General features: G+C 62.2%; 110 protein-coding genes, 2 tRNA genes and 2 pseudogenes (2 of these 114 cut by a window edge). 46 read left to right on the plus strand and 68 right to left on the minus strand.

All coding sequences use genetic code 11. From position 1 onward, the window contains the following. A protein-coding gene (locus NKJ88_RS13290) for a L,D-transpeptidase family protein (protein ID WP_023688498.1) crosses the window boundary here: on the plus strand, positions 1–944 show its 3' portion. The gene continues 937 nt to the left of window position 1, outside the view; 944 of the gene's 1,881 nt are visible here — the last part of the coding sequence; its start codon lies off the left edge, out of view; the stop codon is at positions 942–944. Positions 945–1,041: 97 nt separating this feature from the next. On the opposite strand, the gene NKJ88_RS13295 is transcribed toward NKJ88_RS13290, so the two are convergent. From NKJ88_RS13295 to NKJ88_RS13305, 3 genes are all read right to left on the minus strand, one after another. Next, positions 1,042–1,512, minus strand: coding sequence for a hypothetical protein (locus NKJ88_RS13295; RefSeq protein WP_023668992.1), 471 nt, complete (start codon positions 1,510–1,512; stop codon positions 1,042–1,044). A 91-nt stretch (positions 1,513–1,603) separates the two neighbouring features. Beyond that, positions 1,604–2,344: a lysozyme inhibitor LprI family protein gene (locus tag NKJ88_RS13300; protein WP_352444286.1), complete on the minus strand. Its 741-nt coding sequence runs from the start codon at positions 2,342–2,344 to the stop codon at positions 1,604–1,606. Between the two features lie 83 nt (positions 2,345–2,427). Next, complete coding sequence (locus tag NKJ88_RS13305; RefSeq protein WP_023668990.1) at positions 2,428–2,685, minus strand: PepSY domain-containing protein; 258 nt, start codon at positions 2,683–2,685, stop codon at positions 2,428–2,430. Between the two features lie 357 nt (positions 2,686–3,042). Here NKJ88_RS13305 and NKJ88_RS13310 point away from each other — a divergent pair, with 357 nt between their 5' ends. Both NKJ88_RS13310 and NKJ88_RS13315 read left to right on the plus strand, forming a co-directional pair. Next, the gene (locus tag NKJ88_RS13310; RefSeq protein WP_023668989.1) at positions 3,043–4,815 is read left to right on the plus strand and encodes an adenylate/guanylate cyclase domain-containing protein; all 1,773 of its coding nucleotides are present in this window, start codon (positions 3,043–3,045) and stop codon (positions 4,813–4,815) included. A 129-nt stretch (positions 4,816–4,944) separates the two neighbouring features. Then, positions 4,945–9,267: a cytochrome P450 gene (locus tag NKJ88_RS13315; RefSeq protein WP_352444288.1), complete on the plus strand. Its 4,323-nt coding sequence runs from the start codon at positions 4,945–4,947 to the stop codon at positions 9,265–9,267. 30 nt (positions 9,268–9,297) lie between these two features. Here NKJ88_RS13315 and NKJ88_RS13320 read toward each other — a convergent pair whose 3' ends face one another. Both NKJ88_RS13320 and NKJ88_RS13325 read right to left on the minus strand, forming a co-directional pair. Continuing rightward, entirely contained in the window at positions 9,298–9,984 is a 687-nt protein-coding gene (locus NKJ88_RS13320; protein ID WP_023668987.1) for a Crp/Fnr family transcriptional regulator, read from the minus strand. Positions 9,985–10,080: 96 nt separating this feature from the next. Further along, on the minus strand, positions 10,081–10,422 hold the full coding sequence (locus NKJ88_RS13325) for a hypothetical protein (protein ID WP_352444290.1): 342 nt from the start codon (positions 10,420–10,422) through the stop codon (positions 10,081–10,083). Between the two features lie 68 nt (positions 10,423–10,490). Between NKJ88_RS13325 and NKJ88_RS13330 the strand changes: the two genes are divergently transcribed. Together NKJ88_RS13330 and NKJ88_RS13335 are read left to right on the plus strand one after the other, a co-directional pair. Further along, complete coding sequence (locus NKJ88_RS13330; RefSeq protein WP_352444291.1) at positions 10,491–12,755, plus strand: DNA/RNA non-specific endonuclease; 2,265 nt, start codon at positions 10,491–10,493, stop codon at positions 12,753–12,755. A 248-nt stretch (positions 12,756–13,003) separates the two neighbouring features. Further along, positions 13,004–13,276, plus strand: a complete 273-nt coding sequence (locus NKJ88_RS13335; protein ID WP_352444293.1) for a hypothetical protein — start codon at positions 13,004–13,006, stop codon at positions 13,274–13,276. 38 nt (positions 13,277–13,314) lie between these two features. Here NKJ88_RS13335 and NKJ88_RS13340 read toward each other — a convergent pair. Continuing rightward, positions 13,315–13,389: transfer RNA gene (locus NKJ88_RS13340), tRNA-Val, on the minus strand. A gap of 127 nt (positions 13,390–13,516) precedes the next feature. After that, on the minus strand, positions 13,517–14,200 hold the full coding sequence (locus NKJ88_RS13345; protein WP_352444295.1) for a phosphoglycolate phosphatase: 684 nt from the start codon (positions 14,198–14,200) through the stop codon (positions 13,517–13,519). A gap of 155 nt (positions 14,201–14,355) precedes the next feature. Between NKJ88_RS13345 and rpiA the strand changes: the two genes are divergently transcribed. The 3 genes from rpiA (at position 14,356) to gor (ending at position 17,207) form a co-directional block, all read left to right on the plus strand. Continuing rightward, positions 14,356–15,087, plus strand: coding sequence for a ribose-5-phosphate isomerase RpiA (gene rpiA, locus NKJ88_RS13350; RefSeq protein WP_352444296.1), 732 nt, complete (start codon positions 14,356–14,358; stop codon positions 15,085–15,087). Next, complete coding sequence (locus tag NKJ88_RS13355; RefSeq protein ID WP_023668979.1) at positions 15,074–15,691, plus strand: DUF2059 domain-containing protein; 618 nt, start codon at positions 15,074–15,076, stop codon at positions 15,689–15,691. The genes rpiA and NKJ88_RS13355 overlap by 14 nt, the downstream gene beginning before the upstream one ends. Positions 15,692–15,815: 124 nt before the next feature. After that, on the plus strand, positions 15,816–17,207 hold the full coding sequence (gor, locus tag NKJ88_RS13360) for a glutathione-disulfide reductase (RefSeq protein WP_352444299.1): 1,392 nt from the start codon (positions 15,816–15,818) through the stop codon (positions 17,205–17,207). A gap of 71 nt (positions 17,208–17,278) precedes the next feature. Here the strand turns inward: gor and mgtE are convergent, their stop codons facing one another. Further along, positions 17,279–18,646: a magnesium transporter gene (gene mgtE, locus NKJ88_RS13365; protein WP_352444301.1), complete on the minus strand. Its 1,368-nt coding sequence runs from the start codon at positions 18,644–18,646 to the stop codon at positions 17,279–17,281. A gap of 290 nt (positions 18,647–18,936) precedes the next feature. After that, a complete protein-coding gene (locus tag NKJ88_RS13370; RefSeq protein WP_352444303.1) occupies positions 18,937–20,823 on the minus strand; it encodes an ABC transporter ATP-binding protein/permease in 1,887 nt (628 codons plus the stop codon). Between the two features lie 604 nt (positions 20,824–21,427). On the opposite strand from NKJ88_RS13370, the gene NKJ88_RS13375 reads away from it, so the two are divergent. Further along, positions 21,428–21,862, plus strand: a complete 435-nt coding sequence (locus NKJ88_RS13375) for a hypothetical protein (protein ID WP_023750697.1) — start codon at positions 21,428–21,430, stop codon at positions 21,860–21,862. 125 nt (positions 21,863–21,987) lie between these two features. Here the strand turns inward: NKJ88_RS13375 and NKJ88_RS13380 are convergent, their stop codons facing one another. Next, positions 21,988–22,668 carry a DsbA family oxidoreductase gene (locus NKJ88_RS13380; protein WP_352444306.1) on the minus strand — a complete coding sequence of 227 codons (681 nt, stop codon included), beginning with the start codon at positions 22,666–22,668 and terminating at the stop codon, positions 21,988–21,990. 49 nt (positions 22,669–22,717) lie between these two features. Then, on the minus strand, positions 22,718–24,538 hold the full coding sequence (locus tag NKJ88_RS13385) for an extracellular solute-binding protein (RefSeq protein WP_352444308.1): 1,821 nt from the start codon (positions 24,536–24,538) through the stop codon (positions 22,718–22,720). Positions 24,539–24,798: 260 nt separating this feature from the next. On the opposite strand from NKJ88_RS13385, the gene NKJ88_RS13390 reads away from it, so the two are divergent. After that, entirely contained in the window at positions 24,799–25,422 is a 624-nt protein-coding gene (locus tag NKJ88_RS13390; RefSeq protein WP_023668972.1) for an invasion associated locus B family protein, read from the plus strand. Between the two features lie 81 nt (positions 25,423–25,503). Here the strand turns inward: NKJ88_RS13390 and hspQ are convergent, their stop codons facing one another. Beyond that, positions 25,504–25,827 (minus strand): heat shock protein HspQ, encoded by a 324-nt coding sequence (gene hspQ, locus NKJ88_RS13395; protein WP_023668971.1) that lies wholly within the window; start codon positions 25,825–25,827, stop codon positions 25,504–25,506. Between the two features lie 224 nt (positions 25,828–26,051). Between hspQ and NKJ88_RS13400 the strand changes: the two genes are divergently transcribed. Continuing rightward, a complete protein-coding gene (locus NKJ88_RS13400; protein WP_352444311.1) occupies positions 26,052–27,014 on the plus strand; it encodes an AEC family transporter in 963 nt (320 codons plus the stop codon). Here the strand turns inward: NKJ88_RS13400 and NKJ88_RS13405 are convergent. Beyond that, positions 26,991–28,202, minus strand: coding sequence for a UbiH/UbiF family hydroxylase (locus NKJ88_RS13405; protein WP_352444313.1), 1,212 nt, complete (start codon positions 28,200–28,202; stop codon positions 26,991–26,993). The two genes, NKJ88_RS13400 and NKJ88_RS13405, sit on opposite strands and share 24 nt — an antisense overlap. Positions 28,203–28,297: 95 nt before the next feature. Between NKJ88_RS13405 and NKJ88_RS13410 the strand changes: the two genes are divergently transcribed. The 8 genes from NKJ88_RS13410 (at position 28,298) to NKJ88_RS13445 (ending at position 36,585) form a co-directional block, all read left to right on the plus strand. Then, positions 28,298–29,188: a DUF2182 domain-containing protein gene (locus tag NKJ88_RS13410; RefSeq protein WP_352444315.1), complete on the plus strand. Its 891-nt coding sequence runs from the start codon at positions 28,298–28,300 to the stop codon at positions 29,186–29,188. 14 nt (positions 29,189–29,202) lie between these two features. Continuing rightward, the gene (locus NKJ88_RS13415; protein WP_352444317.1) at positions 29,203–29,817 is read left to right on the plus strand and encodes a DUF1326 domain-containing protein; all 615 of its coding nucleotides are present in this window, start codon (positions 29,203–29,205) and stop codon (positions 29,815–29,817) included. Beyond that, positions 29,814–30,632 carry a phosphatidylcholine synthase gene (gene pcsA / locus NKJ88_RS13420; RefSeq protein WP_352444319.1) on the plus strand — a complete coding sequence of 273 codons (819 nt, stop codon included), beginning with the start codon at positions 29,814–29,816 and terminating at the stop codon, positions 30,630–30,632. The genes NKJ88_RS13415 and pcsA overlap by 4 nt, the downstream gene beginning before the upstream one ends. 28 nt (positions 30,633–30,660) lie before the next feature. After that, positions 30,661–31,638, plus strand: a complete 978-nt coding sequence (locus tag NKJ88_RS13425) for a quinone oxidoreductase family protein (protein ID WP_352444321.1) — start codon at positions 30,661–30,663, stop codon at positions 31,636–31,638. A 210-nt stretch (positions 31,639–31,848) separates the two neighbouring features. Then, positions 31,849–33,426: an ABC transporter ATP-binding protein gene (locus tag NKJ88_RS13430; protein WP_352444395.1), complete on the plus strand. Its 1,578-nt coding sequence runs from the start codon at positions 31,849–31,851 to the stop codon at positions 33,424–33,426. Continuing rightward, the gene (locus tag NKJ88_RS13435) at positions 33,423–34,547 is read left to right on the plus strand and encodes an ABC transporter permease (protein WP_031193354.1); all 1,125 of its coding nucleotides are present in this window, start codon (positions 33,423–33,425) and stop codon (positions 34,545–34,547) included. The genes NKJ88_RS13430 and NKJ88_RS13435 overlap by 4 nt, the downstream gene beginning before the upstream one ends. Continuing rightward, positions 34,547–35,467 carry an ABC transporter permease gene (locus tag NKJ88_RS13440; protein ID WP_023682526.1) on the plus strand — a complete coding sequence of 307 codons (921 nt, stop codon included), beginning with the start codon at positions 34,547–34,549 and terminating at the stop codon, positions 35,465–35,467. Before NKJ88_RS13435 ends, NKJ88_RS13440 begins: the two co-directional genes overlap by 1 nt. Positions 35,468–35,517: 50 nt before the next feature. Continuing rightward, positions 35,518–36,585, plus strand: coding sequence for a BMP family ABC transporter substrate-binding protein (locus NKJ88_RS13445; RefSeq protein WP_023682527.1), 1,068 nt, complete (start codon positions 35,518–35,520; stop codon positions 36,583–36,585). A gap of 139 nt (positions 36,586–36,724) precedes the next feature. Here NKJ88_RS13445 and rimO read toward each other — a convergent pair whose 3' ends face one another. The 6 genes from rimO to NKJ88_RS13475 form a co-directional block, all read right to left on the minus strand. Further along, positions 36,725–38,038 carry a 30S ribosomal protein S12 methylthiotransferase RimO gene (rimO, locus tag NKJ88_RS13450; protein WP_023691314.1) on the minus strand — a complete coding sequence of 438 codons (1,314 nt, stop codon included), beginning with the start codon at positions 38,036–38,038 and terminating at the stop codon, positions 36,725–36,727. 139 nt (positions 38,039–38,177) lie between these two features. Next, positions 38,178–38,837 carry a TerC family protein gene (locus NKJ88_RS13455; protein ID WP_023668959.1) on the minus strand — a complete coding sequence of 220 codons (660 nt, stop codon included), beginning with the start codon at positions 38,835–38,837 and terminating at the stop codon, positions 38,178–38,180. A gap of 263 nt (positions 38,838–39,100) precedes the next feature. Continuing rightward, entirely contained in the window at positions 39,101–39,508 is a 408-nt protein-coding gene (locus NKJ88_RS13460; protein ID WP_032889884.1) for a DUF930 domain-containing protein, read from the minus strand. A gap of 119 nt (positions 39,509–39,627) precedes the next feature. After that, the gene (locus NKJ88_RS13465) at positions 39,628–40,554 is read right to left on the minus strand and encodes a glycosyltransferase family 2 protein (protein ID WP_352444323.1); all 927 of its coding nucleotides are present in this window, start codon (positions 40,552–40,554) and stop codon (positions 39,628–39,630) included. Next, on the minus strand, positions 40,555–41,754 hold the full coding sequence (locus NKJ88_RS13470) for an FAD-dependent oxidoreductase (RefSeq protein ID WP_352444325.1): 1,200 nt from the start codon (positions 41,752–41,754) through the stop codon (positions 40,555–40,557). A gap of 64 nt (positions 41,755–41,818) precedes the next feature. After that, a complete protein-coding gene (locus NKJ88_RS13475) occupies positions 41,819–42,208 on the minus strand; it encodes a sugar 3,4-ketoisomerase (RefSeq protein ID WP_023696117.1) in 390 nt (129 codons plus the stop codon). Positions 42,209–42,639: 431 nt separating this feature from the next. Between NKJ88_RS13475 and NKJ88_RS13480 the strand changes: the two genes are divergently transcribed. After that, on the plus strand, positions 42,640–43,362 hold the full coding sequence (locus NKJ88_RS13480; protein ID WP_023668954.1) for a hypothetical protein: 723 nt from the start codon (positions 42,640–42,642) through the stop codon (positions 43,360–43,362). A gap of 347 nt (positions 43,363–43,709) precedes the next feature. Here NKJ88_RS13480 and NKJ88_RS13485 read toward each other — a convergent pair whose 3' ends face one another. Beyond that, a complete protein-coding gene (locus NKJ88_RS13485) occupies positions 43,710–43,901 on the minus strand; it encodes a DUF3606 domain-containing protein (protein ID WP_023668952.1) in 192 nt (63 codons plus the stop codon). 186 nt (positions 43,902–44,087) lie between these two features. Here NKJ88_RS13485 and NKJ88_RS13490 point away from each other — a divergent pair, with 186 nt between their 5' ends. Beyond that, positions 44,088–44,249, plus strand: coding sequence for a hypothetical protein (locus NKJ88_RS13490; RefSeq protein WP_023691300.1), 162 nt, complete (start codon positions 44,088–44,090; stop codon positions 44,247–44,249). Between the two features lie 147 nt (positions 44,250–44,396). Here NKJ88_RS13490 and NKJ88_RS13495 read toward each other — a convergent pair. Both NKJ88_RS13495 and NKJ88_RS13500 read right to left on the minus strand, forming a co-directional pair. After that, positions 44,397–44,486 (minus strand) — tRNA-Ser (locus NKJ88_RS13495). A gap of 210 nt (positions 44,487–44,696) precedes the next feature. Further along, positions 44,697–45,176 carry an MgtC/SapB family protein gene (locus NKJ88_RS13500; protein WP_027050850.1) on the minus strand — a complete coding sequence of 160 codons (480 nt, stop codon included), beginning with the start codon at positions 45,174–45,176 and terminating at the stop codon, positions 44,697–44,699. 295 nt (positions 45,177–45,471) lie between these two features. Between NKJ88_RS13500 and NKJ88_RS13505 the strand changes: the two genes are divergently transcribed. The 7 genes from NKJ88_RS13505 to NKJ88_RS13535 all read left to right on the plus strand — a co-directional run bounded on the left by NKJ88_RS13505 (position 45,472) and on the right by NKJ88_RS13535 (position 52,990). Beyond that, a complete protein-coding gene (locus tag NKJ88_RS13505; RefSeq protein ID WP_352444328.1) occupies positions 45,472–46,680 on the plus strand; it encodes a septal ring lytic transglycosylase RlpA family protein in 1,209 nt (402 codons plus the stop codon). A 102-nt stretch (positions 46,681–46,782) separates the two neighbouring features. Further along, positions 46,783–47,949 carry a D-alanyl-D-alanine carboxypeptidase family protein gene (locus tag NKJ88_RS13510; protein ID WP_023736648.1) on the plus strand — a complete coding sequence of 389 codons (1,167 nt, stop codon included), beginning with the start codon at positions 46,783–46,785 and terminating at the stop codon, positions 47,947–47,949. Positions 47,950–48,021: 72 nt separating this feature from the next. Next, the gene (gene tmk, locus NKJ88_RS13515; RefSeq protein WP_023668949.1) at positions 48,022–48,696 is read left to right on the plus strand and encodes a dTMP kinase; all 675 of its coding nucleotides are present in this window, start codon (positions 48,022–48,024) and stop codon (positions 48,694–48,696) included. Then, the gene (locus NKJ88_RS13520) at positions 48,693–49,748 is read left to right on the plus strand and encodes a DNA polymerase III subunit delta' (RefSeq protein WP_023730621.1); all 1,056 of its coding nucleotides are present in this window, start codon (positions 48,693–48,695) and stop codon (positions 49,746–49,748) included. Before tmk ends, NKJ88_RS13520 begins: the two co-directional genes overlap by 4 nt. Positions 49,749–49,838: 90 nt before the next feature. Continuing rightward, positions 49,839–51,389, plus strand: a complete 1,551-nt coding sequence (metG, locus tag NKJ88_RS13525) for a methionine--tRNA ligase (RefSeq protein ID WP_023832184.1) — start codon at positions 49,839–49,841, stop codon at positions 51,387–51,389. Continuing rightward, positions 51,389–52,177 carry a TatD family hydrolase gene (locus tag NKJ88_RS13530; RefSeq protein ID WP_352444330.1) on the plus strand — a complete coding sequence of 263 codons (789 nt, stop codon included), beginning with the start codon at positions 51,389–51,391 and terminating at the stop codon, positions 52,175–52,177. The genes metG and NKJ88_RS13530 overlap by 1 nt, the downstream gene beginning before the upstream one ends. A 3-nt stretch (positions 52,178–52,180) precedes the next feature. Beyond that, positions 52,181–52,990, plus strand: coding sequence for an MBL fold metallo-hydrolase (locus NKJ88_RS13535; protein WP_023805224.1), 810 nt, complete (start codon positions 52,181–52,183; stop codon positions 52,988–52,990). 23 nt (positions 52,991–53,013) lie between these two features. Here the strand turns inward: NKJ88_RS13535 and NKJ88_RS13540 are convergent, their stop codons facing one another. Next, entirely contained in the window at positions 53,014–53,700 is a 687-nt protein-coding gene (locus NKJ88_RS13540; RefSeq protein WP_352444333.1) for a GNAT family N-acetyltransferase, read from the minus strand. A gap of 666 nt (positions 53,701–54,366) precedes the next feature. Here NKJ88_RS13540 and NKJ88_RS13545 point away from each other — a divergent pair. After that, entirely contained in the window at positions 54,367–54,603 is a 237-nt protein-coding gene (locus NKJ88_RS13545) for a hypothetical protein (RefSeq protein ID WP_023805225.1), read from the plus strand. 76 nt (positions 54,604–54,679) lie between these two features. Here the strand turns inward: NKJ88_RS13545 and NKJ88_RS13550 are convergent, their stop codons facing one another. The 8 genes from NKJ88_RS13550 to NKJ88_RS13585 all read right to left on the minus strand — a co-directional run bounded on the left by NKJ88_RS13550 (position 54,680) and on the right by NKJ88_RS13585 (position 60,971). Further along, positions 54,680–55,009: a hypothetical protein gene (locus NKJ88_RS13550; RefSeq protein ID WP_023696110.1), complete on the minus strand. Its 330-nt coding sequence runs from the start codon at positions 55,007–55,009 to the stop codon at positions 54,680–54,682. Between the two features lie 190 nt (positions 55,010–55,199). Next, positions 55,200–56,102, minus strand: a complete 903-nt coding sequence (locus NKJ88_RS13555; protein WP_352444334.1) for an alpha/beta fold hydrolase — start codon at positions 56,100–56,102, stop codon at positions 55,200–55,202. A 70-nt stretch (positions 56,103–56,172) separates the two neighbouring features. Continuing rightward, positions 56,173–56,949, minus strand: coding sequence for a DUF8605 domain-containing protein (locus tag NKJ88_RS13560; protein WP_245261307.1), 777 nt, complete (start codon positions 56,947–56,949; stop codon positions 56,173–56,175). 106 nt (positions 56,950–57,055) lie between these two features. After that, positions 57,056–57,832 (minus strand): pyrroline-5-carboxylate reductase, encoded by a 777-nt coding sequence (locus NKJ88_RS13565; protein WP_352444335.1) that lies wholly within the window; start codon positions 57,830–57,832, stop codon positions 57,056–57,058. 23 nt (positions 57,833–57,855) lie between these two features. Next, positions 57,856–58,734, minus strand: coding sequence for an aldose 1-epimerase family protein (locus NKJ88_RS13570; RefSeq protein ID WP_023824944.1), 879 nt, complete (start codon positions 58,732–58,734; stop codon positions 57,856–57,858). Positions 58,735–58,908: 174 nt separating this feature from the next. Then, positions 58,909–59,625, minus strand: coding sequence for a Bax inhibitor-1/YccA family protein (locus NKJ88_RS13575; RefSeq protein WP_023824945.1), 717 nt, complete (start codon positions 59,623–59,625; stop codon positions 58,909–58,911). Between the two features lie 39 nt (positions 59,626–59,664). Further along, positions 59,665–60,441: an anti-sigma factor family protein gene (locus NKJ88_RS13580; RefSeq protein WP_023824946.1), complete on the minus strand. Its 777-nt coding sequence runs from the start codon at positions 60,439–60,441 to the stop codon at positions 59,665–59,667. Next, positions 60,438–60,971 (minus strand): sigma-70 family RNA polymerase sigma factor, encoded by a 534-nt coding sequence (locus tag NKJ88_RS13585; RefSeq protein ID WP_023688465.1) that lies wholly within the window; start codon positions 60,969–60,971, stop codon positions 60,438–60,440. The genes NKJ88_RS13580 and NKJ88_RS13585 overlap by 4 nt, the downstream gene beginning before the upstream one ends. Positions 60,972–61,146: 175 nt before the next feature. Between NKJ88_RS13585 and NKJ88_RS13590 the strand changes: the two genes are divergently transcribed. The 3 genes from NKJ88_RS13590 to mazG all read left to right on the plus strand — a co-directional run bounded on the left by NKJ88_RS13590 (position 61,147) and on the right by mazG (position 63,799). Next, entirely contained in the window at positions 61,147–61,584 is a 438-nt protein-coding gene (locus tag NKJ88_RS13590) for a DUF3592 domain-containing protein (protein WP_023706554.1), read from the plus strand. A 129-nt stretch (positions 61,585–61,713) separates the two neighbouring features. After that, positions 61,714–62,898, plus strand: a complete 1,185-nt coding sequence (locus tag NKJ88_RS13595; protein ID WP_023691284.1) for an amino acid aminotransferase — start codon at positions 61,714–61,716, stop codon at positions 62,896–62,898. Between the two features lie 76 nt (positions 62,899–62,974). After that, positions 62,975–63,799 carry a nucleoside triphosphate pyrophosphohydrolase gene (gene mazG, locus NKJ88_RS13600; RefSeq protein WP_023691283.1) on the plus strand — a complete coding sequence of 275 codons (825 nt, stop codon included), beginning with the start codon at positions 62,975–62,977 and terminating at the stop codon, positions 63,797–63,799. 6 nt (positions 63,800–63,805) lie between these two features. Here mazG and hflX read toward each other — a convergent pair whose 3' ends face one another. The 8 genes from hflX to dusB form a co-directional block, all read right to left on the minus strand. Next, a complete protein-coding gene (gene hflX, locus NKJ88_RS13605; RefSeq protein ID WP_023708495.1) occupies positions 63,806–65,197 on the minus strand; it encodes a GTPase HflX in 1,392 nt (463 codons plus the stop codon). After that, entirely contained in the window at positions 65,198–65,443 is a 246-nt protein-coding gene (gene hfq / locus NKJ88_RS13610) for an RNA chaperone Hfq (RefSeq protein ID WP_006202172.1), read from the minus strand. It abuts the gene before it with no gap. Between the two features lie 145 nt (positions 65,444–65,588). Next, positions 65,589–66,449 (minus strand): D-amino-acid transaminase, encoded by an 861-nt coding sequence (locus NKJ88_RS13615; RefSeq protein ID WP_023701734.1) that lies wholly within the window; start codon positions 66,447–66,449, stop codon positions 65,589–65,591. A gap of 102 nt (positions 66,450–66,551) precedes the next feature. Beyond that, positions 66,552–67,913, minus strand: coding sequence for a nitrogen assimilation response regulator NtrX (ntrX, locus tag NKJ88_RS13620; RefSeq protein WP_023668929.1), 1,362 nt, complete (start codon positions 67,911–67,913; stop codon positions 66,552–66,554). Continuing rightward, a complete protein-coding gene (locus NKJ88_RS13625; RefSeq protein ID WP_023668928.1) occupies positions 67,903–70,191 on the minus strand; it encodes a sensor histidine kinase NtrY-like in 2,289 nt (762 codons plus the stop codon). The genes ntrX and NKJ88_RS13625 overlap by 11 nt, the downstream gene beginning before the upstream one ends. 144 nt (positions 70,192–70,335) lie before the next feature. Beyond that, on the minus strand, positions 70,336–71,793 hold the full coding sequence (ntrC, locus tag NKJ88_RS13630; protein ID WP_023691281.1) for a nitrogen regulation protein NR(I): 1,458 nt from the start codon (positions 71,791–71,793) through the stop codon (positions 70,336–70,338). Continuing rightward, positions 71,790–72,935, minus strand: coding sequence for a two-component system sensor histidine kinase NtrB (locus NKJ88_RS13635; RefSeq protein WP_023668926.1), 1,146 nt, complete (start codon positions 72,933–72,935; stop codon positions 71,790–71,792). The genes ntrC and NKJ88_RS13635 overlap by 4 nt, the downstream gene beginning before the upstream one ends. Then, the gene (dusB, locus tag NKJ88_RS13640; protein ID WP_352444338.1) at positions 72,932–73,954 is read right to left on the minus strand and encodes a tRNA dihydrouridine synthase DusB; all 1,023 of its coding nucleotides are present in this window, start codon (positions 73,952–73,954) and stop codon (positions 72,932–72,934) included. The genes NKJ88_RS13635 and dusB overlap by 4 nt, the downstream gene beginning before the upstream one ends. Before the next feature lie 139 nt (positions 73,955–74,093). Between dusB and NKJ88_RS13645 the strand changes: the two genes are divergently transcribed. After that, complete coding sequence (locus tag NKJ88_RS13645) at positions 74,094–75,317, plus strand: bifunctional 2-C-methyl-D-erythritol 4-phosphate cytidylyltransferase/2-C-methyl-D-erythritol 2,4-cyclodiphosphate synthase (protein ID WP_352444339.1); 1,224 nt, start codon at positions 74,094–74,096, stop codon at positions 75,315–75,317. Then, positions 75,314–75,823 (plus strand): CinA family protein, encoded by a 510-nt coding sequence (locus NKJ88_RS13650; RefSeq protein ID WP_352444341.1) that lies wholly within the window; start codon positions 75,314–75,316, stop codon positions 75,821–75,823. Before NKJ88_RS13645 ends, NKJ88_RS13650 begins: the two co-directional genes overlap by 4 nt. Here the strand turns inward: NKJ88_RS13650 and NKJ88_RS13655 are convergent. The 12 genes from NKJ88_RS13655 to eno all read right to left on the minus strand — a co-directional run bounded on the left by NKJ88_RS13655 (position 75,799) and on the right by eno (position 86,518). Then, positions 75,799–76,260 (minus strand): type II toxin-antitoxin system RatA family toxin, encoded by a 462-nt coding sequence (locus NKJ88_RS13655; RefSeq protein WP_352444342.1) that lies wholly within the window; start codon positions 76,258–76,260, stop codon positions 75,799–75,801. The two genes, NKJ88_RS13650 and NKJ88_RS13655, sit on opposite strands and share 25 nt — an antisense overlap. 11 nt (positions 76,261–76,271) lie before the next feature. Continuing rightward, positions 76,272–77,237 carry a lipoyl synthase gene (gene lipA, locus NKJ88_RS13660; protein ID WP_352444344.1) on the minus strand — a complete coding sequence of 322 codons (966 nt, stop codon included), beginning with the start codon at positions 77,235–77,237 and terminating at the stop codon, positions 76,272–76,274. Positions 77,238–77,445: 208 nt separating this feature from the next. Then, on the minus strand, positions 77,446–77,703 hold the full coding sequence (locus NKJ88_RS13665; protein WP_023668920.1) for a GlsB/YeaQ/YmgE family stress response membrane protein: 258 nt from the start codon (positions 77,701–77,703) through the stop codon (positions 77,446–77,448). Between the two features lie 102 nt (positions 77,704–77,805). Continuing rightward, positions 77,806–79,254 carry a dihydrolipoyl dehydrogenase gene (gene lpdA, locus NKJ88_RS13670; protein WP_023688452.1) on the minus strand — a complete coding sequence of 483 codons (1,449 nt, stop codon included), beginning with the start codon at positions 79,252–79,254 and terminating at the stop codon, positions 77,806–77,808. A gap of 21 nt (positions 79,255–79,275) precedes the next feature. Beyond that, entirely contained in the window at positions 79,276–79,917 is a 642-nt protein-coding gene (locus NKJ88_RS13675; RefSeq protein WP_023682555.1) for an SGNH/GDSL hydrolase family protein, read from the minus strand. Next, positions 79,914–80,333, minus strand: a complete 420-nt coding sequence (locus NKJ88_RS13680; RefSeq protein ID WP_023668917.1) for a hypothetical protein — start codon at positions 80,331–80,333, stop codon at positions 79,914–79,916. Before NKJ88_RS13680 ends, NKJ88_RS13675 begins: the two co-directional genes overlap by 4 nt. A gap of 14 nt (positions 80,334–80,347) precedes the next feature. Then, complete coding sequence (locus NKJ88_RS13685) at positions 80,348–81,769, minus strand: pyruvate dehydrogenase complex dihydrolipoamide acetyltransferase (protein ID WP_023752293.1); 1,422 nt, start codon at positions 81,767–81,769, stop codon at positions 80,348–80,350. Between the two features lie 2 nt (positions 81,770–81,771). After that, complete coding sequence (locus NKJ88_RS13690; RefSeq protein WP_023714177.1) at positions 81,772–82,077, minus strand: hypothetical protein; 306 nt, start codon at positions 82,075–82,077, stop codon at positions 81,772–81,774. 26 nt (positions 82,078–82,103) lie between these two features. Beyond that, complete coding sequence (locus NKJ88_RS13695) at positions 82,104–83,525, minus strand: pyruvate dehydrogenase complex E1 component subunit beta (RefSeq protein ID WP_023682558.1); 1,422 nt, start codon at positions 83,523–83,525, stop codon at positions 82,104–82,106. A gap of 15 nt (positions 83,526–83,540) precedes the next feature. After that, on the minus strand, positions 83,541–84,587 hold the full coding sequence (pdhA, locus tag NKJ88_RS13700) for a pyruvate dehydrogenase (acetyl-transferring) E1 component subunit alpha (RefSeq protein WP_023682559.1): 1,047 nt from the start codon (positions 84,585–84,587) through the stop codon (positions 83,541–83,543). Between the two features lie 195 nt (positions 84,588–84,782). Next, the gene (locus NKJ88_RS13705; protein ID WP_023688447.1) at positions 84,783–85,106 is read right to left on the minus strand and encodes an FtsB family cell division protein; all 324 of its coding nucleotides are present in this window, start codon (positions 85,104–85,106) and stop codon (positions 84,783–84,785) included. Positions 85,107–85,243: 137 nt separating this feature from the next. Continuing rightward, positions 85,244–86,518: a phosphopyruvate hydratase gene (gene eno, locus NKJ88_RS13710; protein WP_023701745.1), complete on the minus strand. Its 1,275-nt coding sequence runs from the start codon at positions 86,516–86,518 to the stop codon at positions 85,244–85,246. Between the two features lie 390 nt (positions 86,519–86,908). Here eno and NKJ88_RS13715 point away from each other — a divergent pair, with 390 nt between their 5' ends. From NKJ88_RS13715 to NKJ88_RS13725, 3 genes are all read left to right on the plus strand, one after another. Continuing rightward, complete coding sequence (locus tag NKJ88_RS13715; RefSeq protein ID WP_352444347.1) at positions 86,909–87,649, plus strand: hypothetical protein; 741 nt, start codon at positions 86,909–86,911, stop codon at positions 87,647–87,649. A 7-nt stretch (positions 87,650–87,656) separates the two neighbouring features. Next, positions 87,657–88,196: a glycoside hydrolase family 19 protein gene (locus NKJ88_RS13720; protein ID WP_352444349.1), complete on the plus strand. Its 540-nt coding sequence runs from the start codon at positions 87,657–87,659 to the stop codon at positions 88,194–88,196. Positions 88,197–88,305: 109 nt separating this feature from the next. Continuing rightward, a complete protein-coding gene (locus NKJ88_RS13725; protein WP_023668910.1) occupies positions 88,306–88,428 on the plus strand; it encodes a hypothetical protein in 123 nt (40 codons plus the stop codon). A gap of 82 nt (positions 88,429–88,510) precedes the next feature. Here the strand turns inward: NKJ88_RS13725 and NKJ88_RS13730 are convergent, their stop codons facing one another. The 6 genes from NKJ88_RS13730 to NKJ88_RS13755 all read right to left on the minus strand — a co-directional run bounded on the left by NKJ88_RS13730 (position 88,511) and on the right by NKJ88_RS13755 (position 91,604). Beyond that, positions 88,511–88,876, minus strand: a complete 366-nt coding sequence (locus tag NKJ88_RS13730) for a PRC-barrel domain-containing protein (RefSeq protein WP_023668909.1) — start codon at positions 88,874–88,876, stop codon at positions 88,511–88,513. Between the two features lie 84 nt (positions 88,877–88,960). Further along, positions 88,961–89,164, minus strand: a complete 204-nt coding sequence (locus tag NKJ88_RS13735) for a dodecin family protein (RefSeq protein ID WP_023668908.1) — start codon at positions 89,162–89,164, stop codon at positions 88,961–88,963. A 97-nt stretch (positions 89,165–89,261) separates the two neighbouring features. Further along, complete coding sequence (gene kdsA / locus NKJ88_RS13740) at positions 89,262–90,140, minus strand: 3-deoxy-8-phosphooctulonate synthase (RefSeq protein ID WP_031204764.1); 879 nt, start codon at positions 90,138–90,140, stop codon at positions 89,262–89,264. Further along, positions 90,137–91,009: a VOC family protein gene (locus tag NKJ88_RS13745; RefSeq protein WP_352444352.1), complete on the minus strand. Its 873-nt coding sequence runs from the start codon at positions 91,007–91,009 to the stop codon at positions 90,137–90,139. Before NKJ88_RS13745 ends, kdsA begins: the two co-directional genes overlap by 4 nt. Positions 91,010–91,064: 55 nt before the next feature. After that, positions 91,065–91,355, minus strand: coding sequence for a Dabb family protein (locus NKJ88_RS13750; protein ID WP_023696086.1), 291 nt, complete (start codon positions 91,353–91,355; stop codon positions 91,065–91,067). A 114-nt stretch (positions 91,356–91,469) separates the two neighbouring features. Beyond that, positions 91,470–91,604: a hypothetical protein gene (locus tag NKJ88_RS13755; RefSeq protein WP_352444354.1), complete on the minus strand. Its 135-nt coding sequence runs from the start codon at positions 91,602–91,604 to the stop codon at positions 91,470–91,472. 259 nt (positions 91,605–91,863) lie between these two features. Here NKJ88_RS13755 and NKJ88_RS13760 point away from each other — a divergent pair, with 259 nt between their 5' ends. After that, positions 91,864–93,114, plus strand: a complete 1,251-nt coding sequence (locus NKJ88_RS13760) for an SAM-dependent methyltransferase (RefSeq protein WP_023743028.1) — start codon at positions 91,864–91,866, stop codon at positions 93,112–93,114. A 60-nt stretch (positions 93,115–93,174) separates the two neighbouring features. Here NKJ88_RS13760 and NKJ88_RS13765 read toward each other — a convergent pair whose 3' ends face one another. Together NKJ88_RS13765 and NKJ88_RS13770 are read right to left on the minus strand one after the other, a co-directional pair. Next, positions 93,175–95,154: a bifunctional 2',3'-cyclic-nucleotide 2'-phosphodiesterase/3'-nucleotidase gene (locus NKJ88_RS13765; RefSeq protein WP_352444356.1), complete on the minus strand. Its 1,980-nt coding sequence runs from the start codon at positions 95,152–95,154 to the stop codon at positions 93,175–93,177. Positions 95,155–95,295: 141 nt separating this feature from the next. After that, positions 95,296–96,561: an NAD(P)/FAD-dependent oxidoreductase gene (locus NKJ88_RS13770; protein WP_352444357.1), complete on the minus strand. Its 1,266-nt coding sequence runs from the start codon at positions 96,559–96,561 to the stop codon at positions 95,296–95,298. Between the two features lie 181 nt (positions 96,562–96,742). Here NKJ88_RS13770 and NKJ88_RS13775 point away from each other — a divergent pair, with 181 nt between their 5' ends. Further along, the gene (locus NKJ88_RS13775) at positions 96,743–97,408 is read left to right on the plus strand and encodes a 5-formyltetrahydrofolate cyclo-ligase (RefSeq protein ID WP_352444358.1); all 666 of its coding nucleotides are present in this window, start codon (positions 96,743–96,745) and stop codon (positions 97,406–97,408) included. A gap of 55 nt (positions 97,409–97,463) precedes the next feature. On the opposite strand, the gene NKJ88_RS13780 is transcribed toward NKJ88_RS13775, so the two are convergent. Continuing rightward, positions 97,464–97,736 carry a hypothetical protein gene (locus NKJ88_RS13780; protein WP_031203541.1) on the minus strand — a complete coding sequence of 91 codons (273 nt, stop codon included), beginning with the start codon at positions 97,734–97,736 and terminating at the stop codon, positions 97,464–97,466. A 50-nt stretch (positions 97,737–97,786) separates the two neighbouring features. Next, positions 97,787–97,969, minus strand: a pseudogene (locus tag NKJ88_RS13785) (Lrp/AsnC ligand binding domain-containing protein); the annotation flags it as partial. 174 nt (positions 97,970–98,143) lie between these two features. On the opposite strand from NKJ88_RS13785, the gene NKJ88_RS13790 reads away from it, so the two are divergent. Beyond that, positions 98,144–98,557: a hypothetical protein gene (locus NKJ88_RS13790; protein ID WP_155922397.1), complete on the plus strand. Its 414-nt coding sequence runs from the start codon at positions 98,144–98,146 to the stop codon at positions 98,555–98,557. Here the strand turns inward: NKJ88_RS13790 and NKJ88_RS13795 are convergent. Continuing rightward, positions 98,554–99,027: an Lrp/AsnC family transcriptional regulator gene (locus NKJ88_RS13795; RefSeq protein ID WP_023668897.1), complete on the minus strand. Its 474-nt coding sequence runs from the start codon at positions 99,025–99,027 to the stop codon at positions 98,554–98,556. The two genes, NKJ88_RS13790 and NKJ88_RS13795, sit on opposite strands and share 4 nt — an antisense overlap. A 155-nt stretch (positions 99,028–99,182) precedes the next feature. Here NKJ88_RS13795 and ald point away from each other — a divergent pair, with 155 nt between their 5' ends. Next, the gene (gene ald / locus NKJ88_RS13800; RefSeq protein ID WP_352444361.1) at positions 99,183–100,298 is read left to right on the plus strand and encodes an alanine dehydrogenase; all 1,116 of its coding nucleotides are present in this window, start codon (positions 99,183–99,185) and stop codon (positions 100,296–100,298) included. A 205-nt stretch (positions 100,299–100,503) separates the two neighbouring features. Then, a complete protein-coding gene (locus NKJ88_RS13805; protein ID WP_031195686.1) occupies positions 100,504–101,784 on the plus strand; it encodes an outer membrane protein in 1,281 nt (426 codons plus the stop codon). Between the two features lie 390 nt (positions 101,785–102,174). Here NKJ88_RS13805 and NKJ88_RS13810 read toward each other — a convergent pair whose 3' ends face one another. The 5 genes from NKJ88_RS13810 to NKJ88_RS13835 form a co-directional block, all read right to left on the minus strand. Next, positions 102,175–102,642 carry a DUF1203 domain-containing protein gene (locus NKJ88_RS13810; RefSeq protein WP_023736671.1) on the minus strand — a complete coding sequence of 156 codons (468 nt, stop codon included), beginning with the start codon at positions 102,640–102,642 and terminating at the stop codon, positions 102,175–102,177. Positions 102,643–102,900: 258 nt separating this feature from the next. Continuing rightward, complete coding sequence (locus NKJ88_RS13820) at positions 102,901–103,464, minus strand: GNAT family N-acetyltransferase (protein WP_023682574.1); 564 nt, start codon at positions 103,462–103,464, stop codon at positions 102,901–102,903. 5 nt (positions 103,465–103,469) lie between these two features. Further along, a complete protein-coding gene (gene sseA, locus NKJ88_RS13825; protein ID WP_023691267.1) occupies positions 103,470–104,321 on the minus strand; it encodes a 3-mercaptopyruvate sulfurtransferase in 852 nt (283 codons plus the stop codon). 95 nt (positions 104,322–104,416) lie between these two features. Further along, the gene (locus tag NKJ88_RS13830) at positions 104,417–105,160 is read right to left on the minus strand and encodes an alanyl-tRNA editing protein (protein ID WP_352444365.1); all 744 of its coding nucleotides are present in this window, start codon (positions 105,158–105,160) and stop codon (positions 104,417–104,419) included. After that, entirely contained in the window at positions 105,160–106,194 is a 1,035-nt protein-coding gene (locus NKJ88_RS13835) for a cysteine synthase A (RefSeq protein ID WP_352444366.1), read from the minus strand. The genes NKJ88_RS13830 and NKJ88_RS13835 overlap by 1 nt, the downstream gene beginning before the upstream one ends. Positions 106,195–106,518: 324 nt before the next feature. On the opposite strand from NKJ88_RS13835, the gene NKJ88_RS13840 reads away from it, so the two are divergent. After that, on the plus strand, positions 106,519–107,340 hold the full coding sequence (locus tag NKJ88_RS13840; protein WP_352444368.1) for an SDR family oxidoreductase: 822 nt from the start codon (positions 106,519–106,521) through the stop codon (positions 107,338–107,340). 69 nt (positions 107,341–107,409) lie between these two features. Then, a pseudogene (locus tag NKJ88_RS13845) lies at positions 107,410–108,389 on the plus strand (alpha/beta hydrolase). Between the two features lie 93 nt (positions 108,390–108,482). On the opposite strand, the gene NKJ88_RS13850 reads toward NKJ88_RS13845, so the two are convergent. Beyond that, on the minus strand, positions 108,483–109,919 hold the full coding sequence (locus tag NKJ88_RS13850) for a DEAD/DEAH box helicase (protein WP_502904748.1): 1,437 nt from the start codon (positions 109,917–109,919) through the stop codon (positions 108,483–108,485). A 409-nt stretch (positions 109,920–110,328) separates the two neighbouring features. Here NKJ88_RS13850 and NKJ88_RS13855 point away from each other — a divergent pair, with 409 nt between their 5' ends. Beyond that, positions 110,329–111,861: an acyl-CoA carboxylase subunit beta gene (locus NKJ88_RS13855; protein ID WP_013531455.1), complete on the plus strand. Its 1,533-nt coding sequence runs from the start codon at positions 110,329–110,331 to the stop codon at positions 111,859–111,861. Between the two features lie 99 nt (positions 111,862–111,960). After that, positions 111,961–112,659 carry the 5' portion of a M48 family metallopeptidase gene (locus tag NKJ88_RS13860; protein ID WP_352444370.1) on the plus strand. 279 nt of this gene lie beyond the right edge of the window, so the window shows 699 of its 978 coding nt (coding positions 1–699); its start codon is at positions 111,961–111,963; its stop codon lies beyond the right edge, outside the window.

Genomic DNA, 112,659 nt, shown 5'->3' on the forward strand with positions numbered 1-112,659 from the left:
ACGACGAGATGGGCGGCGCCTATGGCGAGATCCTGTCTCGTCTCGGCACCAGCGATGTCTATGTTCCCGAACTGGTTCCGATCATCAAGGCCGTGCAGGTGAAGGCCGGCATGAAGGGCGATGGGGTCATCGGCCCGCGCACCGTCGCCTCGCTCGCCGGCACGTCCAAGGCCGACAGGCTGCAGAAGGTGCAGGTCGCGCTGGAAGAATTGCGCTGGATGCCGTCCGATCTCGGCAGCCCGCGGGTGTTCATCAACCAGCCCGCCTTCACCGCCAGCTATATCGACAATGGCGAGGAGAAGCTGAAGACCCGCGTCGTCATCGGCCGGACCACCAACCAGACCGCCTTCTTCTTCAAGGAGATCAAGCAGGTCGATTTCCATCCCTATTGGGGCGTGCCGCAGTCGATCATCGTCAACGAGATGCTGCCAAGGCTGCGTGGCGATCCGGGCTATCTCGACCGTGCCGGCTACGAGGTGACCGACTCGCGCGGCAGGCGGGTTCCCTCTTCCTCGGTCAATTGGGGCGCCTACGGCGCCAACATTCCCTACAGCGTGCGCCAGCAGCCGAGCGAAGCCAATGCGCTGGGCGAACTGAAGATCCTGTTCCCCAACAAGCACGCCATCTACATGCACGACACGCCGCAAAAATCCTTCTTCCAGCGCGATATGCGGGCGCTCAGCCATGGCTGTATTCGCCTTCAGGATCCACGTGGGATGGCGGCGGCGGTGCTCGGCGTCTCGGTCGACGACATCGCCGAAAAGCTCAAGCACGGCCATGCCAGCGAAGACGTGACACGCACGATTCCCGTCTATGTCTCCTACTTCACTGCCTGGCCGGACCTGTCCGGCAAAGTCGAATATTTCAACGATGTCTACGACCGCGACACGCGGCTGATGCAGGCGCTGGAAGCGACTGAAGCGGTGCGCTCGCCGACGAGCTGAAACCAGCGGAGTTCCTCGTTCAACGAACGAGGAACTCACTTTGTCTCTCTGGTTTTATTAGATTTTTGGCCGATGGACGGTCGCCCGTTTCCTGCGATCAGCGCTGGATGAGCGGACGCCGGAAGCCGGCGTCGCGGCCCGCGATCAGCCAATAGACCAGACCGGCTACGAGGCCGGCGGCGGCGATGATGCCGATATCGGCCCAGCGTCCGGCATCCTCTTCCGCGGCCGGCCAGACCAGGAAAAAGCCGGCTGCAGCGGCAGCGGCGCCAAACAGCATGTGCACCAGGAAATTGCGCAGGGCAAAGAATTCGGCGAGCAGCGCGAAGATCAGCGTCTGCAGGCCGGTCAGCACGATCGTCAAGAAATAGACGACCATGCCGAGCGGCGGCCACAGCAGCACGACAATGGGCGAAAATTGCATGGCGCCGAAATAGTCCGGCGCGTTGGGCAATACGGCGAGTGCGCAATATATCGCCACGACCGCGAACAATCCGATCAGCACCGAAACGAAATAGCCGGCAAGCATCATCAGGATGCGCTTCAAAACATGCTTAACCATGGCCATGCACCCCCGTGCCCTGCAACTGTTACGCGCACTCAGCCATCAAAGGCGGATCGGCGCAAGAGTGCATCCAGCAGTGCTTTGCGGCAAATCTTCAGGCGCCGCCGCATAGATGTTGCGAATCCGGCAAAACCCATGTGCCTTTTATCGTGAGGTCGACGCCGTAATAGACCCGCCCGCGCTCGTCGCCCTGCGGACAATCCCTCGGGATCGATATCAGGCACATGACGACAGGATCGCCGGCTTTCGAACTGGCAAGGCCAGGCTCCCGCTCGTAGGAAACCCCGGCGCCGCCATTGCTGAACCGCGTCACACTGCCGGCTTCAGGACTGGCCGTTTCCAGCGGGTCGTCGCCAAGCCGCGTAGTCAGCGCCGTGATGTGGGTGAAGGCGCATTGCCCGATCGACGAGGGCAGGGGCTGGTCGGGGCTGCCTGGATGGCGGGCTGCGGTGTCGAGCGCCTTCTTGCCGATCAGGGCGATGTTGTAATCCTGCACCCAGGACGGCGCATTGCCGTAGGTCTGCAGCGCATTGTTCTGGGCGCTGACGATGCAGGCGGCATCCTGCCCGCAGGCGTTCCTGTCAGTGATGAGCGCACGGGCGATCTTGCGCTTGTCGCGGCCAAAGGCTGGCTCGAAACCCGTAAAGGCCTTGGCGACCAAGGCATCAATTGCCGACAGTTGCGGGTCGGCACAGATCGCCTTTTCCACCGGCAGGCTGGCTTTGCGGCAGTCGAAGGATGGCCCGTCGGCACGCGCTGGACCAAGGCAGACCGCCGCGCCAGCCAGTGCAACGACAAGCGCAAGCGAGTTGGCAATTCGATTGGAAGAAAGCATGGTCGCCCCGTTGTCCGACAACTGCCACCATCGTAGGCAAAAAACGCGGCGGACGGAATTGCCGAAGCGGTGCGGTATCAGCGCTATTTCGGTTCGGCTGTTACGGGATCGAAGGTGATTTCGACTTTCGCCTTGTCGGCGGTGTAATAGGTGACGGTGTACCCGTCCTTGTCCCAGTCGACCTCCTTCACATAGCGAAAGCCGTCGCGCTGCTCGACCTTGGCGATGATTGCCGACAGTTTCTGGGCATTCGTCGGCGGCAGTGGGCTGTCATCCGCGGCAAAGGCCGTCGAGCCGGCCAGAAGAACGACGACGCCGGTCGCCAGAACAAGATTTCGCATGATTACCCTCATTTCACGTTGGTATGAACCGCACCGGAAACTCGCAGGCAGCACAGTTTGTTCCGAGTGCTGACGTCGCGCAGGTTCCGTGAAGCCCTGGATCGCCGCGCTCAGAGCTACGGCACGCCAATATTTGCGCCAACCGCCGGCCAACCATGAGTGCTGCCACGGCCCGCGCTGGACAACCCGATGGTGGTAGAGCTTTGCCCAAGACCCTGCTAGACTTCTGGTCCTGGCGGGGTGGCATGGCGCGCCAACCCCGCCGGAATCTTCATCTCTCAGCGCGCGGCGAAGTGTTTCAGGAACGGGTCGTCGCCTGTGCTGGACCAGAACCAGAAAGGGAGCGGGGGCTCGAACATGGCTGTACGGAACTACACCCGTCAGCTGGCGACAATCATTTCTATCGATGCCGTCGGGTTCTCCCGGCTGATGGGCATCGACGACGAGTCTGCTGTCGCGGCATTCGAGGAACGGCGCGACATCATCGCCGACAGCTGTGGCACATTTGGCGGCCGCACGTTCGGCGACGCCGGCGACAGCATCATGGCCGAGTTCGGCAATCCGATCGAGGCGTTGCGCGCGGCCTTTGATTTCCAGGGCCGCATCGTCGCCCTCAACGCCGAGGTTGCCGACGATATGCGCATGCCGTTTCGCGCCGGCATCAACACCGGCGACGTCATCGTGCGTGGTGGCCGCCTCTACGGCGACGACGTCAACATCGCCGCGAGAATCCAGGAATTCGCGCCGGGCGACGGTCTCGCCGTTTCGGAGACGACCTGGCACCATGTGAAGGACAAGACGGCGGCCGAATTCACCGATCTCGGCGAATTCAGGCTGAAGAACATCGCCTTGCCGGTGCGCGTTCTGATCGCCGGCCGCAGCGGCAACGGATCCTCGCCGGCGGCGTCGTTCGCGGCCATTCCCCAGGCCAATGCGCAGCAGAAGCTGTCGTCCAAGGGGCCGCCGGCGATCGCCGTCCTGCCCTTCCACGCCGATGGCGGCGAGCATGACATCGGCTACATGGCCGACGGCATCGCCGAGGACATCATCTATGGTCTATCCAACACCAGATGGCTCTCGGTCATCGCCAAGGGCTCCAGCTTCCAGTTCCGCGACGACACGCTGGGCACCCGGGTGATCGGCAACGCGCTCGGCGCGCGCTACATCGTCAGCGGCACGCTGATGCGCAATGGTGGCCAGATCCGCCTCAACACCTCGCTGGCCGACGCGTCCAACGGGCGGCTGGTGTGGTCGCAGCGCTTCGATCGCGATCTGGTCGACATCTTCAACCTGCGCGACCAGATCGGCGCTGAGATTGTTTCGATCCTCGACAAGGAGGTCGACCGGGCGGAACAGGCACGCACCTTCCAGGTTCCCTGGGAAAGCCTGGAGACCTGGCAACTGGTGCGACGCGGCCGCTGGCACATGAACCGGCGCACCCGTGGCGACACCGAAACCGCACTCGAGTTCTTCCAGAAGGCGTACCGCGAGGACGCCAACTCGAGCGCCGTGCTCAATGAACTGGCGTGGTGGTATTTCTGGCGGGCATGGCTGCGTTTCGGCGACAGCGACGATTTGAACAAGGTCGAGCAGTTTGCCCGCAAGGCGTTGCTGGTGGACAGCCTGGATGCACGCCCGCACGCCCATCTCGGCGCCGTCGACATCATGCGCGGCGAACCGCGATCGGCCGTCGACCATTTCGAGGAAGCGATCCACATCAATCCGAGCTTTGCCTTCGCGCGCTCGGCCATGGGCAGCGCCCAGCTGCTGCTCGGCAATGCCGCGTCAGCGATACCGTTCTTTCTCGATACCGAGCGATTGAGCCCGTTCGACCTCTACCGCTTCCACAATCTGGGGGAACTGACGGCGGCCTACTGTTTGGTCGAGAACTGGCCGGCGGCGATCGCTGCCGCCGATCGCTCGCTCAACCTGTCTCCCGGCTATTTTTATTCCAGGTTCCTGAAGATCGGCGCGCTGATGCGAAGCGGCCGGCCGGAACAGGCGCGGCGCGAGATGACCATTTTCACCACCCGGCATCCTGATTTTTCAGAACAGCGTGTGCGCTGGATACCTTTCACCGACAAGGCCGCGAACGAGTTCCTCGTCGCCAATTTCCGACTGGCCAAATGAACATGGCGTCAATGCTGGCTGGAACATGGACCAACTGTGAAAAGATTCACATACGTGCAACCGATGCAAACCTAGGCGTTGAACGGCCGGCATCGCAATAACGTGGATAGCCGGGGGGCTTGAACGCGCATGACCGAACTGAAGTATTTCGACGCTATTCGCGCGGCCCAGAAAAACCAGCGCCCGCTGTCGGAAATGCCGCCCTTCGATCTCGGCCGGATCCGGAAGACAGGGCTGATTGCGCGCATCGTCGGGTCTCTGGCCGAAGACCCCCGCTGGGCGCTTTCCTTGTTGCGGCGTTTCCGGCCGACCGGCAAGCTCTTCGGTGTTCTCGTGGTCACCAAGAACGCCGATGTCCGCGACATATTGGAGCGCGGCGACGAATTCCAGACCCCATACGGCCCGGAAATGACCGAGCTTGCCCGGGGATCCAACTTCATCCTCGGCATGCAGGACGGCGCCGACTACCGGCGCATGAAATCGTCGGTGCTGAGTGCATTCCCGCCGGCCGAGGTCGAAGCCGCCGTCAGGCCGATCGCGGCGCGTCATTCGCAAGAGATCATGACGCGCGCCAGCCCCGGCTTCGATGCGATCTCCAAGTTGATGAAGATCGTCCCGGTGCACATCTGCCGCGATTATTTCGGCGTCGAGATCGACGATGAATCCGAATTCGCCGACTGGGCGATCGCGCTGAGTGCGCTGTTCTTTTCGGACCCGACGGCGAGCCCCGTCATGCGCGAACTCGCAGTGGTGGCGGGCGACCGTCTTCTCAAAGTCATCGATCGCTCCATCCAGTCGGCGAGGGACCGGGGCTTGAAGGCCGAGCAACCGCTGGCGAGGCTGGTTGTCCAGACGGATCAGGGCCGCCTGTCGCGGGACGACCTCAATTCGATCATGCTGGGCATGATCGCCGGCTTCGTCCCGACCAATGTGTTGGCCGCCGGCAATTGCCTCGACGTGATCCTGTCGCGGCCCGACGCACGGCAGGCTATCGATGCCGCATTGGCCGAAAACGATACCGCCAAGCTCGACAGGGCCGTCCTTGAAGCCATGCGCTTCAAGCCGATCTGGGTCGGCCCCTGGCGCTACACGGCCCGCGACGCGATCATCGGCAAGGGTACGCGCCGCGAGCGCCTGGTGAAGGCCGGCACGGTGGTGATGCCGGCGACGCTGTCGGCGATGTTCGATGCCGACGCCGTGCAGAACCCGGACCAGTTCGACACATCGCGCCCGTATCGCGACTACATGGTCTTCGGCCACGGCATTCATCAGTGCATCGGCGCCGAGATTGCCAGGATCCAGATCGGCGAAAGCCTGCGCGCCCTGTTCCAGAAGCAGGGCGTGCGCCGCATGCCCGGCAAGGCCGGGCGGATGACCCGCATCGGCGCCTATCCCGAAACGCTCAAGGTCGATTTCGAACGGGCAGAACTCTGCCGCACCGTAACGCAGTCTATGGTGACGGTGGTCTGCCCGGTCACCCGATCCGCGTCGCTGGATGCTGTCCGCGACAAGGTTGCCAGCCTCGGCAACCCGGCCGTCGAAGATATCCGCACCGCGCTCGACATTGCCGGCACCGTCCACTTCACCAGCCTGACCGTGGTCGGCACCGGCGAGATCGGCGCTGATTCCGGTCAGGAAAAAGGAGCTCTGGTTCTCGAGATTTCCGGTGACGGCAGCATCGACGATGTCATCGATGCGGTCACGCACGCCATCGGGCACCGGCTGCGGCCGATCTTCAAGGATGTCTGCGATCTGCGCGATGGCGGCGCATTGAACGATTTCCTGCGCAAGCACAATGTCGACATATCGCCGTCCTTCGGCAGCAATGCCGGACTGGTGTTTTCGGGCACGCCGGGGCACTCGGTCCAGCGTATCAAGGCCGAGCAGCAGCTTTTCGAAGCCGTGCGCGACATCGTCGAGCGGCCACGCAAAGGCGCCGGCAACGCTCCTGCCGTGCTCGCTGAAGTTCGCCAGCATGTCCAGTCATTAGGGACGTTTGCCTGGGCGTTCGAGCCGGCCGAGAGCCTGCTGGAAAAGCCGCCGGGTCATTGGGGCCGTGCCCTGATGACGACGTTGCTGGTACCGCCGGTCTTCGTCACGGTGGCGATCATCTGGGCTGCTTGCTGGTACATGACCTACGGTGTGGTGTTCGGCAGATCTATCGACATCAGTTCCCAGGAAATCTCCTTCACCGCCATAGCCGTAGCAATCACCTCACTTCTGTTGTCGGGACTTGGAGTGTTGGTGGCAGCGGCGCTGCTGGCGTTTTCGTGCTTGCTGGCGCTGCGACGCCGCGAGGACAGGGATCGGCCGGAAAGCACATCGATCGGCATATCTGAATTGAACGCGATACTCGTCAAGGAGGGCCACGCGGCACAAAACCATCTGACTGCGATTTCGACGATGAAGGCCGGCATCCTGCGGCGGCTGGCGCTCAGGTTTTCTTTCTACCTGATCTCGATAGCTGCCCAGAAGGTATTCAAGCCAGGCTTCCTCAACACCATCAACACCATCCATTTCGCCCGCTGGATACTGCTGCCCGGCTCCAACCGATTGATGTTCTTCTCCAACTACGGCGGCAGCTGGGAAAGCTATCTTGAGGACTTCATCGCCAAGGCGTCCGCTGGCCTCACCGGCGTGTGGAGCAACACCGTGGGCTATCCACGCACACGATGGCTGTTCCTGGACGGCGCGCGCGACGGCGATCGTTTCAAGCGCTGGGCGCGGCGCCAGCAGGTGCCGACCCTGTTCTGGTACTCCGCCTATCCCCAAATCAACACAGAGCGCATGCGGATCAATTCCCGGGTCAGGCGCGGCATTGCTTCCGCCGTCGGCAACGAGGCGCGCGACTGGCTGAGCTTGTTCGGTTCGCTACGGCGCCCGGCGAGCGAAACAACCACCGTTCAAAAGACCACTTCGCTGCTGGCCAATATCAGCTCTGCCTTTCCGGCGCCTCTCGAGCAGCAGTTGGAAACCGGCGAGATCCAGTCCATCTTCTTCGGCCCGCTCGGCCCGCTCGCTTATTCGCATATGCTTGCGATCCGGGTGCCGGACAAGCTGCCGGCGCCCAAGCGCAGAGCCTGGCTCGATTTCGTTGTCGAGCAGACGAGTTTCGGCGAAGGCAGGCCCGCCGGGCGAGCTATGATAGTCGCCTTTGGTCCCGGTGGCCTGCGGCAGTTTGGGCTCGACGAGGGTGTGGAGGGCGATCCACTGGAAACATTTCCGATCGCCTTTCGCCATGGCATGGGCAATCCCGAGCGTGGGCGCATACTGGACGACCGAGGCCGCGACGGCCCGGACGAATGGGAGTGGGGGTCGTTGGAGAACCCTGTGGACCTGGTCATCGTCTGCTATGCTGAAGACCCGGGACGGTTGAAGACCGAGATTGCCACCGTGAGACGAAAGACGACCGGTGCAGGCATGAAGGTCGTCGCCGAACTGCCGCTCGCCGTAAACCGGGGTCCGACCGACACGAATACGAAATCGTCCGACGGGGCAAAGCGTGACGATCGGTCGGAACGTGGGCCAGCCTACGAGCATTTCGGTTTCGCGGACGGGATTTCGCAGCCGATTGTCCGGGGCACGACCCGCGCCAGCAGGGGCGCCGCGCCCATGCATCTGGTCGCGCCCGGCGAGTTCCTGTTCGGCTATCGTGATGAGCATGGGTTCTATCCAGCCTCGCCCTCGGTAAGCGCATCACGCGATCGGACCGGAATCCTTTCGCAGGTGCGCCGTAGCCGGCTGATACCGGGCCTGCCGCCACCGCCGCGCGATTTCGGGCGCAACGGTTCATTCCTCGTTATTCGCCAGTTCGAGCAGCACGTCGACGTCTTCAACAATTACTGCAAAAAGGCTGCAGCCTTGGTCGCGAGCCAACTCGGCAACCAAGCCATCACGCAAGACTGGATTGCCGCCAAGATGCTCGGCCGCTGGCAGAACGGTAGCTCGCTGGTGCGAAACCCCGATCATCCGGGACGCGTCATCGACAACAACTTCGCCGCTGGCGCCGAGGATCCGCAAGGCCATCGCTGCCCGCTTGGTGCCCACATTCGCCGTTCCAACCCACGCGACTCGCTGGGTGAGGACCGCGATACGCAGATCAATATCGGCAAGCGCCATCGTATCCTGCGGGTCGGCCGTACCTATGAGAAGCAGGACGGCAAGAATGGCAAGGTCGAAAAAGGGCTGCTGTTCATGTGCCTCAACGCCGACATAGAGCGCCAGTACGAATTCATTCAGCAGACCTGGGTTTCGTCGGCCACGTTCCAGGGCCTCGTCGCTGAAAAGGACCCGACGATTGGTTCGCGCAGCGGTGATGGCAGGTTCACCATTCCGTCATGGGAAAAGGTCACGACGCTCCGTGACATGCCGCAATTCGTCACCACCAAGGGTGGTGGATACTTCTTCATGCCCAGCCGCTCGGCGCTGCGCTACCTGATTTCGCGGCTCTGAGTCTTAGCCGGGGCTGATTCGGGATCGGCGTCAGTCGTCGTCCTGCGATTCTGCGATATGGCGCAGCGCCCCGGTGTCGGTGATGCGCAGGCCGCCGCGTTTGATGGCAATGAACGAGCGGTTGCGCCAGTCGTTGAGCGTCTTGTTGACGGACTCGCGCGTGGCGCCGAGGAACTCTCCGAGTTCCGATTGCGAGATCGGGATCCAGCCGGCGCTGTCGGCCATCACCTTGGCCAGGAAGACCAGGCGTTTGGCGAGCCTCGCCTCGATGCCGAAGAAGGCCTGGTCGCCGAGTTCGCCGCTGACCCAGCGCAGCCGGGCGCACAGAAGTTCGATCATCGCGCGTGCCAGCGGTGGATTTCTCTCAATGCGATCAAAGAGTTGTGTCCTGCTGAGCGAAACCAGCTCGCAAGCGGTTAGGCAGATGGCGGTGGCGGTGCGTGGCCGCCCGTCAAGCGCGCCGATCTCGCCGACGAGGCTGCGCGACAGCTCGATATTGGCCACCAGCTTCTGCCCGCCAGGCGAATAGATCGAGATTTCCACCGTGCCGCTCATCACCCCGTAGATCCGGTCGGCGGCATCTTCCTGGACGAACAGATGCTGGCCGGCGGCGTAGCGCTCGACCTTGCAGCCGCTGAACAGGATATCGAACAGCTTTGGATCGATGCGTGCCAGGCGCGGCAGATCGTTTCTGTCGTTTGGGCCGCCAAAAGCCATGTTCCAAATTCCCAATTGCCGCAATCGGCGAAGTTTAAGGGCCGAAGTCTAAGGCAAGAGTGCACCGCGTCAAAGGCCGGCGTTCATCCCTTGCGATTACGCCTTGTAAAGGCTTGGCGCAGTGGTCGCGCCCAGTGCCTGGCTCGTGCCGGGCGGAAAGCCGCCTACACGCGCGGCGAGAGGAGCCGCGCGTGCAGGCGCCAACTGATAAAAATGGATAGGTGATAAAATTTCTGTAAAACCGAGCGGCCGCAATGGCCCTTCCACCCGTTGCGATAGGTGGGCGCAAACAGCGTGAGCGTCTGTGACGGAGATCACATACGGCATCGCTGAAATAATGCGAGCGTCATACATCGCGCGAGCGACTGCGGCAAAGACATGCCGACGTTGCACTCCGGTCATCTTCGACGCGAGTTGATTTGTTTCCTTGCCTGCCAATCAGAAATGCACCAGTCTAAAATGGGGCAATACAGTTATTTACTTCGACAGAACCTTTGGGGGCGACTATGCCGGTCAGCAGAGAGCAGCGAATCCGTCAATATCTCGATCTCGTCACCGGGGGCGAGGGGACTGAATCGGTCCTCGGCAACGTGGAGACGATGGCAGGCGGCGCTCTGGAATCCCTTGCGCCTGCGGAAGCCGGCAAGACGGAGGCGGCGTTTGAATCGGCGCGCGCTGGCATGGAGAGCCTCGCGCGGGGCGCCGAAGTCGCGCCCGAGCAGCTTTCCGATCTGGAAGCCATAATCATCCCGGAGTTGCGGCCGGTCTATGACATCAAGGATGGCACCTTTACGACGCTGACTTTCGACGGCGCTCCGACACCTGGCCATTCGCTGTGGACGAAGCTTACCAGCGAGGCCGCATTGAAGCAGCGCATCGAAGCCGCCCTGCCGGCGATCGGGCGTATCGAACTGTTGTGGAACACCAATATCCCTTACGGCGGCACGGGCTTCGTCGTCGGCCGCAACCTGTTGATGACCAATCGTCATGTGGCGCAGATATTTGCGGACGGCCTTGGCGACTGCAATCTGCAATTCATCAACGGCCGCGCCGCCGGCATCGACTTCAAGCGCGATTCGGCGGCGGGAAACGTCTTCAAGATCCGCAATGTCCGGATGATCCATCCCTATTGGGACATGGCGATCCTCGAAGTCGAAGGCCTGCCCGACAACATCACGCCGCTGTCGCTCGCGGTCGCCGACGCGCGCGATATGCTGCGCCAGGAAGTCGTCGCCATCGGCTATCCCGCGTTCGACAATCGCAACGCGGTCGATGTCCAGAACGAGCTCATGCGCAATCGTTTCCAGGTCAAGCGCCTGCAACCGGGCATGCTGCAGGGCGGCTTCGATACGGAGAGTTTCGGCAAGATCGTCAGCGCGGCGACACATGATTGCTCGACCACTGGCGGCAACTCCGGTACCGCCATGATCAACCTCGCCACCGGCGAGGTCGTGGCGCTGCATTTCGCCGGCCGCTATCTCGAGCGTAACTACGCCGTGCCGACCGGCGCGCTGGCCAAGGACCAGCGTGTCGTCGACCTCGGCCTCAATTTCGCCGGCGCCGCCAGCGGCGGCCCAAACGATTGGGGCGCATGGTGGAACAAGGCGGACAGCGGGTCGCCGGCCGAGGGCGTAAACCTGGTTGAAGTCGGCGGCGTCCAGCAGATCCCGGGCGTCGCCACCCAGACGCCTCCATCCGGAGGCGTCGTCGTTTCGCCGGGCGGCAGCGTCACCTTCGAAGTGCCGTTGCGCATCACCGTCTCGCTCGGCGCAACGCCTGCCCATGAAGCGGTCACGGAATCGGTCGAGCTCGAAGCGGCCAAGTCGACCCCTCCAGGCGGCGCATTCGTTCCCAAAACGGTCGCGGACTATGCCGGCTATAAGGGCTACGACGAGAAATTTCTCTCTGGCGGCACTAAACTCGCGCCGGTCGTTGTGCCGATGCCTGAGGCCACCGACCTCTCCGTGCTGGCGCCGCTCAAGGCCGGCGGCACGCAACTCGACTACCAGAATTTTTCGCTCAAGATGCACGCCAAGCGGCGGCTGGCGCTGTTCACCGCCTCCAACGTCACCGAGGAGAGCAATCTGCGTGAGCCGGAAAAGGGCCGCAACTATTCGCGCGGCGGCCTGTTCAGCGAGCGCTGGTTCCCGGATCTGCGGCTCGACGACAAGTACCAGATCCCCGACGTCTTCTACACCCAGGATCAGGGCGCCTTCGACAAGGGCCATATCGTCAGGCGCGATGACGTGGCCTGGGGCAGCACGTTCGAGCTTCTGCTCAGGGGCAATGTCTGCTCCTTCCATGTCACCAACTGCTCGCCCCAGGTCGAAGGCTACAACCGCTCCGACAGCGGCGAGAAGAACTGGGGCGATCTTGAGAATCACGTCCTGTCGGAGGCGGCCAGCGAGCGGCTTTGCGTCTTCGCCGGCCCGGTCCTCGCCGAAGACGACCGGACCTTTGCCGGCAAGGGTCCCAAAGGCACCAGTCTCCGCGCGCCGGTGCCGCGCCGCTTCTGGAAGGTGGTGGTCGCCCGCGTCAGTGACGGCATCGCCAGCTACGGCTTCGTGCTCGAACAGGATCTGTCAGACACCGAGCTCGAGTTTGCCGTCTCCGACGAGTTCGTCGGCGCCATGTACCCGCTGACCGAAATCTCCGAAATGACCGGCGTCACCTTCGATCAGTCGCTGATCGACGCCGACCAGTACGAAACGGTGCGCGGCACCGAAATTGCAATGCGGGCGGGATCACGGAGACGAAAGAAGAAGGCTTAGGCTCGCGCGGCGCTGCGATGCCTTGCAGGGAACACCATGACCGAATGGACGCAATCCAAGCCGACCTCCCTGCTGCCGGCCACGCGCCCCCGAGCGGTACCAATTAGCGCCAACACAGCGGAGATCTGGATCAGCACATAGCTGACGGCGAGCCGGGCACCGGAAAGAAGTCGTTCGTCAAAAAGCCGTGATGCAGCGCTTCAAGATAGCGGCAATAATACGGGCTGGTTTTCATTCGGGGTTTTTACATGCGCACACGTCACGCCATCATGCTTGCACTTTCCGTGCTTTCCATTCCTGCCGTCTCCATCCCGGCGCAGAAGGCGCAGGCGCTGGAGCCTGAAAAATACACTGTCTACTGCGCCAACGACCACATCGAGGTCTCATTCTGGGATCTTGAGCAGATGAAGGTGCGGAACGGCTCCGATGTCTGCCAGTTCCAGAGCTACACGAGCTACTCAAGCGCCTTGAACTTCGCGCAGAAGAATTTTGGTGGGGAAGGGGCGAGTTGCAGCTGCTAGGAGTGCTGGCTTGGAGTGCGCTGTTCAGGGAAAGAAAATGGTGGGCGATGCAGGGATTGAACCTGCGACCCCACCCGTGTGAAGGGTGTGCTCTCCCGCTGAGCTAATCGCCCGCTCGTTGCCCGAAGGCCAAGCGAGCCGCGATATAAGGGAGGCATGCCGTTGAAGTCAAGGCGATGCGCCCGCCTTCTATGCCTGAAATAGCCGAGGACAGGCGCTGCCGCGGAATCCCCGTTTCGCTCAGCCGGCCGCCGCTGCGATCAGCCGTTCCGCCAGGTCGAGCGTCAGCGCGTCGAAATGCGAAATCACCGCCGATGGTTCGAATTCCCTGACATGGCGGTCGGTGTAGCCGAAATCGACGGCGACCACCGGAATGCCGGCGGCCTTGGCCGTGTCGATGTCGGTCTGCGAATCGCCGACCATCAGCGCATGATGCGGATCGCCGCCGGCGAGCCGGATGGTCTCGGTCAGATGGCGCGGGTCGGGCTTGCGGAAGGCGAACGTGTCCTGGCCGGCGATCGCGGCGAAATGCTTTGTCAGGCCGAGCGCCCCGATCAGCGCTTTCGAATTCGCCTCATATTTGTTGGTGCAGATGGCAAGCAGGTAGCCGGCCTTCTCGAAGCGGGCGATCGCCTCGACCACGCCGGGGTAGGGGCGCGACTTGCCGGGGATGTTGAGCGTGTAGTGGTCGAGGAACAGCTTGAGCAGCCGGTCGTGCTCCTCCACCGCCAGTGACTTCTGCTGCGCGGTATGCGCGCGCTCGATCATCACCCGTCCGCCCTGGCCGACAAAACGCCGGAAGCCGGCCTCATCGACAGCGGCAAGCTCGCTGGCGGCAAGGCTGTGATTGAGGCTGTCGAGCAGATCCGACGCCGTGTCGATCAGCGTCCCGTCGAGGTCGAACACGATGATCGGTTGGGTCATGGCCTATCCTGTGGCTGATGCATTGCAGGCAGGCGATAGCGGCTGCGCTTCTTTCAGGCAAGCCGGTGGGAGCCAAAGTCTTTGACCCTGCGGGCAAAAGTGCTAGGAGCGCGCATCCAGAAAAATCAGAACCAAGCCAAACCCCCGGGGCGAGCATGAATCCGAGGCAGTTGAAAGTCGAGGCCGCGCGGGCTGCCCTTGCCCATGTCAGCGACGGCATGCGCATCGGCATCGGCACCGGGACGACGGCCGACGAATTCGTGCGGCTGCTGGCCGAAAAGATCGCCACCGGCTTGTCCATCATCGGCGTGCCGACGTCGGAGCGCACCGCAGCCCTTTGCCGCGAACTTGGCGTGCCGCTGTCGACGCTTGAGGAAACGCCCGAGCTCGACCTCACCGTCGACGGCGCCGACGAGATCGACGCGGCGCTGACGCTGATCAAGGGTGGCGGCGGCGCGCTGCTGCGCGAGAAGATCGTCGCGGCGGCATCTCAGCGCATGATCGTCATTGCCGATCGCTCGAAGATGGTCGACACCCTTGGCCGGTTTCCCTTGCCGATCGAAGTCAACCGGTTCGGCCTGCGCGCGACCGAAATCGCGGTCGCGGCAGCGGCCAAAAGTCTCGGCCTTTCCGGCCCGGTTACATTGAGGATGACGGGGGGCCAGCCTTTTGTTACAGACGGCGGCCATTTTATCCTCGATGCATCTTTTGGCCGCATTCCGGATACAAGAGCGCTTTCGAATGCTCTCCATGCCATTCCTGGTGTGGTCGAGCATGGTCTTTTCATCGGGCTGGCGTCAGCGGCCATCATCGCCGGCGGCGACGGCATCCAAACCGTCCATGCCGCCCGAAAACCAGGGAGTTCTACCGATCATGATGTTGCATAACCGGGTTCGCAATCTTTGCGCCGTTCTGGCGGCTTCGGCCGTTTTCGCCTTCTCCTCCCCGGCGTTCTCGCAGGAGATCACGGAATCGCATCTGAAGGCGGCACGGGCGGCGGTCACGGCAATCCACGCGACCGACTCGTTCGACAACATCCTGCCGCAAGCGGCGGCCTCGCTCGAGCAGCAGCTTATCCAGAAGAACCCTGATATGCAGGAGCTGATCGGCAAGACCGTCAGCGAAAAGGCACTGGCGCTGGCCTCGCGCCGTGCCGATCTGGAGAAGGAAGCAGCGCTCGCCTATGCCAAGGTGTTCTCCGAGAAGGATCTCACCGACATCGCCGCCTTCTACAATTCCGATGCCGGCAAGAAGCTGCTCGACAACGGCCCCAACGTGACGCGCGAACTGGTCAAGGCCGCCGACATCTGGCAGAACGGCCTGGCGCGCGATCTCGCCCAGCAGGTCGGCGAAACGCTGGCAGCCGCCGCGAAGGCCGCTGCTCCGGCCGCGCCTGCGCCGGATAACGCAACTGCCCCCGCCGATGGCGCTGCACCTGCCGACGGCGATGCGCCCGCAGACGGTGACCAGCCGGAAGCGCCGAAGAACTAAGACGTCTGATTTCGCCACCGGCATCCTTGCCGCTGGACCAGAAAGCCCGGTGGAAACCGGGCTTTTCTTTTGGCTTCATGCGGCCTACCTGTCTCAAACATTTCTTGAGGCAAGGAACAGCAGCATGGCCGGTTACGACTACGATCTCTTCGTCATCGGCGGCGGCTCCGGCGGGGTGAGGGCGGCGCGCGTGGCGGCAGCGCTCGGCAAGCGTGTCGGCATCGCCGAGGAATACCGCTATGGCGGCACCTGCGTCATCCGTGGCTGCGTGCCGAAAAAACTCTATGTCTATGCCTCGCAATTTCCCGAGCATTTTGCCGACGCCGCCGGCTATGGCTGGACGGTGCCGGAGGCGAGCTTCGACTGGCCGACGCTGGTCGCCAACAAGGACCGCGAGATCGCCCGTCTGGAAGCGATCTACGAAAAGAACGTAAAAGGCGCCGGCGGCGAGACGTTCCACTCGCGCGCCATGCTGGTCGACCCGCATGTCGTGCATCTCCTGGGCGATGACCGCACCGTCACCGCCGACCAGATCCTGATCGCCACCGGCGGCCGGCCGGCGCCGCACCCGGCGCTGCCCGGTCACGAGCATTGCATCTTTTCCAATGAGGTTTTCGACCTCAAGCAACTGCCGAAGGCGATCATGATCGAGGGCGGCGGCTACATCGCCGTCGAATTCGCCAATATCTTCCATGGCTTGGGCGTCGACACCACGCTGGTCTATCGCGGCAAGGAGATACTGTCGCGCTTCGACATGGACCTGCGGCGCATGCTGCACGAAACCATGGAAAAGAAGGGGATCAAGATCCTCTGCCACGCCGTGTCGGAATGGGTCCGCAAGCGGCCGGACGGCAGGCTGGATGCGTTGGTCACCGGCGGCAAGGTGCTGACAGTCGACCAGGTCATGCTCGCCATCGGCCGCCTCCCCAACACTGAGAATATGGGCCTGGAAGGCGTCGGCATCGAACTCGGCAAAACCGGCGCCATCGTTGTCGACGAATATTCCCGCACCAACATCGACAACATCTGGGCGATCGGCGACGTCACCAACCGCGTGCAGTTGACGCCTGTGGCGATCCACGAAGCCATGTGCTTCATCGAGACCGCATTCAAGGGCAATCCGACCGCGCCCGACCACGACACCATTCCGACCGCCGTCTTCTCACAGCCGGAGATCGGCACCGTCGGGCTGTCCGAGGACGATGCCGTCAAGCGCTACTCCGATATCGAAATCTACCGCGCCACATTCCGGCCGATGCGGCACACGCTGTCGGGCCGCGACGAAAAGATGCTGACGAAGCTGGTGGTCGATGGCGCCACGCGAAAAGTGCTCGGCGCGCACATCCTCGGGCCGGACGCCGGCGAGATGGCGCAGTTGCTCGGCATTCCGCTGAAGGCCGGCGTCACCAAGGATGATTTCGACCGCACCATGGCCGTCCACCCGACGGCAGCGGAGGAACTGGTCACCATGTACAAGCCCACCTACCGCGTGAAGAACGGCGTGCGGGTCGATTGACGCCCGCGCGCTCGATCTTGAAGCCCCCATGGCAGCCGCTGTTGCCACCGCGATGGGAGGCCTGAAGCTTATTACAACAAAGTGCCGCGCAGGATGACCAGCGCCACCGAGAAATAGATCACCAGGCCGGTGACATCGACCAGCGTGGCGACGAACGGCGCCGAGGCGCTCGCCGGATCGAAGCCGATCCGTTTCAGCGCGAACGGCAGCATCGACCCCGACAGCGAGCCGAAGGTGACGACGCCGACGAGTGCTGCCCCCACGGTCGCCGCGATCAGCGGCCAATGCGGCCCATAATCGTAGAAGCCCATATATTGCCAGAGCGCGATGCGGCAGATGCCGACCACGCCAAGCATGGCGCCGAGCACGAAGCCGGTGGGCAATTCGCGTAACGCCACCCGCCACCAGTCGCGAAGGCCGATCTCGCGCAGCGCCAGCGCGCGAATCACGAGCGAGGTCGCCTGCGAACCGGAATTGCCGCCCGAGCTCATGATCAGCGGGATGAACAGAGTGAGCACGATCGCCTTCTCCAGTTCGCCTTCATAGCTTTGCATGGCGTTGGCGGTCAGCATCTCCGAGATGAACAGCGCGCACAGCCAGCCGCCGCGCTTCTTGATCATCGCGAGAAAGCTCATCTTCATGTAGGGCTCGTCGAGCGCCTCCATGCCGCCGAAACGATGCGCGTCCTCGGTCGTCTCCTCGATCATGGTGTCGATGATGTCGTCGATGGTGACGATGCCGAGGATCTTGCCGTGGTCGACGACGGGAACCGCGAGCAGGTCATATTTGGAGATCGTCTGCGCCAGTGTCTCGCGATCGGTCAGCGGCGTCACCGTCACCGGGGCGCGATCCGGCGCCACCGACAGGATCGGATCGTCCGGCTCGCCGGTGATCAGCCGGCGCAGGCCGGTCGAGCGCACCAGCACATGCGTGTCTGGATCGACGATGTAGATGGCGTAGACAGTCTCCCGCGTCCGCTCCACCTTGCGGATGTAGTCGAGCGTGCGCCCGACGGTCCAGTCCGACGGCACGCTGACGAATTCGGTCGTCATGATCGAGGCGGCGCTGCCTTCTGGATAGCCGAGAATGGAAAGCAGCGTTGCCCGCAGCGGCGGGACCAACCCGCCGAGCAGCTCGGAGCGCGCCGGTTCGTCCAGTTCGCGCAGGATATCGGCGGCGCGGTCGACCGACATGGCGGTCAGGAGCTTGCACGCCTTGGCGCGCGGCAGCGCCTCGGCCAGATCGGAGGCGCCGTCGAGTTCAGGCTGGTCGAAGATCTCGACCAGCCGCTCGAACGGCATTTCGCAAAGCAGTTCTATCGCGGTATCGCGAGATTCCCGGTTCAGGGCCTCGACGACATCGGCGACGTGATCATTGGCAAGGATACGCGCGATAGCGACGGCATCGTCGCCCGCTACGACGGGGGTAAATTCGTTCATGGCTCACTCCTTGCCGTCCGGCGGAACGTGAGCCGTTAGAGGTCACATCGAGGCGGACGGCGGTTGCGTTCGACTACTGTCGCCAGGCATGACGCGGTGACCTTTCTGCTCGCGGGTTCGAGTTGGAATTCAGCGAGCGGGCGCAACATAGGAGCGCATCTTGGCGAGTCAATCGCGGGGGTGGCGGAAAACAGCCGGGAGCCGGCCCAATCGCGAGACTGTGATGATTATTGAAGGGGGAGGGAGCGAGTGCCCCGCCGCCAGTGGCGGAACGCGCTTCGGCGTGGCTGCTATTTCTGCTTCAGCCGGCGTGAAAAACGCATCCATTTGTCCTCGACCGGCCGCGGCTGCGTAAGGATGGTGGTGAGCTCGCGCGGAAGGTTCGGAACAAGCGGCCTCTTGGTGGCGACGCCGTCGGCGATCGCGACCACGCTATGGTAGAATTCCTCGCCCGAGGCCGAACGTGGCGGCACCGCCTCATGCATGATGCTGATCACCGTGACATCGGGACAATTGTCCTTGATGGCCTGGTGGAAGGCGATCTTGCCATCCGGATCGAGCGCGCCGGTCGCTTCGTCGAGGAACAACAGTCCCGGTCGCTGCACCACGATGCGGGCCACAACCAGCTTCTGCTTCTGGCCGCCGGACAGCAGCTGGTCCCAGATCTTTCCCTCGCGGCTTTCATCGGCCATGTGTTCGATGAAATCGCCAAGGCCGGCCTTGTGCAGGGCTGCCGCGACCTGCGCATCGCCATAGTCGTCCTCGGAGCCGGGCAGGGACACCAGCTGCTTCAGCGACACCTGCTGCAGCTTGACCTCCTGGGCGGCATAGAAGCTCCTCACACCGTCAGGGAAGACGATGGTGCCGCGGCCATAAGGCCACAAGCCGTTGATCGCCTTGATCAGCGAAGTCTTGCCGCAGCCGGATTCGCCCTTGAGGAATGCCCACTCGCCGCGCCGAAAGCGCAGATTGGCTGCGCTCAGGAACGGCGTGGCGTCCTCGCCCTGATGCGCCAGTTCAAGCTTTTGGATTGTCAGGCCGAAGACCGGGTTCTGGCTGGCATAGTGGAAGTCGGAACGGCCGGTCTGGCTGTAGAATTCCTGCGGCTGTTGGACGTTTTCAATGGCGTGCGCCAATTCAATGACGCGCTGGCTGTTCGCCCGCAAGGTGGCGAGACTCGGCATGACATGGATGAACCAGGAACATTTGCTGATCAGCGCGTTGACCTGCTCGGAACCGGTTATGTAGCCCTTGAGGTCGACGCCGTTGTGGATGAACGGCACCAGACCAGGTCCGTAGGCGACAACTTTGGCCCCGACGAAATTATAGACCGATTCGAATCCCGCATAGAGGGTGTTGACGATGTTGAGCTTCGACCAGGTCGTATCGATATCGAGATAGAGCCGTCCATGTATCGTCTTTTGCACGTCTTCGCCTTGCGACGCCGACACATGGAAACTGCGGCGCAACAAAGTGATCAGCTCGCTGCGATAGGTGCCTTCGGCCTTCTGCATCCTGACGTTGAGCCACTCCAGCATTCCGCCGAGTTTGATCGCGATCCAGGTATTGACGGGCACGTAGATGGCAACCGCCAGCAGAGCGAGGACGGCGCTGCCATAGCTGCCGAGGGCATCCAGGCCTTTTACCTCCACGGAATTCGCCAGCAAAGCGCCGCCGACAAAATAAAGTGAGGTGAAGACGCCGAACACACCTTGGGCAAGCCCGATGGCGCCGCCCGCCATGTCTTTGATGGATTCCTGCACGCGCTGATCAATGTTGTCGGGCGCTGGCGCATCTGGCGAGCCATTCTGGGCGTGGTAGTGCGTATGGTTGGTATCGAGCAGCGCCGCATTGAAACGCGCGTTCAGCCAGGCGCGCCATTTGCGATGCAATGTCGCCGATACAAATTTGCAGGCGCCTATGATTCCCATGTCCTTGAACACGACCAGCAGGACAAGCAGGCCGGCATTGGTAAGCACCGATTCAAGGGGCGTGATATTCGCGGCGTCGTGAAAAAAAGCGATTGAGGCTGCCAGTTCGCCCGCCAACACGGTAAACCAGACGTCCGCCTTGCTCGACAGGGCTATGATGAGTGCGAGGACGACGGTGAGAGCCCAGGCCTCTCTCCACCGGTCCGAGAACCAGTAGGCCCGCATCAGTCCCCAGAAGGTCCGCATCGACGATACTGGCGTCAGGGGCGGCGGCCCGGCGGGGGCGTCGCGGTTCCAAAGTGCCGATATTGAACGTCGCGGTCTGTCGACCCGAATCACAATCCCGCCCAAACCTTTTTAGTTTTGTTACGGATAGTAACACCAATTGATCATTTTCTATGAATTTTATCCCGCCGAATGTGAGGCAGCCCACCCCCCGTTGCTATGAGGCAACAGTTGGTGCTGCGAGACCGCCGTCTTTGGGCCGAATTTGTCCTTTGTTTCAATGTGTTGTGAGAACGCTTAGATGTGCGAAAATATTCCCGGGGGGAAGGCTCATACACGGCTTTGTGACCAAAAGGCCTGCCCGTCGGCCGGTTTTCCCACCGCGCGCTAACCGGATCGCCCGAAAAATTGCCGTCCGTGATCGCCCCAGGCCGCCCGAATCATTTCACCGGCCATCATGGTTGGGCACGCAAGATCGTCGCTCCTGTAAAGCGACTGTTCATGAGGTGGCACGCGCTTTTTAGCTGCAGCTCAACACCGTTTGACAATCAAGCGCACTGGAATGAACCTTGCCGGGCACTGTCGGCACCAATGCATGTCCGGTCCCCAACAAGGAAGCTCCCCAATGCTTGCAAGCGCAGCCGTTCCCGCAATCGTGACGCTCTTTGCCTGGCTGCCTCTTGCGCATGCCGGCAGCCAGACCATTCCGGCAAGCGCCGAAGGGCAAATCGAGTTCAATGCGCCGTCCGGCAACATCGGCTGCATCTACACGCCGAAGGGCGGCACCAGCACCTACGAGCCACAGGATGGCGGTCCGGAACTGAGCTGTTCGCGCGTCGAGCCCAGCTACGTCACCGTGATCCTTGGGCCGAACGGCCCGGCGACATTGATCAAGAATCCGGGCGAGCAGGGCTGCTGCAGCGATGTGGCGAAGCTGGCTTACGGAAGCAGCTGGAGCAAAGGGCCGTTTACCTGCCAGTCGTCAACCAAGGGACTGACCTGCACGGGCAGCAACGGCCACGGATTCTTCCTCAGCAAAGCCAAGGTGACGGTGAAATAACCCGAGCATGATCCCGAAAAGTGGTTGCCGGTTTTCTCGGACAAACGGGAAACCGTTTTGTCCAGAGATCATGCTCAAACAAGGAGATAGAGCCCATCCCGATTTCCATCGGGATGGAACAGGCTCTAGCCGGCCTTTTCCAGTTCGCCCTTGGCCTTTGCGGCCGCGACTTGGCGGATGGCATCAGTCAGCGTGTCGGCGTCCTGCGCGCCCATGACGGCGTATTTGCCTTCGAGCAGGAAACACGGCACGCCGTTGATCCCCATCCGCGATGCCGTGGCGATTTCTGTGCGCACCTCCTCGACGTCGGCATCGGTCGGCAACAGCGTTTCGACCACGGCAGCGTCCATGCCGGCCTCGCGGGCGGCATCGATCAGCACGGCGTGGTCGCCAATATTGCCGCCTTTCTCGAAATACAGTTGGAACAGCCGGCGCACGAGCCGGTTCTGCACGGCTTCACCGGCGGCACCGGCCCAGCGGATGACACGATGCGCGTCCAGCGTGTTGGCGGCGACCTTGATGGCGTCGAAAGCGAAATCGATGCCTTCGGCTTCGCCGAGCGGCTCTATGCGGGCATGCATCTGGCGGATGCGCTCGTCGCTGCCGAATTTGGCCAGCATGTATTCGCGCCGGTCCTTGCCCTCGGGCGGGATGGTCGGGTCGAGCTGGAACGGCCGCCAGCGCACATGAACCTCAACGTCGCCGGCAGCGGCAATCGCTTTATCCAGCCGCTTCTGGCCGACGAAGCACCAGGGGCAGACGACGTCGGAAACCACGTCGACGGAAATGGAATTGTCATCGCTCATCTTGATCTCCTGCAGCCGAACGTTTCAGCGAGACCGATCTCGGCCACGCTCAGTTCGGCTTGCGCCACCAGGTCGGCCATTGATAACCGAATATGGGCGTCTTTTTGGGATGGTCCAGGTAATTCCAGTAAGCGAGCCATTGCTGCGCGTTGTACTGCATCGGCACCATGTAATTGCCGGAGATCAGCAATCGGTCGAGCACGCGCACGGCGGCGACATAGTCTTCCTTGGTCCGTGCTCTCAGCATCGCGTCGATCGCCGCGTCGACCGCCGGATCGGCGACGCCGGCCAGATTGAATGAACCTTCTCTTTTGGCCTCTGAAGAACCCCAGCGAAGGTTCTGCTCCATACCGGGAGACAGCGAGTTGCTGAACCCGCTCGACCCGACAAGAACCTCAAAGTCGAAACGCTGCTTGCGCGACTGGATCTGGTCGGCCTCGAGGCTGCGGATGGTCACCGCGATGCCGATCTTTTCCAGCGAGCGCTGATAGATGGCGGCAAAGCGTTCATCGTCCTGCGACGCCGTCAGGATCTCGAAACCGAACGGGTTTCCCTTGGGATCCAGCAGGACGCCATCCCTAACGGCGTAGCCCTGGCTCTTCAGCAGGTCGAACGCCAGCTTCAGCACCTTGCGGTCCTGGCCGGTGCCGTCATTCACCGGAGGGCGCCAGCTGCCGTCCATGACATCGGCCGGCACGCGGCCGGGGTAGGGCGCCAGCAGCGCCTTTTCCCTGTCGCTGGCGGGATGGCCGAGCGCGGAAAGTTCGGAATTCTGCCAGTAGCTCATCGTGCGCGTGTACTTGCCGCCGAACAGGTTCTTGTTGGCCCATTCGAAGTCGTAGAGCATGCCGAGCGCGCGCCGCACCTCCGGATTGGAAAACTTCTCCAGTCGCGTGTTGAACAGGAACCCGGTCACCACGGGCGGTATGCCGGTGTCGAAGGTCTCGGCGATCACCTCGCCGCGATGAAAGGCGGGAAAATCGATGTCGCGCTCGCGCTTGACCGGATCGCCCTCATCGTAAATGGCGCAGATGCCTTTCTTGAACGCTTCCGTCTTGGCATTGGCGTTGAGGAAGTACTCGATGGTGATCTGGTCGTAATTGTCGAAGCCGCGCTTGGAAGGGATGTCCTTGCCCCAGTAATTCGGATTGCGCTTGAAGACGATGCGCTGTCCCGGCTGCACCTTGTCGATGGTGTAGGGACCGCTGCCGATCACCGGCTTCAGCGTCGTCTTGTCGAAGGTATCCTTGTTGAAGGCGTGCTTTGGGATGATCGGCGTCAGTGCGATGATCAAGGGGGTCTCGCGATTGGCCTTGTCGTTGAAGGTGAAGCGCACGCTGTGATCGCCGGTCTTTTCGAGCTTGGCGATCAGGCTCATGCGGTCCCTGTAGGGCGGGCGGCCCTTGTCGGTGAAGACATCGTAGGTGAACAGCACGTCATCCGGCGTCACCGGCTCGCCATCGGACCACTTTGCATTTGGGTTGAGATGGAACTCGATCGACTTGCGCTCGGGATCCATATCGGCTGTGTCTGCGAGCAGGCCATAGAGGCTGAAGGCCTCGTCGTAGTTGCGCATCATCAACGGCTCGAAGACGAGATTGCCGAAAATGAGGTCCTGCATGCCGCGCGCCGTGGTGCGCAGGCTCTTCAGGATGAACGGGTTCAGATTGTCGAAGCTGCCGACGACGCAGTAAGTGATGTTGCCGCCCTTGGGCGCATCGGGATTGACGTAGTCGAAATGCTGGTAGTCGGCTGGCAGCGCCGGCTCGCCCTGCATGGCGATGGCATGTTTCGGTTCCGACATCGCCACGCCGGGTGCAAAGGCGAAGAACGAAATTGCGGCGATCAGCCAAACAAGAATGCGGCCCATGACCGTCTCCTTACTGGGCGGCTTGATGATTCGGAGTGCACCCTAACATGGCGCCGCGGCGCTCCGGCCAGATACATCAACCCAAATCGCACGACCCAAATTGCGAGGCCAAGAATTGCAGGCGGCGGGCTGGATTCGGCTGCTCATGCAGTGTAACACGCGCTCCGAAGTCATTCTGTTGCCTCAATTCGGCAACAGGTAGCAGGACCACACGGCGCGAAGAAGCCGGTCCCGGGATCATTTGAGAGGAAATGCACGACATGACGAGCCTGAACAGCAACGCATACCGCCTTTCGGTCCTGGCCGCGGGCGTGGTCGGCTTTCTGGGCGCCGGACTTCCCACCGCTTCGGCACAGCAACAGATTCCGCAGGGTTGGTTCAAGGCCTGCACCAAGCAGGAAGATGTCGACATCTGCAATGTCCAGAACATCATTACTGCCGGCAACGGCCAGTTCGTCACCGGGGTCAGCCTGATCGAGTTGAAGGGCAAGGTAAACCGCAAGGTCTTCCAGGTCACGGTTCCCCCAGGTCGCCTGGTGCCCCCCGGCATCGCCCTGCAGATAGACGCCGGCAAGGCGACGAAGCTGGATTATGTCATTTGCTTCGCCGACCGTTGCGTTGCCGAAGTGCCGCTGACCGACGCGCTCGTCGCGTCCTTCAAGAAGGGACAGGCGATCACGCTGACCTCGATCAACTTCCAGAGTCAGCCAAATCCAATCAAGGTTGCCTTGACCGGCTTCAGCGGCGCCTTTGACGGCGCGCCGCTGCAGCAGTCGGACATCGAGGATCGGCAGAAAAAACTTCAGGATTTCGTCGTCAAGAACAACCAGGACTTCGCCAAGAAGCTCAAGGACGAGCAGGCCAAGGCCAAAGCCGCCAACTAATCGCCGGGACAGATACCGGAGCGACAAAAAGCGGGGTCATGCCCCGCTTTTTTGTTGTCGTCACGTCGATGCAAGGTGATGTCAGTGTCTCGACTGGCGTTTTGGCTCATAGCGTCCGTCGGGCCGCTTGTCGAACATCTCGCCGATCTGTGGATGCCGGACCGGTTCGCCCGATTGATCCTCGAGCAGGTTCTGCTCGGAGACATAGGCGATGTATTCGGTTTCCGAATTCTCGGCGAGCAGATGGTAGAACGGCTGGTCCTTGCGCGGCCGCACGTCGGCCGGGATGGCTTCGTACCATTCGTCGGTGTTGGCGAATTGCGGATCGACATCGAAAATGATGCCGCGGAACGGAAACAGCCGATGACGAACCACCTGTCCGATCGAAAATTTGGCCGTTTTCATCATACTCACCACTAAGCCTCTAGAGCGCCCGGCGTCCCCTCGAATGTGCGAAGAGCGCTCTAAGACTTTGAATTTACACACACCGTGGCCAAAAATCGAGCCCGACTTAGGTCTGGGATCAGGCTTTATTTGGCGCAGATAGCGTGTCAGTTCAATGCCGAAGCGCTTGACGCCCGATGAAGCTACGGGCTAGCCCGGTCCCGGGGTTTCGGGCCAGGGCAAAAATGTCTGACATTGTCGGTCTTGTTCTTCCGTTCTTCGGGCTGATTTTCATCGGCTTTCTGGTCGCGCGCATGACCAGGCAGCCGCTGGAAGCGCTTGGCTGGATGAACACCTTCATCGTCTATGTCGCACTTCCTGCCCTGTTCTTCCAATTGCTGGCCCGCACGCCGTTCGAACAGTTGACCGAATGGCGCTTCATCTTCGGCTCGGTATTTTCCACCTACACGATCTTCTCGATCATGTTCGTATGGTCGGTGACGGCGTCGCGCGGCGAGATCGCCCAGTCGACGATCAAGGCGCTGGCCGCAGCCTACGGCAATATCGGCTATATGGGGCCGGGGCTGGCGCTGCTCGCCTTCGGCGAACAAGCGGCGGTTCCCGTCGCGCTGATCTTCTGCTTCGAAAATATCATGCATTTCGCCATCGCGCCGATGATGATGGCGCTGTCGGGCGACGACAAGACATCGCCGTGGCGGCTCATCCTCGGCGTCGTCAGGAAAATCGTCCTGCACCCGTTCATCATCGCGACCGCGCTTGGCGTCGGCGCCGCCTATCTCGGCTTTCACCCACCGCAGCCGGTCGATCGCCTGCTTGAATATCTTTCGCGGGCAGCCGCCCCTTGCGCCCTGTTTGCCATGGGCGTGACGCTTGCGCTCCGGCCGCTCAACCGCGTGCCGCATGAGCTGGTGTCGATCGCGGCGCTGAAGCTGATCCTGCATCCATTGCTCTGCTACGTCGTGCTGAGCTGGATCGGGAACTTTTCCGAAATCTGGGTTTTTTCAGCCGTGCTTTTGGCGGCATTACCGACCGCAACCAACGTCTTCGTCATCGCCCAGCAATATGGCGTCTGGGTGCAACGCGCCTCGGCCAGCGTGCTGATTACTACCTGCCTCTCGGTGCTGACGGTGACCGGGCTACTCTACATGATCCGCCACGGCATCTTACCGCCGGACCTGTTTCCGTGAACCGCCGGTAAGCGCCGCAAAGCCGCTGCCCGGCCTTAAGCCTTCGCGCATGAAAAAGGCGCGCAGCGGCGCGAAACTGCCGAGCACATTGAGGCCGGCGCTGCGTGCCATCTGCGCCGGCAGCATGTCCGAAAGCAGCGACATGTTGAGCAGATTGACCGCGCCGGAACGCGCCAGAATGTCAGGACGGCGCCTGGAATCATAGGCGGCCAGGGCCTTCGCGGCGCCGGGGTCGCTGCGATTTTTACCGGCGATTCCAATCAGATCCTCGACGTCCCTGATGCCGAGGTTGAGACCTTGGGCCCCGATCGGCGGGAACACATGTGCAGCCTCGCCGACCAGCGCCACACGGTTTTGCGCGAAGCGCCCCGGTGATGCCGCTGAAAGCGGGTAAATTTGTCGGCCGGGCTCGACCGACACCCGGCCCAGCATCGACTGCATCTGCTGCTCGACACGCTCGGAAAGCGTCGCGTCATCGAGTGCGGCGAGGTCCTTGGCCGTCTCCGGTTTCACCACCCAGACGAGGCTGGAGCGGTTGCCGGGCAGCGGCACCTGGGTGAACGGCCCGGTCTCTGTGTGGAACTCGGTCGAGGTGAAGCCGTGTTCGCTGCGATGGCCGAAATTCAGCACCAGCGCCGCTTGGCGGTAGGATCGCACCGAGGCCACTATGCCTGCCGCCTCGCGCGCCGGCGACAGGCGCCCATCGGCAGCGACCGCAAGCGCGGCCGAGACTTCGCGACCATCAGTCAAGACGGCATGCGCCTGATCGGCGTCCAGACGCCAACTCTCGACCATCGACGTCAGCCATTCGATGCCGGGATGCGCCGCGACGGACTTGGCCAGCGTCGGGTTCAGCGCACTGTTGGGCAGGTTGAGCCCGAACTGCTCCTCGCCGATCTCTATGGCGCGAAAAGTCACCACCGGGCTGCGGATCAGCCGGCTGGTCGCATCAACAATGCGCATGACCTTCAGCGGCGCGGCCTTCGGCGCAAGTTCGGCCAGCACGCCCAGCCGATCGAGAACCTTGAGAGCAGGGTTCATCAGCGCCGTGGTCCGGCCATCGGGCCCGCCTGCTTCGGGTCCGACCAGGGTTACCGGAAAGCCCGCCTCGGCGAAACCGAGCGCCGCGATCAGTCCGGCAGGGCCGCTGCCGGCTACCAGTATCCGTGCTGTCTCGAGATGATCCAAATTGGACTTCCAGTTTGCGATGCAGGTGTCTACCCATGGATATAGGTCAGACCATGCGGCTTGATCAACGCGGCGATTAGGCTCATTCGGTTGTCATGACCGGCCAGCAGGACGATTTCAGCCATCTCGACCGCGCCGGCCGCGCCACGGCAAGCCTGGCCCGCAGCCCCCGCCTGACGGTCAACATCGCCATCGCCGGCGGCATTCTGCTCGCCTGGTTCATTCTCGGCGCCATGGCGATCCGCGACGCCGAAGGCCGGCTCCCCGGCGTACCAGGCGATGTGGTCCTGCGATATCTGCCGCAACTGCCGCTGCCGGATGTCCTCGACCGCTTCTTCGGCATGTGCCTGACGCCGCCCGCACCACTTGATGCCGGCGGCGCACAGCTTCTGGCGTTGATCGTGATGTGGTTTTCGATGGCTGTGGCGACGATGCTGCCGTCGGCGGCGCCGATGATCCGTACCTATTGTGAAATCGCCGACACCGCCCGCATCAAGGGCGAACCGGTGGTCCACCCGCTGGTCCTGGCTGCCGGCTACCTCTCGACATGGCTTGTCGCCTCTATCGGCTTCGCGGTGCTGACGTTGCTCGTCCACGCATTTGCGTCCTCCGCTCGATTGCTCGATCCGGTGAGCGGCCTTGCCGCGGCGGCCGCGCTGCTGGTTGCCGGCCTCTACCAGTTCAGCAGCCTCAAGCAGGCCTGCCTGACAAAATGCCGGAACCCGTTCTCGACACTGTTTTCCAACTGGAGCGCGGAGCCGAGTGGCATCTTCCGGCTAGGGCTGAAGCAGGGCCTGTGGTGCCTCGGCTGCTGCTGGGCGCTGATGCTGGTGATGTTTGCCGTCGGCGCGATGAACGTGTTCTGGATGGCGCTGATCGGCCTGTTCACCTTGATCGAAAAACAGACCACCGGCAGCCTTCCAACCCGAGTGGCCGGTGCGATACTGCTTGTCTGGGCAGTCGCCCTGCTAGTAGTCTCGGCATGACGGGGGATAATTCCATGGCAGAGCAAGGCTGGGCAATGAAAGGAGAGCTCGTACTCTCCTGCAATTGCACGGTTTTTTGTCCTTGCGTACTGTCGCTTGGCAGCCATCCGCCGACGGAGGGTTATTGCCAGACCTGGGCGGGCTTCCGCATCGACGCAGGCCATTTCGGCGAGGTCGACCTGTCCGGCCTCAATCTCGGTCTGGTCATGGAAATCCCCGGCTATATGAGCCGCGGCAACTGGACCGCAGGCCTGTTCATCGACAAGCAAGCCTCCGTCTATGCGGTGAAAGCGCTGACCAGGATCTTCACCGGGAAGGCCGGCGGAACCACCGCGCTGTTGTCGATCCTTGTCGGCGAGTTCCTCGGCGTCGAGCAGGTGCCGATCACCTACGAGACGCGTGACAAGACCCGTATTTTCCAGATACCGAAGATCATCGACGGGGCGGTCACACCGATTCCCGGCAAGGATCGCGAGAAGGATACCGTGATCGGCAACTCGGAATACTGGATCGCGCCGGAGATCATCGTGGCCAGGTCCGACAAGAGCAAGATGCGGGCTTTCGGCCGCAACTGGAACTTTGCCGGCCGCTCGGCCGAAATCTGCAAACTGGATTGGCGGGGCCCGTGAGCAAGAACACAACCGCCAGGAATGCCGCCAAAAAGATCACCGACCGGATACCCAGGCCGAAGAAAAAGGTCACCTGGCCGCAGGCGCGGGCATTCTCGGTGCATCTGTTGACCGCGTCTGGCTCGTTCCTGGCTTTCCTGTCGCTGGTGGCGGCAAGCGAGCAACGCTGGACGGCGATGTTCTGGTGGCTGGGGTTGGCGCTGTTCGTCGACGGCATAGACGGGCCGATCGCGCGCAAGCTCGAGGTCAAGGAGATTTTGCCGACCTGGTCGGGCGAGCTCCTCGACAACATCATCGACTATGTCACTTACGTGCTGATCCCGGCCTTCGCACTCTACCAGCGCGGCTTCATGGGCGAAGGGCTGTCGTTCCTGTCGGCGGCCATCATCGTGGTGTCCAGCGCCATCTATTATGCCGACACCGGAATGAAGACGAAGGAGAACTTCTTCAAAGGCTTTCCGGTGGTCTGGAACATGGTCGTGTTCACGCTGTTCGTCATCGAGCCCGGACAGTGGGTGTCCTTCGGCGTCGTCGTGGCGGCCGGCATCCTGACCTTCGTGCCGATCAACTTCATCCATCCCGTGCGGGTGGTGCGGCTGCGGCCAATCAATCTTGGCATGACGCTGCTCTGGTGCGCTTTCGGTGCGCTGGCGCTGGCGCAGGCGGCCCTTGCCGCCTTCTACGACCAGATCGGCGTTTTGGGCGAACAGGTCGGCGTCTTTACCAAGGTCGGCATCACCATCACCGGACTTTACCTCGCCTGCATCGGCGGTATCATGCAGTTCTTCCCCAAACTCGGCGCCAAGCCGGACTAAGAAAGCCTGACCGCAGGAAAGCCCACAAATGTCCAAAGCAATCCGTATCCACGCCCATGGCGGTCCGGAAGTCCTGACCTATGAAGACGCCGATCCGGGACAACCCGGCGCCGGGCAGATCCTGGTCAGGCACACCGCGATCGGCCTCAATTTCATCGATGTCTATCACCGCATCGGCCTCTATCCGCCGCCCGGCGGCTTCCCGCTGATCCCGGGCGGCGAGGCGGCAGGTGTGGTTCTCGAGGTCGGTGCAGGCATCGACTGGCTGAAGCCGGGCGACCGCATCGCCTATGCCGTCAATGTCGGTGCCTATGCCGAACAGCGCGTCGTCGCCGCCGACCGCGTCGTCAAGGTGCCGGACGGCATCAGCGACGAACAGGCCGCCGGCATGATGCTAAAAGGCATGACGGCGGAGTATCTGTTGCGCCGGACCTTCAAGGTGAAGGCAGGCGACACCATCCTGTTTCATGCCGCCGCCGGTGGCGTCGGGCTGATCCTGGGACAATGGGCAAAGCATCTCGGCGCCACCGTGATCGGCACGGCAAGCTCAACCGACAAGATCGAGCTCGCCAAGGCGCATGGCTTCGGCCATGTCATCAACTACAAGGAGCAGGATTTCGTCGCTGGCGTCGCCGCCATCACCGGCGGCAAGAAATGCGACGTCGTCTACGATTCGGTCGGCAATGACACATTCCCGGCCTCGCTCGACTGTCTGAAGCCGCTCGGCATGTTCGTCTCTTTCGGTCAGTCCTCTGGACCGATCCCGCCATTTTCGATGTCGCTGCTGGCGCAGAAGGGCTCGCTGTTCGCTACCAGGCCGACTTTGTTCGTCTACAACGCCAAGCGTGAAGACCTCGAAGTCTCCGCCGCGGCATTGTTCGAAGTGGTGTTGAGCGGTGCGGTCGAGATCAAGATCAACCAGCGTTATGCGCTGAAGGACGCGGGGAAGGCGCAAGCCGATCTCGAAGGGCGCAAGACCACTGGCACGACCATACTGATCCCCTGATCTGCCTTGCTTTTCAGCGTTTTGCCGCGACGCCAGGCACTGTTTACCCGAAAAACCGGGCGATCGGTTTGTTGTGCGAAGCAGGCCAATCTTTACCCCTTGAGTTTCCGCTGAAATTCTTGAAGCTCTTTCAAGGCGGGTGCTGCTTTCGCACGAGAGCGGCCAGCGCATACCATGCTGGCGGGAACACAGAACATGTCCGGGAACCGGATGGGAGGCACTGTGAGTGCAGATCATGATGGAGCGAACCTGCTTGAGGTTCGTGGCCTGACCAAGATATTCGGCACGCTGACGGCGTGCGATCATATCGACCTCAACATCGCCAAGGGCGAGATCCACGCGCTGCTTGGCGAAAACGGCGCCGGCAAGTCGACGCTGGTCAAGATGCTGTTCGGCTCGCTGGAGCCCAATTCCGGCGAGATATTCTGGAACGGCGAAGCGGTGCGGATCACCAGTCCGGGCATGGCGAAGAAGCTCGGCATCGGCATGGTGTTTCAGCACTTTTCGCTGTTCGAGGCGCTGACCGCGGCCGAGAATATCGCTCTGTCTCTGGATGACGGCTCACCGATCAACTCGATCGCGGCCAAGGCGAGGGCGCTTTCCTTCAGCTATGGCCTGCCGCTCGATCCGGACTCGCTGGTCGGCGATCTCTCGGTCGGCGAACGCCAGCGCATCGAGATCATCCGCTGCCTATTGCAGACGCCGCAACTCATCATCCTCGACGAGCCGACCTCGGTGCTGACGCCGCAGGAAGCCGACAAGCTGTTCGAAACGCTTGAGCGCCTGCGCTCGGAGGGCAAATCCATCCTCTACATTTCGCACCGGCTGGAAGAGGTCAAACGCATTTGCGACCGCGCGACCGTGCTGCGTCACGGCAAGGTCGTCGGCCATTGCAATCCGCGCGAGGAAACGGCTTCGTCGCTGGCCCGCATGATGGTCGGCAACGAGGTGAAGGCCGTGGTGCGTGCGCCGGCCGAAGGCATCGAGACCGCGCAGCCGCTGCTCGAAATCCGCGCCCTCAGCCGCAAGCCGGCAACGCCGTTTTCGATTCCGCTGAAGAATATCAACCTCACTGTGCGCGCCGGCGAGGTGATCGGCATTGCCGGTGTCGCCGGCAACGGCCAGGGCGAGTTCTTCGAATCCGTCTCCGGCGAGGTGCTGCAGCAGGACGCCGCATCCGTGCGCATCCGCGGCAAGGATGCCGGCTCGCTCTCGATCACAGGCCGGCGGCTGATGGGCGCTGCCTTCGTGCCGGAAGAACGCCTCGGCCATGGCGCGGCGCCACGCATGAAGCTTTCGGAAAACCTGCTTCTGTCGCGGCACGCCACCGACGGCAAGGTTTTTGTCGGCGCCGGCGGCGCCGTCAAAAGCGGTGCGGTCTATGCCGCCGCCCAGCGCATCATCGTGGCGATGGATGTGCGCAAGAGCGCGCCCGATCCGGAAGCTGCGGCCCTTTCGGGCGGCAATTTGCAGAAATTCATCGTCGGTCGCGAACTCGACCGCAGCCCTGCCGTCATGGTCGTCAACCAGCCGACCTGGGGCGTCGACGCCGGTGCCGCCGCCCACATCCGCCAGGCGCTGATCGAACTGGCGCGCAGCGGCTCGGCAGTTCTGGTCATCAGCCAGGACCTCGATGAGCTGTTCGAGATTTCGGACGCGATCGCGGTCATGCACAATGGCGAATTGTCCAAACCGCTGCCGATCGCCGAGGCAACTTTCGAAAAGGTCGGTCTGTTGATGGGCGGCGCCGAGCCTGGCCACGCCGAACATGGTCTGGAGACGGCATGATGCGCCTCGAACTCGTCAAACGCCCGCAGCGCTCTATGCTCTTTTCGGCGCTGTCGCCCTTCATCGCCTTCGCCCTAACGATCATCGCCGGCGCGGTTCTGTTCGCGCTGCTCGGCGTCAACCCGCTGAGCGCATTTGAGATCTATTTCATCGAGCCGATCAGCCAGGTCTGGCAGCTGCATGAGCTGGCGATCAAGGCCGCGCCGTTGATCCTGATCGCGGTCGGCCTGTCGGTCTGTTACAAGGCCAACATCTGGAACATCGGCGCTGAGGGACAGTTCATCCTCGGCGGCATTTTCGGCTCGGCCATTCCGGTGCTGTTTCCCGGGTTCGAAGGCCCGCTGGTGCTGCCGCTGATGCTGTTGTTCGGCATGGTCGGCGGTGCCGCCTATGCAGCAATCCCGGCTCTCTTGAAGACGCGCTTCGGCACCAACGAAATCCTGACCAGCCTGATGCTGGTCTATGTCGCCCAGCTTTTCCTCGACTGGCTGGTGCGCGGCCCCTGGCGCGATCCACAGGGCCACGGTTTCCCGCAGACGATCCAGTTCAATGACTCGGCGGTCCTGCCGGAACTGATGCCGGATGCCGGCCGCGCCAATTGGGGTTTTGTCTTCGCGCTTGTTGCAGCCGTGCTGATCTGGGTGCTGATGAGCCGCCTGCTCAAGGGTTTTGAGGTCCGCGTGCTCGGCTCCAGCCCGAGGGCAGGGCGCTTCGCCGGTTTCGGCCTCAACCGCATGGTGTTCTTCGCCTTCCTGCTGTCAGGCGCGCTGGCTGGGCTTGCCGGCATTTCGGAAGTCTCCGGCGCCATCGGCCAGCTCCAGCCGGTGATCTCGCCCGGCTACGGCTTCACCGCCATTATTGTCGCGTTCCTCGGCCGGCTCAATCCGCTCGGCATTGTCGCCGCCGGCCTGGTGCTGGCGTTGACCTATCTCGGCGGCGAGGCGGTGCAGAGCGCGCTCGGCATTTCCGACAAAGTGGCACGCGTGTTCCAGGGCATGCTTTTGTTCTTCGTGCTCGGCTGCGACACGCTCATCCACTATCGCATCCGTCTGGTCGGCATGGCGCTGACGAAAAGCGCGGCGAAGCTTGAAGCCGCGCCGAAGTTGAAGGAAGCCCGCTGATGGACATCGCCGTCAACATCCTTTTGACCATCGCCACGGCGGCGACGCCGCTTTTAATAGCGGCCATCGGCGAACTGGTGGTCGAGCGCTCCGGCGTGCTCAACCTCGGCGTCGAAGGCATGATGATCATGGGCGCCGTCGGCGGCTTCGGAGCCGGCTATCTCACGGGATCGCCCTGGATGGGCCTGTTGGCGGCAATTGCCATGGGCGCGGTGTTCTCGCTGCTGTTTGCGGTGATGACGCTGTCGCTCGCCACCAATCAGGTGGCGACCGGCCTGTCGTTGACGCTGCTCGGCCTCGGCCTTTCCGGCATGATGGGGACCAGCTTCGTCGGCCAGCCCGGCGAGCGGCTGCCAAACCTCTACGTTCCGGTGCTCACCGACATTCCCGTGGTCGGCAGGCTGTTGTTCGGCCAGGACCCGATCTTCTACATCTCGATCGCGCTGACGGCGGCCGTCATGTGGTTCCTGTTCAAGACCCGCACCGGCCTCACTCTGCGCTCGATCGGCGACAGCCACACATCGGCGCATGCGCTCGGCATCAAGGTCATCCGCTACCGCTATCTCGCGGTCATCTTCGGCGGCGCCTGCGCCGGCCTTGCCGGCGGCCATCTGTCGCTGGTCTACACGCCGCAATGGGTGGAGAACATGAGCGCGGGCCGCGGCTGGATCGCGCTGGCGCTGGTCGTCTTCGCCTCCTGGCGGCCGTGGCGCGTGCTCGCCGGCGCCTACATCTTCGGCGCGGTGTGGATCGGCCAGCTTCATGCACAGGCATTTGGCATTCCGGTGCCTTCGCAGCTGCTTTCTTCTCTGCCCTATCTGGCAACCGTCGTGGTTCTCGTTCTAATCTCGCGCAACAAGCGTCTGACGATGATGAATACGCCGGCTTCCTTGGGGCAGCCATTCGTTCCGGATCGTTGACAACAAAAACAAACGGGAAGCTCCAAGGCTAAACTCAGAGAGGTAACACAATGAAAAAACTGCTTATTGCGTTGATGACCACGACCGCCGCCATGTCACTGGCGGCGTCCGCGCAGGCCGCCGACAAGTTGAAGGCATGCTGGGTCTACACCGGCCCGATCGGCGACTTCGGCTATTCCTACCAGCACGACCAGGGCCGCCTCGAGGTGGAAAAGGCGCTCGGCGACAAGGTCGAAACCGCCTATCTCGAGAACGTCTCGGAAGGTCCCGATGCCGACCGCGCTTTCGAGCGTCTGGCGCGCGAAGGCTGCAAGATCATCTTCGGCACCTCTTTCGGCTTCATGGACCCGGAAGTGAAGGTCGCCAAGAAGTTCCCCAAAGTGATGTTCGAGCACGCCACCGGCTACAAGACCGCTGACAATCTCGGCATCTACAATGCGCGCTTCTATGAAGGCCGCTATGTGCTCGGCCAGATCGCCGCCAAGGAATCGAAGGCAGGGGTCGCCGGCTATATCGTTTCCTTCCCGATCCCCGAAGTGGTGATGGGTATCAACTCCTTCATGCTCGGCGCGCAGTCGGTCAACCCGAACTTCAAGGCCAAGATCGTCTGGGTGAACTCCTGGTTCGATCCGGGCAAGGAAGCTGACGCGGCCAAGGCACTGTTCGATCAGGGCGCCGACATCATCGTTCAGCACACCGATTCCACCGCTGCCTTGCAGGTGGCGGAAGAGCGCAAGCTGCACGGCTTCGGCCAGTCCTCCGACATGATCAAGTTCGCGCCGAACGCGCAGCTGACCTCGCTGACGGACGAATGGGGGCCGTACTACATCAGCCGCGTTCAGGCAGCGCTCGACGGCACCTGGAAGCCGGACAATGTCTGGCTCGGCATCAAGGACGGCGCCGTCAAGCTGGCGCCCTTCACCAACATGCCGGACGATGTGAAGGCGATGGCCGAGGCAACCGCCAAGAAAATCGCAGATGGCTGGAACCCCTTCACCGGACCGGTCGCCAAGCAGGACGGCACGCCGTGGCTCAAGGACGGCGAAGTCGCCGACGACGGCACGCTGCTCGGCATGAACTTCTATGTGAAGGGCGTCGACGACAAGTTGCCGCAGTAAATATCGGAAACGCAAAGGAGAAGGGGCGCCGCGCGGCGCCCTTTTTCATTTCGCGGGCTGCACGCTTCGACTGCGAAACCGCGCCGAGGGCTGTGCCAAAAATCCGAGGGCGCCGGGAGGCGCCCTTTTTGGTAATTTTCTAAACCGCCGAGCCGTAAAGGTCGTAGGCGTCGGCGCGGTCGATCTTGACCGTGACGATGTCGCCTTGGCGCAGCGGGCGGCGCGACTGGATATGCACCGAACCGTCGATCTCGGGCGCGTCGTATTTTGTCCGGCCCTTGGCAGACGTGCCATGCGCCTCGTCGATCAGCACCGGCAGGCGCTTGCCGACCTTCTTGGCCAGCTGCGTCGCCGAGATCTTCTGCTGGCGCTGCATGAAGCGATGCCAGCGCGCTTCCTTGATCTCCTGCGGCACCTGTTCGAGGCCGAGATCGTTGGAGCGGGCGCCGCGGACCGGCTCGTATTTAAAGCAGCCGGCGCGATCGATCCTGGCCTCGTCCAGCCAGTCGAGCAGCATCTCGAAATCCTCGTCGGTCTCGCCGGGGAAACCGACGATGAAGGTCGAGCGTATCGCCAGATCCGGGCACACCTCGCGCCAGCCGCGAATGCGCTCCAGCGTCTTTTCGCCATGGGCTGGACGGCGCATGTTCTTCAGCACCTGCGGCGAGGCGTGCTGGAAGGGGATGTCCAGATAGGGAAGGATTTTTCCATCCGCCATTAGCGGGATGACATCGGCGACATGCGGGTAGGGGTAGACATAGTGCATGCGTACCCAGATGCCGAGCTTGCCCAGCTCCTCCGAAAGGTCGAGGAATTTCGCCCGCACTTCGCGGTCGCCGAACATCGACGTCTGGTACTTGATGTCGATGCCGTAGGCGCTGGTGTCCTGCGAGATGACCAGCAGTTCCTTGACGCCGGCCTTGGCCAGCTTCTCGGCCTCGCGCAGCACATCGGCCGCCGGGCGCGAGACGAGGTCGCCGCGCAGTGCCGGAATGATGCAGAAGGTGCAGCGGTTGTTGCAGCCTTCGGAAATCTTGAGATAGGCGTAGTGGCGCGGCGTCAGCTTGACGCCTTGCGGCGGCAGAAGGTCGATATAGGGATCGTGGCTGGGCGGCGCCGCCTCATGCACCGCGGCCATCACGCTCTCATAGGCCTGCGGGCCGGTGATGGCGAGGACGTTGGGGTGCTTCTCTCGTATGACGTCCGGCTCGGCGCCGAGGCAGCCGGTGACGATCACCCGGCCGTTTTCCGAAAGCGCCGAACCAATGGCGTTGAGCGATTCGTCGCGGGCCGAATCGAGAAAGCCGCAGGTGTTGACGACGACAAGGTCCGCGCCGTCATGCTTGCGCGCGATCTCATAGCCTTCGGCGCGCAGGCGCGTGATGATGCGCTCGGAATCCACAAGCGCCTTCGGGCATCCAAGGCTGACGAAACTGACGCGAGGCGCAGACATGAGAAACATTCCGGGTTTTTCGGGATCGGCGGCCAGTACCACACTTATTGCGGCATTGGTATGGGCAGCGGCTGCGGCGAACGCGACCACTGCCTCCGGCAGATACCCGTAGTATACAGAAGCTGTAGGACCGGCAGAGTCAGCTCACCACAGGACTGACATGCGGCCAGACCTCGACAACGCCGCGATAGACCATATCGATCGCGACGTAGAGAATGATCAGCAGGCCGACATAAGCGATCCAGCGGTGGCGGTGCAGCAGCTTGGCAATGAAGCTCGCGGCCAAGCCCATCAAGGCGATCGACAGCACCAGGCCTATGACAAGCACCGGAAAATGATCGCGCGCCGCACCGGCGACCGCCAGCACATTGTCCAGCGACATCGAAACATCGGCGACGACGATCTGCAGGGCCGCCTGGCCGAGCGTCTTGCGCGGCGCCTTGCCACCTACCGTTCTGTCGCTGTTGAGGTCGGAATCGGAGAGCGCCTCGGTCGCCTCGAACTCGTCGGCATGCGACGTCCGCAGCTCGCGCCACATCTTCCAGCACACCCACAACAAAAGGATGCCGCCGGCCAGCAGCAGGCCGACAATGGCAAGAAGCTTGACGGTGACGGCGGCAAACAGGATGCGCAGCACAGTCGCCGCCAACACGCCGATCAGGATGGCTTTCTTGCGCTGCTCGACCGGCAGGCCGGCGGCGGCAAGGCCGATGACGATGGCATTGTCGCCGGCAAGCACCAGATCGATGGCGATGACCTGGAGGAGGGCCGTCATGCTTGCAGCGCTGAAAATGTCCATCGACCGGAGCCCCTTGCTGTATCGGCGTGTTCGTCGTCGGATATGCCGACGCCCTAACGTGTATGGTTCCCGCGCGTCAAGAGACTGCCGGCGCAATTCCAGGAAAAGTGCGTAGCGGTTTTCCGCCCCGGAATCATGCAAAAACAAAGAGTTAGAGTGGGTCAGCTGCTCTGTAAAAAGCTGAACCGCTCTAACGGCCGACGCTGAAAGCCACGGGAATAGGGAAGGTCGTTCTGCCAGAGAGAATTCTGGTCGCAGCGAATTCAGTCGTAGAGATTGTACTTCGCCCAGTCGGCTTCCGGAATCTCGTCGCCGATGCGGTAACGGAACTGCAGGACCTCCATATGGTCAGGCGCCGTCTCGCATTTGAACTTCAGCCGGTACCACTGCCCCTTGCTGCGGAAGGCAGCGCCCGGGCTGCGGATGGCATCGGCCTTCATTTCCGGCGTCGCGAAGGCGTAGGCGACGACGCGGTCTGCCTTGTACTTGTGGTCGTCATGGCTGATGCGGTCGAGCACTTCGGCGTCGCATCTCTGCTCCAGCCGGGTCTCCGGGTCGAGTTTCAGCAGGCCGGCGCGCAGGGCGGCGTCCATCGCGTGGGCGGGCCAGGCCAGCGTCACCGAGGCCAGCGCCGCAAGGAATAGTTTTTTCATGGGCGGGAGAACGACCATAACTCGCGTGAAAAATCAACCGGAGTGCCATTTTGGGGCAGCCGGATATGCGCGGAAATCGCCGTTGGCCGGGCAGGGTGTTTTGACGCAGCCGCTTTGATACGTCGCCGGCGCCATTCTTATTTGTCCGGGCTGCCATGCACCGATTGCCTGTTTCGCCGTCTTTGCGCTTCTCGCGATCGCGGCACCCACCGCCACGGCCGCAAGGCGATATAGACAGCGAGGAAGGCTCTTTGTGCAAGGCCGGCCTCGCTGTGCCAGACCTCCCTTATCCCCGCCGCCCGCAAGGCCCTTCGTTGGGTGCTGTTGCGGTCCCAGCGCCGGCTGATGCTGCCCGCCCGGTAGTATTTGTGGCAGAGCACTTGCGGCACGCGGACAAAGCCGCCGAGCAGCGACAGATGCAGAAGCCAGGTCCAGTCGGCGCTGAATTCGCCTTGGCTGTTGGGCTTGATCCCGCCGCTACGGTGGAACGCCCAGGCCCTGAATACCCCACGGTTGGGAACCCACCATCCATGCGGCTGGCGCGCCATCACCCGGCCACGCGCAAAACCGTCCTGCAAGCCCTCCAGCAGGTCGAACTTCCACGTGGCACTTTCGCCGCTGACTTCGATCACTTCGACGTCGCTGAACGACAGTACGGCCTCGGGATTGGCATCGAGCGCCCGCACCAGCGCCTCGATATAGGTTGGATCGATGACGTCGTCATGGAAGGCAAAGAACATCAATTCGCCGCTGGCATTGGCCATCAGATCGTTGGAGTTCTTCAGCCATCCCAGGTTTTTGTCCCGGCGCAGGATACGGACATCGTCGCGGCCGCTGGCGAAGGCTGAAACGATCTCGAATGTCGCGTCGGTCGAATTGTCCTCGCCGACCAGGATCTCGACATTGTCCCAGGTCTGCGCGGCGAGGCTGTCCAGCATACGCGAAATGAATGCCGCCGAATTGTAGCACGGCACCAGCGCCGTGACCTTCGGCCGCCAGCCGGATCGAAGCTGGACTTGTTTCTGCGCTACCTGCTTCGCGCCGCCCTGTTCTGTCTCACCCATTCACTCGATCCCGCAGATTTGCCGCGCCAGCCTGTCGGCAAGCCACGGCGCCGTCGAATATTTACCTGTGTCGACCGAGATGTAGTTGCCCAGGCGGTTGACCCCGAATTGGTCGCGGCGATGGATTGTGGCTTTCGGGTCGCTGAGCGAACCACGCCCTTGCGCAAACACGAAGCCGCCGCGTACCTCAAGCTCCTCGGCATCGTCGAACATGCTGGAAACACTGGGCACCAACCGGGCGAGCGTGGCGCGAACGTCGCCGATGAACCGCTGTCGTGCGTCGGCATCGAGCGCTTGTGGCGTTTCGATCGAGAATTCGCCACTCTCCGCAAGCAACCCGCTCGGGTACCAGGAGAGATAGAAGTTGCGCCCGTCATAGTTTTTTATGTCGCCGAACGGGCCAAGGGCGACGACCGCGCACGGCACATCGACAGGCTGGCTGGTGCGGCCGAACAGGCAAAGCCTGTAGCGGTGCGACCATCCGGGAACCGGCTCGATGCCGGCCGTGCGGTCGACAGCCAGCCGCCCCTCCCAAAGGCAATTGACGACGATGTCGAACGCCTCACCTTTTTCGCTTGCGACCGCCACGCGCCATTTCCCGTCAATTCCGTCCACCGGCTGTGCCGACAGGACTGTGGACGCCATCCGCAAGCTGATATTGGGTTCACCCCGAAGCGCCGCGCAAAGCCGGTCGGCAACCCATCGCGTGTTGACGGATCGCTCCGGCACCTGGAAGCCCCCGACGATCTGGTCCGAGTTGGTGACATCGGCCAATTCAGTTTTGGAAAGCCGATTCGATCGCGCCGCCGATACGTCGGCAAGGTAGCTGGTGGCGTCAGCGTGGCTGCGCACCAATACATCCACACGTTCAAAGATCGCCCCCAGCGCCTCGGCAGCGACGATCGAGTTGCGATGGACCAGATAAAGGTCTTCCGAAAAGGTCGTGTGCGCTTCCAGATTGCTTCCGATCAGCTCGGAAACAAGCCTGCCGAAACACAGTCCTCCCGAAAGCAGATGCCGGGCGGTCAGCAGCGAGGGATCGTTCCCGTAGAGATAGCCGAGATGAATCTTGCCCTCGTTCCAACGGCTGGCGCAGGCCATCGGCTCGCTCTCCTTGTCGAAGAGGGACACCGCGTAGCCTCTGCGGGCCATCATGAGAGCGAGGCTGGCGCCCATGATGCCGGCGCCGAGAATAGCCATTCTGCCGCGAGGCGCTGTCATGTCCTGGCGCGCATCGCGGCCTCTCCTTTCCCGATGAGTGTCATCAGGGGTTCGATACGTAGTTTTCAGGGTCGTATTCGGTATCGCAGAAAACCAGCAAAGACGGGTTCTCGCCTTCATAGGTCTGCAGCGCCCACACCGGGGCATCGACCAGCACCGCGCGGTTCGATGCGGTGAGCGTCAGCCGTTCGATCTGTTCCTGATAGCGAAATTCGATGCCGATCTCGCCCGACAGCTGCATCATCAATTGCCGGCCCGAGCCGTGTGCATGTCCGCCCCGCGACGTGCCGCGCGGCGCGGTGACGACGAACGCCCGCACGGCTTGGAAATTGTAACCGCTGAACTCGATAGCGGTCAGCATTCCCCTGGGATCGCAATGTAACGAAGTGGGGATCTCGGTGACCTTGCCGCCAAAGAACGTTCGATGCTGCATAACGTAAGCCCGCCATATGCCGGTCGAAATTTACCTCAGACTAGCGCTTATATCAAAAGACAGAGAATACAAGCACTTAGGAGGTGTTTTGGGACACAGCAGCGGATCGATGTCGAGCTCGGCCTCAGGCCGATACGGTGCCGACTACCGAAGGTCGCCGCGCCGTCACGACTTCTGAGTCGCGGCCGAAACCACGGCTTAAGACCTTGGTCCGAGCGGTCTAGGACCTTTGAGTTCGGAAGGCCGGCCGGTCCCAACGAGGGTGATCTACTTCAGCAATTTCAAAGAGTTATGCTGGTTGGCGTTTCGCCGGCCGGCCGCTTCGTTCTCGCAATGAAAGCACAGCTATATCCAAGTTTACCCTTTGTGTTAGCGATTCCTCATGTTGCCCGCTATAGCGGTTAGTGGCGGTGGCAATCTCGGAGGTAGTTATGACATCCCGAAAGACCCTTTTTGCTGCATTTGCGGTGTTCTCGCTTCTGGTGTCGCCGGCCCTGGCTGCTGCTGGTGGCAACGGCCATGGTAACGGCCATGGCAATGGTAACGGTAACGGCAATGGCAATGGCAATAGCGGAGGAAACGGTAATGCTGGCGGCAATGGCGGAGGCGGCGGTTCGCTCGGCAAGTCGGCATCCGCCAAGGGCCAGGTCGCCAAGGCCGCTACCGGTTCAGTGTCCAAGGAAAAGAATATCCATGCCAAGCTGGGCCGATTGAACTCACTGCAGCGCAACGCCAACGCCTTTATGCACTCCAAGAGCAAGAACTTCGCTGGCGTGCAGGCTTTTGTGACACAGTCGGCAATAGCCAAGAACGCTCAATCGGCGCTCGATGCCGCTAATCAGGCGGTTGCCGACGCCAAAGCGGCGCTCGACGCGCTGAATGCGAAAGCGGCTGACCCGAATACCCCGCCCGAAGATGTCCCGACGCAGGCCGACCTCGATGCAGCACAGGCAGCGCTCGATGACGCCACCCAGGATGCGGCCGCTGCTCAGACCGCCGCCACAGCTGCCGCTGCCAACGTCCCATCGATCGATGCAGCCCTTGCCCAAATGGCCAACAAGCCCGTTGACCCTGAGGTGACAGATTGGGCCAATAGCGTACTTGCCGACAAGATCGACCAAGTAGCCGCCAAGCTGGCGCCGGCCGCGCCTTAAGGCCCCATGCGGCGGCAGCGATCCAATCGACGATAAGCCGTCGGGTCCGCCCGGCGGCTGCACCTTTCTCGCCTATCTGCAGCGTTGGTCCCAATGCAGGTCCGAGATTCTGGTCATGGCTATTTTGCGAAATCTCCAGCCGGGCCGCCGTCCTCAAGGCTGAATTCATGCGTGCTTCGCGCATCTTCATCGACCACACGAAACCAATGCTCCTGAAGCGCTCTAGGCGACACCCTTTGGCCCGTGACCTTCTCTACCGCAGATAACGGATCATCGGCGCTCGTGGCCTGAGTTGAGACACACTCCTCTCCATGCCACTCTTCCACCTGGTACTCTGGCATGCCGGCCTACCTACCGCTCCCCAGAGCCTTCGCTTCCCGCTCCAGCGTCTCGCGTCGGTTGCCGTGCTTCGCGATCAATTCCTTGACCTGCTGCGGGGTGATGCCGGCCTTGGTGGCGAAATACTCGACTTCATAATCCTCATCGGCAGAGACGCGGTCCCGATCGCGGAAGTCCGTCTTCGTTTTGTCGTCGGCCATTTGCTTTGCTCCTGGTTGAATGATCAACCGCAACGTGCAGCCGCAGCCTTTTGTTGCAGCGGAGCCCGGATTTCCGAAACGGTCACATGGGAAAACGACCCTCAGTCGCAGGAGGTGCTGGTGTTGCTGTAACTTTGAACGGAACGGTTCTTCTCCTTGACGGTTGTGACGTGAAGGAGATGTCTCATGTTTGAAAGTGTCATGTGGTTGATCGTCGTTGCTGGTGGGCCACTGTTGCTGGCCCTACTGATGGCATACGTTCTTATGACCCGACGCCACCGTGGTCCTGCAGAACGCATGGAAAGCGACCGCGCGACCAAACGGCTCTATCGCCAGGACGAACGTTGATCCTGAGGCTGGCGCAACGTTTGCGCTCACGCTGGCCCGCTGCCTCGCGGTGGCAGGCTTCTTCGTTTTAGGAAGTTAGGAATAACTTAGGAAAGATTTGGCCCTCTTTGAAAATACAGAGGCAACTCAGCACGGTAGCCAAATATCTGGCGGAGGGAGTGGGATTCGAACCCACGGTGGGCTTGCACCCACGCCGGTTTTCAAGACCGGTGCCTTAAACCGCTCGGCCATCCCTCCAACGTGACTTTTCAATCATCTAGGAACATCAACCGACCCAGTGAACGACAGTTGGTATCGAATGATACCTATCCTTCCGGACCAGCTTGCGGTTCATTTCTCTAGAGCGTTGCCCATCGCCAAGTCAACCATCGGCGCTGCCATGGATAATAGGGGGTGGCGTTCGTTACCCGAACGGAGCTGCGAACCCGTTTTCGAAGGAGCCGGGATCTAATTGCGATCCTTGCTGCCGACCTGCACAAGTTGCAGAAGACCCAGCACGACAAGTGCGAGCAAGGTAGCCAAAGCCGCGATCTGCCAGAACCCGAGCCCAACCGCCAGGCCTATGGCGCCTGCCAGCCACATGCCCGCCCCAGTGGTAAGCCCTTGAACCTCGCCCTTGGAGAAGAAGATCAAGCCCGCGGCCAGAAATGCCACGCCGGCAGTCGTGGCTTCGATCAAGCGGATAGGATCAATGGCGATTTCCTGACCATCGAAGACGTGAAGATGAGTAATCTCGATCGTGAGGATGGCAATTAGAGCCGTCGCAACACAGACCAGGATGTGTGTCCTCAATCCGGCCGGTCGGTTACGCCATTCGCGTTCGATCCCAACGATGGAGCCAAGGACGGCCGCGAGCAAAAGCCTGGCTGAAATTACGGAAAAGGGCAGCCACGTCTGTTGCCCGAAACGTTCAATGAATTCATCCATGAGGCGCAGAACGTATCTCGGGTCGGTCGGTTCCAGGCAGCCGCGCTTCATGCCACAGGTTCACTTCCAGACTCCAAAGGACAGAGGTCTCGGATGCCTCCTCACAGGCGCCCGGCCAGCCCGGGACCTGGCCGCCACATTCCTGCCCGGTTCCGGACACAATCGATTAATACGCTGATAAACAATTCCTGCGCACAAGGGATGGGGATTGGCGCGTCGCAGGCATTGCTCATCTGGATCCGCCGAAATTCTAGAAGCGGCGCCTGTGTCGAGACGGTAGGGGACATCGGAAAACATGCAGACCACGACGCATCGGCGTCTTCGTCGCGCTCCTGCTTTGGTGTTGTGCGCTCTTTCGGCTGCGTTGCTGGCCGCGTGCGCGTCGCCGCAGTCCGAGCCGAAAGCCATGGTCTACAAGAAGCCTCGCTCGAAGGAATATTTTGCCGAGACCGAGTACGGCGTGAAGGCCAGCCCGCGCGTTCAGTACATGCGGCGCGGCGGCGGCCGCGACCAGTTGGGCAAGCCCTATCAGGTGCGCGGCAAGTGGTATTACCCCAAGGAAGACAAGCGCTACGCCAAGGTCGGTCTCGCCTCCTGGTATGGCGATGCCTTCCACGGTCGTCTCACAGCCAATGGCGAAGTCTACGACATGACCCATCTGACCGCGGCGCATCCGACCATGCCGCTGCCGAGCTATGCCCGTGTCACCAACACCGAGACCGGAAGCTCGGTCATCGTGCGCGTCAACGACCGCGGCCCCTATCATGAGGGACGCATCATCGATGTCTCGGAACGCGCCGCGCAAATGCTCGACTATGCCAAGGTCGGCACGGCCAGGGTCAAAGTGGAATATATCGGCCGCGCGCCGCTCGACGGCGACGACGACCAATATCTGGTCGCCTCCTATCGCCCGGGCAACAACCGCCCGGACCCGTCCGATGGCTTGCCGACCGGCGTCATGGTGGCGATGAACGGACCTTCGCCGAGCCTATCTGTTGGCGCACCCCCTGCCGTAGTGCCGTTTCCTGGTCAGTTGACGAATTCCGACACACAGCCAGTGATGTCGATGCAGGCACCGGCCTCAAGCGATGTGACGCTGCCTGAATTCGGGCCGATCGTGCCTCAGCGCCCGGAATCGTCCTTTGCCGTGGCTTCGCTCTCCTATGCGGATGAGCGCGTACAGCGCGCCGACGTCTTTGCAGCGCTTGACGACCAGGGCATGTCGCCAGCCGACATCCTGCAATCGTGGAAGAAATCCAACCCGCAGGCATCGCCTGCCGTTTCCGACTATGTCGCCGCCGGATCCTTCGACGATGCTGCCGAGGCAAAGCGGGTGGCTGCGGCTCTCGAACCGTTCGGCAGGACCGAAATCCAGAGCACCGAACTCGACGGCAATGACTGGTACGCGGTCAATCTCTATCCGGATGGCAATGGCAATGTCGACGACCTCTTGCGCGCGGCATGGTCGCATGGCGCGCCGGACGCGCTGGCTGTGCGCAACTGACCAACAAAGGCACGCCGGTTTTGTCATTGCGCGGTTGATCCGCCGGGAAGAAGCCTGATAGCGTTGCGGCAAGTTTCTGCCGGCTAACAGTCGAGCCTCTTCATGCGATTTCGCCTTTTCCACCCTTTTGCCGGGCTTTTTGGCCTTGGCTTCTTGCTTGCCGCGTTGGTTCCGGCCAACGCGCAGCTTTTTGAGACCAAGGCCACGCAGGCTTTCATGATCGATGCCGAAACCGGCACGGTGCTGTTTTCCAAGGATGCCGACCAACCGATCCCTCCGGCCTCGATGGCCAAGCTGATGACGATGGAGATGGTCTTCAACGCCATCAAGTCGAAGCGCATGAGCCTCGACGACACCTTCGTGGTTTCGGAAAATGCCTGGCGCAAGGGCGGTGCGCCTTCGGGAACGTCGACCATGTTTGCCAAGCTCAAATCGGCGATCCGGGTCGAGGATCTGATCCAGGGGGTCACCATACAGGCCGCCAATGACGGCTGCATGGTGCTGGCCGAAGGCATGGCCGGTTCGGAAGAGAATTTCGCGGCGCAGATGAACGATCGCGCCCGCCAGATCGGGCTGCCGAAATCGACATTCGTCAATTCGACCGGCCTGCCGGCCGACGGCCAGCAGACGACGGTGCGCGAACTGGCGCAGCTTGGCCTGCATATATGGCGCGAATATCCGGATCTCTATCTCTATTACGGCCGGGCCGATTTCACCTGGAACAAGATCTCGCAAAAGAACCGCAACCCGTTGCTGGCCATGGGCATCGGTGCCGATGGGCTGGCGGTCGGGTCGAGTGAGGCGGGCGGTTTCGGCATCGTCGGCTCGGTCAGCCATGACGGGACGCGGGTGATCGCGGCGATGAGCGGATTGGCCAACGACCGCGAGCGCGCCGAGGAAGCGCGCAAGCTGCTTGAATGGGGCGTCCGCTCCTTCGAGAAGACCGAGATTTTCGCCAGCAACGAAGTGGTCGGCGAGGCCCAGGTGTTCGGCGGCGCCAAATCCAGCGTAGCGCTGAAGGCAAAGGCGCCGATCGACGTCCTGCTGCCGATCGCCAACCGCGACAAGCTGACCGCCAGGATCGTCTATCAGGGGCCGGTATCGGCGCCGGTGGAGGAGGGGCAACCCGTCGGCGCGCTGCGCGTCTGGATCGGCGACACGCTGAGCCAGGAAACGCCGCTTTTCGCCGCCGAATCGGTCGGCGTCGGCACCCTGCCGCAACGCGCGTTTGATGCCGCCAGGGAACTGGCCGTAGGCTGGCTGCGTTGAGTTCCTGCGGCGTGGACCTTTTCTCGGGCGCGGACTAAGACACCAGCGCAAAGCAGGACAAAGGCCTTTCGATTGGCAAGCGGATTTTTCATCACCTTCGAAGGCGGCGAGGGCGCCGGCAAGTCGACGCAGATCGAACGGCTGGCCCAGAAGATGCGCGCCAAGAAATACGATGTCCTCCTCACCCGCGAACCCGGGGGGTCACCCGGCGCCGAGGCGGTCAGGCACGTGCTCCTGTCCGGCGCCGCCGAGCCTTTCGGGCCGAAGATGGAGGCGCTGCTGTTTGCCGCCGCACGCTCCGACCATGTCGAGCAGGTCATCCGGCCGGCGGTGGAGCGCGGCTCCATCGTGCTTTGCGACCGTTTCCTGGATTCGTCGCGCGTCTATCAGGGCGTCACCGGCGGCCTCGATCCGGCTTTCATGGAAGCTCTGGAGGAGGTCGCCATCAACGGCATGATGCCGGACATGACGCTGATCCTTGACATTGACCCCGCCGAGGGCTTGCGGCGCGCCGCCGCGCGGCGTGGCGCCGAGGACGGTCCGGACCGCTTCGAAAAGGAGACGCTGGACATCCACCAGCGCCGCCGTGACGCCTTCCTGGCGATCGCAGCCGCCGAGCCGGACCGCTGCATCGTGATCGACGCGTCGGCGCCTCCCGCTGCGGTGGAGGATGTCATCACCGCGGTGGTGTTCGCCGCACTTGAGGCGAGGGCGCCCGCGCGCAACCGACAGGCGGCGCCCGCATGATCTTCGAACGCATCGCTCCCGAGCAGCACGACACACTGGACGGTGTACCGGAGCCGTCCGAGACGCTGCGCCTGGTCGGCCATGAGCAGGCGGCCGCGATGCTCGCTGCCGCCTATCGCTCGGGAAAACTGCCGCATGCGTTGATCTTTGCCGGGCCGGTCGGCATCGGCAAGGCGACGCTTGCCTTTCACCTGGCGCACCATCTGTTGAAGCATCCGGCCTTCGACCAGGCGCCGGATGTGTTTGCCGTTCCCGATCCGGCCTCACCGCTGTTTCGCCAGATCGCCACAGGGGCGCATCCCGGCGTGCTGCATCTGACCAGGCCGCTGAACGACAAGACCAAGAGCTTCAAGACGGTCGTCACCGTCGACGAGATCCGCAAGGTCAACCGCTTCCTGTCGCTGACCTCGCATGACGGCAGCTACCGGGTGGTGATCGTCGATCCGGCCGACGACATGAACACCAACGCCGCCAATGCCTTGCTGAAGAACCTTGAGGAGCCGCCGAGCCGCACGCTGTTCATCCTCATCGTGCATGCGCCGGGCAGCCTTTTGCCGACCATCCGCTCGCGCTGCCAGATGGTGCGGCTGACGCCGCTCGATGCCGGCAGCCTGATGAGCGTTCTGGAAACCGTCGAGCCGCCGCCACCTTCCGATCCTGCCGCGCGCGCGGCATTGGCGGAACGGGCAGGGGGCAGCGCCCGCAATGCGATCCTTCTGACCCAATATGGCGGGCTGGAGATTGCCGGCACGCTCGACGCCCTGGTCACGTCGGGCAAGAGCGACATCGCCGGCGCCTATCGCCTTGCCGAGGCCGTCGCCGGCCGCGACCAGGCGATCCAGTTCGACATCTTCAACCGCCGCGCGCTCGATCTGCTCTCCACCGGCGCCAGTGAAGCCGCGCTGGCTGGGGATCTCGCGCGGGCGAAAACGCTGTCCGACACTTGGCACGAGGCGCTGAACGCCATATCTGAGACCGATACCTACAATCTTGACAAGAAGCAGCACGCCTTGACCATGATCGACCGCCTGAATTCCGCAATGCGAATGTGACCGGTTTCGGCATTGGGGCGGGATGGCAATCGCCGTCTCGATGCGATATCCACCGCTCACATTCATTCGGCCATTCATGACGGTTAATTCATGTCACGCGACACATTCTACATCACGACACCAATTTTCTATCCGAACGGCAAGCCGCATATCGGCCACGCCTATACGGTCATCGCGACCGACGCGCTGGCCCGCTTCCAGCGCCTGGACGGCAAGGACGTGCTCTTCCTCACCGGCACTGACGAACACGGCCTCAAGATGCAGCAGACGGCCGAGAAGGAAGGCATAACGCCACTCGCGCTTGCCGACCGCAACTCGGCGATCTTCCGTTCGATGACAGAGGTCCTGGGCGGCTCGAATGATGATTACATCCGCACGACGGAACCACGCCACTACGAGTCGTGCCAGGCGATCTGGAAGGCGATGGCGGCCAATGGCGACATCTATCTCGACCGCTACAGTGGCTGGTATTCGGTCCGCCAGGAAGCCTATTTCGAAGAGAGCGAAACCACGCTCGGCGACGACGGCGTGCGCCGCGAGCCGCTTGGCTCGCCGGTCGAATGGAATGAGGAGGAAAGCTACTTCTTCAGGCTTTCCGCCTATCAGGACAAATTGCTTGCGCTGTACGAAAGCCAGCCCGATTTCGTCGGTCCGGCCGAGCGCCGAAATGAGGTGATGAGCTTCGTCAGGTCCGGCCTCAAGGACATCTCGGTCTCGCGCACGACCTTCAATTGGGGCGTGCCGGTGCCGGGCGACGACAAGCATGTGATGTATGTCTGGGTCGATGCCCTGACCAACTACATCACCGCTGCCGGCTATCCCGACACCAAGGCCGAGCAATGGCGCTACTGGCCGGCCACGCACATTATCGGCAAGGACATCGTCCGCTTCCATGCCGTCTACTGGCCGGCTTTCCTGATGTCGGCCGGCATCGAACTGCCGAAGCGCGTCTTCGCGCATGGCTTCCTGTTCAACCGCGGCGAGAAAATGTCGAAGTCGGTCGGCAATGTCGTAGACCCCTTCACCATGGTCGAGCATTACGGCCTCGACCAGGTGCGCTATTTCTTCTTGCGTGAGGTGCCATTCGGCCAGGACGGCAGCTACAGCCATGACGCGATCGTCAACCGCACAAATGCCGATCTCGCCAACGGTCTCGGCAATCTGGCGCAGCGCTCGCTGTCGATGATCGCCAAGAACTGCGGCGGCGTGGTGCCGCATCGCGGCGAGCTGACCGAAGCCGACAGCGCGATCCTCGACCAGGCGGTGGAAGCGCTGGGTACCGCGCGCCAGGCGATGGCGGAACAGGGCATCCATCTCGCGTTGGCGGCGATCTTCGGCGTTGTGGCGGAAGCGGATCGCTACTTCGCCTCGCAGGCACCCTGGGCGCTGAAGAAGACCGATCCGGCGCGCATGGAAACGGTGCTGTGGACGACCGCCGAACTGGTGCGGCGCGTGGCATTGCTGTGCCAGCCCTACATTCCGGGGTCGGCCGGCAAGCTGCTCGATCTGCTGGCGGTGCCGGCGGACACGCGCGACTTCGCGCATGTCCATGCCGACTATGCGCTGGTGCCCGGCACGGCGCTGCCCGCGCCGGAGGGCGTGTTTCCGCGTTATGTCGAAAACCCTGAGGCGAGCGCCTGATGCTGGTCGACAGCCATTGCCATCTCGAGTTTCCGGATTTCACCGACGAGCGGGCGGCCATCGTCGCCCGCGCCAAGGCTGCCGGTATAGGTCACATGGTGACCATCTCGACACGCGTGAAGCGGTTTGCGCAAGTGCTTGAGATTGCCGAGAGTTTCGACGAAATCTATTGCTCGGTCGGCACTCATCCTCACAATGCCGGCGAAGAGCTGGATGTGACGGCTGAGGACCTTGTGCGCCTGTCCGCGCACCCGAAGGTGGTGGCGATCGGCGAGGCCGGGCTCGACTATTTTTACGACAAGGCGCCACGCGATGCGCAGGCGCAGGGCTTTCGTACTCACATAGCGGCCGCGCGCGAGACCGGCTTGCCGCTGGTGATCCATTCGCGCGATGCCGATGACGACATGGCTGCCATCCTCGAAGACGAAACAGGGAAGGGCGCCTTCCCCTTCATCCTGCATTGTTTTTCGTCGGGGCGACGGCTGGCCGACGTGGGCGTCAAGCTTGGTGGCTATGTGTCCTTCTCGGGCATACTGACCTTCAAGAACTCAGCCGATTTACGCGCCATCGCAGCCGATGTGCCGCATGACCGGCTGTTGGTCGAGACCGACGCACCGTATCTGGCGCCGGTGCCGTTCCGCGGCAAACGCAACGAGCCGGCCTATGTCGCGCATACAGCCAAGGTGCTGGCGGAGACGGTCGGCGTTGGCGAAGCCGAGATCGCGACGCTGACGACGGCGAACTTCTTCCGGCTGTTCGGCAAGATGCCGCGGCCCGCCGGGCTCTGACGCATGAGCGACCGGCTGCGCCTCACCATCCTCGGCTGCGGCTCGTCACCTGGCACGCCGCGCATCACCGGCGATTGGGGCAATTGCGACCCGGCCAATCCGAAAAACCGGCGTACACGCTCAGCCGCGCTCGTCGAGCGGATAGCAGCCAACGGCGCCAGAACCACGGTCGTCATCGACACCGGGCCTGATTTCCGTGAGCAGATGCTGATGGCGGCCGTCCGGCGCATCGACGCCGTCGTCTATACGCATCCGCACGCCGACCACATCCACGGCATCGACGATCTGCGCGGCTACGTGCTGGAGCAGCGCCATTTGATCGATGTCCATGCCGACCAGCCGACCATGCTCAGGCTGCGCGAAGCGTTCGGCTATTGCTTCGAGACGCCGTTTGGCAGTTCCTATCCGCCGATCGTCAGGCCGCACATCATCGATCACGCAAGGGCGGTGACGATCGAAGGCGAGGGCGGTGCCCTCACCCTCGAGCCGCTGCCGCAGATCCATGGCGACATCATTTCGCTCGGCTTCCGCATCGGCGGGCTGGCCTACTGCCCCGATATAAGCGACTTCCCGGATGCCACCGCCGAGCGGCTGCGCGGCCTGGAAATGCTGGTCATCGATGCCTTGCAGTACCATACCCATCCCAGTCATCTGTCGCTCGTTCAGGCGCTTGGCTGGATTGAAAAACTGGCGCCGAAACAGGCCGTGCTGACGCATATGCATGTGCCGCTCGACTATGCCACGGTGAAGGCCGAGGTGCCGGCCAACGTCACTCCGGCCTATGACGGCATGGTGATCGAAATTCCTTTATGAGACAGCATGATACGAGCAGATCTTTATAAGGACGTTCGGTTCTTCGGCGCGAAGATCAACAGCGTTCCAATCCGCTCATAGCCCATGCGGGGATAAAGCAGCGCTCCGGCACGCGTCGCCAACAGCATCGAGCACCGCGACCCATGCGCTTTGTCGTCATGCAGCATTTTGGCCATCAGCGCCTGGCCGATGCCTCGACGCCGGTGCGAAGGCTCGACAAACATTGCCGAGCACCATGTGGCGCCGACGGCGTCTATGCTGCGCACACGCCCGACGATGGCGTCGCCATCGAGCGCCACATACTGGCGAAACGGCGCATCGTCGCCGAGTTGATCGTCTGGAAGTGGCCGCCTGCGTATGACCTTTCCCAGTTGTGCAGCGCGTTCAGCCGTCCTCACGCGTTCGATAGAGACGATTGCTGGCGGGTCTGGAATTTGGCGCAGCGACTGGATGAAAAAGCCTTCCGTCCGCAGCAGCCGGTAGCCGAGCGCCTTGTAGGCCGTTCGCGTTGGTTCGTCCGGGCCGTCATTCGCGATCACGACCGAAACGGCAAAGCCCGGCCGCGCATGCTGCCGCACGATGGCATCGGCTTCCTCGGCGGCGACGTCATGGACGATCCATTCTTCGCCACGGCAGTCGCGTGGCTGGCTTCGTATGGAAAGGTGCGGCTCTTGTCGGTGCTGAAGCCGTGCACGAACATCTTGAATCACAAAACCACTCTCACGCTTCTGTCAAAATCTGAAACGCTCTATGAAAGTCCGCGTCCTTTCCCAGCTGCGGCCTGATGCATAAGTTCCATAATCTATCTTATGCGACTTTCATATGTGGCTGCTGCTTCCATTAGCGGCGTGCCAATATACGCCCTGCTGACTGAGATGCAGGCCGGCGCTCACTGGGCGGTCACCATCCCACCATCCCATGGTTGCGATACAACGCATGATTTGCCGACAACGTCCCAACGGGTACCCTCAGGGGCATCCATCTGCCAGCGATCTGGCCTGCTGACGCGCGGTTCGTATAGCTTCCCCGAATGGAATCGTTCCCCGAGGTCATCACTCACAACTACGATCCCCGTCGAGGACCGTGCAGAAATATTTGCGAGCTGTCCGAAGAGCAGGCAGAACGGGTTCTTGACGAGATCAGAGCGTCTGGGCTGCGCGCTATCAAAGCAAACTACTTGGAGAGGCGACGATTAACGGAGGAATGGCTCATTCGAGAACGGCGCCGACTGCTTGGGCCCACGAAGCTAGAGCGTCCGGTCTATTTCTTAGCTTGGCGACTTTGCCGACGGCAAAGACCCGTCACGGCCAAGCTCACTCGTTATGCGACTGCGAGAGTTCCCACCGGAGACGCTCACTTTCACCTATCCAGACAGCATGGCAAGTCTTCCGATCGCGACGCGTGACGATCTTCGCCCCCAACGAAAGCGATACCACGGGCAAGTGTTTACTCTTGGTGAGATCGAAGCCGTCGTGGCCGAATTTGGGATGCCCGGTGAGCGCTGGAAGACCGATCCAACGATGAAGTATGACAAGTTCATCGAGGTGCAGGTATGGGATGATCGCCTCATTAACGAGCGGCTGCTTCAGGTCGATTCCCCCCTCTCCCCTTAGCGATTGGGATGGCGCCTTTCGCAAAGGCCTCGACTTCCTGCTCGACGGGCTGGCACCAGGATAACGAACAGGAGCGTCATCCCGAGAAGCTTTCCAGGAGGCCGCTGAAGGCTGCTGCGATTGCAACAAGATGGAAGACGCCAAGGGCCAGCCATCTGGAGCCGCCGGCGCCCGCAACAAATGCCCCATAGGCAGGAAACTGCAGCGCAGCCAATCCGATGGAAAGGCCGGTGATCGTTGTGTTGGTCAACAGCGTTGCCAGCATGGGGACCGGATAGAGAAGTCGCGCCAGCCCATAGTCGCCATGCCCGGCTCCGGCCGAATAGAGCGCCAGGAAAAAGGCGACGGGCGTGATGCCGAGGCCGACAAGGAACCCTGCCCGCGAGGAGAATTTTGGCGACGTCATCTGGCCATGGCCATGGCAGCGGACGGGTCGCGGTCGTCAGGCGCGAGCTTGGACGAAGTGACAAGCAGCTTCTCCTGATCCGCCCGCGACTTCGGCTCGATCGCGATTTGCAGCAGAGGCCAGGGCGCGGCAGACTTTTCTATCATGACGCCATGGTTGCAGATCGATCCGATGACCGCAACGGAGGGGTCTACGCCCGGCCGGCCGCCCTGCCCGTCCCTTTCGCTTCCTGACTGTGGACGCGCGCCAGGAAATCGCGCACCAGCGGAAGTGCCTCATCGAAATGCGTTTCGAGCAACCAGTGGCCGGCGCCATCGATCAGATGAAGCTCCGCTTCCCGCAAATCGCGCTGGTAGGCATGCGCCGATTGTGCCGGCATGTAACCATCCTCGGGGCCCCAGACGATGAGCGTTTGCGGTTGGTGCTCGCGCAGATAGCTCTGATAGCGCGGGAACCAGCCGAGGTTCGCCTCCAGCTTCTCCATCAGGCCGACCGCGAGCCGCCGGCGGATCGGCGTGTCCATCAAAGGCCAGTGGAGTTTCCAAAGATCGGGAGGCACGCGCTCGGCTACAGCGTAATCCACCTCTCCGACAAACTCGTGCCGGAAGTCCTTCTCGCTTACCGCCTCTTCCAACGGCCGGTGCTTTTCGGGCGTCTTTTCCTTCCAATAGGCTTTTATCCCAGCGTATTTCGGCCCGAGAACATCCTGGTATATATCGCCGTTCTGGATGATGAGTGCCGCGATGCGCTCGGGATGTGCGATGGCGTGGCGCAGTCCGATCTGAGAGCCATAATCGTGCAGCCAGAGCGCATAGCGCGACGTGCCGAGCGCATCGGCGAAAGCTGTCAGAAACCCGGCATAGGCATCGAAATCATAGCCAAAGTCCGACATTTCGGGCGTGCCGCTGTAGCCAAAGCCGGGAAAGTCCGGCGCGAATGTATGCCAGCGATCGGCAAGTGCCGGCATCAACCGTCGGAATTGATAGGACGAGCACGGATAGCCGTGCGGCAGGAGAAGGACGGGAGCATCAGGCGGGCCGTCTTCGCGATAGAAGATGCTGTTTCCGTCAATGTCGATCCGGCGATGTTGCAATTATACCTCCTTGCTCAAAGCTTGCCCGCCACTTTGTTTACGGCGCTCGGGCAAGAAGGTTCCCTTGAAGTCAGGGCGTGACGGCTTCCGGCTCTCCATTGCCCGACAGGATCTGCAGCGTTCCGCGCGTGGCGTTGCGGAACGCATCGTCGAAACTGACGCCACGTACCTGCCAGCGATACTCCTTATCCTTGAAGCTGAGCCGCCAGTCGCCGACCCAGCCCAGCGCTTCCTGGCGCCATACCAAAGTGCCGGCAAGCAGGGCGTCCCCATCCAGCGTGTTGGCCACGTCGGCGAGCGCGACGTCGGACGGCCGAGGCAACTCCAGCGGCAAACCGGTCCGGTGCGCCGCGTCCGCCAGCGCAACGCGCATATCCGCCGCAAGCTCGCCGCCGCCATCGCGCACCAGCGTGAAGCCGTCGCCTTTCATCGGCCTTACATCCAGCAGTGCGACCATTTTTGGCCGCGGCACCGCCCACGGTTTGCGCCCGAGCGACGCCAGCAAGGCATCGATCTTGTCCGGGTCGAAATCGGCGGTGATGTAATGCGGCCGGTCGTGGGTGCCCTGCTCGTCATGCGGCGGGCGGTTGTTGAGCAGGTCGCGGTAGCCGACACCAGTGACATAGTCGGCCGCGTGCCGGCTCATGTCCGCAACACGCGGGTCGCCGATCAGCCGCGGGTCGCCGGAAACCTTGACCAGCACCTCTTCAAGGCACGGCGCCAGGCCCCAGGCCCGGTTCTCCTCGCCAGTGCCGCTGGTCACCGATTGCGCGCGGTAGAGGCTGGCGCGGTCGATGTCGGCGGCAGCGACCGGAAAGACAATCAGCACAGCCAGCGCCGCTGCCACAAAGCCCAATTTCAAGCATCCAGGCACCCGCCGACCCTCCCGAACGGTCCGGAACATCCGTTGGAGCCATACTCCTGATCATCAGGGAATTTCAAGGTACCGCCCATCAAGGCGTATCGCCGACGATGCGCCGGTGTACGCCGTCCAGGCTCTCGGTGAGCGCCTCGAACATGTTTCGCGCCGTGAGTTCGCGAAGAACCTGTTCGTTGATGCCGCCGCGCGTCGCATAGTCCTGCGCCAGATGCATGAAGTCGGCATCCGGCGACATATCAGGAGCGCATCCCAAGGCTTTGAAAAGCGAGGCGATGTAATCGCGCCCCTTTCCTTCCTCGACGCCATTCCTCTTGAGCCAGCTGTTAATCGTATCGAGATATCTAAAGTAGCTGGCATAGGTTGCGGTGGCCACGCTCAACGCGTTGAATTCGGCTGGGTTCTCGACCTCGATCACTTTCCCCAGATTGCCGAACAAGGCAGCGACAGTGGCATCCGGCGGGCAGATGGTCGTTGCCCCCAGCCGGTGGGCGATCATCGGCATGGGCAGCGCTTTCGTCACCTGGTGCGCGGGTGCGGTCAAGCGGGCAATCTCCTCGCGCGGCAGCGTGGCGATCAAGCTGATGAGGTGATGCTCGCGCCGAAACCGCAAACCCGGCAGGACGTCATGCGCAATTTGCGGCCGGACAGCCAGCATGACCAGGTCGCATTGATCGAGAACCGCCTGATTGTCATCAGCGATACGCACATCCGGATAACGGGCTGCCAGCTCTGCGGCGATCTCTTCATTGCGCGGCGACAGCAGCACGGAGACGGAGTTATCCGCGACGGATTTGAGCCCGCTGACAATGGCCGCTGTAAGGGCACCCGTGCCGATGAAGCCAAGTTTCATCGCGCCTGTCTCTGGTTCATCGGTCACAGCGGCGCATGCTCGAGCCGTACCTGATAGCTCAGCACGCGCTTTTCACCGGGCGCGATCAGCATCACGCCCGGCTTGTCCGCGAACTCGCCATCGAAATCCACGGGGCTGGCAAGCCCGTGCCAGGGTTCGATGCACAGGAACGGAGCGCCGCCCGGCTTCGACCAGATGCCCAATTCCTTAAAACCCTGCCACGACATCTCGATCGCCGCACCGTTCGCGGCGGCATAGCGCACGCTGGTGCTGGCCGGCCGGTCGAGGATCACGGCGTCTGCCTCGAACAGCTGTTCGGAAAGCGCCAGCGTTTTGCCTTCGATAGGCGTCGGCCGCGGTGCAGCCAGCACCAGGCCATCCTTCAGCCGGCGGATCGGCGCCGGCTCGTCCTGGGCAAAGGTCAGGTGGTAGTCTGTCTTGGCGAGCCCCGGCTGCAATGGCCAATTGAAAGCCGGATGTGCACCGATGGAGGCTGGCAGCGTCTCGTCGCCGGTGTTGGCAATCTCGAAGCTCACACCAAGTTCGCGACGCTCGAGGGTGTAGGTGATGGCAAGGCGAAAGGCGAACGGATAGCGCGTGCGTGTATCGGCATCGTCGGTCAACACCAGCGTGCAGGATCGGGGGCTCGCGTCAGCCCACACAAATGGCTTGTCGCGGGCAAATCCGTGCTGCGTCAGGGGATAGACCCGGCCCCGATGGCGAAGCTGGTCCCCCTTCAGCCGGCCGACGATCGGAAACAGCACCGGCGAATGCCGCCGCCATTCCGGCCCGGCCTGCCACAAAAACTCCAGACCCTCGGCATTGCGCAAGGAGACGAGCTCGGCCCCCTGCCCGACAATGGTTGCCGAGATGCCGTCGCCGTGAAGCGTCACTTGTTCCATGCGTTCTCGCGGAAAGCTGCGTGCGAGCGGCAGGTTAGCAAAAGCCCGCATGGACTCAAGGGCGCAGCGACATCGCGCTGATAGCGGAGCGATGTCTCCACGGCAAAACGACAGTGGCCGGAGATTCTCCTCCGGCCACTGCGAGATCGAGATTGTTGCCTTGCTACGGTTCGACTATTCGCGCTCGCCGGTGAAATTCAGCAACAGCTGGAAGATGTTGACGAAGTTCAGGTACAGCGACAGCGCGCCGAAAACGGCGAGCTTCTGCTGCGATTCCGCGTCGAAATTCTCCGCATACTGTTCCTTGATCGTCTGCGTGTCCCAGGCGGTCAGGCCGACAAAGACGGCAATGCCGATCACCGAGATGGCGAACTGCAGCGCGGTCGAGCCAAGGAAGATGTTGACGACGCTGGCGATCACCACACCGATCAGGCCCATGATCAGGAAGGACGAGAACTGGGTCAGGTCGCGCTTGGTCGTGTAGCCGTAGAGGCTGGTGGCGCCGAACATGGTGGCGGTGATGAAGAAGGTGCGCGCGATGCTGGTGCCTGTGAAGACCAGGAACACCGAAGCCAGCGACAGCCCCATCACCGCACAGAAGGCCCAGAACATCGCCTGGGCGCTCGCCGCCGACATCGTCTGCATCTTGAACGAGAACAGCAGCACGAAGGCGAGCGGCGCCAGCATCACCACCCATTTCAGCGGGCTGGAAAAGATCGGCACGTAGAGGGCCGGCGTCGAAGCGACCACCATGGCGACGATGCCGGTGACGACGAGGCCGATGCCCATGTAGTTATAGACACGCAGCATGTGGCTGCGCAGGCCCTCGTCATAGACGGCGCCGGCGCGCGCGCCAGTGCCCATGCGGTATCCGAGGTCAGGGGTATTCATTGCGGGTTCTCCTTATGTGGTCTCAGTAAAGTGTCCTGATCAGTAAAGTGTCTTGGCAAGCGTCTCGGCGGCGCGGTCGAGGTCGTGGACATCGCTGCGCGCGACGACCGCGTACGCGACCTCGCCGATCTGGAAATAGGCAGAGGAGATGTCGCCGGAGGGCGCGATGGCAGGCTTGACCACGTCGAAGGTTCCGGGCCGGATCGCAAACAGCGAGACCAGCCCCATATCCTTCGTCTCCAGCGCCACCTCGACGCTCGGCCCGAAGCGCGACGGATAGATCTGCACGTCGCGGACCTTCCAGTCCTTGGGCAGCAATGGCATGACGATTGCGGTGGCGGCGCGGATTTCGTCGCCATTGTAGTTGGGCGCCTCCAGCTGCGAGGGCATCGCCTCGCGCATGAGCGTCGTCTTGTGCGCCCGGATCGCTTCTTCGACATAGGCGGGCGGCGGCGGCGAAGCCACAACCTTGGTCACCAGCAGCGGCCCGAAGAGGCCGTTCGCCAGCCAGCCGGCAGCGACAAAGATGGCGACCGCCGCCGCCCGCTGCAGCACGGCGAAGACGCGGCGACTGGCCAGCCCCCTGCCCAGCCGGCGCGCGACTTCAGTCGTCGCGGGCCGCGCCATTCCTGTGGATGCGGCCAGCGCCAGACGCAGCTCGTCGCGCGTCCTCAAATCGGACATCACCCGGGCCGCTGCCTCCGGACGAGCCGACAGGAACGCCTCGACCTCAATGCGGCGCGCGACATCCAGCTGGTCGTCGACATAAGAATCGAGATCGGTATTGGTCACCGGGTCCCGCAACAGGTCGGTCATGACGGGTCTCCCACGATCCTCAGATGGCTTTTGGCCGGCGAAGGTGCAGCGTTTTCCATCTCGCGCAGTGCTGCGCGCGCCCTGCCGATGCGCGACATCAGCGTGCCCAGCGGCACCCCGCTGGCGTCGGCGGCCTGCTGGTAGGAAAGGCCCTCGATGGCGACCAGATGCAGCGCCGAACGCTGCTCCTCCGGCAGACTGAAAAAGGCCTCGCGCACCTGCGCCAGTCGCACGGAATGTTCCTGAGGCGCCGGCGTGCTGGCATCGGTGAGATAGCCGGCCTGCTCGACACGCGCTGCTTCCGACCGGCGCGAGCGCATCTTGTCGATAAAAGCGTTGTGGACGATCGACAGCAACCATGCCCGCAGATTGCCGCCCGAGCGGAATGTGTCGCGCCGCTCGTAGGCGCGCACCAGCGCATCGTGCACCAGATCCTCGGCGTCAGTGCCGTCGCGCGTCAGCGAACGTGCGTAGCGCCTGAGCGAACCCAGCTGTCCGACAATATCGAAGCGTGGCATCGACCGTTTCATGCCCCGTTTACGAAACAGGCGGGGATCTTAATCCATCGCCACCAAAACTTTTTTGCGTCGCCACAATAGGCATCATGCAATCAGAAGTTCGCTGCGCACTTACCCATCTCCCGTGCGGCAGATGTTTGCTTTATGGATGAAGTCTAGCCTTATCCGTCTGTCCTAGGAGCAAAAGATGGCCAATGGTAGTCGTGTAACGGGTTTTGCAGCGTTGCCGATCGTCGGCAGGGTGTTCATCATCTTTGGCATTGTCGGACTGATCGCTTCCGGCGTGCTGGCCATCGTCGAGATGTACGGCCCTCGTACCGCTTCGGCGACAGGCAGGATTGTCGCAGCCGAATACAATCCCCGCATCGAGTTCTCGACCGCCGACGGCACCGTCATCCGCTTCAACAATGCCGTCCACAGCTCGTTCTGGGGTGATGGCGACAGCGTCCCTGTCGCTTACGACCCAACCAATCCGCAAAATGCCTCCGTCGACAGCTTCGCCGGACGCTGGTTCCTTGCCGGGCTGGCCGGCATGCTCGGCGGTTTCTCCCTGCTGACCGGCATCGGTCTCGCCGTGATTGGACGGGTGCTTATCCGGCGGATTGGAATGAACCCGTCGCCATAGCCGCCGACCCCTGCCGTACAGACAAAGCTTGGCGTAACGGTCCAGTACGCTAGCGGACTGGCGCAGATGGAAGCACTGGCGAAACGCGGCCGCTTTGCGTATTACTCCGCCGCCATTGGAGCCGTATTGATGTTCGAGACCCTGCAACCTGCCCCGGCTGACAAGATCATCGCCTTGATCGGCCTCTATCGCGCCGATCCGCGCCCCGGCAAGATCGATCTCGGCGTCGGCGTCTACAAGGACCGCGACGGCAGGACGCCGGTCATGCGCGCCCTGCGCGAGGCCGAGAAGCGGTTGCTGCAGGACCAGGACACCAAGACCTATCTCGGCCTTGCCGGCGACACCGGCTTCAACACGGCGATGGTCAAGCTGGCCTTCGGCCCCGCTGCCGACATGACGCGCATCCGCGCCGCGCAAGCGCCTGGCGGTTCCGGCGCGCTGCGGCTGGTGGCGGAGCTGTTGAAGCGGACCCGCCCCGACGCAACCGTCTGGCTGTCGGACCCGACATGGCCGAACCATCCGCCGGTGATGCGCGGGGCCGGCCTCAAGGTGCGCGATTATCCCTATTTCGATGCCGTTTCCGGCGCGGTGCGCTTCGACGAGATGCTGGCAACGCTTGGCGCAGCCGAGCCCGGCGATATCGTGCTGCTGCATGGCTGCTGCCATAACCCGACCGGCGCCAATCTCGATATCGCGCAATGGGCCAGCGTCACCGATCTTGTCGTCGAGCGCGGGCTGTTGCCCTTTGTCGACATTGCCTATCAGGGCTTTGGCGAAGGCCTGGACGCCGATGCGGCCGGCTTGCGCCTTCTCGCGGGCAAGGTGCCTGAAATGGTCGTTGCCTCGAGCTGCTCGAAGAACTTTGCCGTCTACCGCGACCGCGTCGGCGCGGCGATGATCCTGGCGAAGGATGGTGCGCAAGCCGATGTGGCGATGAGCCAGATGCTGGCGGCGGCGCGCGCCATGTATTCGATGCCGCCGGACCATGGCGCCGCCGCCGTGCGCATGGTGCTGGAAGATGATGGCCTTCGCGCCGACTGGGAGGCGGAGCTGGAGGAGATGCGGCTGCGCATGCTGAGGCTGCGCGTCCAGTTCGCCGACGCGCTGCGCCGGCAGTCCAACTCCGACCGCTTCGACTTCATCGCCAGCCATCGCGGCATGTTTTCCAGGCTTGGCCTGACCGAGGCGCAAGTCGAGCGGCTGCGTGCCGAGTATGGCGTCTACATGGTCGGCGACAGCCGCATCAACGTCGCCGGCCTGCCCGAGGACGGCATGGATGACCTCGCCAAGGCGGTTGTGTCGGTACTCGGCTGAAGCTCGCTGTGGACAATCTCCCCTCTCCGGCTGACGCCGTTGGCCGCACGACAGGCAGCGGGATAGCATTCGCCGCATGAAACCTTCGCGCGACATTTCCCGGCTGATCGAGATCATGGCGGCGCTCAGGGCGCCGAAGACCGGTTGTCCCTGGGACATCGAGCAGGATTTCTCGACCATCGCGCCCTATACGATCGAGGAAGCCTATGAGGTGGCCGACGCCATTGCGCGCGGCGATCTCGACGATCTGCGCGACGAATTAGGCGATCTCCTGCTGCAGGTCGTCTACCACGCGCAGATGGCTGAGGAAGCCGGCGATTTTGCCTTCGGTGATGTGGTCGAGGCCATCACCACCAAGATGATCCGGCGCCATCCGCATGTCTTCGGCGACGAGAAGGCGCGCAACGCCGGCATGGCAAAGGGCATGTGGGAAAAGATCAAGGCTGAGGAAAAAGCCGAAAAGCGAAGTGCGCGCCTCGCCCGCGGCCTCGACCCCGAAGACCATGGCAAGGGTTTCCTGGACAGCGTGCCCGTCGCCCTGCCCGCTTTGACTCGTGCGCTGAAGCTGCAGGAAAAGGCAGCGCGTGTCGGTTTCGACTGGAGCGAGGCAGCACCCATCCTCGACAAGATCGAGGAAGAGATCGGCGAGCTGCGCGAGGCACTGGCTAAGGGCGAAACGGCTGAGATCAAGGACGAATTCGGCGACATGCTGTTTGCCGTCGTCAATCTGGGGCGTCACCTCAAGCTCGATTCGGAAGCGGCGCTTAGCGGCACCAACGAAAAGTTCCGCTCGCGCTTCCACTATGTCGAGCGCGCGATCGATGCATCGGGAAGCACGCTCGAAAAAGCCACGCTGGACGAGATGGAAGTGCTCTGGCAGCAGGCCAAGGGCGTGAAATAATCAGGCTTACTGCCTGTTTTTGCGGTGCAATCGGCTTTCGATCTCTTGCCGGGCGGTGTGCGTGGCCTTGAGTGCGATGGTCGCGCTGCCATCCTCATTGTCTACCCGCGAAACGACGTCGCCATTGCGGTATAGCCAGTCGACAAGGCCGAACTGCGGCGGTTCGATCGTCACCGTCAATTCCTCGAGTTCGCCCGACATCCTGGTCTCGATCAGCGCCTTCAGCGCATCGATGCCTTCGCCGGTGACCGCCGAGATGGCGATCGGCGGCGCCTTGTTGGCGTCAGTGCCGTCGGCGAGCAGGCGCTCCCGGTTGCCGTCGTCGAGAAGGTCGACCTTGTTCCACACCTCGATGACCCGGTTCGCATCGCCAGCGTCGACACCGAGATCGGCAAGGATGCGCTCGACGTCCTCGGCCTGGGCGGCCGTATCCGGATCTGAGATATCACGCAAATGGATGACCAGATCGGCCTCGACGACCTCTTCCAGCGTGGCGCGGAAGGCGGCGACCAGATGCGTCGGCAGGTCCGAAATGAAGCCGACTGTGTCCGACAGGATGATCGGCGTGCCGTGCGGCAGGCGCACGCGGCGCAGCGTCGGGTCGAGCGTTGCAAACAGCATGTCTTCGGCCAGCACGTCGGCCCCGGTCAGCCGGTTGAACAGCGTCGACTTTCCGGCATTGGTGTAGCCGACAATCGCCACCACCGGGAACGGCACCTTCTTGCGCTTGGCGCGGTGCAGGTCGCGGGTGCGGCGCACCGTTTCCAGCTCATGCTTGAGCTTGATGATTTTTTCCTGCAGCTGCCGCCGGTCCGACTCGATCTGGGTTTCGCCGGGGCCGCCGAGGAAGCCGGCTCCGCCGCGCTGGCGTTCAAGGTGGGTCCAGCTCCGCACCAGACGGCCCTTCTGGTAGTTGAGATGGGCAAGTTCGACCTGCAGCGTGCCCTCCTTGGTCCGCGCGCGCTCGCCAAAAATCTCCAGGATCAATCCGGTGCGGTCGAGCACCTTGGCATTCATTTCTTTTTCGAGATTGCGCTGCTGCACCGGCGTCAGCGGATGGTCGACGATGACCACCTCCGCGTGACCCTCTTTGACGATCTCGGCGAATTCCGCGACCTTGCCGCTGCCGAGCAAGGTTGCCGGGCGTGGATCGTTGACGGTGACCACCGCCGTGTGGATCAGATCCAGGTTGATGGCGCGGGCAAGGCCGACCGCTTCGTCGTGGCGCGCATCCGCCGAACGCGTCAGCCGTGGACGGTTCGTTTCGTCATCGTTGCGCTGATGCCGGGTAAGCACCGGCACAATGACAACCGCCCGGGTCGGACCTGTGGCTTCCGTCCCGGAATTATGTGCTGGTTTCCCGCGGACGCCGCGGTCCGCGTCTTTTTCACGTGCCAATCAGGCGCCCTGGCTTTCCTCGCCATCGAACATCTGAACCGGCTGGCTCGGCATGATCGTGGAAATGGCATGCTTGTAGACGAGCTGGGAGTGGCCGTCACGGCGCAGCAGAACACAAAAATTGTCGAAGGAAGTGACCACGCCGGTCAGCTTGACGCCGTTGATGAGAAAGATGGTGAGTGGATTTTTGCTCTTGCGAACAGAATTCAGGAACAGGTCCTGAAGGTTTTGCGATCGTTCCGCCATTGTTCTTGTCTTTCGCCGATCCCCTTCGGTTTGCAGGCTAATGCGCCAAATTAGCGGGCACATGTCAAGCTTGCAAACACCCCCTTGCCGTCAGTAACGACAAGCAGAACGAGATATATTGATGTGCAGTCCGTCTGTGCGGTTATCAGGCTGGACTTTTTTCCGCAACGTCAAAAAAGGCTTGCCGCAATGAAAGTGTTATCGAACCGGGGTGCCCATTGGCGACCGCGGCACCGTCGATTGCCACGACCGGCATGGCGATTGTCGTTGCCGAACTGATGAAAGCTTCTCGCGCAGCCTTGGCTTCAGTGACTGAAAAACCGCGCTCCTCGATCGTCAACCCGAGCTTTGCCGCCACTTCGAACATGGTCGTGCGGGTGATGCCGCGCAGGATGCCATGCTCCGCCGGCCGGGTGACCAGAACGCCGTCCCTTGTAACGATCCAGGCGTTGGACGAGCCGCCCTCCTTGACGTTGCCATCGGTGTCGACGAACCAGGCCTCCTGGGCGCCGGCCTCCTTGGCCTTCTGCTTGGCCAGTACGTTGGGCAGCAGGCCGGTGCTCTTGATGTCGACCCGGTCCCAACGGTTTTCCGGCACGGTGATGACCTTGATGCCCGCCTCGGCTCGCTTGGCGGCCGCCGCCGGGTCGGCCTTTCTGGCCGTAATCACTAGCGATGACGGTGTATCGGCGGGGAAAACGAAGTCGCGGCTGGCAACACCGCGCGTAACCTGGACATAGACCAGGCCGTTGACGACGTGGTTGCGCCGGACGATTTCGCGCAGAAGAAGCGGCAGCACACCCTTGGTGACCGGCCAGTCGATCGACAATTCGCTAAGGGAGCGGCTCAGCCGGGCAAGATGGCGCGGCATGTCGACGATAAAGCCCTGCGCCACCTCGCAGACCTCGTAGACGCCGTCGGCGAATTGATAGCCGCGATCCTCGATATGCACGGCAGCGTCGGCATGGGCGACATAGCGCCCGTTCACATAGGTAATGCGCGGCATGGGTGATCCCTCAGAACAGTCTCGCTATTTCTAGGCGATTCCGCCGCTGCCGTAACCGGCAATTGCACGGGCCACGGCCCGCTGGACCAACAACAATGGGGATCAGACCCCCAGCGACTTCAGTTTCCGGTGCAGCGCCGAGCGCTCCATGCCAATGAATTCCGCCGTCTTCGAGATGTTGCCGCCGAAACGGTTGATCTGGGCGATCAGATAGTCCTTCTCGAACTGTTCGCGCGCCTCGCGCAGCGGCAGCGCCATGATGTGCTGGTCGGACTGGTTCGGCGTGCGCGGCATGACATCGCCGATCTCCGACGGCAACAGGTCGGCGGTGATCGGCGCATCGATATCGTCGCCACGCGCCAGGATCATCAGCCGTTCGACATTGTTGCGCAGCTGGCGGACATTGCCCGGCCAGTTGTGCGCCTGCAGCACGGCAAGCGCATCGTCGCCGATGCGGCGCGGCTTGATGCCGGCCTGGCGAGCGATCTGCTTCATGAAATTGTCGACGAGATAGGGAATGTCCTCTCGCCGCTCGGCCAGGCCCGGCACCATGACCGGAACCACCGCCAGGCGGTGATAGAGGTCTTCGCGAAAACGGCCGTCGGCGATCATCGCCTCCAGGTTCTGCGAGGTCGAGGAGATGATGCGGACGTCGACCTTGACCCGCTTGGTGCCGCCGACCCGCTCGAACTGCTGTTCGACCAGCACGCGCAAAATCTTGTTCTGCGTCTCGCGCGGCATGTCGGCCACTTCGTCGATGTAGAGAATGCCGCGGTGCGCCTCTTCAAGCGCGCCGACCTTGCGCTCGGTGCCGTTCGATTCGGTACCGAACAGCTCGATCTCCATGCGCTCGGGCGTGATGTTGGCCGCGCTCAGCGTCACGAAGGGCGCGCCCTTGCGCGTCGACAGCGTGTGGATGGCGCGCGCGGCGAGCTCCTTGCCCGAGCCGGACGGACCGATGATCATGACGCGGCTGTTGGTCGGCGCCACGCGCTCGATGGTCTGGCGCAGCTGGCTCATCGCCGACGACATGCCGATCAGGTCGAAGGTTTCGCCGCTGCGCTGCTTGAGGTCGGACACCTCGCGCCGCAATTTCGAGGTTTCGAGCGCCCGCTCGGCGATCAGGATCAGCCTGTCGGCCTTGAACGGCTTCTCGATGAAATCATAGGCGCCGCGGCGGATGGCCGACACCGCTGTCTCGATATTGCCGTGGCCGGAGATCATCACCACCGGCAGGCTCGGATGCATCGTCTTGATCTCGTCGAGCAGCGCCAGCCCGTCGAGGCGCGAGCCCTGCAACCAGATGTCGAGGAAAATCAGCCGCGGCGCCCGGTCGGCGATTGCCGCGAGCGCGCTGTCGGCATCGAATGCCGTGCGGGTTTCATGCCCTTCGTCGCTCAATATGCCCGCGACGAGTTCACGGATGTCTTCCTCGTCATCGACGATGAGAATATCAGACGCCATTACCGACCTTTTCAGTTTCTCGTTCGTGTTCCGTTTCGCCTTGACCGCGTGGCGGCGCGGTTGCGGCAGCTGGCGGCAGGATGATCGAGATCATCGCGCCGCGTCCACCGTGGAAATCCGCGGGCGCATCGTGCAATTCGAGCCGCCCGCCATGGTCCTCCACGATCTTCTTGACGATGGCGAGACCGAGCCCGGTGCCCTTCTCGCGCGTCGTCATGTAGGGCTCGAGCAGCCTTTGGCGGTTCTCGCGCGGCAAGCCTTTGCCATTGTCGATGACGTCGATTCTGATCGCGCCATTCTGCCGGGCAGCTTGAATCCGGATTATGCCGTGCGAACCGTCCTTTTGTTCCAGCCCGTCAATCGCCTCGGCCGCGTTCTTGATGACGTTGCCGAAAGCCTGCGCCATCAATCGGCTATCGAACGTGCCCTTGAGCGGTTCGTTGCCGAACACGCGTTCGAAAGCAATGTCGGCGCGGCTGACTTCGACCAGGAACGACGCCTCGCGCAGCGATTCACGCAGATCGATGGCTTTCATCTCGGGCTTGGGCATGCGGGCGAAAGCCGAGAACTCGTCGACCATGCGGCCGATATCCTCGACCTGCCGGATGATCGTGTCGGTGCACTGGTCGAAAATCTCGCGGTCCTCGGTGATGACCTTGCCGAAGCGTCGCTTGATGCGCTCGGCCGAGAGCTGGATCGGCGTCAGCGGGTTCTTGATTTCATGTGCGATACGCCGCGCCACATCCGCCCAGGCCGACGAGCGCTGTGCCTGGACGAGATCGGTGATGTCGTCGACCGTCACGACGTAGGATTTCTCCTCCTCGCCGTCGTCGCCGGCCTCGATGGTGATCTGCACGTTGAAGGTACGCTCGGCGCCGGTGCGATAGAAGGTGACCTGCTCGCGATAGACCGGCTTGCCGGATTTGCGGCCGATCTCGAAGACACGCCCGACATGCGGTAGCACGGCGGACAGGTTCTGCCCCAGCGCCGCCGTGGCCGATATGGCCAGCATCGTTTCGGCCGATTTGTTGACGATGGAGACGATGCCGTAGGGATCGACGCCGATGACGCCGGCGGTGACGCCGGCCAGCACCGCTTCCGAGAAACGACGCCGTTCGTCGATCAAATCCTTGGCCGACAGGATCTCGTTGCGCTGCGATTTAAGCTCCAGCAGCATCTTGTTGAACGTATCGCCAAGCGAGGCGACATCGCCGTCGGAAGGCCGTACCGGAACGGCGACATCGAGATTGCCGGTCGCAACCTCGTCAGCCGCGCCGATGAGTTGACGGATGGGCCGCACCAGACGGTCGGCCACCGCTATGCCGGTCCAGATGGCCGACAGGATGATGATCAGCGTCAGTGACAGATAGGGCAGCGCGAACGCCACCTGCGACGTCCGCCTGTTGTCTTCCAGGCCGCGATATTCGGCGGTGTTGGACTGGACGATCGCCCTCGCCTTGATCACTTCGGGGTCGACCAGGCGATTGGTGTAGAGGTAGAGGCCTTCGATCTCCCGCAGCTTGATGATGGCGCCCATGATGTTGCGCGTCTTCGGCTCGATCAGCACCGGTTTGCCGTCGGCCGCGGCGCTGACCGCGCCCTCCGGCGGTGGCGGCATAGAGAAATCCGCATCGGTCTTCGCGCTCATGACAAAGGAGCCGTCTTCCCTGACCAGCGCCGCATGCACCAGGCTCCTGCCCACGGCTTCCTTGTTCATCAGGTCGAGAAAGCCGGTTCGATCGAGGCCGTAAAGCGTGCGCGAGGCGTCGAGATCATAGGCCATCGACAGCGTCGTGCCCTGAAGATTACGAGCGTTTTCCTGCACATAGGCGTCGGCGATCGACAGCGACGAGTTGACGATCGCCTTGGTGCGGATTTCGAACCAGCGGTCGAGGCCGATATCGAGCGTGATCGAGGCAATGATGGCCACCATGATGGCGGGGATGGCCGCGACCAGCGCAAACATCGTCACGATGCGCACATGCAGCCGTGACGCCGCCTTGCCGTGCCGGCGCGCCATGGTGATGCGATGCACCTCGCGGCCGACCAGAGCAATCAGCGCCAGCACAAATAAGGCATTGGCCGCAATCAGCGTCAGCGTTGTGTTTGCGTCTGGCGTGATCGGCGTGGCGCCGACAAGAATCGCAAACGAGATTGCCGCCGTAACCAGCGCGCCGGCAATTGCCACAACGCCAGGCAACGCAAGCAGCCGCCGTCCATCCCTCTGGCCGGGTCTGCTGAAAAGCGGTTCGTTTGATGTGAGAGCTTGCGAAGCCATGTCGCCGTCTAAGAGCCAGTGATTGCGTTGGATGTATGCAACGCATTGTGGCGATTATGCAACAAGTGTGGCCGTGACGGAAATCTTTCGGCCGCCGATCCCCTGAAAAGGGGATGACCTCGCGTCACTTCGGGCAGCAGGCGCTCATGATCTCGACGATTTGTACACGTTGACACCCAGCTCGCGAATCTTCTTGCGCAACGTGTTGCGGTTGAGGCCCAGCAGTTCGGCGGCCTTGATCTGGTTGCCGCGCGTTGCCGTCATGGAAGCGAGCACCAGCGGATATTCGACCTCCGACAAGATGCGTTGATAGAGACCTGCCGGCGGCAAATCACCGGCAAAAGAGGCGAAATAGCGCTGCAGGAAGTGCTCCACCGCCTGGCCGATGGACAGATCGTCCGGGATCAAATTGCCGCCGCCGGGAACGACCGGTCTTTCGCCTGTCTTCAGCTCGGCTTCAATGATCTCGGCTGATATTTCGTCCTGCGAATAGAGCGCCGCAAGCCGGCGCACCAGGTTTTCCAACTCGCGCACGTTTCCCGGCCACGGATAGCGCTTCATCAATTCGATGCCGCCGGTCGAAATGCGCTTGGTCTGCAAGCCTTCGCTGGCGCCGATCTTGAAGAAATGCCGCACCAGATCGGGAATGTCTTCCGATCTCTCACGCAAACCCGGCAGCCGAAGCGGCACGACATTCAGGCGATAGAACAGATCCTCGCGGAAAAGCCCCTGGTTGATCAGCGTGCGCAGATCCTTGTTGGTGGCGGCGACGATGCGCACATCGGTCTTGATCGGGGTGCGCCCGCCGACCGTTGTGTATTCGCCCTGCTGCAGCACGCGCAGCAGCCGCGTCTGCGCCTCCATCGGCATGTCGCCGATCTCGTCGAGGAACAGCGTGCCGCCCTCGGCCTGCTCGAAGCGGCCGGTCGAGCGGTTCTGTGCGCCGGTGAAGGCGCCCTTCTCGTGGCCGAACAGCTCCGATTCGATCAAATCGCGCGGGATCGCCGCCATGTTGATGGCGACGAACGGACCGCCGCGGCGACGGCCATATTCGTGCAACGCGCGCGCCACCAATTCCTTGCCGGTGCCGGACTCGCCCGAGATCATCACCGTCAGGTCGGTCTGCATCATGCGCGCCAGCATGCGGTAGATGTCCTGCATGGCGGCCGACCGGCCGACCAGCGGCATCGCGTCAGGCTGTTCTTCCGGTCGCGTATCGATCTTAGGTCGGCGCGGCTCTGACAGCGCCCGGTTGACGATATTGAGCAGTTCGGTCAGGTCGAACGGCTTCGGCAGATACTCGTAAGCACCTGTTTCGGAAGCACGAATCGCCGTCATGAACGTGTTTTGCGCGCTCATCACGATGACCGGCAGCTCGGGCCGCGCCTTCTTGATGCGCGGCAGCATGTCGAAGGCGTTCTCGTCCGGCATGACAACGTCGGTGATCACCAGATCGCCCTCGCCCGCCGCCACCCAGCGCCACAGCGTCGAGGCGTTGGAGGTCACGCGCACCTCATGGCCGACCCGCGACAGCGCCTGATTGAGCACGGTGCGGATGGCCGCATCGTCGTCGGCGACGAGAATATTGCCGCGAACCGTCATTTGCGGTCTCCTTCGCCTTCATCATCGGCAGTGTCGATGGGTGTTTCTTTCCAAGCCGGCATCAGGATTCGGAAGGTGGTGCCGCGCGGCGTCGAATCGCATTCGATGATGCCGCCATGCTCGCCGACGATTTTCGCCACCAGCGCCAGGCCGAGCCCCGACCCGTTCGGCTTGGTGGTGATGAACGGATCGAACAGGATCGGCAGAATGTCTTCCGAAACGCCCGAACCATTGTCGCGCACGCAGAATTCAAGCGGCAGCGACACGCGGTCCTGGGTTCCGGGAACGGACACGCGGATGCCCGGCCTGAACGCGGTCGACAGCACGATCTCCCCCTGTGGGTCGCCGCCGATGGCCTCGGCGGCGTTCTTGACCAGGTTGAGGAACACCTGGATCAGTTGGTCGCGGTTGGCGAAAACCGGAGGCAATGATGGATCATAGTCCTCCATTATCCTGATTCTCTTGGCAAAACCGTTCTTCGCGATTGCCTTCACATGGTCCAGCACGACATGGATGTTGACGGGATAGCGGTCAATCGGCCGCTCGTCGGAAAACACCTCCATGCGGTCGACCAGGGAGACTATGCGATCAGTCTCGTCAGTGATGAGGCGGGTCAGCGCGCGATCCTCGTCGGACGCCGAGAGTTCGAGCAGCTGTGCGGCGCCACGAATGCCGGACAGCGGGTTCTTGATCTCATGCGCCAGCATGGCGGCAAGGCCGGTGACCGAACGCGCGGCACCCCTGTGTGTCATCTGCCGGTCGATCTTGTCGGCCATCGAGCGTTCCTGGAACATCACCACGATCGAGCCTGGGAATTCCGGCACCGGCGCGACATAGAGATCGACGACCTTCTCGATGCCGAGACGCGGCGACGACACGTCGACACGGTATTCGTTGACCGGCGCACGGCGCTCGCGCACCTGATCGACCAGCTGCAGCAACGGGCTGCCGAACGGGATCAGCTTGGACAGTGTGTTGCGGGCAAGCATGTTGGCACTTGAACGGAAGAAGTCTTCCGCATCGGCATTGGCGTAGGTGATGAACCCGTCCGGATCGACCATGATGACCGGACGGCGGATGGTGTTCAGCACGATACTGGCGGCATCCGCCATGTCGGAGCTCGGTGTGACGGTGGCGTTCATGCGGCGCTCCGCAAGGGCGTGGCTTCGCCGGAAAACACCTCATGCAGCAAGGCAATGACGCGGGCGGGTTCGAAAGAGGTGAGGATGGCTTTCCGCCGCTCATCGGAAACGCCAGCAGAGTGGCGGTCGAGATACCAGCCGAGATGCTTGCGCGCCTGGCGCAAGCCACTTTCGACGCCGTAAAGCGTCAGCATGTCTTCGTAGTGGGAAACGATGTAGTCCGCCATGGCTTGCGGGCTTTCCGGCACGCCGGAGGGCGCGTCGCCCGCAGCCGTTGCCGCGATGTGGCCCGCCGTCCATGGCGCGCCATAATGCGCGCGGCCGATCATCACCGCGTCGGCGCCCGACTGTTCAAGGATTTCGGCGGCCTCCGCGGGCGAGCCCACATCGCCATTGGCGACGACCGGGATCGAGACGACGTCCTTGATGCGGGCGATGGCGCGCCAATCGGCCTTGCCTTGATAAAACTGGCAGCGCGTGCGCCCATGCACGGTCACCATTTTAACACCGGCCTCTTCGGCGCGGCGCGCCAAGACGGGTGCATTGAGCGCATTGTCGTCCCAGCCGAGCCGCATCTTGACCGTGACCGGCACCTGGACCGCGCCGATCACCGCTTCGATCAGCGACAACGCGTGGTCGAGATCGCGCATCAGCGCCGAGCCGGCATAGCCGCCGGTCACCTTCTTGGCCGGGCAGCCCATATTGATGTCGATGATGTCAGCGCCCTCGCCGGCAGCGATGCGCGCGCCCTCGGCCATGTGCTCGGCCTCGCGGCCGGCAAGCTGGACCATATGGACGGGCAGCCCGGAATGACGGATGCGCAGGTCGCAGCCGGCCCTGCCCTTGGCAAGCTCGCCGCTCGCCACCATTTCCGACACGACCAGGCCCGCGCCATGCGCGTAGGCGCGTTGCCGGAACGGCTCGTCCGTTATTCCCGACATGGGCGCGAGGAAGACGCGGTTGCGGATTGTCACGCCGCCAATGTCGAGCGGCGAAGCCAATTTTGTCACTTCAGGCATGCACAAAAACCAAGCATATCGGATTGCTGCACATTCTCTAGCCATAAGAAAGGCATTGTGCAACGCGCAATGACGTCACATTGCGGCGCATTTGGGAAAATGCTGGCCTTCGCCATAAGCCGCGACTAAGCCTCTCGGCATGACAGACGCAAGCGAAAAACCGGCCGAGGCGACGACCGACAAGGTCGGCGTGGTCATCGTTGCCGCCGGTCGCGGCGCGCGTGCCGGAAAGGCCGACGGGCCGAAGCAATATCAACGCATCGGTGGCCGTGCCGTCATCGCGCGCACGCTGGAGACGTTCCTGGCGCATCCCGAAATTGGCCCCGTCGTCGTCGCCATCCATGCCGATGACCGCGCGCTTTTCGACAAGGCAGCCGGCGTGTATGCCGAGCGGGTTACCGCCGTGGTCGGTGGCGAGTCGCGCCAGGCCTCGGTCCGGCTCGGCCTGCTGGCGCTGAGGGACCGTACGCCCGGCCGTGTCCTTGTCCATGACGCGGTGCGGCCGTTTGTCGACGCGGCCCTGATCGACCGCACCATTGCGGCCATTGGCGAGCGCCAGGGCGCGCTGCCCGCTTTGCCCGTCGCCGATACGCTGAAGCGCGAGTCGGCCACCGGCATGATCGAGGAGACGGTGCCAAGGGCCGGCCTTCATGCCGCGCAGACGCCGCAAGGCTTTCCGTTCTGGCCGTTGCTCGCCGCGCACGAAAAAGCCCATCATCTCGGCAAGACGGATTTCACCGACGATGCCGCGATCGCCGAATGGGCGCATATTCCGGTGAAAATCGTTCAGGGGTCGCCGGACAACGTCAAACTGACCTGGGCAAGGGATATTGCGATGGCGGATCAGCGGCTTACTGGCGAGCGTTTTCCAGACATTCGCACCGGCAATGGCTATGACGTGCACGCCTTCGAGGCAGGCGACCATGTCACTCTGTGCGGCGTCGCCATTCCGCACGGCAAGAAGCTTTCGGGACATTCGGATGCCGATGTCGGCCTGCACGCGCTGACCGATGCGCTGCTCGCCACTTGCGGCGCCGGCGACATCGGCACGCATTTCCCGCCTTCCGATCCGCAATGGAAGGGCGCGGCGTCGAAGATCTTCGTCGAGCATGCGGCCAGGTTGGTGCGCGAACGCGGCGGCCGCATCGCCAATGCCGACATCACGCTGATCTGCGAGGCTCCGCGCGTCGGCCCGCATCGCGAGGCCATGACCAACGCGTTGTCGGCGATGCTGGGCATTTCCAGCGATCGCATCTCCATCAAGGCGACTACCAACGAAAAACTCGGCTTTGTCGGCCGCGAGGAAGGCATCGCCGCCATCGCCACAGCCAGTGTCGTCTTCCCCGGGGAGGTTCCCGCATGAACAACAGCGATCTTGCCAACGCCCTGCTCCAGGTCTGCCAGCAGCGCGGCATCATGCTGGCGACGGCCGAGAGCTGCACCGGCGGCATGATCATCTCGGCACTGACCGACATTGCCGGCTCGTCCGCTGTCGTCGATCGCGGCCTCATCACCTATTCCGATGAAGCAAAGATGGAGATGCTCGGCGTCTCGCCCGCCACACTCGAGGCGCATGGCGCCGTCTCGCGCGAAACGGTTCTGGAGATGGCGGAGGGCGCTCTGGCGCGCTCGCGCGCCGGGCTGGCGCTTGCCGTCACAGGCATTGCCGGCCCAGGCGGCGGTTCGCCGGAAAAACCGGTCGGCCTCGTCTGGTTCGGAGTTGCCCTAAGAGGTGGGCCGGTGGCTGCCGAGCTCAATATGTTTGCCGACAATGGCCGCGACTTCATCCGCCGCGAGACGGTCAAGCATGCGCTGGAGATCGCGCTGCGCGCGCTCGGCGACACTCATGAGATGGGCGTCGTTCCGTAGATGACGTCCGCACGTTTTTCGAAGGCTTCGGAAAACATGCGGAAGGCACGATCGAACATGGTGCCCATCACCACGCCGAGGATACGGCTCTTGAACTCGTAGTCGATGAAGAAGCGGACGTTGCAGCCGCCGCCGTCGGCCGGCTCGAAGCGCCAGATATTGCTGAGATATTTGAACGGTCCATCGATGTATTTGACATCTATTGTGTTTTCGTCCGGCTTCAGCAGCACTTGCGTCGTAAAGGTCTCGCGGATCGCCTTGTAGCCGATGCTCATATCGGCAACGAGAATGGTGCGGCGATCACGCTCCTTGCTAGAGCGCACCGTCAGCGCCTCGCACAGCGGCAGAAATTCAGGATAGGTCTCGATATCGGCGACCAGCGCAAACATCTGCTCCGGCGTGTGGGCAACGCGGCGTGTGGCTTCGAATTTCGGCATTGAAGCAGGATTTAACTGGCTTTTTTGAGCTGCGCCTCACGCGCCGCCCGCAGCCTGGCGAAATCGTCACCGGCATGATGCGAGGAGCGCGTCAGCGGGCTCGACGCCACCAGCAGGAAACCCTTGGTCTTGCCGATCTTCGCGAAGGAGTTGAACTCCTCCGGCGTGACGAAGCGGATCACCGGGTGGTGTTTCTTCGACGGCTGCAGATACTGGCCAATGGTCATGAAGTCGACATTGGCCGAGCGCAGGTCGTCCATCAGTTGCAGGATCTCGTTGCGCTCTTCGCCGAGGCCGACCATGATGCCGGATTTCGTGAAGATCGACGGGTCGAGCTCCTTGACCCGCTGCAACAGCCGGATCGAGTGGAAATAGCGAGCACCTGGCCGCACCGTCAGGTAGTTCGACGGCACGGTTTCGAGATTGTGGTTGAAGACATCGGGCTTGGCCGCCACGACGATCTCCAGCGCGCCCTCCTTGCGCAGGAAATCGGGCGTCAGGATTTCGATCGTGGTCAAGGGCGTCGCTGCTCGGATCGCCCGGATAACCTCGGCGAAATGCTGCGCGCCGCCATCGGCGAGATCGTCGCGGTCGACCGAGGTGATGACGACATGGGTCAGCCCCATCTGCTTGACGGCATGCGCGACACGCGCCGGCTCATCGGCATCGAGCGCGGTGGGAATGCCGGTGGCGACATTGCAGAAGGCGCAAGCGCGCGTGCAGATCTCGCCCATGATCATGAAGGTGGCGTGCTTCTTTTCCCAGCACTCGCCGATATTGGGGCAGCCGGCCTCTTCGCACACGGTTACCAGCTTGTGCGACTTCACGATCTCGCGCGTTTCGGCATAGCCCTTCGACATCGGCGCCTTGACGCGGATCCAGTCGGGTTTGCGCAGCACGTCCTGATCAGGCTTGTGCGCCTTCTCGGGGTGCCGCAGGCGCGGCGCGTTGGCGATCGTGTCGAGAACAGTGACCATCTCAAACCTGACTTGTTGGCGTCTGCCCGTCGGCATTCGCCCTTCTGGCGTCATCTAGGACTTTTCGGTGCAAAGAAAAAGGCTGCGGCGGCGCATGCCGCCACAGCCTTTTTCGCATAGCGGGGATCCGGAGCAATTCCAGGAAAAGTGTGACACGGTTTTCCGTCCGGAATTGCGTCAGAAGAACGAGATAAAACGGCGAGCCGTTTTATCGGCGAATGAGCCGCCCGGCAAAGATCAGCAGGCAGGCGCCGATGAAGCCGGTGATCAGGTAGGCGAGCCAGCCGACTCCGAAGGGTTCGATGTTGAGCGCCCTGAGAATTGCGTTCAGCACCACCGCGCCGACAATGCCCATAATGATGTTCATCAAGACGCCGGTATTGCTCTTCATGACCATCTCGGCCAGCCACCCGGCCAAACCGCCGATGATGATGGCCGCAATCCAGCCCACGCCATTCACGTCCATATGCCAACTCCTCCAGTGTCAGGTGAAAATGCATCCGGAAACGAACTGTCTTGCCGTAAGGTTCCTCCGGCGCATGTGTCTGAGTCTCGCGGCACCAATTTATCACGCGTTGAGCGCACGGCCATAGGCATCAAGCACGCTTTCCTTCATCATCTCCGACAGCGTCGGATGCGGGAAGATGGTGTGCATCAGTTCTTCCTCGGTGGTCTCCAGGTTCATCGCCACGACAAAGCCCTGGATCAGCTCCGTCACCTCGGCGCCGACCATATGCGCGCCGAGCAGCTGGCCGGTCTTCTTGTCGAAAATGGTCTTGATGAAGCCCTGGTCCTCGCCAAGCGCGATCGCCTTGCCGTTGGCGCCGAACTGGAAGCGGCCGACACGAATGTCCTTGCCTTCGGCCTTGGCCTTGGCTTCGGTGAGCCCGACCGATGCGACCTGGGGGTTGCAATAGGTGCAGCCCGGGATCTTCAGCTTGTCTGTCGCATGCACGCCGGGGAAATTGGCGATCTTTTCGATACATACCACGCCTTCATGCTCAGCCTTGTGAGCCAGCATAGGCGGCCCGGCGACATCGCCGATGGCGTAGATGCCGGGCACATTGGTCTTGCCGTAACCGTCAATGACGACACAGCCGCGATCCGTCTTCACGCCGAGCGTCTCGAGGCCGAGATTCTCGATATTGCCTTGCACGCCGACGGCCGAGATCATGCGGTCGGCGGTGATCTTCTCGACCTTGCCGTCCTTCATCTCGACATGTGCGGTAACCGAGTTGGCACCCTTCTCGACCTTGGTCACCTTGGCCTCGAGGATGATTTTCATGCCCTGCTTCTCGAACTGCTTCTGCGCGAATTTCGAGACCTCGGCATCCTCGACCGGCATCACCGCCGGCAAAAGCTCGACCACCGTCACCTCGGCGCCCATGGTGCGGTAGAAGGAGGCGAACTCGATTCCGATGGCGCCCGAACCCATGACCAGCAGCGATTTCGGCATCTCCTTCGGCACCATCGCCTCGAAATAGGTCCAGATCAGTTTGCCGTCCGGCTCGATGCCGGGCAGCGCGCGCGGCCGGGCGCCGGTGGCGAGAATGATGTGCTTGGCGGTATAGGTGCCCTCGCCCTTGACGCCCTTTGGCACCGGCGGCTGCGGCTCCATCGGCTTCTTCGCCGTCTTGGAGACGACGATCTCACCGGGCTTGGAGAGCTTGGCCTCGCCCCAGATAACGTCGACCTTGTTCTTCTTCATCAGGAAGGCGACGCCGCCATTGAGCCTCAACGACACTTTGCGCGAGCGGTCGACGACAGCGGCCGTGTCGGCGCTGACCTTGCCGCCTTCGAGCTTCAGGCCGTAGTCCTTCAGATGATCGGAATAGTGCATGATCTCGGCCGAGCGCAGCAGCGCCTTGGTCGGGATGCAGCCCCAGTTGAGGCAGATGCCGCCGAGGTGCTCGCGCTCGACGATCGCCGTCTTGAAGCCGAGCTGGGCGGAGCGCACCGCCGTGACATAGCCGCCGGGGCCTGAGCCGATGATTATGACGTCGTAGGATTCAGCCACGGGGTTTCTCCCTGATTTTCTCTAGAGTTCCAGCATCACACGCACCAATGGCGCCAATGCGTCACCTATATTGCGCGTATTTTCGGCATCGAGATGGACCCCGTCGATCGGTGTGGTCTCGGCCACCGTGCCGGCATCGAAAAAGCCGCAGCCGGCCTCGTCGGCGAGCGCGGAATATTGCGGCGCCAGCCGCTTCGAGGCCTCGTCGCCGCCGGCAAACATTTCCTTGAATTCGGCATTGTCGGTGCGGCTGACCGCTGGTGGCGCGACGATCAGGATTTGCGGCGCGGCCCAGTCGAACGGATAATCGTGGCCGCGCACGATGTCGATCAGCCGTTGCACCCCCTGCTTGGCCGCGACCGGATTGCCGTGGATCCAGGGCTTCATGTCGTTGGCGCCGAGCATGATGATGATCAGGTCGAGCGGCGCATGGCTGGTCAGGATCGTCGGCAGCACCTTGGCGCCATTGCGGTCGGCACCAGCCAGGTGATCGTCGAAAGCCGTGGTGCGGCCGTTCAGACCTTCGGCAATGACTTCGATATCATCGTCGCCCAACGCCGCCTTGAGCACGCTCGGCCAGCGATCTTCCAGCGCATGACGCCCGAGGCTCGCCGCGTCATAGCCCCAGGTCAGGGAATCGCCGTAGCAGAGGATCGTCTTCATGCACCCGCACCCGCCTCCGCCCTAAGCCCGCGCCGCACGCGCCATCCCACGAACAGCCACTGCACGATAACCGTGGCGATGCTTGGCAAAAACAGACCGGCGACAACGGGGAGATCGCCCGACCACTGGGCTTTGCCAGGCGGCTGCGAGAAGGTCCAGGCAATCAGCCCGATTCCGGCCAGCACGAACAACGAAACCCCAACAAGCCCCGTCAGGTTTATCGCCCTTTGCGGGTTTGGCACGAACTGCGCGATGAAAAACGCCACGGTCGCAACGATGGTGACCAGCGCCGAAACCATGAAGACCAGGATGTATTCGGAATTCGCATTGGTGACGATTGCCAGCCACAGCGCCACCAGCCCGCCGGCCAGGCCGGAAAGGATCAGGGCGAAAAGGCTGGTGACGAATTTCCGCACAGCCTTTTTCCTTCCTAGACCAGCATGCCCATCGGATTTTCGATCATGCGCTTGAAGGCGACCAGAAGTTCGGCGCCGAGCGCACCGTCGACGGCGCGGTGATCGGTCGACAGCGTCACCGACATGATATTGGCGATTCTGATCTCGCCATTCTTGACCACCGGCCGCTGCTCGCCGGCACCCACCGCCAGGATCGTCGCATGCGGCGGGTTGATGACGGCGGCAAAGTCCTTGATGCCGAACATGCCGAGATTGGAGACAGCCGTCGTGCCGCCCTGATATTCCTCAGGCTTCAGCTTGCGGCTGCGGGCACGGCTCGCCAGATCCTTCATCTCGTTGGAGATAGTGGACAGTGTCTTTTCGTCGGCGTGGCGGATGATCGGCGTGATCAGGCCGCCGGGGATCGACACGGCAACGCCGACATCGGCGTGCTTGTGCTTGACCATGGCGCTTTCGGTCCAGGACGCATTGGCATCCGGCACCGCCATCAGCGCCATCGCCATCGCCTTGATCACCATGTCGTTGACCGACAGCTTGTAGACGGGCACTTCGCCCTTGTCGGTCTTCTTCATCGGAGCCGCCGCATTGATCTGTGTGCGCAGCGCCAGCAGCGCATCGAGCTCGCAGTCGAGCGTCAGGTAGAAATGCGGGATGGTTGTCTTGGCCTCGACCAGGCGGCGCGCAATGGTCTTGCGCATATTGTCGTGCGGGACGAGCTCATAGGACCCTTCGGCAAACAGCTTCAGCACCTGTTCGTCCGACATCGCCTTGGGTGCCGCAGCCGGAGCCGCAGGTGCCGGAGCGCCGGCAGGTGCGGCTTTCGCGGCCGGTGCAGCCTTGGCGCCACCGCCGGCAATCGCCGCCTCGACATCGGCCTTGACGACACGGCCATGCGGGCCGGTGCCACTCACAGCGGACACATCGACGCCGGCGTCCTTGGCTATGCGCCGCGCCAGCGGCGAGGCGAAAGTGCGCTCGCCTGACGATTGGCTGATCTCCCCCCTTGTGGGGGAGATGGCCGGCAGGCCAGAGGGGGGCGCGACAGACTGAGAGGTCGGCGGGACAGCGCCCCCCTCTGTCGACTTCGTCGACATCTCCCCCACGGGTAGGGAGATTGACGCCTTATCCTGGTTGGCATCGGCTTTCGCGGGCGCGGCATCGCCACCACCCTTTGCCGCCGCCCCTGCATCCTCGCCTTCGCCGGCGAGAATGGCGATCAGCGCATTGACCTTGACGCCTTCGGTGCCGGCCGGAACGACCAGCTTGGCGACCGTGCCCTCATCGACGGCCTCGACTTCCATCGTCGCCTTGTCGGTCTCGATCTCGGCGATCACGTCGCCCGGCGAAACCTTGTCGCCCTCCTTGACCAGCCACTTGGAAAGATTGCCCTCTTCCATCGTGGGCGAGAGTGCCGGCATGGTGATGTTGATTGGCATAGTTACTCTCCCTGCAAGCCAGCCGGGCTAACCACGGCAAGTTCTAGACGTTTGCCTTTGAATTCCTTGCCAATCGATCGGGCCAAGAAGAAATTCAAACAAAGGAATGATGCTACAAGCCCAAGGCATGCTCCCCCAACAGAGCTCAGTACCTGAATTGCCTCATGGCGAAGTCCAAAAAAACCGCCAATGAACCCAATGACGAACCCAACAATCGCGCCAGCAACAAATCCACAAGCGATACTAGACAGGAAGCTCCGCCAAAATAGAGACCAAGCTATTCTCCTCACATCTGCCATCGTCGCCATTTCTGCCTCCCCCGCAAGAAAGACCGTCAGCGATACGTGACGGCTTTGACCGCCTCTATGACCTCGCCGACATTGGGCAAAGCCAGCTTTTCGAGGTTCGCCGCATAAGGCATCGGCACGTCCTTGCCGGCGATGGTGATGACCGGCGCGTCGAGGAAATCGAAGGCGCGCTGCGAAACCTGGTTGGCGATGTGGTCGCCGACCGAGTTCTGCGGGAAACCTTCTTCCACCACGATCAGGCGGTTGGTCTTTTTCACGGAGGCAATGACGGTGTCGAGGTCGAGCGGGCGGATGGTCCGGAGATCGATGATCTCGGCATCGATGCCCATGCCGCGCAGTTCGGCTTCCGCCTTGATGGCATAGGTCATGCCGATGCCGAACGAGACGATGGTGACGTCCTTGCCCTGCTTGTGAATGCGCGCCTTGCCGATCGGCAGCACGAAATCATCGAGCTTCGGCACGTCGAAGGACTGGCCGTAGAGGATTTCGTTTTCAAGGAAGATGACCGGGTTCGGATCGCGGATCGCCGCCTTGAGCAGGCCCTTGGCGTCGGCAGCCGTGTACGGCATCACCACCTTCAGGCCGGGAATATGGCTGTACCAGGCGGCATAGCACTGCGAATGCTGGGCGCCGACGCGGGCGGCCGCACCGTTCGGTCCGCGGAACACGATCGGTGCGCCCATCTGGCCGCCCGACATATAGAGCGTCTTGGCCGCGGAGTTGATGATCTGGTCGATCGCCTGCATGGCGAAGTTGAAGGTCATGAACTCGACGATCGGCTTCAGGCCGGCCATCGCCGCACCGACGCCGACGCCGGCAAAGCCGTGCTCGGTGATCGGCGTGTCGACGACGCGGCGCGGCCCGAATTCCTGCAGCAGCCCTTGCGTGATCTTGTAGGCGCCCTGGTATTCCGCGACCTCCTCGCCCATGACGAAGACATCGCCGTCGCGGCGCATTTCTTCAGCCATGGCATCGCGGAGCGCTTCGCGCACCGTGGTCGAGACCATCTCGGTGCCGGCGGGAATATCCGGATCGGCGGCAGGTTTGGCCGCCGGAGCGGCGGGAACTGCCTTCGGAGCCTCGCCGGCATCCTGGGGAGCCGCTTTTGTACCTTCCTCGGCTGCATCGGTCCGCTGACCGCCAGCGGAAACGGCATCCTGGGTGGAGGCAGGCTTGCCGCTCTTTTCGACATCGCCTGCACTTTCACCGTCCTGCAGCAACACGGCGATCACCGCGTTGACCTTGACGCCTTCGGTGCCGGCGGGAACCACGATCTTGCCGATCGTGCCTTCATCGACGGCCTCGACTTCCATCGTCGCCTTGTCGGTTTCGATCTCGGCGATGACATCACCGGCGACGACCTTGTCGCCCTCGTTCTTCAACCACTTGGAAAGATTGCCCTCTTCCATGGTCGGCGAGAGAGCGGGCATGAGAATTTCGATCGGCATGTCCTTGCCCTCCCGTTACAATACGATGTCGGTCCAGAGCTCGGACGGATCCGGCTCTGCGTCGTGCTGGGCAAATTCGGCGGCGTCGGCGACGATGTCGCGGACTTCCTTGTCGATGTTCTTGAGTTCGTCCTCGGTCGCCCACTTCTTGGCCGTCAGCCGCGCCTTGACCTGCTCGATCGGATCATGATCCGAGCGCATCTTCTGCACTTCTTCCTTGGAGCGGTATTTTGCGGGATCCGACATCGAGTGACCGCGATAGCGATAGGTCTGCATCTCGAGGATGATCGGACCGTTGCCGGCACGGCACCATTCGGTCGCCTGATCGCCGGCGGATTTGACCGCACGCACATCCATGCCGTCGACCTGAATGCCGGGAATCTTGAACGAGGCGCCGCGATGCGAAAAATTGGTTTCGGCCGACGAGCGCGACACCGAAGTGCCCATGGCGTAGCGGTTGTTCTCGATGATGTAGATCACCGGCAGCTTCCACAGCGAGGCCATGTTGAAGCTTTCATAGACCTGACCCTGGTTGGCAGCGCCATCGCCGAAATAGGTCAGCGACACATTGTTGTTGTCGCGGTAGCGGTTGGCGAAGGCGAGACCGGTGCCGAGCGAGACCTGCGCGCCGACAATGCCGTGGCCGCCGTAAAAATGCTTCTCCTTGGAGAACATGTGCATGGAGCCGCCCTTGCCCCTCGACAGGCCACCACGGCGTCCGGTCAGCTCTGCCATGACGCCCCGCGGTGACAGTTCCATCGCCAGCATGTGGCCATGGTCGCGATAGGCGGTGATCATCTGGTCGCCGTTAATCAGCGACATCTTCATGCCGGTGACGACCGCTTCCTGGCCGATATAGAGGTGGCAGAAGCCGCCGATAAAGCCCATGCCGTAGAGCTGGCCGGCCTTTTCCTCGAAGCGGCGGATAAGCAGCATGTGCCGGTAGGCGGCAAGCTCCTCGTCCTTGGTGAAGTCGGCCGGCTTGGGGGCGGAAAGCCCGGTTGATTTGGCGGATGTCGATTTAACGGATTTGGCAGGCGCTTTTTTGGCGGCGGTGGCCATGCATCACTCCCTGTTGGCGTCTCTTTGCGGACACTAAAGCAGACCATGTCTGCTCCGGGGAGGATCAGCTCCTCCCCACCGATTGGAAGGAAGCTAACATGCGAGACCGCGTTTCGCTATGCAGAAAAATGCATGGCTGGCATGCGCCTAAACGCCTAGAATCATTAGAGATAACAGCGATTAACCTAAATTAGGTTATTTCGAATTGGCCGGCAGCATGATGGTGATTTCATCGGGCTGGGACAGATTGAGCGCCCGGCGTGCCTGCTCGTCGAGCATATCCTTTTCAAGCGTGCCCTCATGCATCAGCTGGACGCGCCGCTCCAGATCGACCCGGCGCGCCTTGATGGCATCGTACTTGGCCTGCAATTCGATGGTCTGCGCTTCGAGCTGATATTTGGAATTGATGCCGAATTCGCCATGATAGGCATGGAAGCCGAAATAGGCCAGGAACGCCACGCAAAGCGACGGGATGATCAGCCGGCCGGTGTTTCTCTGCTTGTGCTGGCGTGTCCACATGGTCGCAATCCTTTGACCGCCATTTGTCGCTCGATTGTGCTTAATGGACGGTTACGGACAGGTGCATTAGCCAGCGGCCGCAACGAAAAAGGGCGGGAAAATCCCGCCCATCGTCGTTTTCGCCAGTTCGGCAGAATTTAAGCTTTGACCACCGACTTGCCGGCGTAGCGCGCCTGCTTGCCGAGCTCTTCCTCGATGCGGATCAGCTGGTTGTACTTGGCCATGCGATCCGAGCGCGACAGCGAACCGGTCTTGATCTGCCCGCAATTGGTGGCGACGGCGAGGTCGGCGATGGTCGAATCCTCGGTTTCGCCCGAACGGTGCGACATGACGGCTGTGTAGCCTGCCTTGTGCGCGGTCTCGACAGCGTCGAGCGTTTCGGTGAGCGAGCCGATCTGGTTGACCTTGACCAGGATCGAATTGGCGACACCCATGCGGATGCCGTCGCGCAGCCGCGCCGTGTTGGTGACGAAGAGGTCGTCGCCAACCAGCTGCGTCTTGTTGCCGATCAGGTCGGTCAGGTACTTCCAGCCCTCCCAGTCGTCCTCGGCCAGGCCGTCCTCGATCGAGATGATCGGATAGTCGGCGGCAAGCTTGGCCAGGTACTTGGCCTGCGCCTTGGGATCGCGGGTCCTCTTCTCGCCCTCATAGACGTAATTGCCGTCCTTGAAGAATTCGGTCGCCGCACAGTCGAGACCAAGCGCGATCTCCTCGCCCGGCTTGAAGCCGGCCTTCTCGATCGATTCCATGATGAAATCGAGCGCCACCGGCGCACTCTTCAGATTGGGCGCGAAGCCGCCTTCGTCGCCGACATTGGTGTTGTGGCCGGCATCCTTGAGCTTCTTGCGCAGCGTGTGGAAGATTTCCGAGCCCCAGCGCACGCCTTCGCGCAGCGTCGGCGCGCCGACCGGCAGGATCATGAATTCCTGGAAATCGATCGGATTGTCGGCATGCGCGCCGCCATTGATGATGTTCATCATGGGCACCGGCAGCAAATGCGCCTTGGTGCCGCCGACATAGCGGTAGAGCGGCAGGCCGGCGGCTTCCGCCGCGGCCTTGGCGACCGCCAGCGAGACGCCGAGGATGGCGTTGGCGCCGAGCCGGCTCTTGTTGGGCGTGCCGTCGAGCTCGATCATGGTCTGGTCGATGTGGATCTGGTTTTCGGCTTCCAAGCCGCCGATCGCCTCGAACAGCTCGCCATTGACGGCCTCGACCGCCTTGAGCACGCCCTTGCCGAGATAGCGGGCGCCACCGTCGCGCAGTTCGACGGCCTCATGCGCGCCGGTCGACGCGCCCGACGGCACCGCGGCGCGGCCCATCGAGCCGTCTTCGAGGACGACGTCGACCTCGACGGTCGGATTTCCACGGCTGTCCAGGATTTCACGCCCGACAATGTCGATGATGGCGGTCATTGCGATGTCCCCGATTGATCGATTGAAAGCGTCGCGCCCCTCTTAGCCAAAGTGCCGCAAAAGGCAATCAGGAATGGCATGAAATAATGGTGACAGTCGCCCCATGCGCTCAGGCCGTGGGGCATGGGCGACGCCATCTGAACGCAAACAGCCCGCCCTGACGTCATATGTCTGGCGCGGCATGGGGTGGGTGCCCCGCCCCTGCGGCAATGCCTTTGTCACGAAACCAGGCGGCACACAAACTCCACCCGATGCTTCAAAAGAGGCTACCGCCAACGTGACAAACTTCACAATGCAGAGAATTCGAAGATGTTAGGGTCACATCTACAACGCGAACTATTTGGCGTCCACAGTGAAATCAACAAACTTGAACTCTTTGGGGAGGCGGCAATGGCAGCGATTTCAGGTACTGGCTGGGAACTTCTTATTAGTCGCCAAGTCGAGCATACGAGGGGCACCAGACGCAGGACAGTTGGTACCTATAAAGTCTTTCACAACGGCACGGCAGTAACGGGTCTATCGGGGTTCGTGTGTGAATCTCGCGGCCCAGGCGACAATTCCAAAGAAGACAATGGCAGGCGCATCGAGCCCGGCACCTATCCACTGGCGACGCAGGCCGGAGGCAAATATGTGACCATCGGCTACACTGGCGGCAAGACGCCACCCAAACCTGGACTCGAACTGCTGAAGACCAACAAGCGCACCGAAATCCTGATCCATCCGGGCGTCAATTTCCTGTCCAGCGTCGGATGCATCAACCCGACGAAGAAGGTGAGCGGTCCTCTTTCCGACATGGATTTCACGGAGAGCCGGACACGCGTAATCGCCCTCATCGACGATCTGAAAACCTTTGCCGGCGGTGGCTTCCCGAAAAGCAACGGCAAGCGAATTCCCAATGCTTCGGTGGTCGTCGAAGGCGAACCGGTGCTGTCGACCGAGAGTGTCGAGAGCGTGCTCGAAGCCGTTGCGGGCGATCCGAGCAAGGGTTTGCCAGCAGCGGTCTTCCAGAAATTCTCGCCCAGACCGGCAAGCGGTTCCAAGCGAACAATCTATGACGGTTACATCGGCGCCTTTACCTCCGAAAAAGGCCTCAAGACACTTGGGCGATCATGGGGTGTGCAACAACTATGATCGGCTGATGCATTTCTTCGCTCAAGCGGCGATGGAAACCGGTGGCTTCACCCTCATTCGCGAATCCCTGACCTACACGACCGTGGCGGCAATCCGGAACGCATGGAGGTCGCGAGCCGCGGGCAAGACCGATCAGTGGATCGGGGACAACCTGCTGCGCAAGCCGCAAGCCCTGGGCGACTGGGCCTATGGCGGCCGCATGGGCAATGTGAAAGGAACGTTGGACGGCTTCAATTTCCGCGGCGGCGGCACGTTCCAGACCACCGGGCGCGACGCGTACACGGCCAAGGGCAAGCTCGCCAAGGTTGACCTCGCCAATCATCCTGAACTGATCGAGGATCCGCAGACTTCGCTGCTCGCAGCTTGCGCCGAATGGAAAGGGTCAGGCTGCAATGCCTTTGCCGATGCCGGCCTGATCAAAAAGATCTCGCGCGCGATCAACGTCGGCAACGCCAATTCCGCCACGCAGGCCAATGGCGAAGCGGATCGGATCGCCTGGCACGAAAAGATTTTCAAGGCGGTGAAGAATGCCGGACTCCTCGGCTGAGCATGCCTCGGATCACGTTCGGCAACACCACGTCATCATAATTCAGAGATAACAATCTCTGTGTCGACTAGGATGGTGATGCGCGGGGCGAAACAGGAGGAGTTTCGCCATGTCCGAGTTGAGCGGTATCGTGAGTTTGTTCCTGATCGCGGCGGCGTTCCTGACGTCCTGCGATACGCAGCAGCCGCCAAGGGCGGCGACGCAGCTGTCCACGTTTCATGCGGCAGAATAATTTAGAAACTGTCGGGTTGCACTGAAAAGGCCCCCGTTTCGGAATTCGGGGGCCTTTTCACGTCAGGCGTCAGCGCAGCTGATCAATGCCAATACGGCGTGACCTTGTAGTAATCATAGGAAGCATCACGCGCGGCCTCGCCATCGGCGCCGGCCAGTTCATTGATCGAATAGGCGGGTGCTGCCTTCAGCTGCTCCTTCGAGAACGGCACGACATAGCCGCCCTTGTCCTCGTCATAGTCGAGGCTCGCCCACGGAATGGCGTGATACTTCTCGCCAATGCCGAGAAATCCACCGAACCCGATAACCGCGAACATGATGCCGTTCGACGTCTTGTCGAGCATGATGTCCTCGATGCTGCCGATGCTCGTGCCTTCGGTGTTGTAGACCGACGTGCCGATGACGCGCGAAGCGGCGATGGCTTCGGTGTGGCCTGTCTGGGTGGTCATGGCTGCTGCTCCTCATGTCGTTGATCGATACTTTGACAATGAGGGGCGCGGGCGAAAGTTCCCGTTTTTTCGAGCGGCGGGCGGTTACTCCGCGAGGATGAACGTCACCTTCATGTTGACGCGATAGGCCGCGATCCTGCCGTCCTCGACGACGATCTTCTGGTCCTGGATCCAGGCGCCTTCCACGTTCTTCAGGGTCTTTGAGGCGCGCTCAATCCCCTTCTCGATGGCGTCCTGAAAGCTCTTTTTCGACGACGACGTGATTTCGGTGACGCGGGCGACGGACATGGCTTCCTCCTGCCAAGACGCTCATTTGCAGCAGCGAGCCTACAGCCGGCTTATGCCTTCCACAAGCAGGGCAGCGCGCGCGCCATCGCCGAATCCATCAGCCTCGGTTCAGGTCAGCAGCATTCTTGGCGATGCGGTCGAATGCCATCAGTCTTTCGAGCAGCGCCGGCATGTCCTTCAGCGGCAGCATGTTGGGCCCGTCGGAGGAGGTCGAATTGTCGGGATCCTGGTGGGTCTCTATGAACACGCCGGCGACGCCGACGGCAACGGCAGCCCGCGCCAGCGTCTCGACAAAGCGGCGCTCACCACCGGAGGAACCGCCCTGCCCGCCCGGCTGCTGCACCGAATGGGTGGCGTCGAAAATCACCGGCGCGCCGATCTCGGCCATCAGAGGCAAAGCCCGCATGTCCGACACCAGCGTGTTGTAGCCGAAAGACGCGCCGCGCTCGGTGGTCAGCACATTGAGGTTGCCCGAACCGGTGATCTTGGCCACCACGTTCTTCATATCCCAGGGCGCCAGGAATTGCCCCTTCTTGACGTTGATCACCTTGCCGGTCTTGGCGGCGGCGACCAGCATGTCGGTCTGGCGCGACAGGAAGGCCGGAATCTGCAGCACATCGACATGGTGTGCGACGATCGCGCACTGCTCCTCGGTGTGGACATCGGTCAGAATGGGAACCGAAAATTCCTTGCGCAACTCGTCGAACACCGGAAGCGCCGCGTCCATGCCGGCGCCGCGCGTTGCCGACAGCGAGGTGCGGTTGGCCTTGTCGTAGCTGGTCTTGTAGACGAGGCCGATGCCGAGCTTGCCGGTCAGTTCCTTCAGCGCGCCGGCCATGTCGAAAGCGTGCTGGCGCGATTCGAACTGGCACGGGCCGGCGATCAACGCCAAGGGCCCGCTGTTGTCGAAGACGACGTTGCCGACGGTTACCGACGAATTCGGCGCCAGCGAATTGGGCCCTTGCGGCTTGCTCATGGGGTCTCCCGGAAGATGAAAGCCGCGCCCTGTCCGGATGCCGGCTGCACGACGATTTCGTTGCCCGCTATATCGTGCCCGACGGCGTTGTCTGCAAGCAGCCTCGCGACAGCGCCGACACTGCGGGCCGAAAAGACGATCGCGGCGAAGCGAAGGTCCGTCGGCGCGCCAGCCGACATGCCGAAGCGCTCAGCGAAAGCCGCGGGCTTGAGAACGCTCAAACGCGCGTTCGCCAGGTCGAACGCCGTGCTGCTCCTCTGCCTCGAACCCGTCGCTGTCTCGATCAGGTGGCGCTTTTCGGATGGCACGTCGCTGATCGCGACGATTTCGGCAATGCCGGTCACGCCGTTGGCATGGGCCTGCAGTGCTGTACGGTCGATTTGAGGGGCGTTGATCCGCTCGCAAGCGAACAGAAAGGCGTCCATCGTCTCGGCGCCGGCGGCGAAAGCCAGTTTGAACGAGGCCATGTCGCTCTTTCCGGCCGTGTCGGTGAAGGCGCGGGAAAAGCTCAGTACGTCTCCCGCCGACAGGCCGGCTTTGATAAAGCGCGCATGGTCCGCATCGGCATCGTCGGTGGCCAGCACCACGGCGGAAAAGCCCTCATCGCCCAGCCTGGCGCGATTGAGCCGGTCGCGCGCGACAAAGACATTGCCACCGGCAAATGCCTCGTCTGCAGCCTGTTCATTCCCGACCGCCAGCGGTTCGAGGTAGGTGCCGTCGGCGAAGAAGACGCAGCAATTTTCGGTGCCGAAAGGGTGGATGCCGGTTGGTGCGACGATGAAGCCAAGCGATGTCAGCCGCGCCCGCGCCACGGCGAGGCTCGCCGTCGGCAGCACCAGATGGTCAAGCGGATGGGTCGTGCTGGTCATGCCGGCGCGGTGTGCATCATTCCCGAAATTGGTTCAAGGCCTCTTGCCGGCCCGATCAGGCCGTCGCCACGATATCGGCCGAATAGCGCAATTCGCGCAAGGGTTTGACCCGGCTGGTCGTCTCGGCATAGAGCGGGTGCGCCTTGTATGCGGCAAGCGCGGCATCGTCCTCGAACTCGGCATAGACGACCACGTCGATCGCATCCGACAGCGGATCGACCTTGGTGTTGAGCGTCACCTCGAAGAGGCTTGAATGCGGGATCTTGCCCAGTGTGAGCAAGCCCGTGCGCACGGCCTCGACATCGTCCTTGCGCCGCGCGCTGAAGAAAACGATATGCCGGATCACGCCTGCCTCCACGTTCGATTTGCGGCATGTTTTGTGTGAGCGGGACCGTCGCGTCAACCGCCACGATGTCGCGCCCGGCAATGCCGGCAGGCGACTTTGCAGAGGCGCAAAAAGCTAGGATTTGCCGGTGACGTAGCGCACGACGCGCGACATCTCCCTGACCGTCGTGTCGAGATAGCGGCCCTGATTGTAGAGGCCGTCCCAGATCAGGAAAAAGGCGATGGCGGTGATGACGATGACGTAACGCATGGCTGAAACTAACGTATGTGGCTGTTCGTAACCACAGCGATTTCACCGGCGGTCGCTCGCCCTCACGGATTCTGGCCCCAGGCACGCCACCTGGGCCAGTGCCGGGCACGGCTTGCCTCTTGAAGTTCCCGTCGATGCGGTGGAAGATTGTGGCCAAAATTCACGCAGGCTACGGCGTTCGCGCCTGACGAATGAAAGTGGAGGATGTGGAGGCCGGCAGATCTTGCGCCGCCCCCGCGGAAGTCCAGGGGGGTGTGAGATGGCTGTCAGGGAATACAAAGGCATCGGCGACGCCATCAGGCTGGACGAACTCAATTTCGCCGAGATGGTCAAGGGCCTGCCGGCCAAGGCGCGCATGGTGCTGTCGGCGGCGATGAAATTGCCGCGCGGTTCGCTGAAGGTGAGGATGCCGGATGGCCGGGCGGTTCTTGTCGGCGGCAACGGACCCGGCCCGGATGCCGAACTGGTGTTGAAGAACTGGCGCCTGCCCGGCCGTGCCTTTTCCGGCGGCACCATCGGCGTTGCCGAATCCTACATGGACGGCGACTGGGAAAGCCCTGATGTAACCAGCTTCCTGGAACTGTTCGTCGTCAACTCGGCCGTTGGCGAACGCATTGCCGGCGGCGCCAGCTGGCTCATCAACACGGTCCAGCGCATCCGCCACTGGTTCAACGAAAACACCCGCACAGGCTCGAAGCGCAACATCTCGGCGCATTACGATCTCGGCAACGCCTTCTACAAGCAATGGCTCGATCCCAGCATGACCTATTCGTCGGCGCTCTATGCGACCGGCGCCAACGACCTGGAAAGCGCTCAGGCCGCCAAATACCGCGCGCTGGCCAAGGATACGGGCATCGGCAAGAAGGACCATGTGCTCGAGATCGGCTGCGGCTGGGGCGGTTTTGCCGAATTTGCCGCGCGCGAGATCGGCTGCCGCGTCACCGGCCTGACCATCAGCCGCGAACAGCACGATTTCGCCAAGGCGCGCATCCAGAAGGCGGGACTGTCTGACAAGGTCGACATCAAGCTGCAGGATTACCGAGACGAAACGGGCACTTACGACCGCATCGCCTCGATCGAGATGTTCGAGGCGGTCGGCGAAAAATATTGGCCGGTATTTTTCGGCAAGATGAAGGCATGCCTGAGGCCCGGCGGCACCGCCGGCCTGCAGATCATCACCATCAACGAGGCCGCTTACGACACCTATCGGGCGCGGCCGGATTTCATCCAGCGCTATGTCTTCCCAGGCGGCATGCTGCCGACGCCGTCGATCCTGAAGACGCTGGGCAGCGACCATGGCCTTGCCCATCTGCGCGAGCGCGTCTTTCCGGACGACTATGCCCGCACGCTTGCCGAATGGCGCAACCGCTTCTGGGCGTCGTGGGAAAAGATCGTCCCGCTCGGCTTCGACGACCGCTTCAAGAAGCTTTGGGAATTTTATCTCCACTATTGCGAAGCCGGCTTCAGGGCCAGCTACATCGACGTGCGCCAGGTGGTCTACAAGGCCTGATCCGAAGCGTGATTGAGCGGGCGTATGCCCGCTCGTTTCCCTGTTACCTGCGCGTTTGCCTCAAAGCAGGATGCGATACTTCGCAAACCCGGATTCGCCCTCGCCGGCCGGCTCGATCTTGAGCGATTTCACCCCAAATATGAAATCCTTCGCTTTGGGGCCGGTCTCGAACACGACGCTGGTGCCGGGCAGCGGCGTGAACGACCAATTGTCGTCGGCCGAGGGGTTGATCGTGCCTTCGCTGACGACGTAGCGCACGATCACGTCGCGGTTGGTGTCCGGCGCCTCGTAGATGATCTTCGAGGCATTGATGTCGGGGAAATTGCCGCCACCGCCGGCGCGGTAATTGTTGGTGGCGACGACGAATTTCGCTGCCGGATCAATCGGCTTGCCGTCGAAGCTGAGGCCGACGATGCGGTTCGAGCCGGCATTGGCGACGCCACCCTTGGCATCGTATTTCGGCAGCTGCGACAGGTCTATTCCGTAGCTGACGCCATCGATCACATCGAAATTGTAGGACGGGAATTCGGTGTCGATGAGCGCCTGGTCGGCTTTGCCCGGCTCGATCTTCCTGAAAATGCCGGCCGACATTTCCAGCCATTCCTTCACTTGCGCGCCGGTGATTTCGACGGCACGAACCGTGTTCGGATAGAGATAGAGGTCGGCGACGTTCTTGATGGCGATGTCGCCCACCGGCACGTCGGTATAGTAGTCGGCGCCGTTGCGCCCGCCGGCCTTGAAGGGCGCCGCCGCCGACAGCAGCGGCACGTCCTTCCACTGCGTGCTTTTTAATATGTCCTTGAGGTACCAGCTCTGCGCCTGGTTGACGATCTGCACCGACGGATCGTCGGCGACCAGCGCGAAATAGGAATAGAGCGGCGCCGAGGTCTTGCCGACCGGTCGGCGGACATAGGCAAGTGTCGCCTCATGGTCCGCCTTCAGCGCATCGACGACGCGCTGGTCGTCCGCCACCGTCGGCTTGTTTGCCTTGTCGACGCGCTGGTAGATCGGCCTTGCCTCCGATGTGGCCGAGGCTACGCGCCATTTCGATCCGTCCCGTTCCAGAAGCAGATCGATCAGTCCCATATGCGAGCCCCAGAAACCGCCCATCACGGCGGGCTTGCCCTGCAGCGTGCCTTTCTCGGTGTCGACGCCTTCGAGCGCCTGAAAATCCTTCTTGCCGGGGAAGACGAGATGCTGATGGCCGGTGAACACCGCATCGATGCCTTCGACGCCGGCGACGAAGAAGGAGGCGTTCTCCATGCCGTCGCCCTGCTTGATATCGATGCCGGAATGCGAGAGCGCGATGACGATGTCGGCGCCCTCCTCCTTGATCTGCGGCACCCATGCCCTGGCCGCCTCGACGATGTCGCGCGTCCTGACATTGCCTTCCAGGTTCTTCAGGTCCCAGACCATGATCTGCGGCGGCACAAAGCCGATGATGCCGATCTTGATCGGCTGCTCGGCGCCCGACCCGTCCTTGATCTTCTTGTCGAGGATGACATAGGGCTTGAGGTAGAGCTTGTCGTCGCGCGGTTTGGCGGCAAGCTCGGTGCCGCGGATCAGATTGGCGCAGACGAAGGGGAAATTGGCTCCGGCCAGCACCTTGTCGAGGAACGACAGGCCGTAATTGAACTCGTGATTGCCGAGCGTCGAGCATTCATAGCCCAGCAGGTTCATGCCCTTCATGATCGGATGCAGATCGCCTTCCTTGAGGCCCTTCTCATAGGCGATGTAATCGCCCATCGGATTGCCCTGCAAAAGATCGCCATTGTCGATCAGCATCGCATTGGTGGCTTCCTTGCGCACCGCCGCGATCAGTGAGGCCGTCCGTGACAGGCCCATCGTGTCGTTGGCTTTGTCGGCGTAGTAGTCGTAAGGCAGCACATTCACATGAATGTCGGTGGTCTCCATGATCCTCAGATGCGCCTGATTGGCCTGCGCGCGGGCGGAAAACGGATGCAGCATGATCAGCGCCCCGCTGGCGGCCGTACCGGCAAGAAAACTACGGCGGGAGACGGGGTAATTGAGATGCGGCATTGGTTTTCCTTCCCAGCGACGTGACAAGATCCCAGCCCCGGGCGGAAGCTTCGCGCCGAAAACCGGCCATGTCCATCGGGAAGTCAGTCGATCAGCAAAAGGTGACGGCTGGATGAATATCCTTGGCCGCGGTTGAGAACCTCAGCCCTTGTCATCGTCGCCCTGGGTGATCAGCCGCGCGCTGCGCTGGCCGGTGAAATAGATCCATAGCCAGCTAAGCGACACCGAGAGCCGGTTGCGGAAACCGATCAGGAAGTAGATATGCGCCACGCCCCACAGCCACCAGGCAAGCCATCCCGTGAGCTTGATCGAGCCGAAATCGATCGCGGCTGCCCACTTGCCGATCGTCGCCAGGTCGCCGGCATGTTTGTAGCGGAAAGGCCGCGGCGCGCCATCGCCGGCCAGCCGCGCCCTGATCGTCGCGGCGACATGCTTGCCCTCCTGCTTGGCCGAGGGCGCCACGCCGGGCACCGGTTTGCCGTCCGGCCGCAAGACATGCGCGGTGTCGCCGATGACGAAGATTTCAGGACTGTTCGGCACGGTCAGATCGGGCTCGACCATTACCCTGCCCGCCCGGTCCACCGGCGCGCCCAGCCACTCTCCCGCGGGTGAAGCCGCCACGCCGGCGGCCCACAGGATGGTTCGCGCCGGCAGATGCGTATCGCCAAAGACGACGCCTTCGGCATCGAGGCGCGTGACGGCGCGGCCAAGCTCGACCGTGACGCCCCGCCGCTCCAGCGCCTTGCGCGCATAGTCGGACAGCTTTGGCGCGAAATTGGCTAGGATCCTGTCTCCGGCCTCGACCAGCACCACACGCGCCTCACGCGTGTCGATGTTGCGGAATTCGCCGCGCAGCGTTTCATGCGCGAGTTCGACAATGGTGCCGGCAAGCTCCACGCCGGTCGGGCCGCCGCCGACGATGACCAGTGTCAGCAGTGCCTGGCGCTTGGCCGGATCGGTCTCGCGCTCGGCCTGCTCGAAGGCGAGCAGGATGCGCCGCCGAATGGTGGTTGCGTCTTCAAGCGTCTTCAGCCCGGGCGCGAAAGGCTCCCATTCGTCGTGGCCGAAATAAGCATGACGCGCGCCGGTGGCGAGCACCAGCGTGTCGTAGGGAACAGAACTGCCGTCCTCAAGCAGCACGCGTTTGCCTGGACGGTCGACGCCGGTGACGTTGCCGAGCAGCGTCGTCACGTCCTCGCGCTTGCGCAGCAGATGACGGATCGGCCAGGCAACTTCCGAGGTCGCCAGCGAGGCGGTCGCCACCTGGTAAAGCAGCGGCTGGAAAAGGTGATGGTTGCGCTTGTCGATCATGGTGATGCGCACGGGTGCGCCGGCCAGCGCCCGGGTGAGTTCGAGACCGCCGAACCCTGCGCCGACGACAACGACATGATGGCTGGTTTCACTCATCGCATTCACCCCTGTTTGTCTCTCTTTATCTAGTGATTTTTGTGCACCGCAACAATGTCGCGGCGCGCTAGACTGCCGCGCGTAAGGCTGCCCAGGACTCGTCGCCGGATGTCGCGAATGCCTATGTCGGCAAGCCTGGACGGGTATAGCCTTGCAGGGGCTGGAACCACGGGAGTGAAGCATGGCCAACGACGATGACAAAGATCGCAAAGGGCGGGCGCAATATTCTTCGCCGCCTTGCTTCATGCACGAACTCGATCCGGAATTTCGCGCGCCATTGACCGACTGGACCGATGTGCGCCGTTGGCGCAAGGCCGAGCGCGAGCGTCTGATCGCGGCACGGTTGGCGGTTTCCGCCGATGCGCGGGTGGCGATGTCGCGGGCTATCGCCGAAGGGCTCGACGCGACCATGGGCGACATTGCCGGCCGCATGGTCAGCCTCTATTGGCCGTTTCGCGGCGAGCCGGACCTGCGGCCGTGGATGCCGTCGATCAACGAACGCGGCGGCCGCACGGCGCTGCCCATCGTGATCGAGAAGGGCCAGCCGCTGATCTTCCGCGCTTATGTGCCTGGCGACCGGCTGGAAAAAGGCGTCTGGAACATCCCTATCCCCGCCGAAGGCGACCCGGTGCTGCCCGACATCGTCATCTCGCCGATCGTCGGCATCGACCCGCGAAACTACCGCCTGGGCTATGGCGGCGGCTTCTTCGACCGCACGCTGGCTGCCATGCCGTTCAAGCCATTGGTCATCGGCGTCGGCTACGAACTGCAGCGCATCCCCACCATCTACCCGCAGCCGCACGACATCCCGATGGACCAACTGGTGACCGAGGTATTAAAAGCCTAGCGTGATGAGATTCAGAGACCCTCCGTGTGATCGCACATATTCATAAATATCACGCTTAGAAAAGATCGCCGTTGGTGTCATTCCCAGGCAACTGAGGAATATCCGCCTTACCGGCATCTTTATACTCGGCCAACAAACGAATGCGGCGATACACACTGAACAGAATTTTCAGAAAGACAAGCGGATCTCCGGTGCGCGCGTGTAGCGCACCTGCAGACGGAAGCTCAATCAATCGGGCCATGTCATTGGCACTGTCGGCGATTATCTTCACCTCTTCAGCGGCTTTTCTAGTATCCACTTTATTTGTTTTAAGCACAATTCCGTGCACTCCGCTACTCAGCTCCTAAGCCTCTCCGCTTCTTCTCCATCGCCGCGCGATCAACAATCGCGCAAGGCAAAGGACGAACTGATCTTCATCACGTGCGGCATAACAGACAGCCACTTCTTGTGGATGCGTTGATAGCCCACGAGGTGCTTCGCCGCGATGCGCAGGATGTAGTCGTATTCACCCGACATCAGGTGGCAGGACAGCACATTTGGGCAGCACTTTATCGCCGCATCGAGGCCGGTTGACCGCCGTGTAGCAACACAAATGTTACGTGACAAAAATCCGACGTGGTCGATAAATACTCTTTAAGGGAACCATGCTGCAGCGAACCGCTTCGACATGCGCTTCGGGCGGATCCAACAGTGTCGAGCCGCTCTTGAATTGGCTGCTTCGCAACGGGTGGCGAGATGATCGGACGAACCATAGCAATTACCCTCGCAATTGCGTTTTCCCTTTCGCCTTTGCATGCGCAACCACGGCATCGTTTGCCGAGCGGCTACAAATGGGGCCGCTGCCTGCTTGTTGTTGGCGGTCAGACCCGCATATCCGGAAGGTGCTCTTATCAAATCGAGCAGGGCGGCGATTTCAATATCCAGGGACCGAAGCAAGTTTTTGCAGGGATCGACTATCCTGATCCGCATAGTGGCGCTGGTGAAATGTCTAAAGATTACTGGGCGGATGTCTACAAGGACGGTGATGTCTGGGCGGGCTATGCAAACTCCGACATTCGCGCCACCCACGGTGATGAACGCTGGGAAGAACTTCGCCGCGAAGGCGCATGCTATATCGGGAAGGACGTCCGAGTATGTTTGTGGCGTTAAGCCAGTTCCGGCTTCATTCCCATGGCGGTCCGATCGACGATCTCGCGCAGGGCAAAGGATGAGTTGATCTTGGTCACATGCGGCATCGCCGACAGCCACTCCTTGTGGATGCGCTCATAGTCGACCAGATCCTTGGCGGCGATGCGCAGGATATAGTCGTATTCGCCCGACATCAGGTGGCACGACAGCACATTCGGGCAGCGCTTGATCGCCGCCTCGAAATCCGACAGCGTCTTTTCGAACTGTCCCGACAGCGATATGTGCACGATCGCCGTCATCTGGTGACCGAGCGCTGCATTCGAAAGCCGGGCGTGATAGCCGCGGATGGTGCCGGATTTCTCCAGATTGTCGAGCCGGCGCGAACAGGCCGACTGCGACAGGCCGACCCTTTCGGCGAGCGCCGCATTGGGTATGCGGCCATCCTTCTGCAGTGCCTCGAGAATGGCGATATCGATCCTGTCGAGCGGCATTTCTCGTGATTCCTGCGAAATTTCCTTGATTTCGCGCAACGATTATCGAAACGCGTGACCCCGCGCAAGCGCATTCGCAAACACCTGCGCAACGATTTGTGGTTCACTCGGTTGATACAGGGAACGAGCCCGAAGGGCCGGATCAGGAGAAGACTATGCGCGTCGGTTGCCCCAAGGAAATCAAGAACCACGAATACCGCGTCGGCCTGACGCCGGGCTCCGTCCGCGAATATGTCGCGCATGGTCATGAAGTGCTGGTCGAAAGCGGCGCCGGCGCCGGCATCGGCGCCGATGACAATGCCTACCGCGCCGCCGGCGCCACCATCGCCAGGACCGCCGCCGACGTGTTCGCCAAGTCCGACATGATCGTCAAGGTCAAGGAGCCGCAGCCCAACGAATGGGCGCAGCTGCGCGACGGCCAGATCCTCTACACCTATCTGCACCTGGCCCCGGATCCGGAGCAGACCAAGGGCCTGCTCGCGTCCGGCGTCACCGCAATCGCCTATGAGACCGTAACCGACGACCGCGGCGGCCTGCCGCTCTTGGCGCCGATGTCGGAAGTTGCCGGCCGCCTGTCGATCCAGGTCGGCGCGACCGCGCTGCAGAAGGCCAATGGTGGCCGCGGCGTGCTGCTCGGCGGCGTGCCCGGCGTGCTGCCCGGCAAGGTCACCGTGCTCGGCGGCGGCGTCGTCGGCCTGCATGCCGCCCGCATGGCGGTCGGCCTCGGCGCCGACGTCACCATCATCGACCGCTCGATCCCGCGCCTGCGCCAGCTGGACGACCTCTTTACCGGCCGCGTCCACACCCGCTACTCCACAGTCGAGGCGCTTGAGGAAGAATGCTTCTCGGCCGACATCGTCGTCGGCGCCGTGCTCATCCCGGGTGCTGCTGCACCCAAGCTGGTGACCCGCGAAATGCTGTCGGGCATGAAGAAGGGCTCGGTGCTGGTCGACGTCGCTATCGACCAGGGCGGCTGCTTCGAGACTTCGCACGCCACCACCCATGCCGAGCCGACCTATGAGGTCGACGGCGTGATCCATTACTGCGTCGCCAACATGCCGGGCGCCGTGCCGGTGACCTCGGCGCACGCGCTCAACAACGCGACGCTGCATTATGGCCTGCAGCTGGCCGACAAGGGCCTGAAGGCGCTGGTCGACGACCACCATTTGCGCAACGGCCTCAATGTCCACAGGGGCAAGATCACCAATCGCGCCGTGGCCGAAGCACTCGGCTATGAGCTGGTCGAACCGAAAGTGGTTCTGGCTGCCTGACCTGACCTGGCATTTTGCCTCCCTTACCCGCCGGTTGTACCGGCGGGTTTTTCTTGGCTACAAGACCGCAAAACGCCCGCTCCAGGGCAAGGTGCAGCCCCTCTCGACAGCGCTTTTGCCTGTCGATGTGACATTTTTGTCATTCCAATATTAACGAGCATCCTGTTAGAACACGGACGGGTTTGTTCTATGCTAAGGGGCTAAAATGTTTATTTCTGCTAAATCCGTTCTTCTCGGCGCCGTTTCGGCAATGGCTTTGATATCGGTAGCGCATGCCGCCGACGTTGTGCAGCCGGTGGAAGAACCTGCCGGTTTCAACTGGAGCGGCGCCTATGTCGGCATCGGCGGCGGCTTCGGCGCCACCGTGCACCGCATCAGCGTCGACCCGTTTCTCGACTTCAATGGCATCGGCGGCAACGGCGTGTTTGGCGAAGTGACCGCCGGCTACGACTACATGGTCTCTGAACGCTTCCTGCTCGGCGGCTTCATCGACGCCAACATCGGGAATATCGGTCCGTCGATCAGCCTTCCGGGCGCTGATATCGACCTGACGAACGCTTATGGCTTCGACGTCGGCTTGCGCGCCGGCTATCTCTTGAACCCCAGTACGCTCGGCTATGTGCTCGGCGGCTACACTTGGAACCATTTCAAGCTCGAGGGTTCGGGCTTTGCCGACGGTCTTGATTTCACGGAGAACCGTGGCGGCTATGTCGTCGGCGTTGGCATGGAAACCGTGCTGCGCGGCAACTGGACGATTAAGACCGAGTACCGCTACGCCAACTATGGCGACGACTCGGTGGCTGACCTCGGCATTATCGGCGGCCCGGGAACCTCTCTGGATGTCGAGCCGTCCAGCCACACCTTCCACATCGCGGCCAATTACCGCTTCGGCGCCCAGAATGGCGGCGGGGCCTCGTTTGCTGCTCCGACCTACAACTGGACCGGCTTCTATGTCGGCGGCGCGCTTGGCGCCGGCACCGTGGTGCATGACCTGACGCTCGCCAGCGCCCTCGAATTGGATGGCATCGGCGGCGAAGGCGTGTTCGGCGAGGCGAGCATCGGTTACGACCATGATTTCGGCGGCTGGGTCGCCGGCGTTCTGGTCGACGCCCGCTATTCCGGCATACGCTCGAAGCTGGACATTCCGGGTGGGTCGATCAAGGGCGATGCCGACTATGGCTTCGATGCCCTGGCCCGCATCGGCGCCAAGGTCAACGAATCGACGCTGGCCTATGTCCTCGGCGGTTACAGCTGGCAGCATTTCGACCTGCATGCCTCCTCGCCCGTTGGCGACATCGTCGACTGGGGATCGAGCGGCTTCTCGGTCGGTGGCGGCCTGGAAACGGCCGTTTCCAGCAACATGACGCTTGGTCTCGAATACCGCTATTCGCAGTATGAGAAAGAAGATTTCGGCTCGGGCGGCTTCCTCACCGACGAGCCTTCCTTCCAGACCGTTCGCGTCGGCGCGAAGTATAAATTCAACTAAACGCCGCACACACACACGGCGAAGGCCCGTCGGTCAATTCCGGCGGGCTTTTTCTTTGCGCAAAATTCCTGGCGCCGGAATTGAACAGGCTGGCGGACATCAAAAAAGCGGAGCCAAAGCCCCGCTTCCTCGGTCATCGAGATCCCCGCCGGTTCATCCGCGGTCGGCAATCCATCGACGCTGGTCTTTTACCGAGAGAATGCGACGGGAGTACGACAAGTCCCAACCGCCATCGGCGTGCGTCGCCATGCCGGCGAGGATCGCGATGCTGTGTGAAGTGCTTCACATCCGCAATTCGAAAAGCATGCGCAGACAGGGATGCCAACTTGACGGATCGAGACGTCACACGGTTCCCAACTGCCCGCCAGACCACCGGCGGGCATCTTTTTGTCAGAAACGCTCGATGCGGCACTGATAACAATTGTTGCGCGCCGAGCGGACGTGGACATAGGCGATGTCAGCGCGCTCAAACAGCGTCTCTGCCCGCGCCGCAATGCCGCCAGTCGGAATGACGCCGCCGCTGCCATAGACGATGCGGTCATCCGCACCATAGCCGCGCACGATATAGTCGCTGCTCTCAAGCATCTCTGGAAGCGCTTCTGTCTCGGCTGCGCGTTCGCATTCCTGCGCATGCAGGAAGATCGGTCCTGTCTCGGCGTAAGGCTGCAACGCCGGAAACGGCCGATAGGCCATGATCAGATAGCCATCGCCTTCGGCGACGTTTCTCAGGCAATGCCGGCACGGCACCCCGTCGCCATCTGAAACCTTCCGCTCCGGCGTTTGCCCGTAGGCGTCCGGCCCGCCGCGCTGCAGCGCTCTCACATCTTCTGTCGGCAAGGCTTTGAACTGGACGGTCATGGCTAAATCTCCGGTGTGGTTGACCGGAAATTATGCCCCCGCCGAGGTGCTTCCCACCCGATTCCTGTCAACTGTCAGCAGCCCGGCCAGTCTCAGGCCGGACTGCTTCGGCATTGGGCAGGTCCCGCGCCGGCTCAGCGGATGAAATCGTCGAAGCGGCGCAGCATCACCCGGCGCCTGCGCCAGTTCTCGTCCTGGGTCCGCACGAGCAGGAATTCCTCGCCATGAACGGTCGGTTCGGCCTTCAGTCGGAGAAAGTCACGGCCGCATGACGCTGGCCGAGCGCTCGGCGAACGACAGCGGATGCACGGTCTCCTTCTTTTGCGCCACCGGCGCAAAACCGAGCTTCTGGTAGAGCGGCAAGGCAGCCGGATGGTCGAGCGTGCAGGTCTGCACCGTTACCCGTTTCGGCCCATACGACCATGCTGCGGCAATCGCCGCACCGAGGAACCAACGGCCGATGCCTTGCCCGGTCGCATGTTCCATCATGCCGAAATAGGCGAGCTCGACTTCCTCTGGCAAATGCGGCTTGAGGTCGAAGAAACCGGCCGGCGCGCCGTCGAGATAAAGCACCCTGATGTCGCGGTCCTCGCGGTGGATCCCGGCGGCAAGCTCGTCATCGTCCAGCCTCAGCACATTGACCCAATGCCATTTGCGCCCGACCCGATCCATCAGGTAGCGATAGAAATGCAGCGGAATGTCCTTGGTCCTGAGCAGCGCGATCTGCCTGTTGTAGGGCAAGGGCGGCGAATAGGCCGGCGGCACATGCATTTCCAGAAACGTGACCGTGACCTCGATGTCGTCCAGCGCGCCATTTTCCATCGCCATCATTCCTTGCCCGTCACCACGGGCGTGTCTGCCAGCCCGCCCCATTCCGTCCATGAGCCGTCGTAGAGCCGGTTGTCGGTGTGGCCGAGCGTCTCCAGCGCCAGAGTGACGACAGCCGCCGTGATGCCGGAACCGCAAGAGGTGACGACCGGTTTCGACAGATCGATACCGGCATCCTCAACGGCCTTGCGCAACTGGTCCTTCGACAACAGCGCGCCATCCTGTGACAGCGCCGAATAAGGCAAATTGTGCGCGCCGGGCATGTGGCCGGAGCGAACACCCGCGCGGGGCTCTGGCTCGGCGCCGGTGAAGCGGCCCGCGCCTCGGGCGTCCGCAATCTGGCTCTCGCCAGTCTCGACGATGCGGCGCATGTCGGCAAGGCTGGCGACGCGAGCGGCATCGAAATCGGCATGAAACACATTCGGCGCGATCTTGGTCGGCTCCGCCGTCACCGGCCGGCCCGCCGCCTTCCAGCGGTCGAAGCCGCCGTCGAGCACATAGACCTGGAACACGCCCATGACGCGGAACATCCACCAGGCGCGCGGCGCCGAGAAGAAACCCGGACCGTCATAGACGACGATGGTGTCGTCGGCCGAAATTCCCATGGCGCCTACATATTGCGCGAAATGCTGTGGCGAGGGCAGCGTGTGCGGCAGCTTGGCATCAGGATCGGAGGCCGCATCATGATCGAAGAATCGCGCGCCCGGAATATGCGCAGCCTCATACTCGGCGCGCGCATCGCGCTTCTGCGCCGGCAGATACCAGGATGCATCGACGATCGTCAGGCCGGGCTCGCCAAGACGGCTCTGCAACCAGTCCGCATCGACGGTGAAAGGGCTGTCATCGGCCATTGTTCTTCTCCTGCTCCGCCTTGGCGAAGCATTGCTTCCTGTTGACCATGATCTTCCCCGAAAACCAGCTTCCACTTTTCGGGATCATGGTTCGTTCAAGCTACCGGCAGCGGTCCGAAGCGAATGCGAAAACGCCGGTTTTCGCGGCCCTTCTTCTCGATCTTGCCGATATGGATTTCACCGACTTCGCCGGTGCTTTTGACATGGGTGCCGCCGCAGGGCTGGCTGTCGATCGAAGCGTTGTCGCCGATGCAGACCAGGCGGATCTTGCCGGTGCCGGCGGGCGGCCGGACATTCTTGGATTTCACCAGGCCAGGATTGGCTGCCAGTTCCTCGTCGGTGATCAGCCTGATGAAGATCGGATGATCGGCTCGCACCAGTTCCATCAGCCCGGCGGTGACGTCTTCCCTGGTGAAGCCGGCATCGGGAGCGTCGAAGTCGACGCGGCTGTCATCTTCGGAAACCGCGGCACCGGTAATCGGAAACGGACAGACGACGGTGAGCAAATGGCAAGCTGCGTGCATGCGCATCAGGAGATGCCGCCGCTCCCAGCCGATGGCGAGTTTCACCTGCTCGCCGACCTCGGGTGCCGGTTGCTCCGGCGCCGGCACATGGATGATCTCGTCCTTGGTCTCGCCGGTGATGGTGGCGGCAATGGCGATGCGGCTGCCGTCGGCGCGCTCTAATGTGCCGGTATCGCCAGGCTGGCCGCCCGATGTGGCATAGAAAATGGTCCGGTCGAGAATGATGCCGCCGCGCTCGTTGATGGCGACAACAGTGGCGTCAGCCGCTCTGAGATAGGCGTCATCGCGAAACAGCGCTTCTGTTCTGTGCGCCATCAGGCGACCTTCTCATACGGCACCAGAATTGTGCTGCGCTCATCCATCCAGCCCGGCACCGGCAGGTTCTTCTCACGCAGGAATTCCGGGTTGAACAGCTTCGACTGGTAGCGCGTGCCATAGTCGGCAAGGATGGTCACGATGGTGTGGCCGGGGCCAAGCTCGCGCGCCAGCCGGATCGCGCCGGCAATGTTGATGCCGGTCGAACCGCCGACGCACAGGCCTTCTTCCTGGATCAGGTCGAAGACGATCGGCAGCGCTTCCTCGTCCGGCACCTGGAACGAGAAGTCCGGCGTGAACCCATCGAGATTTGCCGTGATGCGCCCCTGCCCTATCCCTTCGGTGATCGAGCTGCCGTCGGACTTCAATTCGCCATTGGTGTAGAAGGAATAGAGCGCCGCACCCAGCGGATCGGCGAGCGCGATCTTGACGTTGCTGCTCTTGGCCTTCAGCCCGAAGGCGACGCCGGCCAGCGTTCCGCCCGAACCCACCGCCGAGACGAAACCGTCGACCTTGCCGCCGGTCTGCATCCAGATTTCTTCCGCCGTGGTGCGGATATGGCCGTCGCGATTGGCAACGTTGTCGAACTGGTTGGCCCAGATCGCGCCGTTCGGGTCCGACCTCGCCATCTGCTCGGCCAACCGCCCCGACAGTTTCACGTAATTGTTGGGGTTCTTGTAAGGCACCGCCGGCACTTCGATCAGCTCGGCGCCAAGCAGCTTGATCGTGTCCTTCTTTTCCTGGCTCTGGGTGTCGGGAATAACGATCACTGTGCGATAGCCCAGCGCCTTGGCAACCAGCGTCAGGCCAATGCCGGTATTGCCTGCCGTGCCTTCGACGATGACCCCGCCCGGCTTCAACAGCCCGCGCTGTTCGGCGTCGCGGATGATGAACAGGCCTGCGCGATCCTTGACCGACTGGCCGGGGTTCATGAACTCGGCCTTGCCCAGGATCTCGCAGCCGGTCTGCTCCGAGGCCTTGTTGAGGCGGATCAGGGGCGTGTTGCCGATCGCTTCGATCACAGAACGGGGCATCCGGGATTCCTTATGTAGCTGCGGCGAGACCCTAGAAACCCGAAGCGTGCGTTTCAAGGCAAGAATTCGCCTGGTCCAGAGCATGATGCCGAAAAGTGTGAGCGGTTTTCGGCCGACATCATGCTCTATTCCCTTGATTCAGAGTCGGATGATGGCAGGTCTGTTCGATCTGCCATCATCCGACTCTGGGCGCATTTCGGGCACTGCAATCTCCCGCGGCCGGACATCGCGCGATGACGATCATTTCAACCAGTACGGAAAAGCGCTCTTTTCATTCGATTTTTTCACCGCTAGAGCACTAATGACAGATCGGCAGGGCGCAGAATGACACTTTACCGGGCCAACCCGAAGCACGGCGTCGCCTGGATAACCGGCGGCAGCAGCGGCATCGGCCGTGCGCTGGCCAAAGACCTCGCGTCAAAGGGCTTTGTCGTCGCGGTCACCGCACTCGACGGCGACCCACTCGACGCGCTCATCGTCGAGACGGCGCAGATGCCGGGACGTGTCGCCGCCTACCCTTGCGACGTCACCGATGAGCCGCGCATGGCAAGCACGGTGGCGGCGATTGAAAAGGAGCTCGGGCCGATCGTGCTCGCCGTCTTCAACGCCGGCAACTACATCGCCACGCCCGGCGAAGACCTCAGGGTCCGCGACTTTCGCCAGACCTTCGAGGTCAACTATTTCGGTATCATCAATGGCCTCGTCCCGCTCATGGAGCGCATGCGCATCCGTGCGCGCGGCCATATCGTGCTTGTCGGGTCGGTCACAGCCTATTTCGGCTGGCCGACCACCGCGGCCTATGGCGGCTCGAAGGCGGCGATCAACATCTTGGCCGAGTCGCTGAAATACGATTTCGACAAGATGAATGTCCGGATCCAGGTGATGAATCCGGGCTTCATCGACACGCCGCTGACCGAAAAGAACATGCTGCCGATGCCGGGGCTGATGCCGGTCAACCGCGCCTCGCGCCGCATGCTGCGCGGCATCGAGCATGGCGGCTTCGAAGTCACCTTCCCGCGCCGCCTGAGCTGGGGGCTGAAGCTGCTGGCGCTGCTGCCAAGGCCAGTCTGCCGGTGGTTCATCAGCACGGCGACCCGCTGGACAGGGCGGCCGCTGAATTTCGACCGCAAGCCGCCGAACCAATAGCTGTCCACAGCCCGGCTGTTGCCTGACTGCACCGGCCGCCATAGCTTTAGAATTGTCGTGGAGTCTGAGATGGGGCGGCGGATCGTGCTTGCGGTGCTGGGCGTCGTCATCATCCTTGTCCTGGCCCTCCTGCTTGGTCCGCGCGTTCCCGTCGACAAAACAATCAGCTTCGACCCCAAGGTGATCGGCGACGATCCGCAAGCGTATATCGCGCGTGAAGAGGCTGCCGTGCCCAACGTCCGCGACGGGCTCGAGAAAGAAATCATCTGGGCCGATCCGATGGTTCACGCCAGGACGCCATTGGCGATCGTCTATATCCATGGCTTTTCGGCATCGAAGGGCGAGGTTCGCCCGCTGGCCGACGAGGTCGCCGACCAACTCGACGCCAACCTTTTCTACACCCGCCTCACCGGTCATGGGCAGGACGGCGCTGCTATGGCGCAAGGCAGCGTCAATGCCTGGATCAACAACTATGAGGAGGCGCTCGCCATCGGCCGGGCCATCGGCGACAAGGTGATCGTCATCGGCACCTCGACCGGTGGCTCGCTGGCGGCATGGGCGGCGACTGAGCCTGGCGCATCGGACGGCGTCGCTGCAATCGCATTCATCTCGCCGAATTTTGGCACCAGGGCTTCAGGCGCCGAGCTGCTGACCATGCCCTGGGGCAGGCAGATCGCCGAGTTCATCGGCGGCAAGGAGCGCAGCTTTCCGACCCGCAACGCGCTGCACGAGAAACTCTGGACGCACACATATCCAATGGCGGCCCTGCTACCGATGGCGGCGCTGACCAACCTTGCCTACGCAGCGCCTGTGGAGAAGGCAACCATACCGGCGCTGTTCATCTTCTCGGATTCCGACAAGGTGGTGCGCCAGGATCGCACCCGCGAAATCGCCGGCCGCTGGGCGCACCGCATGAACTGGTGCCGGTCGACGACAATGGCGATCCAGACGACCACGTCATTGCCGGCGACGCGCTGTCGCCCTCGACCACGGCGTTCCTGGCGCAGCGGATCGTCGTGCGGGTTCAGGCAATTACCGGGCAGCCCTAAACGAAAAGGACGGCCGAAGCATTGCCCCGGCCGTCCTCATATTCAATCGTCAGCAATCAAGCCAGGCTCGACGAGCCTGACCGGTTCGTCTGATCAGGCAGCCCGCGCCGCGGGCCGCTTGCCGCCGAAGCGGCGCTTGTTGTTGCCCTTGAAGGCCTTGGCGCCTTCCGGCTTGCGCTCGCTTGCACCCGCAAAGGCCGGCTTGTCACCAAAACGCTTCTTGGCGAAGCCGTTGTTCTGGCCACCGGGCCGCCTGCCGTCGCGACGGCCATTGCGGTCGTTGCGATCATTGGCGGGCTCGAAGCGCTCGTTCTTTTCGGCCGGATTGCGCACCGGATCCGGGCTGCCGAGATGGTCGGCAACGATCGGCAGCTTGCTGCGGATGATGCGCTCGACCTGACGCAGCTTGCTGTTTTCCGACGGATCGCAAAGCGTGACGGCGATGCCGTCCATGCCGTTACGGCCGGTACGTCCGATGCGGTGGACATAGCTTTCGGCCTCATCCGGCAGGTCGAAATTCACCACATGGCTGATGCCGGGAACGTCGATGCCGCGCGCCGCGATGTCGGTCGCCACGAGAATGCGCACCGAACCCTCGCGGAAATCGTTGAGCGCCTTCTGGCGGGCGTTCTGCGACTTATTGCCGTGGATGACGGCGGCCTTGAAGCCGTCGCGCTCGAGGTCCTTGGTCACCCGGTCGGCGCCATGTTTGGTGCGCGAAAAGATGATGACGGACTTCATGGCTTCGTCGGCGAGCATCGTCGACAGCACCTGGCGCTTCTGCTTGGTGCGGGCAAAGACGACGCCCTGCACGATCTCGGCGGCCGCGGTGCTCTGCGGCGCGACTTCGACGCGGATCGGGTTCTTCAACAGGCCCTTCGCCAGCTCGGCGATTTCGTTGGGCATGGTGGCCGAGAACAGCACCGTCTGACGGTCGGGCGCGGTCGCCTTGGCGATCCGCTTGACGTCGTTGATGAAGCCCATGTCGAGCATGCGGTCACCCTCGTCGAGCACCAGCCATTTGGTGTCGGAGAGAATCAAGTCGCCCTCGCGCACCAGGTCGGTCAGGCGGCCGGGCGTGGCGATCAGGATGTCGACGCCGGGCGCAACCTTCTTCACCTGGCTGAAGCGCGAGACGCCGCCCAGCACGAGAGCGGTCGAGACATGCGCGCCCTTGGCGAGGATCTTGATGGTGTCCTCGATCTGGACGGCGAGTTCGCGCGTCGGCGCCAGGATCAGCGCACGGGTGGTCTTGGCCCGGCGCTTGGTGCCGAGCGCGATGATCTTCGACAGGATCGGCAGCGCGAAGGCCGCGGTCTTGCCGGAGCCGGTCTGGGCGATGCCGAAGATATCGCGGCCTTCCATCTGCGGCGGGATCGCCTGCGTCTGGATCGGCTTCGGCTCGGTGAAGCCGGCGCCATGCGTCGCCTTGAGCAGCGCGCCGGTGATCCCAAGAGCTGCGAAACCGGTAAGGTCCGCAGTGGTGCCGGTCGAGATTGCGTTACCGGCTGAGGTGTTTTCGTTGGTCAAAATAGTCTTCTTTCACGCGGTCTTGGCCGCAAACATCGATGGCGGCAGGGCGCAACCTGCCGTCGAAAAATTTGATATGAAACGACAAGGCGGGCGGACGGTAACGTCCACTCGGCTGCGCTGTCGTGCCCGCAGGCGTCATGCCACGGGGCTCTTTCGCCACTTCGTGATGTATCGGAAAGAGAGGCCGATATACCGGAAAGAGGGAAAACAGACGCAACCAGTCTCATTTGTCGAGAAGGCCGGAATCTCCGGCCCAAGCGCCTATGGGCTGCATATGGCTGAGTTCGCTCCGGAATGCAAGGGGCCACATGTTGCAGCGCAGCAAAATCGACTGCGAAAGCGGCGCTTGCGCACGCCTGCAGCCATCATTACCACAAAGGCAGCTGCCATTTCTGGAGACCGAGCGATGAAGGACGTGCTGAAGGAACTCGAGCGCCGCCGCGAGATCGCCCGCATGGGTGGCGGCCAGGCCCGCATCGACGCCCAGCACAAGAAGGGCAAGCTGACGGCGCGCGAACGTATCGAGGTCTTTCTCGACGAAGGCTCGTTCGAGGAGTTCGACATGTATGTCGAGCATCGCTCGACCGACTTCGGCATGGAGAAAACCAAGATCGCCGGCGATGGTGTCGTCACCGGCTGGGGCACCGTCAATGGCCGTCCGGTCTATCTCTTCGCCAAGGACTTTACCGTCTTCGGCGGCTCGCTGTCGGAGGCGCACGCCGAAAAGGTCATCAAGGTGCAGGAGATGGCGCTGCGTAATCGCGCGCCGATCATCGGCCTCTACGACGCCGGCGGCGCTCGCATCCAGGAAGGCGTGGCGGCGCTTGGCGGCTATGCCGAGATCTTTCAGCGCAATGTGCTGGCCTCCGGCGTCATTCCGCAGATTTCCGTGATCATGGGCCCTTGCGCCGGCGGCGACGTCTATTCGCCGGCGATGACCGACTTCATCTTCATGGTCCGCGACACCTCTTACATGTTCGTCACCGGGCCGGATGTGGTGAAGACCGTCACCAACGAGACGGTGACCGCCGAGAGCCTTGGCGGCGCGTCCGTCCACACGACGAAATCCTCGATCGCCGATGGCGCCTACGACAATGACGTCGAGGCGCTGTTGCAGATGCGCCGGCTGGTCGATCTGCTGCCGGCGTCCAACACGTCGGAGCTTCCTGAGATCGAGTGCTACCAGTCGGTCACCGACCATGATCTGTCGCTCGACCGGCTGATCCCGGACAACGCCAACAAGCCTTATGATATCAAGGAGTTGATCCTCAAAGTTGCCGACGAAGGCGACTTCTTCGAAATCCAGCAGAACTTCGCCAAGAACATCGTCACCGGTTTTGGCCGCGTCGAGGGCCGTACCGTCGGCTTCGTCGCCAACCAGCCGATGGTGCTGGCCGGCGTGCTCGATTCCGACGCAAGCCGCAAGGCGGCGCGCTTCGTGCGCTTCTGCGACTGTTTTTCCATTCCCATCGTCACCTTCGTCGACGTCCCCGGCTTCCTGCCCGGCACCGCGCAGGAATATGGCGGCCTGATCAAGCATGGCGCGAAACTCCTGTTTGCCTACGCCGAGGCGACCGTGCCGAAAATCACGGTCATCACCCGCAAAGCCTATGGCGGCGCCTATGACGTGATGGCCTCAAAACATCTGCGCGGCGATATGAACTATGCCTGGCCGACGGCGCAGATCGCGGTGATGGGGGCGAGAGGCGCGGTCGAGATCATCTACCGCAAGGATATTGGCGACGCCGAAAAGATCGCAGCCCACACAAAGGCTTACGAAGACCGCTTCCTGTCGCCTTTCGTCGCCGCCGAACGCGGCTATGTCGACGAGGTGATCATGCCGCATTCGACCCGCCGCCGCATTGCCCGGGCACTGCGCATGCTGCGCAACAAGGACATGCAGAACCCTTGGAAGAAGCACGACAACATCCCGTTGTAACATCCAATGTCGCGACTGATCATCAGCGCCGGTCGGCGGTTTGGCAGGTTCACGGTCCTGTTTTTCGTTGTTCCCGCTCTCATCATCTTCTGCGTCTGGATGTCCCTGCTCGACAACCATCCAATCTGGTTTATCGCCAGCGGCTTCGTCGTCATGCCGATCGCCACCACGGCCTTGGCATTTCTGTTCGGCACATTGTTTGCGGGCTTCCGACGCAGCAAGATCAAAGGCGTCAGTGAAGCAGAAGCGCCCGGCCTGTGGGCGCTGTGGCGGAGCGTCGCCGGACCGCGCCGTGCTGCGCGCACGGTTGTCATACTAGAGGGCAACCTGAACGCCAGCGTGCGCGAAGAGCGCACGCTTCTCGGCCTTCTCGGCAATCGGCTGTTTCTAACCATTGGCATCCCTCTCCTCGCAGTGACCGATGAAAGAGCGCTTGCCGCGATCCTTGCCCATGAGGACGCGCATGTGCGCAACAAGGATACCAATGGCAGCCTCAATCTCGCTGAGTTCGAAAACGGTTTCGGATTTGTCTTCGAGTATGCCCCGCCCGGAACCACGATCACAGGCAGCCTGCTCCACGCCGCTATCGGCTGGCTGTCGCAATTGTTCGAGCGGGAAGAAATCCGGCTTTCGCGCGAAGCGGAGATCAAGGCAGATCGACACGCGGCAGCCTCCGGCGACGCCGAGCACGCCGCACGCGCGCTGTTGCTTCTTGCCACGGCAGACGTGCATTTCGCGGAGACGGTCTATGACCCTTTGCAGCATGAATTGCGAGGTGCTTTGCGTCCGCCGCGACCG

It is taken from the genome of Mesorhizobium sp. M0016 (assembly GCF_040324035.1).
Taxonomy (GTDB): Bacteria; Pseudomonadota; Alphaproteobacteria; order Rhizobiales; family Rhizobiaceae; genus Mesorhizobium.

Bases quoted from the DNA above. Each gene is read 5' to 3' on its own strand.
- NKJ88_RS13295 (WP_023668992.1), bottom strand. From the start codon at position 1,512: ATGGCCATGGTTAAGCATGTTTTGAAGCGCATCCTGATGATGCTTGCC.
- NKJ88_RS13300 (WP_352444286.1), bottom strand. From the start codon at position 2,344: ATGCTTTCTTCCAATCGAATTGCCAACTCGCTTGCGCTTGTCGTTGCA.
- NKJ88_RS13305 (WP_023668990.1), bottom strand. From the start codon at position 2,685: ATGCGAAATCTTGTTCTGGCGACCGGCGTCGTCGTTCTTCTGGCCGGC.
- NKJ88_RS13310 (WP_023668989.1), top strand. From the start codon at position 3,043: ATGGCTGTACGGAACTACACCCGTCAGCTGGCGACAATCATTTCTATC.
- NKJ88_RS13315 (WP_352444288.1), top strand. From the start codon at position 4,945: ATGACCGAACTGAAGTATTTCGACGCTATTCGCGCGGCCCAGAAAAAC.
- NKJ88_RS13320 (WP_023668987.1), bottom strand. From the start codon at position 9,984: ATGGCTTTTGGCGGCCCAAACGACAGAAACGATCTGCCGCGCCTGGCA.
- NKJ88_RS13330 (WP_352444291.1), top strand. From the start codon at position 10,491: ATGCCGGTCAGCAGAGAGCAGCGAATCCGTCAATATCTCGATCTCGTC.
- NKJ88_RS13335 (WP_352444293.1), top strand. From the start codon at position 13,004: ATGCGCACACGTCACGCCATCATGCTTGCACTTTCCGTGCTTTCCATT.
- NKJ88_RS13345 (WP_352444295.1), bottom strand. From the start codon at position 14,200: ATGACCCAACCGATCATCGTGTTCGACCTCGACGGGACGCTGATCGAC.
- rpiA (WP_352444296.1), top strand. From the start codon at position 14,356: ATGAATCCGAGGCAGTTGAAAGTCGAGGCCGCGCGGGCTGCCCTTGCC.
- NKJ88_RS13355 (WP_023668979.1), top strand. From the start codon at position 15,074: ATGATGTTGCATAACCGGGTTCGCAATCTTTGCGCCGTTCTGGCGGCT.
- gor (WP_352444299.1), top strand. From the start codon at position 15,816: ATGGCCGGTTACGACTACGATCTCTTCGTCATCGGCGGCGGCTCCGGC.
- mgtE (WP_352444301.1), bottom strand. From the start codon at position 18,646: ATGAACGAATTTACCCCCGTCGTAGCGGGCGACGATGCCGTCGCTATC.
- NKJ88_RS13370 (WP_352444303.1), bottom strand. From the start codon at position 20,823: ATGCGGACCTTCTGGGGACTGATGCGGGCCTACTGGTTCTCGGACCGG.
- NKJ88_RS13375 (WP_023750697.1), top strand. From the start codon at position 21,428: ATGCTTGCAAGCGCAGCCGTTCCCGCAATCGTGACGCTCTTTGCCTGG.
- NKJ88_RS13380 (WP_352444306.1), bottom strand. From the start codon at position 22,668: ATGAGCGATGACAATTCCATTTCCGTCGACGTGGTTTCCGACGTCGTC.
- NKJ88_RS13385 (WP_352444308.1), bottom strand. From the start codon at position 24,538: ATGGGCCGCATTCTTGTTTGGCTGATCGCCGCAATTTCGTTCTTCGCC.
- NKJ88_RS13390 (WP_023668972.1), top strand. From the start codon at position 24,799: ATGACGAGCCTGAACAGCAACGCATACCGCCTTTCGGTCCTGGCCGCG.
- hspQ (WP_023668971.1), bottom strand. From the start codon at position 25,827: ATGAAAACGGCCAAATTTTCGATCGGACAGGTGGTTCGTCATCGGCTG.
- NKJ88_RS13400 (WP_352444311.1), top strand. From the start codon at position 26,052: ATGTCTGACATTGTCGGTCTTGTTCTTCCGTTCTTCGGGCTGATTTTC.
- NKJ88_RS13410 (WP_352444315.1), top strand. From the start codon at position 28,298: ATGACCGGCCAGCAGGACGATTTCAGCCATCTCGACCGCGCCGGCCGC.
- NKJ88_RS13415 (WP_352444317.1), top strand. From the start codon at position 29,203: ATGGCAGAGCAAGGCTGGGCAATGAAAGGAGAGCTCGTACTCTCCTGC.
- NKJ88_RS13425 (WP_352444321.1), top strand. From the start codon at position 30,661: ATGTCCAAAGCAATCCGTATCCACGCCCATGGCGGTCCGGAAGTCCTG.
- NKJ88_RS13430 (WP_352444395.1), top strand. From the start codon at position 31,849: ATGGGAGGCACTGTGAGTGCAGATCATGATGGAGCGAACCTGCTTGAG.
- NKJ88_RS13435 (WP_031193354.1), top strand. From the start codon at position 33,423: ATGATGCGCCTCGAACTCGTCAAACGCCCGCAGCGCTCTATGCTCTTT.
- NKJ88_RS13440 (WP_023682526.1), top strand. From the start codon at position 34,547: ATGGACATCGCCGTCAACATCCTTTTGACCATCGCCACGGCGGCGACG.
- NKJ88_RS13445 (WP_023682527.1), top strand. From the start codon at position 35,518: ATGAAAAAACTGCTTATTGCGTTGATGACCACGACCGCCGCCATGTCA.
- rimO (WP_023691314.1), bottom strand. From the start codon at position 38,038: ATGTCTGCGCCTCGCGTCAGTTTCGTCAGCCTTGGATGCCCGAAGGCG.
- NKJ88_RS13455 (WP_023668959.1), bottom strand. From the start codon at position 38,837: ATGGACATTTTCAGCGCTGCAAGCATGACGGCCCTCCTCCAGGTCATC.
- NKJ88_RS13460 (WP_032889884.1), bottom strand. From the start codon at position 39,508: ATGGTCGTTCTCCCGCCCATGAAAAAACTATTCCTTGCGGCGCTGGCC.
- NKJ88_RS13465 (WP_352444323.1), bottom strand. From the start codon at position 40,554: ATGGGTGAGACAGAACAGGGCGGCGCGAAGCAGGTAGCGCAGAAACAA.
- NKJ88_RS13470 (WP_352444325.1), bottom strand. From the start codon at position 41,754: ATGGCTATTCTCGGCGCCGGCATCATGGGCGCCAGCCTCGCTCTCATG.
- NKJ88_RS13475 (WP_023696117.1), bottom strand. From the start codon at position 42,208: ATGCAGCATCGAACGTTCTTTGGCGGCAAGGTCACCGAGATCCCCACT.
- NKJ88_RS13480 (WP_023668954.1), top strand. From the start codon at position 42,640: ATGACATCCCGAAAGACCCTTTTTGCTGCATTTGCGGTGTTCTCGCTT.
- NKJ88_RS13485 (WP_023668952.1), bottom strand. From the start codon at position 43,901: ATGGCCGACGACAAAACGAAGACGGACTTCCGCGATCGGGACCGCGTC.
- NKJ88_RS13490 (WP_023691300.1), top strand. From the start codon at position 44,088: ATGTTTGAAAGTGTCATGTGGTTGATCGTCGTTGCTGGTGGGCCACTG.
- NKJ88_RS13500 (WP_027050850.1), bottom strand. From the start codon at position 45,176: ATGGATGAATTCATTGAACGTTTCGGGCAACAGACGTGGCTGCCCTTT.
- NKJ88_RS13505 (WP_352444328.1), top strand. From the start codon at position 45,472: ATGCAGACCACGACGCATCGGCGTCTTCGTCGCGCTCCTGCTTTGGTG.
- NKJ88_RS13510 (WP_023736648.1), top strand. From the start codon at position 46,783: ATGCGATTTCGCCTTTTCCACCCTTTTGCCGGGCTTTTTGGCCTTGGC.
- NKJ88_RS13520 (WP_023730621.1), top strand. From the start codon at position 48,693: ATGATCTTCGAACGCATCGCTCCCGAGCAGCACGACACACTGGACGGT.
- metG (WP_023832184.1), top strand. From the start codon at position 49,839: ATGTCACGCGACACATTCTACATCACGACACCAATTTTCTATCCGAAC.
- NKJ88_RS13530 (WP_352444330.1), top strand. From the start codon at position 51,389: ATGCTGGTCGACAGCCATTGCCATCTCGAGTTTCCGGATTTCACCGAC.
- NKJ88_RS13535 (WP_023805224.1), top strand. From the start codon at position 52,181: ATGAGCGACCGGCTGCGCCTCACCATCCTCGGCTGCGGCTCGTCACCT.
- NKJ88_RS13545 (WP_023805225.1), top strand. From the start codon at position 54,367: ATGGCAAGTCTTCCGATCGCGACGCGTGACGATCTTCGCCCCCAACGA.
- NKJ88_RS13550 (WP_023696110.1), bottom strand. From the start codon at position 55,009: ATGACGTCGCCAAAATTCTCCTCGCGGGCAGGGTTCCTTGTCGGCCTC.
- NKJ88_RS13565 (WP_352444335.1), bottom strand. From the start codon at position 57,832: ATGAAACTTGGCTTCATCGGCACGGGTGCCCTTACAGCGGCCATTGTC.
- NKJ88_RS13570 (WP_023824944.1), bottom strand. From the start codon at position 58,734: ATGGAACAAGTGACGCTTCACGGCGACGGCATCTCGGCAACCATTGTC.
- NKJ88_RS13575 (WP_023824945.1), bottom strand. From the start codon at position 59,625: ATGAATACCCCTGACCTCGGATACCGCATGGGCACTGGCGCGCGCGCC.
- NKJ88_RS13580 (WP_023824946.1), bottom strand. From the start codon at position 60,441: ATGACCGACCTGTTGCGGGACCCGGTGACCAATACCGATCTCGATTCT.
- NKJ88_RS13585 (WP_023688465.1), bottom strand. From the start codon at position 60,971: ATGAAACGGTCGATGCCACGCTTCGATATTGTCGGACAGCTGGGTTCG.
- NKJ88_RS13590 (WP_023706554.1), top strand. From the start codon at position 61,147: ATGGCCAATGGTAGTCGTGTAACGGGTTTTGCAGCGTTGCCGATCGTC.
- NKJ88_RS13595 (WP_023691284.1), top strand. From the start codon at position 61,714: ATGTTCGAGACCCTGCAACCTGCCCCGGCTGACAAGATCATCGCCTTG.
- mazG (WP_023691283.1), top strand. From the start codon at position 62,975: ATGAAACCTTCGCGCGACATTTCCCGGCTGATCGAGATCATGGCGGCG.
- hfq (WP_006202172.1), bottom strand. From the start codon at position 65,443: ATGGCGGAACGATCGCAAAACCTTCAGGACCTGTTCCTGAATTCTGTT.
- NKJ88_RS13615 (WP_023701734.1), bottom strand. From the start codon at position 66,449: ATGCCGCGCATTACCTATGTGAACGGGCGCTATGTCGCCCATGCCGAC.
- ntrX (WP_023668929.1), bottom strand. From the start codon at position 67,913: ATGGCGTCTGATATTCTCATCGTCGATGACGAGGAAGACATCCGTGAA.
- NKJ88_RS13625 (WP_023668928.1), bottom strand. From the start codon at position 70,191: ATGGCTTCGCAAGCTCTCACATCAAACGAACCGCTTTTCAGCAGACCC.
- ntrC (WP_023691281.1), bottom strand. From the start codon at position 71,793: ATGACGGTTCGCGGCAATATTCTCGTCGCCGACGACGATGCGGCCATC.
- NKJ88_RS13635 (WP_023668926.1), bottom strand. From the start codon at position 72,935: ATGAACGCCACCGTCACACCGAGCTCCGACATGGCGGATGCCGCCAGT.
- dusB (WP_352444338.1), bottom strand. From the start codon at position 73,954: ATGCCTGAAGTGACAAAATTGGCTTCGCCGCTCGACATTGGCGGCGTG.
- NKJ88_RS13645 (WP_352444339.1), top strand. From the start codon at position 74,094: ATGACAGACGCAAGCGAAAAACCGGCCGAGGCGACGACCGACAAGGTC.
- NKJ88_RS13650 (WP_352444341.1), top strand. From the start codon at position 75,314: ATGAACAACAGCGATCTTGCCAACGCCCTGCTCCAGGTCTGCCAGCAG.
- NKJ88_RS13655 (WP_352444342.1), bottom strand. From the start codon at position 76,260: ATGCCGAAATTCGAAGCCACACGCCGCGTTGCCCACACGCCGGAGCAG.
- lipA (WP_352444344.1), bottom strand. From the start codon at position 77,237: ATGGTCACTGTTCTCGACACGATCGCCAACGCGCCGCGCCTGCGGCAC.
- NKJ88_RS13665 (WP_023668920.1), bottom strand. From the start codon at position 77,703: ATGGACGTGAATGGCGTGGGCTGGATTGCGGCCATCATCATCGGCGGT.
- NKJ88_RS13675 (WP_023682555.1), bottom strand. From the start codon at position 79,917: ATGAAGACGATCCTCTGCTACGGCGATTCCCTGACCTGGGGCTATGAC.
- NKJ88_RS13685 (WP_023752293.1), bottom strand. From the start codon at position 81,769: ATGCCAATCAACATCACCATGCCGGCACTCTCGCCCACGATGGAAGAG.
- NKJ88_RS13690 (WP_023714177.1), bottom strand. From the start codon at position 82,077: ATGGCGACGATGGCAGATGTGAGGAGAATAGCTTGGTCTCTATTTTGG.
- NKJ88_RS13695 (WP_023682558.1), bottom strand. From the start codon at position 83,525: ATGCCGATCGAAATTCTCATGCCCGCTCTCTCGCCGACCATGGAAGAG.
- pdhA (WP_023682559.1), bottom strand. From the start codon at position 84,587: ATGGCCACCGCCGCCAAAAAAGCGCCTGCCAAATCCGTTAAATCGACA.
- NKJ88_RS13705 (WP_023688447.1), bottom strand. From the start codon at position 85,106: ATGTGGACACGCCAGCACAAGCAGAGAAACACCGGCCGGCTGATCATC.
- eno (WP_023701745.1), bottom strand. From the start codon at position 86,518: ATGACCGCCATCATCGACATTGTCGGGCGTGAAATCCTGGACAGCCGT.
- NKJ88_RS13715 (WP_352444347.1), top strand. From the start codon at position 86,909: ATGGCAGCGATTTCAGGTACTGGCTGGGAACTTCTTATTAGTCGCCAA.
- NKJ88_RS13720 (WP_352444349.1), top strand. From the start codon at position 87,657: ATGCATTTCTTCGCTCAAGCGGCGATGGAAACCGGTGGCTTCACCCTC.
- NKJ88_RS13725 (WP_023668910.1), top strand. From the start codon at position 88,306: ATGTCCGAGTTGAGCGGTATCGTGAGTTTGTTCCTGATCGCGGCGGCG.
- NKJ88_RS13730 (WP_023668909.1), bottom strand. From the start codon at position 88,876: ATGACCACCCAGACAGGCCACACCGAAGCCATCGCCGCTTCGCGCGTC.
- NKJ88_RS13735 (WP_023668908.1), bottom strand. From the start codon at position 89,164: ATGTCCGTCGCCCGCGTCACCGAAATCACGTCGTCGTCGAAAAAGAGC.
- kdsA (WP_031204764.1), bottom strand. From the start codon at position 90,140: ATGAGCAAGCCGCAAGGGCCCAATTCGCTGGCGCCGAATTCGTCGGTA.
- NKJ88_RS13745 (WP_352444352.1), bottom strand. From the start codon at position 91,009: ATGACCAGCACGACCCATCCGCTTGACCATCTGGTGCTGCCGACGGCG.
- NKJ88_RS13755 (WP_352444354.1), bottom strand. From the start codon at position 91,604: ATGCGTTACGTCATCGTCATCACCGCCATCGCCTTTTTCCTGATCTGG.
- NKJ88_RS13760 (WP_023743028.1), top strand. From the start codon at position 91,864: ATGGCTGTCAGGGAATACAAAGGCATCGGCGACGCCATCAGGCTGGAC.
- NKJ88_RS13765 (WP_352444356.1), bottom strand. From the start codon at position 95,154: ATGCCGCATCTCAATTACCCCGTCTCCCGCCGTAGTTTTCTTGCCGGT.
- NKJ88_RS13770 (WP_352444357.1), bottom strand. From the start codon at position 96,561: ATGAGTGAAACCAGCCATCATGTCGTTGTCGTCGGCGCAGGGTTCGGC.
- NKJ88_RS13775 (WP_352444358.1), top strand. From the start codon at position 96,743: ATGGCCAACGACGATGACAAAGATCGCAAAGGGCGGGCGCAATATTCT.
- NKJ88_RS13790 (WP_155922397.1), top strand. From the start codon at position 98,144: ATGATCGGACGAACCATAGCAATTACCCTCGCAATTGCGTTTTCCCTT.
- NKJ88_RS13795 (WP_023668897.1), bottom strand. From the start codon at position 99,027: ATGCCGCTCGACAGGATCGATATCGCCATTCTCGAGGCACTGCAGAAG.
- ald (WP_352444361.1), top strand. From the start codon at position 99,183: ATGCGCGTCGGTTGCCCCAAGGAAATCAAGAACCACGAATACCGCGTC.
- NKJ88_RS13805 (WP_031195686.1), top strand. From the start codon at position 100,504: ATGTTTATTTCTGCTAAATCCGTTCTTCTCGGCGCCGTTTCGGCAATG.
- NKJ88_RS13810 (WP_023736671.1), bottom strand. From the start codon at position 102,642: ATGACCGTCCAGTTCAAAGCCTTGCCGACAGAAGATGTGAGAGCGCTG.
- NKJ88_RS13820 (WP_023682574.1), bottom strand. From the start codon at position 103,464: ATGGAAAATGGCGCGCTGGACGACATCGAGGTCACGGTCACGTTTCTG.
- sseA (WP_023691267.1), bottom strand. From the start codon at position 104,321: ATGGCCGATGACAGCCCTTTCACCGTCGATGCGGACTGGTTGCAGAGC.
- NKJ88_RS13830 (WP_352444365.1), bottom strand. From the start codon at position 105,160: ATGGCGCACAGAACAGAAGCGCTGTTTCGCGATGACGCCTATCTCAGA.
- NKJ88_RS13835 (WP_352444366.1), bottom strand. From the start codon at position 106,194: ATGCCCCGTTCTGTGATCGAAGCGATCGGCAACACGCCCCTGATCCGC.
- NKJ88_RS13840 (WP_352444368.1), top strand. From the start codon at position 106,519: ATGACACTTTACCGGGCCAACCCGAAGCACGGCGTCGCCTGGATAACC.
- NKJ88_RS13855 (WP_013531455.1), top strand. From the start codon at position 110,329: ATGAAGGACGTGCTGAAGGAACTCGAGCGCCGCCGCGAGATCGCCCGC.